Here is a 113,452-nt window from a genome sequence, read left to right on the forward strand (position 1 = left end):
TGTGCGATCAAGATGGTCTGCGGCTTCGTCCAAGATAGAACCTTCCCGCAAGCCGCTCCCCCCTCACCCCCGCTCCACCTTCCACCCCATCTCCGCCGAAATCCCCGCCGCCGCGCCCTGCACTACCGGCACCATTTCGCGCATGCGCTCCAGCGACATATAAGGCACGGTGCTCGACACGCTGATCGCGGCCACGATGCCGCTGGACGCATCGCGCACCGGCGCCGCCACGCAGCGGATCGAGGGCTCGTTGTCTTCCAGGTCGAACGCATAACCCTGCGACGCGTAGTCGCGCATGCGGTCGCGGAACGCCTCCCATCCCTGCTGCCCGCCCGGCGCGCGGGATGAAACGGGCGCGCCCACGCGATGCAGCGATTTCCATTGCGATTCGTCGGCGTCCAGCAACAGCGCCTTGCCGACGCCGGTTGCGGCAAGCGGCATGCGGTGGCCCACCCGCGAACGCATTTCCAATCCCTTCTTGCCCGGGATTTTTTCCAGATACAGCACGTCGTTGTTGTCGCGCACCGCCAGGTGGATCGTGTCGCCGGTCAGTTCGGCCAGGCTGTCCAGATAAGGGCGTGCCAGCGTCGCCAGCGGAAAAGCCTCGCGCGCCTGGAATCCCAGCTCGATCAGCTTTGGGCCCAGCACGTAGCCCACGCCCGGCAACGCGCGCAGGTAGCGCTCTTGCACCAGACAACTTGCCAGCCGGTGCGTGGTGCTGCGCGCCACGCCGATGCGCGCGCAGATCTCCTTCAGGTCGCGTGCGCCATCGGCCACGGCCTGCACCACGGCAAGGCCGCGCATCAGCGTCTGCGTGCCGGCGGGCGCGGCGGCATCGGGGTCCAGCGGGGCGGATGGCTCGGGGGGCAGTGTGGTGGCGGTCATGTTGCGAAGAAGGCGTTGCGGCGCGGCGGGACAGATCGGCAAGCATACCCGGCGCCGCGGCACGGATACGTGAGCAAAGCGGGAATCCAGGGTGCTTCGCCGGGCGAACAAGGCATGTCGCCTGTCCATACAAAGGCCACGTCAAAAGCACTTCAAATTCCCTGTATGTGGGATTTAATTCTATATTTTGAGATTTTTCAAGCGCTGGACTAGAATTTTTGCCATTCGTGCGCTGCGCGTCTCCCGCGCGCGCACGGCAGATTTCAGACAACAAGGTCCGCGCCCCCTCGCCCGGTCCCGCGCCCCCCGACGGCGCTGCGACGGCGCCCGATGCGCGGCCAGAGACGAGACAGACTCTGATGAATACCGGATCGCCCGCCCGTGCGGCTCTTATCGCGCTGGATTGGGGCACCTCTTCGCTGCGCGCCTACCGCCTGGATGCCACGGGCCGCACGCTCGATACGCGCCATCTGCCCTGGGGCATCATGCGCCTGCCGCAACCGCTGCAGGACGGCGCCGCCACCACCACGCTGTCCGGCTTCGAGCTGGCGTTTGAACAGGCCTGCGGCGACTGGCTGCGCGCCGAGCCCGCCCTGCCCGTCATCGCGTGCGGCATGGTCGGCAGCGCGCAGGGCTGGAAGGAAGCCGCTTACCTGGACGTGCCCGTCGACCTGGAACGCATCGGCACACTGTTGACGGTGGTGGAGCGCGCGGGCAGCACGCCCGTCCACATCGTTCCCGGGCTCATCCAGCGCCACGGCCTGCCCAACGTGATGCGCGGGGAAGAAACCCAGGTGTTCGGCGTGATGGCGGAAGAAGCCAACGTCAACGCCGACAGCGTGCTCATCGGGCTGCCCGGCACGCACTCCAAATGGGTCAACGCGCGCCGCGGCCGCGTCACCCACTTCGACACATTCATGACCGGCGAGGTCTACGCGGCGCTGCGCGGCCACACCATTCTGGGCCGCACGATGGCTGACGCCGCCACCCCTGACCTGGCTGCCTTCGAGCGCGCTGTCAAGATCGCCGGTGCGCCAGCGGGCCGCGCGGGCGTCATGTCCACCATCTTCAGCACGCGCGCGCTGGGCCTGACCGGCGAACTGGCGCCCGAATCGCAGGCGGACTATCTGTCGGGCCTCCTGATCGGCCATGAAGTCGCCGCGCTGGCCGAGATGTTGCGCCAGCAGGGCGAATTGCCCCGCATCGTGCTGTGCGGCGACCCCGCGCTGTGCAAGCGCTACACCCTGGCCATGCAGCACTACGGCCTGGGCGTGCCCGAACAGGCGCAGAACGCGACCGAACGCGGCCTGTGGCACCTGGCCATCTGCGCCGGCCTCGTCATCCCCTCTACTCCGATCCCCGCCTAGGAACCTTAGATGAACCATCCCGGTCTCCAAACCGCCATGGCCCACTGCGGCCTGATCGCCATCCTGCGCGGCATCACGCCCGCCGAAGCCGAGCCCGTCGGGCAGGCGCTGTACGACGCAGGTTTCCGCCTGATCGAAGTGCCGCTCAATTCGCCGGATCCGCTGGACAGCATCCGCGCCATGCGCGCCGCGCTGCCCACCGACTGCCTCATCGGCGCCGGCACCGTTCTCAATCCCGACGACTGCGCGCGCATCCAGCAAGCGGGCGGCGAACTCATCGTCATGCCCCACAGCGACCCGGCGGTGATCCGTCAGGCCAAGAAACTGGGCATGGCGTCCTGCCCCGGCGTCGCCACGCCCACCGAAGCCTTCGCGGCGCTGGCCGCCGGCGCCGACGTGCTGAAGATGTTCCCGGCCGAGCAGCTGGGCCCCGCCGTGCTCAAGGCCTGGCGCGCCGTCATGCGCCCGCCGATCGCCCTGGTTCCCGTGGGCGGCATCACGCCCGACAACCTTTCCAGTTACGCCCAGGCGGGCGCCAGCGGCTTCGGCCTGGGCTCCGCCTTGTACAAACCCGGCCTGTCGGCCGAAGCAACCGGCCAGAACGCGCGCGCTTTCGTCGCGGCCTGGCAACGCGCCTATCCTGCCCAGGAGACACAAGCATGAAGATCACCAAGCTCACCACCTACATCGTGCCGCCCCGGTGGTGCTTCCTGAAGATCGAGACGGACGAAGGCATCGTCGGCTGGGGTGAACCCGTCGTCGAAGGCCGCGCGCATTCGGTTGCGGCCGCCGTCGAGGAACTGTCGGACTACCTGATCGGCAAGGATCCCCGCAACATCGAAGACCACTGGACGGTCCTGTACCGCGGCGGCTTCTACCGCGGCGGCGCCATTCACATGAGCGCGCTGGCCGGCATCGACCAGGCGCTGTGGGACATCAAGGGCAAGCACCTTGGCGTACCCGTCTCGCAGCTTCTGGGCGGCAACGTGCGCGACCGCATCCGCGTGTACTCGTGGATCGGCGGCGACCGTCCCGCCGATACCGCGGCGGCCGCCAAGAGCGCCGTCGAACGCGGCTTCACCGCCGTCAAGATGAACGGAACCGAAGAACTGCAGTACATCGACTCGTTCGACAAGGTTGAGAAGTGCCTGGAGAACGTTGCCGCCGTGCGCGACGCCGTCGGCCCGAACGTGGGCATCGGCGTGGACTTCCACGGCCGCGTCCACAAGCCCATGGCCAAGGTGCTGATGAAGGAACTTGATCCGTTCAAGCTCATGTTCATCGAAGAGCCCGTGCTGAGCGAACACTACGAAGCGCTGAAGGAACTGGCGCCGCTGACGTCCACGCCCATCGCGCTGGGCGAGCGCCTGTTCTCGCGCTGGGACTTCAAGCGCGTGCTATCTGAAGGCTACGTCGACATCATCCAGCCCGACCCGTCGCACGCTGGCGGCATCACCGAGACCCGCAAGATCGCGGCAATGGCCGAAGCCTACGACGTCGCGCTGGCGCTGCATTGCCCGCTTGGTCCCATCGCGCTGGCCACGTGCCTGCAGATCGACGCCGGCTGCTACAACGCGTTCATCCAGGAACAGAGCCTGGGCATTCACTACAACGCCGCCAACGACCTGCTCGACTACGTCAGCAACCGCGAGGTCTTTGCCTACGAGGACGGCATGGTCGCGATCCCGCAAGGTCCCGGCCTGGGCATCGACGTGAACGAGGAATACGTCAAGGAACGCGCCGCAGTGGGTCACCGCTGGCGCAACCCCATCTGGCGTCACGCCGACGGCAGCTTCGCCGAATGGTAAGCCGATAAAAGAGAGAGGAGACACCATTGTCCACCGCCGCCCACACCGGCCTGCAGAGCGCCCAGCGCCCGACCCGCAGCCGCTACATCATCATGGTGATGCTGTTCATCACCGTCGTCATCAACTACCTGGACCGCAGCAACCTGTCCATCGCCGCACCCGCCCTCAAGGACGAGTTCGGCCTGGACACCTGGCATGAAGGCCTGATCCTGTCGGCCTTCGGCTGGACCTACGCCGCCATGCAGATCCCCGGCGGCTGGCTGGTGGACCGCGTGTCCCCACGCGTGCTGTACGCCGCCGCGCTGATCCTGTGGTCCGCGGCCACGTTCTTCATGGGCTTTGCCGGCAGCTTCGTCATCCTGTTCGTCCTGCGCCTGGCCGTGGGCGCGCTGGAGGCCCCGGCCTACCCCATCAACAACCGCGTCGTCACCACCTGGTTCCCGGAACGTGAACGCGCCACCGCCATCGGCTTCTACACGTCCGGCCAGTTCGTCGGCCTGGCGTTCCTGACGCCGGTGCTGGCCTGGCTGCAGCACCACTATGGCTGGCATATGGTCTTCGTCAGCACGGGCCTGCTGGGCATCATCTGGGGCGTGCTGTGGTTCATGATCTACCGCGAACCGCGCCAGTTCAAAGGCGCCAACGCGGCCGAGATCGAACTGATCCAGCAAGGCGGCGGCGTCGTCGACCTGGACACGCGCGTGCGCGAAAAGAAGGCCCCGTTCAACTGGAACGACCTGGGGTTGGTCATGAGCAAGCGCAAGCTGTGGGGCGTGTACCTCGGCCAGTTCTGCCTGACTTCCACGCTGTGGTTCTTCCTGACGTGGTTCCCCACGTACCTGGTCAAGTACCGCGGCATGGACTTCATCAAGTCCGGCTTCCTGGCGTCGGTGCCCTTTCTGGCCGCCTTCATCGGCGTGCTGTGCTCGGGCGTCCTGTCCGACTTCCTGATCCGCCGCGGCGCAACGGTCGGCATGGCGCGCAAGCTGCCCATCATCCTGGGCCTGTTGATCTCCACGTCCATGATCGGCGCGAACTTCACGGATTCCACGCCGTGGGTCATCTTCTTCCTGGCCGTCGCTTTCTTTGGCAACGGCCTGGCGTCGATCACGTGGTCGCTGGTATCGACGCTGGCCCCGGTGCGCCTCTTGGGGCTGACCGGCGGCGTGTTCAACTTCGTCGGCAACCTGTCGTCGATCTGCACGCCCATCGTGATTGGCTTGCTGGTGTCCAAGGACAGCTTTGCGCCGGCGATCGTGTATGTGTCGTCGCTGGCATTGCTGGGTGCGCTGTCGTATATCTTGCTGGTCGGTAAGGTGGAGCGGATCGAGGCTTGAGGACTTGGCCTGGGTTTGAATGCTGGCTTTGAATGAAGGGGCGTCCTGCGGGACGCCCTTTTTTCTTGTCGATCCCAATACGTCCTGTTTGGTCCTTCACCCAGACACAGACGACATCGACCCCTTCCGCGTGCTCGGCCGCCGGCGTGATGAATCCATCACGCACCTCCATTGCGCCGCTCCTTTCGTTCGCCGGATCATCCGTTAGCTCGCAGCCCCTTTGCGAGGAGATGAAGAGACACGGAGTCAGCGCCCCATACGGCTTGACTTTAATTCGTCAATAAACGAATATCCGCATGGTTGAAATCGAACATTACCTGGCGCCTGATGGGCATACGAATCCTTATCTCGATTGGCTGAACGGTCTGCGAGATAACCGCATCAAGGTCGCCGTCATACGGCGAGTTGCACGAATTGAACTCGGCAATTTCGGTGACCACCGCTTTTGCCGCGATGGCATCTGGGAGCTGCGCATCGACATGGGGCCCGGCTACCGCCTTTACCACACACTGGTGAGGCGCCGGGTCGTACTGCTTCTATGTGGCGGCGACAAAAGCACCCAATCGGCGGATCTTGCGTGCGCCGTCCGCTATCGCACAGACTGGGAACAAAGACCATGAAAAGCAGATCACACGACGAGGCGATGGCCGAGCTGTACCGCAATGATCCCGGACTGGCCGCGGACCTGATCAACAGCGTTCTGGAAGATGGGGATCAGGCAGAGCTGCTCATCGCGCTGCGTCAACTTACCCAGGCCTTCGGCGGCGTTCAAACCGTGGCATCCACGGCGCGATTGAACCCCACTCAGCTATATCGCACACTCTCCCCAAGTGGAAATCCCGGTCTTAGTAGCCTCACAGCCATCCTGAAGGCAATGGGATTGCGATTGGCCGTACAACCGTTGGAGCGGCGGCAACTCAACTAGCAGTGTCCGGCCATGGATAACCTCAGCAGCCCTGCATCGCCACCTTACGCCGGCGCACATTACCCGCGCGCTGCACCAGCACCAGCGCCAGGCCAGCCGTTGCAATCAGCGCACCGGCAATTGGCACCGCCGCGTAGCCCATGCCCGCCGAGATCACCGCGCCCCCGGCCGCCGCGCCCACCGCGTTGCCCAGGTTGAACGCGCCCACGTTCATTGACGAGGCCAGCCCCGGCGCATCCGTCGCGGCGCGCATCACGCCCATTTGCAGCGGCGGCACCACCGCGAACGTCGCGATGCCGAAGATCAAGAGCGAGATCGCCGCGCCGACCGGCGTCGAGGCCAACCACGGGAACGCCAGCAGGTCCGCAATCACCAGCACCAGGAAGAAAATCAACGTGCCATCGAGCGAGCGGTCGGCCATGCGCCCCCCCACGCCGTTGCCCAGCGTGAAGCCCAGACCGATCAGCACCAGCATGCCCGTCACGAAAGCCGGCGACGCGCCCGTGATCTCGGCCAGCGTCGGCGCGATGTATGTGTACAGCGTGAACATCGCCCCCGCGCCCAGCACCGTCGTCAGCAGGGCCAGCAACACGGCGGGGCTGCGCAGCACCGCCAGTTCATGACGCACGTTGGGACGACGCCCGGCCTCACCCGCAGGCAGCGCCAGCCACAGCGACAGCATTGCGATCAGGCCCAGCACCGCCGTCGCAAAGAACGACATCCGCCAACCGATCGTCTGCCCCAGCCACGTCGCGGCCGGCACCCCGCCCACGTTGGCGATGGTCAGCCCCATGAACATCGTCGCGACCGCGCTGGCCTGCTTGTGGCGCGGCACCACACTGGCGGCCACCAGCGAACCCAGGCCAAAGAACGCACCGTGGTTCAGGCTGGTCACCAGGCGGGCCAGCAACAGCGTCGTGTAGTTGGGCGACAGCGCCGACAGGATGTTGCCGATGGTGAAGATCGCCATCAGCAGGATCAGCGCCTTGCGCCGCGACCAGCGCGAGAACGCCAGCGTCATCAGCGGCGCGCCGATCATGACGCCGATGGCGTAGGCGCTGACCAGCATGCCCGCGCTGGGGATGGACACGTTCACCCCCTCGGCGATGACGGGCAACAGGCCCATGGGAGAAAACTCGGTCACGCCGATGCCAAACGCACCGACGGCAAGCGCCAACAACGGCGGGCCGGCCTTAACCGGCTGGGTTTCTTGGGGATTCATGCAAGTTCCTTGGGTTCGACGGCGCCGGCAGGACGTTCCTGGGGCGCGCCCGGCCTGAAATGGCCGGCGCATCGGATAGACAGGCGTGCAGTATGACCGCCGGATCCTTGCAGAAAAAGGCGTCTGGCGGGCAAACACTTTTGACTTCAGGTCATTAATCAGCGGATGTCGAACCCGGCACCTGGGCGCGCCGTCAGGGATGCAGTCCCCAGCGCTTTGCGTGCTTGCGCGTGTTGGTCGTGATCCATCGCGTCAGCCGCTCCAGAAGCGTCCGTTCTGTTCCCAACCGTGCTTCGTCCCACAAACGAGCCTTGACCTGGGCCAGCGCGTCCGGCAATGCTCCGAGAAGCGATTCCGCCACGGCGGCAACATAGCGCGGGTTAAATCCCAGATCGCTCGCCATGGCATCGAGTTGATCCTTGCCAACGGCGCCCGGTTTGTCCTTCCCGCCAATGGAAAACGCGAACCGCGCGCTCAACCCAGGGTAAATCGCCGTGCACATCAGGTCGTAGAACGGCGCAAGGACGTATTTCCCGTCGCCATCCAGAAGCACGGAGAGATTCTTTGCGTGGCTGTCGTTGTTGCCCACCATCAGGTTGAACAGAATCCACTGCAAAAATCGCTTTACGTCCGGACCACCGACACCCGTCGCCGCCAGCAACTTGCGGCAATCCAACAGCGTCGGACCGCCATCCGATTCGTACTTCACGTTCGAAGGCCTGCCCGCCAACTGGCACAGGTCCAGCTGATGCAGTCGCCGTAAACCGCCCAGTCCGTCCGGCATGCGGTCGTAACGCTGAATCAGACACGCGCGCGTTTCCGGTTGGTAAACTGCTCGCGCAACGCCCAACCCAAGTGCTGCCGCCAGTTGCATGACCAGCGCCTCGTTCAGGGCCGATGCCCACACCCCATCCAGTCCGCGGATATCCGGCTTGAGGATGTGAGTGGAGGGGGCCGCACCCTGCGGCAGTGCGGGCGAACCGTCAGGCATGACCGTCAGCAGAAGCTTGTCCTGCGCCCCCGCGAGCGAGATCCGCGTGCCTTCAACGTTCTCGGCCACCAGCGCCGGCACGCCCGTTTGCTGCAGACGCGCAGCGATTTCCGGCCAAGTCACGGGTCGATACTTGGCGGGCTGAGGAACTTCCCCCTGCGGCAAAATCGTCAAACCGCTCGCGGTGTCGCCGCCGACGCTGCGCAGCAATCCGAACACCGTCGTCGCATGCCGGCTGGCTTGCAGAAACTTGCGCACGTGGCCTTCGGGCAGCAGGTTCTCGAAGAAGGCGTGGACGGCTTCAGTGGATTGATCACCTTGCACAAGCGGTATCGACGGCGAGATTGGACGGGCGTCCGGGTGCGCGATCCACGCGTCGTCATACGCGAAGCGCAGGGGCTGCTCGTCGAACAGGCGCCCGACCTTCTGGCCATCCCGGTAGAGATCGAGCGCGTCTACGTTGCTCATGGCAGCCTCGCGCGCTTGGGTGCGATCTGCACCTCCAGCCCGAGCAGATCCAGCGCATCCAACACCTTCTGCAACTGCAGCGTCGGCTTGCCTCGCTCCAGGTCCACCACGAAGCGATTGCCGGTCCCGGACAGGCCAGCCAGATCCGCTTGCAGCAACCCCTGGGACCGCCGGACGGCTCTTACCAGTTCGCCCACTTCGGCCGAGGTTTGCACCGTCACGGGAAACGCGTCGACGTTCGAAGCCATCGCCACCTCCATTTTTACCGTTCGGGAATTTTAGCTAGGTTTGAGCGCATTTGGGTCTTGTTTTTCCCGATCGGGAAGTTTTTGCAAAATATTCAAAGAAAAACGCATTGATATTACCGATCGGGAATTTTTCAGCCTGTTTTGCACGCCTCGGCCACAAAAATTACCGATCGGGAAGCAAAGCCCCCTACAAACAAAAAGGGCGTCCTCCCGGACGCCCTACATTCACCCCAACGCGCTTACTTCAACAGCAACGCGTTCAAGCGCTTCACGAACGCCGCCGGGTCCGCAATCTGCGCGCCCTCGGCCAGCAGCGCCTGATCCAGCAGCAGACGCGCCCACTGATCGAACTCGCTGTCGTCAGCCGAACGGATACGCGCCAGCAGCGGGTGCTCGGGGTTGATCTCCAGCACCGGCTTCACGTTCGGCGCTTCCTGGCCCGCGGCCTTCAGCATGCGCAGCAGGTGCGGGCTGAGCTCGTTCTGGCCCACCACCACGCACGCCGGCGAATCCACCAGGCGCAGCGTCACGCGCACTTCCTTGACCTGGTCTTCCAGCGTCTTTTGCAGGCGCTCGACCAGCGGCTTGAAGTCCTCGGCCACTTCGGCCTGGTGCTTCTTTTCTTCCTCGTCGGCCAGTTCTGCCAGATCGAGGCCGCCCTTGGCCACCGACACCAACGACTTGCCGTCGAATTCACGCAGGTACGACAGCATCCATTCGTCAACGCGATCCGACAGCAGCAGGACCTCGATGCCCTTCTTGCGGAAGATTTCCAGATGCGGGCTGTTGCTGGCCGCGGCGAACGTGTCGGCCGTAACGTAGTAGATCTTGTCCTGGCCTTCCTTCATGCGCGACACGTAGTCGGCAAACGACACCGTCTGCGCCTGATCGCCCGAGTTCGTCGACGCAAAACGCATCAGCTTGGCAATGCGCTCCAGGTTGGCCGCGTCTTCGCCCGCGCCTTCCTTCAGCACCTGGCCGAACTCCGACCAGAACGTTGCGTAGTCTTCCGGCTTGTTCTCGGCCAGGTCTTCCAGCAGCGACAGGATGCGCTTGGCCGAGCCCTCGCGGATGGCGCGCACGTCGCGGCTTTCCTGCAGGATTTCGCGCGACACGTTCAGCGGCAGGTCCGCCGAATCGATCACGCCGCGCACAAAGCGCAGGTACGACGGCAGCAGTTGATCGGCATCGTCCATGATGAAGACGCGCTTGACGTACAGCTTCACGCCGTGGCGGCCGTCGCGGTCCCACATGTCCATGGGCGCGTGCTTGGGCACGTACAGCAACTGCGTGTACTCGCTGCGGCCTTCGACGCGATTGTGCGTCCAGGCCAGCGGGTCGTCGTAGTCGTGCGAAACGGTCTTGTAGAACTCGCGGTACTGCTCTTCCGTCACGTCGGACTTGTTGCGGGCCCACAGCGCATTCGCCTGGTTCACCGTCTCCAGTTCGTCGGTCTTGACCTGCTCGCCCTTCTCTTGATCCCACTCTTCCTTGGCCATGCGGATCGGCAGCGAGATGTGGTCGGAGTAGCGGCGCAGGATCTCGCGCAGCTTCCAGCCGTTCAGCAGCTCGTCCTCGTCGGCGCGCAGGTGCAGCGTCACGTCCGTGCCGCGGCCGGCCTTTTCAGCGGCGGCAATCGTGAACTCGCCTTGGCCGTCCGATTCCCACTGGATCGCTTCCGTCGAACCGGCGCGGCGGCTCACCACCGTGACCTTGTCCGCCACGATGAACGACGAATAAAAGCCCACGCCGAACTGGCCGATGAGCTGCGCATCCTTCTGCTTGTCGCCGGTCAGCTGCGAGAAGAACTCGCGCGTGCCCGAGCGGGCGATCGTGCCCAGGTTGGCCACCGCCTCGTCGCGCGACAGGCCGATGCCATTGTCAGAAATCGTGATCGTGCGGGCGGCCTTGTCGTAGCTGACCGTGATGGCCAGTTCGCCGTTGCCTTCCAGCAATTCCGGCTGGTCGATGGCCTCGAAGCGCAGCTTGTCGCAGGCGTCCGACGCGTTCGACACCAGCTCGCGCAGGAAGATCTCCTTGTTGCTGTACAGCGAATGGATCATCAGATGAAGCAGCTGCTTCACCTCGGCCTGGAACCCCAGGGTTTCGGACGCGGAATTCGTGGCGGTTTGGCTCATAGTTCTACGTGGCTCGGAAAATAAATTAGGGACAAATATCCGGCGGCTAGGGCGATGCGCCTGCGCAGGCGCCGGGAAACCCTACTGATGTGGGGGCCAATGGGAACTTTTCAAGGCCGGGGTGGCGGCCCTGCAACCTGACAACCGGCTGGCCCCGGTAAAATCCCGCACTTTTCTTACCTCCCCCTCCCCGGCCGGCCCTCCCGCCATGCAACCCGCCTCCCTCTCCCAACCCGCCCCCCACGGTGTGCTCGACGACGCCGACGCCCCCCACGACCTGGTCTACGGCCCCGACGACCGCCCCGCGCCGCCCGTCGCCTTCGTCGCCGCCCTGCAGCACCTGTTGGCGATCCTAGTCCCCATCGTCACCCCCGGCCTGCTCATCTGCCAGGCGCTGGGCGTCAGCAGCCGCGACACCACCCTGATCGTTTCCATGTCGCTGGTCATCTCCGGCATCGCAACGTACGTCCAGTGCAAGCGCTTCGGGCCCCTGGGCGCCGGCCTGCTCATCGTGCAGGGCACCAGCTTCAACTTCGTGGGCCCGCTGATCGCCGGCGGCTCGGTCATGGTCAAGCAAGGCACGCCCATCGAAGCCGTCATGGCGGCCATCTTCGGCGTCGTCATCGCAGGCTCCTTCGTCGAAATGGGCATCAGCCGCATCCTGCCCTTCGTCAAACGCCTCATCACCCCGCTCGTCACCGGCATCGTCGTGCTGCTGATCGGCCTGACCCTCATCAAGGTCGGCCTCATCAGCATGGGCGGCGGCTTCGGCGCCATGGCCAACGGCACCTTCGCCAGCGCCGAGAACCTGACCCTGTCCGGCCTCGTCCTGGGCACCATCATCCTGCTCAACCGCGTCCCGGTCGTCTGGATCCGCAGCACCGCGCTGGTGCTGGCACTGGCCGTCGGCTACATCGCCGCCGCCTACATGGGCCGCCTGGACTTCACCGGCGCCCGCGAAGCCGCCCTCTTCCAGGTGCCGGTCCCCCTGCACTTCGGCCTGGGCTTCTCGTGGGCCTTGTTCGTGCCGATGCTGATCATCTACCTGGTCACGTCCCTGGAAGCCATCGGCGACGTCACCGCCACCAGCAAGGTATCGAAGCAGCCGGTTGAAGGCCCCCTGTGGATGCAACGCATCAAAGGCGGCGTCCTGGTCAACGGCGCGAATTCGCTACTGGCCGGCGTGTTCAACACGTTCCCCAGCTCGGTATTCGCGCAGAACAACGGCGTCATCCAGCTGACCGGCATCGCCAGCCGCCACGTCGGCGTGTGGATTGCCGGCATGCTGATCCTGCTGGGTCTGTTCCCGGTCGTGGCCGGCGTGCTGCAAGCCGTGCCCGAACCCGTCCTTGGCGGCGCTGCGATGGTGATGTTCGGCGCGGTGGCCGCGTCCGGGATCAATATCCTGGCGGGAATCCAGCTGGATCGCCGCGCGCTGCTCATCATCGCCGTGTCTTTGGCTCTGGGATTGGGGGTGTCGCAAGTGCCGGAAATCCTGTCGCACCTGCCGCACTCGGTGAAGAGCGTGCTGGAATCGGGCGTCGCCACCGGCGGGATCTGCGCGCTGGTGATGAACTGGTTCCTGCCTGAGAAGAAGTAAGGATCGATGGGTTGCGTGTCGGGGGTATGCTGCCCCCGGCCAGCCCCTGAACGGCAGGGCCGCCCGGCCCTCGCCTGACAAGATGCCAAAGACCGCATATAATCGCGGTCTTCGCATCTCCCGCAGCCGTCACCTGGACGCGCTCGCGACCCCCTAGCCCGGGTGGTGAAATTGGTAGACGCAGGGGACTCAAAATCCCCCGCCGCAAGGCGTGCCGGTTCGATTCCGGCCCCGGGCACCATCCCCAAATCTTCTGATGATTCAAGCCATTAGAAGATTTCGCAGTACAAGCCCCGCACCGGGGGATTTTCCTAAAATTGTGGTCAGGTACAGTTTCGGTACAGTGATGCGGCGCTAGCCTCATACGGAGTACTCATGGCTACGATCGTTAAGACTTCCTCGGGCACTTGGAAAGCCCTCATTCGCAAGACAGGCTGGCCGACCACGGCCAAGACGTTCCGCACCAAGCGGGACGCCGAAGACTGGGCGCGCCGTACCGAAGACGAAATGGTACGCGGCGTATACATCCAGCGAGCGCCGGCTGAGCGCATGACCGTCGAAGCGGCACTGACCCGCTACCTCAAGGAAGTCACTCCCACCAAGCGGGCCTCCACCCAAGCCGGCGAACACAAGAAGGCACAGGTCATCATCCGGCATCTTGGCAAATATTCGCTGGCCGCCCTGAACGCCGAGATCGTGGCGCAGTTCCGTGACATGCGACTGGCCGGCGACCCGGACAAGAATGGCAAGCTACGGCCTCGCAGTAACAACACGGTACGCTTGGAACTGGCACTGCTGGGCCACCTGTTCACCGTCGCGATCAAAGAATGGGGCATCGGCCTGCCCTTCAATCCCGTGTCCAACATTCGCCGCCCGGCCCCCGGCTCGGGCCGCAACCGGCGATTGACTCCCGAAGAACAGACCCGCCTGCTGCAAGCCGTCGATAAGCACTCGAACCCGATGTTCGGATGGATCGTCCGCATTGCCGTCCAGACCGGCATGCGGCTGTCTGAAATTGCGACGCTGCGTATTCGGCAAGTGGACATCGAGCGGCGCGTCGTGCGGCTGGAGCACACCAAGAACTCTTCGCCTCGTACCGTCCCGCTGACTGCCGAGGCAACGCGCGTGTTCACCGAGGCGCTTGCCAACCCAGTGCGTCCTGCTGAAACGGAATTGGTATTCTTCGGCGAACCCGGCCGGGATGGCATACGCCGCCCCTACCTCTTCGACAAAGCGTGGACCGATGCCAAGCGAGCAGCGGGCCTTGAAGACTTTCGCTTTCACGACCTGCGGCACGAGGCTGTCAGCCGGTTCGTGGAAGCCGGCTTGAGCGATCAGGAGGTATCGGCCATCAGCGGCCACAAGTCGATGCAGATGCTCAAGCGCTATACGCACCTGCGGGCCGAAGACCTGGTGCAGAAGCTGGACCGCCTCGCGGGTCGCGCGCCGTCCACTTCTAAACAACGGAGTGAGGCCGACTCCCAGACAGAGAACAACGCATAATCGCTCCATCGCGTTGCCATAATGAATAACCGATTGTCTTAACCTACGGAGGAAGCTAGTTTTGCATACCGCTATCAAGATCGTCGCTATCAGCAGCCTTGCCCTTACCCTTGCCGCGTGCGGCAGCGCCAAAGACGCCAACAAGAGCAACTTCAGCAAGGCCATACAGGCATACCTGGACACTCAAAAGGGTCTATGCGCTGCGATTCCTGCTAAGGGCTTGCCGTTCACCCTGGCGAATCAAGACATGCTGGGCGGTCAGAACAAGAAGCGCGCCGACGCGCTGGTCGATGCCGGGCTGCTGACGAAGCGAGACACCGAAGTCAAAGCCATGTTTGGCAACAAGATGGAGCCGGCCACCGAGTACCAAATCACTGACACCGGCAAGAAATTCCTCGTCGCCAATGGTGCCAATACGATGGCTGGACAAGATGCCTTCTGCACCGGCAAGTACACCGTTGTGGAAGTGAGCAACTTCACTGAACCCAGCGACATGATGGGCGTAAAGCTGTCGCAGGTGAACTACCGCTACAAGGTAGAAGGTGCAGATGACTGGGCCAAATCGGAAGGCATGCGTGCCAATTACAAGAACTTTGCGGAACAGACGCAGGGAGATATCCCGGGTAAGGCGGCTGTCATCCTGACCAACGATGGATGGATGCACGAGCGCCTGTTCAAGCGCGGATAACAACCCTGAACCACTCCAAAACGAAAGGGCCTTTCGCCTAAGCGTGAAGGGCCTTTTCTTTGGTTCTACGCCGGTCTGCGGGGTGGCTGGGGTTCACAGAACGACCCGAAGGAGTCTAATCGATGCAAATACGCAAAAGAGTTCTAAAAATCCTTGCGCTTTCTTATGGTCTCAGTGGAAAAGCAGCCCTAGCCCCGCCGAACTAGTTTGATCCGAGCATCATCATTTCATAGTGTGCCAACTGGCCGCTTTTCTCAAAAATCTGCTTGAAAATTTCCATATAGGTTTCAATGGAGGCTTGGTCGAAAGTGTAAAAAGCATCGTCGTGCGAGAAGTGCGAGCCGTCGTTGACCCAGGCGAATAGGGACCGGCACTTGGCTTTTTGCAGCCCATCGAACTGGTCGCAAATCTTGTCGAAGTCCATTCTTCCAAGAATCTTGAAGTAGTTCTCCAAGATGCGCCGCATGGTGTTCTGCACGGTCAACGGTGACTTCTGCGGACGGCGCAACTCCTCCCAAAGCAAATCGTATGAGGTCTTTATTGGATTTGATGCATGGCGCTCGACTGTGGTGCCGCTAGGTTCCTTCCGCACCGCCCAGTAGCTGCGCTCTCCGACCTTGGTGTCATCGCTTCTGTCAGAGGTATAGGTCACCTCCTTGTGGAAGTAGACATTATGGGTTAGCACGAAAATCTGCTTGATCCCGCCCACATTCTTTCGCACTGGCTCGAAGAGCGACTTAATTAGGCTACTGACGATGAACAAGACGTCGCTGTCCATACTCGATACTGGATCGTCGAATACCACCACGCGGTCGGCGGTCATGCCGCTCTCGCTCTCGCTGCCTTTGAGTAGATGGAAGAAGTAGAGGAAGGTGACGAACGAGCGCTCCCCCTCGCTCAGCGAGTCTTTGGCGTCGCTCCCATCGGCCCTCACCAGCTTGTAGAACGGGCCGTCGTCGGCCTTAGCGATGGTGAAGTTCCGAAACCCGAAGGAATTCAGCAAGCCGTTGATGCCCTCGATGGTCGGCTCGATGCTCGTCGCCGCCCTTTCCAACTCCTTGATCTCCTTCGCCTTAGCCGCCCTCAAAGCGACAGCCTCTTGAATTTGGCTCTCCAGCTTGACTATGGCCGCGTTGAGGCCGTTGCGCTTGCCCGTGTAAGCAGCCAACTCGGTTCTGAGCTCGACCTCCAAAATGTACTTCCAGACCTGCTTGGTCAAGTCCGCTCGCTCTTTGCTTATGTTCTTTGTGATCTCGTTGTGAGCTCTCACGGCCGCGTTGGCGTTCGCGATTAGCTTGGAGGCGGTGGCCAGCAGCTCGGACATTGGCTCGATGTGGACGGGCAGGCTCGGCTCCTTGGCCTTATTCACCAGCAACAGCGCGTTGGTTGCTAGGCGCGCCTCGATTGCGGAGCGCTCGGCCTCGAACGCCTCCATATCCATGAACCGAGAGCCGCCGTCCACAACCGCTTTCAACTTGACACGCAGGGCGTCAGCGTCCCGGGCGTATGCGCTTTGCAGATCGGCGATGGCCTTGGTGTGTTTCGCGAAAGACTCGTCAAAGTAGCTCGACAGGCTGGCCTCGAAACTCTCCTGCACTTTTTGTTGGCAGAACGGGCAAGTAGGCCTGCTCCGCTCGTAGAACCGCTGCCCCTGTTTGACCCAGTCGCTGTTGCCCAGCCGCTGGATCAACTCGGCGATGTCCACATCCTCCTTGCCAATCACCTTCTTTGCGAGTATCGGATTCGACTCATGGCTGACGATATCGGCAGAGCCTAGCTCTGGAATGGCCGTCTCAATGACGGGCGTTGCCCCAAACACCGTCTTCGCCTTGTCCCTGAGGTAGTCCAACGATTTCAACTCGGCGCTATTCGATACCAACTCTGTCAGAACGCGCTCCTTGAACCGCTCCGAGCTATTGCGTGCGCCGGTAAATGCGTCCCTGAAAGCTTCGTCATGCCTCTGTTTTTGCTCCCAGCACTTGTCCTTGATATGGCTCTCCAACTCGGCGAGCTCGCCTTTCTTTCCCGACTTCTGATCTTGTCCTTGCAGCGTGTTGGTCAATTGCTCAATGTTTCGGACAAAGCCATCGAGCTCAGTCTTCTTCGCCGCAATTGCATCGAGGTTGGCGATATCCTGCTCGCCTAAAGTAAAGATTCCCTTGAGTCGGGGGGCTGCATTGAAGTTGCGATCGACGAAGTCGCGGTTGTAGACCATCGGCTCTAAGCGAGTCCCTTTCTTCCACGCAATAGCGCAACTCGGATGATCCTCCGGACTGGCGATCACTCTTGTGATAGTGGTTTTGCCAGCACCATTAGTGCCGAAAATGAAATTGAATCGAGCGAGACGGTCGAGAACCTGTGGTGCGATGCCGTAGGTAGCAGTTTTCGAAATGCTCAATGATTCGATCATGGAACGCTAATTCCTTATTTCAAAAATAGTGCTGAACTATCTTAGCTGGCTTCTGTAATGAAATGTTATCTCGAGATGCCAATCGGAGAAATATAGGGAGTTCAAAAACCCAAATACCCGGCCCTATGACAAATGCGAAGGAGCGCTCTTGGCCGAACTCGGCCGTATGTCTTCCGGAACGAATCACCCTCGCCTACGCGCGACAGAGTGGCGCGCAAGGGCATCAGGTCCTCGGGCTGGCGGCTACGGTGCAGTCTCGAAAACGTCAGGCGAGAAGCCTTTTCCGGAAATCGGTGATGAACCTATTTTTTTCTATATCAGACACTGCTCTGAACTGCCCGTTTGCTGGGCCTTTAAAGGCTACGCGATGTATTCCAGAGGTGGCAGAATGAAATTAGCGCGGCCAGGACTTAAGCGTATGCAAGTCCAGCAACGTAAACCTCCCCCCATCCTGCCATCCACCTGTATCGATGTAGTAAACATTCCCAAGCTGCGCAGGCTTGCGTAGCGTCATATGCCCATGGACCACCGCACGGACATTGCGGACAGGCTGGGAATACTGCATTCGATAGCGGTCTACGGACCATAGGCAGGCATCCACATCCTCCGGACTGAAACTAGCGCCATGAATGGCCTGCCAATCGTCATAGGGAAAGTCGGCGTGAACCATACCGACCACGCCACTTGGCGTTTCCACCTCGATAGCCAGCGGCAAAGCGCTCAAGCAGGCCGCAATGCGTTCACGAACACCAGCAACGCAAGCATCCAACCATCCACCGCCGTGGACGCGATGATCAACGGCCGGAATCGGATTGCCCATCGCCCGTCGCCACGTCATCAGGTCGTGATTCCCACAGACTGCGTGAAACCACGGGCGCTCCAACCATTTCAGAACATCGGCCGATTCAGGGCCTCGGTCTACAAGGTCCCCTACGGAAAACAATCGGTCCTTTTCTGGCGAGAACCTTACGGCAGCCAGCGCGACCTCAAGCCGACCAAAATGACCGTGGATGTCACCCACCGCAAAATCACGGCCGCGGGCATTCAATTGAAAGCGCCGGACCCGGACATTACCGGACGTCATTCCAAGGTTCCATATAGCTCCCTAACGACTTGTCATGCATGCCCCATGATACTTGGCTCTTCACGACAGCGTGACACGTAATCCGCTGACCCTAGTGCCATCACTTCGAATGCGAAGCCAACAGCGTGAGCATGCTCACATCGTTGGTAATTTTCCACAAAATTTCTCCCTGTCCACCGACGCTTCAGACGCCGAAATCAGAGCACATCTCTGACCACGCCTAAGCCCATGATTTCTAGGTTTATTTTTCTTGATCGCTTCATCGCAAGAAAACCAATGTGCCATATCTTGGCATTTGGCGATGCCTAATCTTGGTTTTCATAGACACCGTATTTTGGTCTTTAAAATCAACGACTTAAGTTTGACAACCATGCCTTCACGGTAAAGACTGGCATTACCTACGGTGAACTTGTGAGGCATATGAATGACTACTGGAGAATATTTGTTGGGACGGTTTGGACCGTTGATGAGCATCGTTGACGTCGCCACCTTGCTAGGTCGATCTCCCGATGGCGTCCGCGTGGCGCTTTATACCGATACAGAATTTTCACGCAAGCTGAAACCAGCCATGCTGCGGGTCGGCCGCCGCGTTTATTTTCGGACGTTGCAGGTCACGGAAGCCCTGAATCTGGAACAGCCGGCAGACGATGAAATCACGCCCGCAGAGGCCGCTACGCGAGGGCCTCGCGCATGAGTCGACAAAGAACCATCAACGACCAGATATGGCGCTCAAATCGCCTGTCAGGCTGCACGGTCGAAGACCGCTATGCGCTGTTCTACTTCCTGACCTCGCCATTCAGCAATGTCATCGGCGCCTATGAAATCGTCATTCGCGTTGCAGCCTCAGAAATGGGCTGGGACCCTGATTCACAACTAATGCCAGTGATGCGTCGTCTCATCGATGCTGGCATCTTGGATTTTGACCCGCAGGCGAATTACATCTGGATCAAAGATTGGTGGGACCACAACTCCGCCAAGATGGCAGTGGCAACGACCCTTAGGAAAAAGACACTCGAGCAAATAGCGGCACTGCCCCAAGGCTGGCGTGACGCTTACGTGAATGACTTTATCGATCGACTGCCTACTGAGGATCCGCTGCGCAATACGGTAGCCAAAGCCCTTGGATACGGTCCATATAGGCTATCGACACCCTATGCGGGACCCGACGACGGCCGGACGTCCATTCCGGCCGAACCAAAAGACATCCATAGAAATCAATCAATTAGCAACGGGCATACCCCAGCGACAGCCTATCTGGAGGGTATGGGCAGGGGGCCGGGTAACACTACTACTAACACTAACCCTATCTATAACCCTACTACTACAACGAGAACCGACGACGGTCTTCAGTACCCTACCGCGCTGGTCCCCGCTGAGAAACTGTCGATCCAAAACTTGCTTACCGACGTCCAATCAGTTGATGCGCAAGCATTGCTTGACGAGCTGGACGGAGCCATCAAGACACCCGGAACCATCAGAAAGACAAAGGTCGCCTATTTCAAAGGAATCCTTGAACGCCACCGCACAGGGGGATTCGTGCCGTCTGCTGGCATCCCGATAGCAACCAGAAGGGAACGCCTGGCAGCGACCCAAGATATGTCGCGTGCTTCGGAATCAGCACCACTCAGCAAAGCTGAATCTCAAGCCCGGCTTCAAGAAATCAAAGCCCAACTGGAGCTGCACACGAGGATGCCGAAATGACGCGCAAGACCACACTCAGCATCCGCCTGGATGGTGATCTGAAGCAGCGTTGGCAGGCACTTTGTCTTCGACAAGGCAGCACGCCCAGCGACGGCCTGCGGCAGATCATTGTCCGCCTTCTCAACGGTTCGGCAACGGACACTTCGCCCACTCCATCAACACATGAGCAGCCCGACACTTCGCGTCGCCGCTTGGAACTCCGCCTGACTGAGACGGAATATGCCCGTATCGAAGCACTAGCCTTGCAGCAGGGCATGTCAGCCAATCGCTGGGTCATCCACTTGATACGGGCCAATCTCAGTGGCGAACCGCAGTTCGGCATGACAGAGCTACGGACGCTCGGCGAATCGAATTCGAGGTTGCTCGCCATCGGCCGCAACCTGAACCAGATCGCCCGACATATGAACGCGGGACGCGCACTGGAGACGGTGGTGACCGCTGAGCGTATCGACACACTGACCCGTCATATCAAAACCCACACCGCGCGGGTGGCAGACATCATGCGCGCCAACATTGACCGCTGGAGGCTGGAATGAGTCTGGTCATTGACGGAATTTTGAAGGACTGGGGCGAACGCATCTATACCAAGCCCGTCACCAGCCAAGGCGTAAAGCGCACGGTGACGCGATCACGCACTTCGCCACCCTCTAAGCCTCTGCTGCTGACCGGCAGCGCTCGAGTCCGTGACAAGTTGATGCTGACCACTGGCAAAGCGCCCGAAGTCATGGTGAAGATCTCCGGCGGCGGCAAAGGCATCGCGCAGGTGAAAGCGCACCTCGACTACATATCGCGCAACGGCCTGGTAGCGTTGGAGAACGAAGACGGTGAAATCATCCTTGGCCGTGAGGCAGTGCAGGACGTGCGCGACGAATGGAAAAGCGGCCAGTACGGGTTGCCTGATAACGGCTCGCGCCGCGAAACGTTCAATATCGTGCTGTCCATGCCACCCGGCACCGACCGCCGCGGAGTCAATGACGCTATCCGTGCATTCGCAAAAACGGAGTTCGGCGCCAACCACGCGTATGTCTTCGCCATCCATGACGATGAAGCCCATCCCCACGGCCACCTTTGCGTTAAGGCGCTGGGTCTCGACGGCAGCCGGCTCAACCCACGAAAAGCGGACCTGCAACGCTGGCGGGAGCGCTTCGCCGAGGCGCTGCGCGAACAAGGCATCGAAGCCAACGCGACGCCGCGTAGGGCACGGTCTAACACGCACACTACGGTCAAGCAGGCGACGCGACATGCCGCCAAGCGTGACAAGAGCACCAAAGCGGCCGAGCGGGAACAACGCGGACTTTCTGGCGTTTCACGTGCCATCAGGAATGGCTACGGGCACATTGCGAAAGCCTTGGCTGCTGGTGACATAGAGGACAAATCGCTTGCCCTGGAAATTGTCCGGTTCCTTGATCCCTCGAAGGACAAGGCGCTACAGGTCCCACAGCGTAGCCAGAGCAGCACAGAAGTGGCCAAGGACGCCCATCGACTGGATGGGACCAACCATCCAGACACTGGCGACCTGAGCCGTTGATTGATTGCGCAAGAAGGACCATAAGATGGCTTTACGCTACGACGCCCTGCAAGACTACTGCGATGATCCAGCGCGCACTGGTGACGTACAGGTCATTCTGTATGCGCACTACTGGAAGGGCTTTGCCTTGGCCGTGCAGGACGGCACTACAGAGCACCGCGTCATGGACGACAAGGGCCGACCGTACCGGTTCCGAACAGTAGAAATGGCCTTGGCGGAACTGGCGAACATCTCGTACCTGTCGGACCGCATCATCATTGACCGTCGCACGTGGTGGCCGTAATCGGGAAACTACTTTGCATTAACCGTAAGTACAATCAACTTCGGTTGTACCTTTAACCACAACGAACGTTGCACCGCCCCAAGGACGCCTAGCGTACCGGGCGCCGACCCGAAAAGAAGGGTTCCGACCGCCGAGAGTAGATCGGCCGCTTAGTCGCCCCAAGAACGCTTTGTCGTACTGGGCGCGGTCCCTGAACAGACCGACAGACCGGACAGCACGGTCCTACGTTCGCCCTCAACCTCTCAGGAGTGGCGAACATGAAGAAACTATCAGCCTCTTGCATTCTGGCCGTCGGCATTGCCGCGTCGTCGGCCGCCTTCGCACAAATCCCCGTGACAGATGGCGCCTCCATCGCCAAGAGCGTGGAAAACCAGATCGAAACGATGGCGAAGTGGAAGATGCAATACGACCAGATGGTCAGCCAGATTGATCAGATGAAGCAGCAATACGCTGCGGTCACTGGCGCGCGCGGCATGGGCGAACTGTTCAACAACGCGCAGCTGCGTGACTACCTGCCGCAAGACTGGCAAGGGGTCTATGACAGCGTGAAATCAGGCGGCTATGCCGGTCTGAGCGGGCGGGCTGAATCCATCTACAACGACAACAAGGCATATGACGCATGCGCCGGCTTTACCTCGAACGAGCAGCGCATGAACTGCGAAGCGCAGGCTGTCAAAGGCGCGCAAGACAAAGCGTTTGCGCTCGACGCCTACGATGCGGCGAAAAACCGCCTTAGCCAAATCGACCTGTTGATGCAGCAGATCAACCGGACACAGGACCCGAAAGCCATTGCCGAACTGCAGGGTCGAATCGCGGCCGAGCAGGCCATGATTCAGAACGAGCAGACCAAGCTACAGATGTACCAGATGGTCGCGGCAGCCGAAGATCGATTGCAGGAACAGCGGCAACGTGAAATCAACGCGAAAGTGCTGGCGAATCGTGAATACACGAAGCATCAGCCTTTCAAACTGTTGGATAAATAAGAGGAGACAAGCCCATGATTTCCTACATTCACGTCCCTGTTTTGGCAATTTGCTTTTTCACGCTCCTTTTCATGCGGCGGTGGTGGCAGTGCATTGACCGCCTTGGGTTCACGCGTGAAGTCGGCCGTCGCGCGCCTTCGCTTGTTCAAGGTGACATTCTGGCTGCAACGTTCGCCATCCTCCCCTTCCTGATCGCAGCGGTGGACTGGTCCGGGGTTGTCCTGCCCGGCCAATCAGTGCCGACGTCGTCATGGATGGCCGTCGTGCTCTCGCTGTCCTGCCTCGGTGGCTGCGTGTTCGTTCTGCGCGACTCGGGCGGGCGATTCGCAGGTAGCTGGGCGGGCACGCGTGAAAGCGCGCTGCGGACAGTTGCGGCGCTACGCATCATCGACGCGGCCGAGCTCGCCCATGCGCTAGGCGTATTGCAACAGCATGAGGGCCGAGACACCGGCGGCCGAACCATCGAAGTCAACGCACGGGAGATGCGGAAATGAAAAGGACCGTTCTCTCTCTATTTGTCGCGACAGCGCTCGCCGGCTGCGATCAGGCCACGACGGTCCAAACCGTGGATTGGTACAAAGCGCACGATGCCGAGCGCACTGCGATGGTTTCCAAGTGCCGGAATAACCCTGGCGAGTCGGACGCATCACCGAACTGCATAAATGCCATCACCGCCCAGAACCATCTAACGGTTGGGAAGCGCGGATACACAAAGCATGAGCCAATCAATGTGCTCGAAGGGGGCAAATAGTGGCTATTGAATCTAATATCTTTGAATGGATGGGCGAAAGCATCGACATGACGCTGAACGCGTTTGTTCAGGTGACGTCGGGCAATGTCATTTCCATGTTCACCGAAATCTTCATCTACGGTGGCATGCTGACGTTCGTGATGATGGGCTTCGCCATCATCTTCGGATACGTAGAAGCGCCGGCCTCAAACTTCATGAAGACTTGCGGGAAGTTCATTGTCATAGGCGGCTTGGCAATGAGCGCCCCGACATACCTATCGTGGGTTGTCGAGGCATTGCGCGGCCTGGAAACGGGCGTCGCTGACGCCTTCTCGGCATCCGGCAGCAGTACATCCGCAACCTCGGTTTATCAGGTGCTCGATAAGGCGGTGTCCGATGGTTTCCAGATCGGCGGCGATATGCTCGACAAGATGGGAAAACGGCGCTGGTATGAGATTGGCATGGTGTTTTGGGACCTGCTTAACGCCCTAATCATCTACGCCGCCACGCTCATCATTGCCATTCCGGCGGGGGCAATGGTGATCGTGGCCAAAATCATGCTCACTCTCATGCTTGGCATCGGTCCGTTCTTCATCGCCATGCTGATGTTCCCCGTCACCGCGAAATGGTTTGATAGCTGGTTTGGCCAAGTGATGACCTACATCATGCAAATCGCCTTGGTGACAACGGTTCTCGGCATGGGCATGAAGTTTTTCAGTGCACTTACGGCCAAAGTTTTGGCCGTCACCACTGACCATCCTATTGCCACAATGCTTGAAATCCTGATCGTCACGGGCGTCACCTTGTTCTTGCTGCAACGCGCATATGAGGCAGCATCGCACCTGGCCGGAGGCGTGTCCTCGGCGGGTATCACGCTTAGGCAAGTCAGCCAGGCCGCCGCATCCCCCGTTACTCAAGTTCTGAACCGTCAAACAACTCGCCGCGACATGCAAAGCGGCATGATGGTCACCGGGGGCCGGCTCAATCATCTCGCAGCAGGCAACACAATGTGGAACCCAGCGTACCGGCAACACGTCTTGCAGAACATGGGCAAAAACTGGGGGCCGGCTACAGGCGGCTCAGTCAAAGGCGAATAGCCTGCCATCTGTCCCTGCATTGGCCTCGCTTTCAGCGAGGCCCTTTCATTTCTAGCGGCGAAACTCCGCGCTTCGCTTGGGCAACCTCTTCGGTTGCATCCCGCGTCCGATCTTGCCGGACTGGCTGCCGGGGCAGGCCCGGCGGCTTCGCCTTGTCCCTACCCCTTGCCACAGGCTGCACGGCCTCCAGACGGGTCAAGGGTAAAGGCTGCGCCCGGTATCCTCACCCGTTCCCTACGCTCCGCTTCGGGCTGCGGCTTCCGGTCCCGCCCTTGACACCTCTTCCAGCCAAACGGCGTCAGTAGCGGTGCTATCAGGCGGATGACGGGTCAAGGGGTTGGTGCGGCCCGCAGCCCACAGGGCGAGGACACGGCCCCTTGACGCGGCAGGAGCGCCCCACGCTATGCCCGGGGGCAGGAGTTCCGGGCCAAGGGCCCGCAACCCCTGCTCCCGAGGCTCCCGCCGGCGAGGGTGGAGAGTCCAGAGAGGCAAAGCCTCTTTGGAAACTACGGCTAGTGCGCAGCCGATATTGGCGTCCATAGCAGGTAAAACAAGACAATTTCAGCGCACCACCTCTGTGGCTGCGCGTACTTAAACCAAATTACCCATACTTCTTGTAAGATCGAGTTACCTACGGCAAGGAGACACCATGGCTGGCAAGGGTAAATGCAGGCAACAGCCCCAAAAAACCATATCGGATATCGAACGCAGCCGCCGGCAATCGGCAGTTAACTATGCGCGGGCCTCCGTCGGTTTAGAAGGTTTCTCGCTCAGTGAAGCAGATGAGGCCCACGCTCAGCGTTTCGTTGATGGTCAGATAAGCCTGCAAGAGTTCGTGCAGCCGCGCGCTGACGCATTAGCACTCCCAAAGTCTTCGTCATGACGAAGAAATTTAGGATTTGGGGACTAGTGCAGGATAGGCTGTCGCCGGCTAACGTAGTACACACGCAACTGAAAACTAGGCTAAGGCTTGTTCTAGCTCCCTACTGTCTTTCAAAGCTACTCATTCAGCCCCCAGCCATTTCGAGAGTTTGTATTCATCAATTAAACGCCGCATCGAAATTTCTACCTAAAAAGGAGTAAACATGGCCACGCAAAGAAAAGCATGTGTTGTCTACACCGAGGGTTTGAAGGGAGCAGTTCCTACTGTTACCGAGGAACTTCAAAAAAAGGGATTTGATGTATGTGTGTCTGCTGCGGATCTAGAGATAGCAGAGGCAGCGCAAGCAGGAAATCTCGAAAACGTAAATGCCGAAGTAAAAGAATGCATTGCTAATGCAGAAATTTGCATCTTCTTGATTCCTCAAAAGACCCCAGAGAGCATAACTGGGGCGGCTGAGTGTGCAAGAGCATCAGGAGGAAAGATTATTGCTGTTGTGGAGGACGTCAAATCCATTCCTCAAATTTTTGACGAATTAGCCACAGCACTGGTGTGTGTTGGCAGCCCACAGCTACCTGAAGCGTTAGGCGGTGAAGAAATATGGGAAGCACCCAAGCAATCTCCCGAGGGACGCAAAATCGCCCGCGTCAAATGCCAATGAACGCCATGCCAAGAATTTATTCGTACAAACTGTCAAGGGACTTTGGGTTCGCGCCCAACCCGTTTCATGGCGTCTGCACACTTGCAACCTGCAAACCACAAATTAGGGAAGGAGCACAGGTCGGAGATTTAGTTTTTGGCTTTGGCAGTAAAGCGCTAAATCTCGAAGAAAGAATGATTTTCGCCATGCGAGTCACCGCGAAGCTAAGTTTTCAACAGTACTGGGATGATCCGCGCTTCTCAGTTAAAAAGGCAAGCTTTTCTTCAAGCAAAGCTGCTGCTTTTGGCGACAACATTTACCATCTTGATAGAGGCCAATGGATCCAAGAAGATTCGCATCACAGTCTTGAAGGCGGCGAATTAAATAAAGCCAACTTCGATAGAGATCTTGGCTCTGAAAATGTTCTTGTGAGTAATGACTTTGTGTACTGGGGAGCAGGGGCCCCCCCAATACCGGATCATCTCAGAGTCCTTGATGGGGACGACCTATATCCCAATGGAAGGTTTTTTCGTTCCAGATATTCAGAAGTATTTAGAAGTGAAGTAGCTCGTTGGTTTGCAAATCTTCCCGAAAGGGGAAACCTTGGCCGTCCAACCTGCTGGTAAATAGACCTCTACACAAATCTGCGTATTTTTGACAAGCCTACCCATCAGAACTTCCATTTCTAAAAATTTCTATCATCGTCAAGCCTAAAAAGAAAACCAATTTAAAGCCGAGCCATCTCTTAACCAGCCGGCACTGCTGATGCAAAACCTTTCTTATAAGAGAGATTTTTATGCCTAGGCTTTCTCCTCAGCCCGAACCACTGTCAATCACCGATTACGTGGCAAAGGCTTTTTCGACCAATCAATTCAAGCAAGACCAAGATGGTTTTCAAAAGATCATATTTGGCTATTTTGGTGAGATTGGTGGGCTTCTTTCTGCCATAAAAAAAACGGGGCGAGACAAACTTGCCTCCACCGAGGCGGAGCTAGCAGGTGAAGAACTAGGTGACGCACTTTGGTATTTAATAAACATCGCAAATTTTTTGAACATCGATGGAGATCAGGTAGGTGAACAATGCATCAAGATTCTGCGAGAAAGAGGCCAAGAGTCTTTGCAACAGGCAGTCAAGCCAGTAACTTTTCGGCATATAGATAGCCTACTTGAGATTCGTCGCACACCAGGATCGCTTGATAGGTCACTTCAGCTTGGTTGCCTTGCATACCAGGCAGGGTTGATGGCAAAAAATAAATTATCCGATTATCAAAAAATGCCTGATCCAACTCATATAGAACATGTGGGCATGCACCTCGCAGAACTTGCCATTGCATGCGCAAGTTTCAATTTGAGGCTAGAAGATGTTGCCAGGAATAATATAAAAAAAATAAAGAGCCGATGGCCGGGAGAAGAGAGAAGTTACCCAGCACCATTTGACGAAGGATTCGCGGAACACGAACGTTTCCCTCCAGAGATAAAAATAAGCTTCATCGAACGAGGCACCCGTGAAAGCGGCCATGTGGTTCAAAGTCTTAATGATGTTTTTATTGGTGATCGCCTAACCGATAACAGCAATGAACCTGATGACTACCGGTTTCACGACGTTTTTCATCTCGCTTATTTGGCGTTTTTGGGATGGTCTCCGGTCCTTCGTGGATTACTAAAAAGAAAGCGAAAATCCAATCCACGAGTTGATGAGAACGAGGATGGAGCCCGTGCAATGATTATTGAGGAAGGCATTGCTACGTGGATTTTCAATCACGCAAAAGAAAGGAGCTTTTATACTGGCGATAAAAGCCGAGGCTTGGATTATGCTCTGCTAAAGCAGATCAGCAGCATGGTACAAGGTTACGAAGTTGAAAAATGCCAGCTTTGGCAATGGGAACAGGCTATAATGGAGGGTTTCGACGTTTTTCGTCAGCTACAAGAGCATCGAGGGGGCGTCGTGACCGTGGATGTCCGCAACCATGTGATGACCTTCACCGCTCCTAACAAGGCTTGTTCTCCATGACTCCCACTGCCTTCGTGAATGCATTATCCGAACTTAAGCTGGATAACGTATTTAACCCCTATTCAGATGTTTGTGCTGTTCACGACCGAGCGGACGCTGCCTTCGCTCGCCGTCGCAACTTAAAGGGATATCTCAAAGCCGCAGTAAGTATGGGTGTAGACACCATATGGATGGGACGCGACCTCGGCTACCGTGGAGGCCGTCGTACTGGCTTGGCGCTTACGGACGAGTTCCATCTTCCTGAAATGACTCAGCGTTATCCAGGCACGAACTTCAAGCAGGCTACGCTCGGCCCTGCCGTGGCCGAGAGAACCGCCTCTGAAATTTGGTCGGTTCTTCGATCTCTAACTTTGCCACCACTCTTATGGAATGTTTTTCCCTTCCATCCACACGAACCAAATAATCCATTCTCCAATCGCAAGTTTACGGCCCGAGAGCTTTTGCTCGTTGATGACCTTAACGAAAAACTAATTAAGTGGCTCAATATCCGCAGGATAGTGGCTATCGGACAAGATGCATCGCAGTATTCAAGCCGCTTTGGGCTTGAAGTTATAACTATTCGTCACCCAAGCTATGGTGGCGTAACGGACTTTCGTAATGGAATGAGCGAGCTGTATGACATTCCTTGCCAATACTTCAAGTCTAAGAGGGATCAAGGCGTACTTTTCTAATTTTGTTAGGTCCTCCCCAAGACTAGTAGCCCCAACGAGTTCGCAATACGTGTATAGCCTCGCAGATGTACTGTGCCGAAATTTAGGTACAGTACAGGTACAGTGATCAGTTCTCACCAATTCAGCTAAAATACGCTAACCTACTGATTTGAAACTGGTTTTACCTATTTCAACCTACGCTAGAATTCGCCCCGTTTCCCTGTAGAAACACTGTAAATCACCGACTCAAAATCCCCCGCCGCAAGGCGTGCCGGTTCGATTCCGGCCCCGGGCACCACAGATTCCATGCGTGTGGCGCATTAAAGCGCTCATCGCTGCGCATTCTCCTTCGACACCTTGTTGTCCACGACGCTGGCCTGACCAAGCTGCTGGCCGAACTCCGCTTCCCGATCGTGTCAGCGTTCGAGAACCACGGCCGCATATCGCGTTCACCACCAAAACCCCATAAGACACACGTCGAACTCACACGCGTCCTTGCAGAGCGCGGCATGGACATTGGTGACGCAGGTCGTTCTTACCCGTCAAGAAAACGCCCCACAACATTCATCATTCCGTCACCCGCCCTCCCTAAGCTTCCCGCTTTTCCTCAAGGGCAGCAAAGATGGCGCACGACAAACAAGACGGCAAACCTCGGATTGCCAACAATCTTCCCGCACTACCCATTGCCGCGGACCCGCGCCGTCGCAGTCTGCTCAAGGCCGGGTTCGGCGCCACCCTCCTGCCCGTAGGGGGATCGCTGCTGCTGTCAGCCTGCTCCAGCGACGATGACGATGACCCCGCCGCGCCCGAGACCCCCGGCACGCAGCCGCAGCCCCAACCCGAACCGCAACCCCAACCCGTCAACATTTCCAGCTTCGCGGTCGCAGTACTGCCGGACACCCAGTTCTACTCCCGCTACGCCACCGATGCCGAAAACCAGCAGTTCATGCGCAAGTACGGCAGCGAGCCGTTCAAGGCGCAGACGCAGTGGGTGGCCGATCATTCCAAATCGCTGGGGATCCCCTTCCTGATCCATCTGGGCGACGTGGTCGATCAGCAAAGCAAGCCGGATCAGTGGAAGGTGGCCGGTGCGGCCATGAAGATTCTGGAAGACGCCAAGGTGCCGTACTCGATCCTGGCCGGCAATCACGACGTGATCCTGGATCGCGATTACGTCGACGCCAGCAGCCAGGCCAGCGCCACGGACGCGCAGCGCAATCTGGCCAATGAGCCCTATCTGCAGACCTTCAGCGCCGATCGCGCCTCGAAGCAGGCGACGTTTGGCGGGCGTGATCCGAGCGGGTTTCACGAGTACCACGTGTTCGAGGCCGAAGGCCAGAAGTTCATGGTGCTCTCGCTGTCGTGGCGCATTTCCGACGCGGCGCTGGCGTGGGCCAACCAGGTGATCCGCGCGAACCCGTCGTTGCCGGTGATCCTGGTGAACCACCAGTTGCTGAACATCGACAAGGATGGCGTCACGCCGCTGGAAGTGCCCTACGGGCTGATGCTGTGGGACAAGCTGATCCGCGACAACGATCAGATCTTCATGACGCTCAACGGCCATTATCACGGCGCGGCGCATCTGACCAAGACCAACGCGTTTGGCAATGCGGTTGAAGAAATGGTGGTGGACTACCAGATGGCCTATCAGGGCGGCAACGGCCTGATGCGCTTGTATGAATTCGACCTCAGCAACAACGAGATTCGGGTGCTGTCGTTCTCGCCGTGGGTGCCGCAAAAGCCCAAGGACACGCTCAATACGTTCGATCAGGCCATCCTGACCGGCGCGAACGAGCAGTTCACCATCAAGATGGACTTCGCCAAGCGGTTCGGCGGGTTCAACAAGGAATTCAAGGCCGCCACGCCCAGCCACACCGCGCTGATCGACCAGGCCCGCGCGTTGATCCTGGCCAACTACACGGACCCCGTCGCCGCAGAGCAAAAGCCTGCGGCCGATCCGGACGACTATCCGCAGGTGACGGGCACGCTGGCGCACTGGCGCTTCTTTGGCGGCGCCAATGGTCAGCCGGTGCCGGTGGGCGAGGTGATTGCGGACCGCACGGGGCTGAACCCGATGCGCCGCGCGCCGCTCAATATCGACGGCGTGGCCGGTGCGCAAGTGGGCGACGTGGTCTGGTCGGATGATCACCACTACCTGTCGGCGGCGCCGGGCTCGGTGCGGTTTCTGAACACCGACAAGAACACGGCCCGCATGAGCTACTTCACGACGGACGCCGCTGCCATCATCAACGGCCAAACCGCGCCCAATGGTTACACGGTGGAAGCCTTCATCAAGATCGACCGCGATTGGGTGGCGTCCAAGCATGCGTGGATGAACATCATGACGCGCGACGGCAAGCGCGGTGATCTGACAGGATTTACCGGGGGAGACCCGGAGTCGCCGCCGCTGCTGTTCGCAATTTCGAGCCTGCGCGAAATCCAATGGGAAGTCGTGCCCGATGTGTCGGGCACGCGCGGCGCCAAGGCCAACTGGTCTGGAGAGATCATTCCCGACAAGTGGATGCACGTGGCAGTGGTGAACGACGACACCACGCACGAAACCATTCTGTACGTGGAAGGCGCGCCGGTGCTGCGCAATACGTCGGACGCGCCGGGCCTGGCGACGCTGGCTGCCAATATGCCTTGGGTGATCGGCGCGGGTTCGTGGGATGGCGCGCGAGCCGATGGCTTCTTTGGCAGCGTGGGTGAAGTGCGTATTGTCGATCGGGCGCTCCAGCCGATCGACTGGCTGACCGCGCGTCGGCGTTGATCGGTGCACGCGCCGCGGTCGGCCCCTGCCGAGGCGCGTGAGTGCATGACTGCATGAGCGCGTTGGTTTTCAACGTCGGTTGCTCTCGGTTCCATTTGAGCACCGCGGAAAACGCCTACCCGTCTGGCTTGATATCAGGTGGTACTTAAACCCGCATCCGCTAACGCGCTGCGGGTTTTTCTTCGTCTGGGATAATCCACGAGCCCTCGACCGTCAGATCCGTCAGAAGCGCGAAACGACGCGACGGTAGACCGGTGTCGAAACCATGATCATGTCCGTCGAATCCCTACTCGTGACCATCGCGCATGGGATTCAGCAGCGTTTGAATACCTAAGCCCCTATGCCTCTGAAGACCTGGATTTCCCGCTTGCAGACCACGCCCTGCAGTTTGCTTGCCGCATTGGCCTTCTGCGTCTGCCTGCCCGCCAGTGCCACGCAGCCCCCGCCACCAGACGCCGTCCAGCCGCCAACCCTAGTATGGGGCGCCGTTCCCAGCGCGGATCTCTACCTGCTGGTGGCCAGCCCGCGTCTCAGCAAGCCCGAGCTGCAACAACTGGTGGCCGACAAGATCGGTCGTGGCATTGGCGATAACCAAACCATCAACCAGGTCTGGAGCAATGTGCCGGAACCCATCCAGCTGTGGCTTTCGATCGACCCCGCGCGGCTTCGGGAAGCCAAGCTGTCCACGGCTCAGGCATTGGAGGCGCTGGCTTCCAAACTGGGGATTTCCGCCCAGTCCGCCCAGGGCGTCCGCCCGCCCCACGCGTGGATCTATTCCGGCGCGACACGCGAGAAGTTCGAAGCCTGGAGCGATTCGCCCCCACGGCTCGCCGACGGCACCGTCGTCAACCCATCGGAATGGGCGACATTGGCATACCTGCAATCCCCGGAATCCTGGGAAGCCTGGAACAAGGTTGGGTTAAGCCTTACGGTGTCCGCAGAGGCACGCCGCGATTCGTTGGAGAACGTCGTCAGCGAACGGCTGAAAGCCCTAGCGTCCCATCTGCCCGATGACGTGTCGGTATTGATCCTGCCGGCGGGTCGCGGATTGAATGAAGCCGACGGGATATTCGTCACGGTCGAGCGCGACGAGTAGCCCCTCAACTGGTGCTCCTGCCTCCCCTGCGTGCGCGCAGACCAGGGGAGCAATCAAGCTGCCGCACCTTTACCGCTAGAATTCCGTCGCAGACAGGCTGGGCATCACGATCCGGCCAACCGACGGAAAGCTTTATTGGCGCAGGAGGTTCAATGGCAATCAAGGCCGTGGCATTCGACGTATTCGGAACCTTGGTCAACATCGATCGGCCAACCCGTCCGTTCCGCAAGCTGGTCCGCCTGCTGCACGAAGCGGGCCGCCCGCGCCAACGCGACGACGGCATTCGGGCGATGAGCAGTGCGATCGACCTGCGGCAGGCTGCCCGTTTGTTTGGCGGAATGATCAGCGAAGATGCGCTGAGCGCACTCGAAGCCGAGCTGCGAGCAGAGATTGAATCCATCACGTTGTTCCCGGACGCCGCGCCCACGTTGCTGGCACTGAAGGCGCGCGGCATCAAGGTGGCGCTGTGTTCCAACCTGGCGGCGCCGTACGGCCCGCCCGTCCTGGACTTGCTGCCGTTTCAGCCGGACTTTTGCGCTTGGTCGTACGAGGCCGGGGCAGTGAAGCCGCAGCCTGAGATCTATCAGTATCTGTGCGAGGGCATTGCTTGCCAGCCCGATGAAGTCCTGATGATCGGCGACACCATCGAGGCCGACATGATCGGGCCTCGGAAGTTCGGCATGCACGGGTATCACCTGGACCGGCACGCGGCAATATCGAATTCGGCAGAGTCCGTACGTTCGCTGAGCGATGTGCTTACGCTGATGGCCGCGCGCCATTGACGCCAGGCCGTCCGAATAAGAAGGCGGCCCTATCCGCCCCGGCGCCGCCAGGCCCACCAGACCGCCCCGATCGGCGCAAAGATCGCCAACCACGACACCCCGTCCCACACCCCATCGCCCAGCAGCGCCGACACCAGCCCCACCACCGAGGCCACGCCTAGCCAGATCGGCGCGCGGAACACCTCGCCCGCCGTTTGCAGGTTCTCGGTCCGCGCGCCGCGCGCATCAACGTTCTTGCTCATTGCGCTGCCCCTTGCCGATCACCCTGCCGCAGCGCGCCGGCGGTCTCAGCGGCATCGGGGGCCAACGGTTTCGAAGCCGTTGCCGCCTTGGGCTTGCGCAGCCATAGATACAGTCCGCTACCCAGCACCACGATTGCAAAGAGATCCAGCACCGCCCAAAGAATCTTGAGCGGCAGGCCGCCGTAATCCCCAAAGTGCAGCGGCTGCGAAAGGAACAGGGTCTTTACGTACCAGGGCATCTCTCGCGTGTCGGTCAGCTCGCCGTTAGTGGCGTCCACCAGCGCGGGCTTTAGCAGGCGCGAGGTCACGGGTGTGTTGCCCTTCATGAAGAACGTGTAGTGATGCGGGCTGGAAAACATCGTCCCCGGAAACGCGACGAGGCTCACCGCCATGTCCGGCACGGCGGCGCGTGCTGTGCGGATGGAAGCTTCCAGATGCGCGGGCTGCCTGACGGGCGGCAGGCCGCGGAACGGCGCGGTCATCTCCGCCATCTGGTCCATCTGCCAGAGGCTAAGCACGACTCGGTTCAGCGTATTGATGCTGCCCGTGATGCCAACAACCAGCAGCCACACCACGGTGACAATGCCCAGCAGGTTATGCCAGTCCAGCCATTTGACGCGGGTGCTGCGCTGGGTGCGCAGCGCGCCGAATTTCAGGCGGCGCATGAAGGGGTAATACAGCACCACACCGGACACGATCGCGACCACCATCAAGAGGCCCATCGCACCCAGGAACAGCATCCCTGGCAAGCCGGCGAACATGTCGGTATGCAGCTTGAGCATGACGTACATGAAGCCTTCGTCGGTGGCCGGTTCGTCCAGGACCTTGGCCGTGCGCGAGTCGATGACGACGGCATTGTTTTCCTCAGGCGGCGCGTCGACGGCGCTGGCCATGGAAACATACGTGATGTTGGGGTGCTCGTCCTGATCCCAGAACATATAGCGGATGACTTCGCCCGGGCGGCGCTCCAGCGCGGTCTGGGCGATCTGGTCCATGCTGGCGTTGGGCGTGCCGGCGGGCATGGGCGGCGCTTCGACGACGCCCGACAGGTGCTCGATCTCTTCGTGGAAGATCAGGGGTAGTCCGGTCAGGCACAGCAGCAGCATGAAGACCGTGCAGACCAGACTGCTCCACTTGTGTATCCAGGACCAGGCTTGCGTGGACATCTCAGCTTCCTTAGAAGGCGATGCTGGTCGAGAACGTGTAGGTGCGCGGCGAGCCCACGAACAGGTAGCCTGCCGTGGCGGTGCCCCAGTAGTTCCGGTTGAACAGGTTCTCGACGTTGAAGCGGAAGGTGACGGGCGTGCCGCTGATCTTGGTCTCGTAGCGCGCGCCGGCGTCAACGCGGGTCCAGCTTGGTACCGACAAGGTGTTGTCCGCGTTGGCATACGTCCTGTCGGTGTAGATGACGCGGCCCAACACCGTCAGACCCGGGACGAACGGGGTGTCCCACTCGGCGCCCAAGTTGAATTGCCAGTCGGGCACGCCAACGGCCTTGTTGCCCTGCAGGCCGGGGGTGGTGGCCTTGTTGATGACGGCGTCGATGTAGCTGATGCCGCCCAACAGGCGCACGCCCTTCGCGACTTCGCCGGCAAAGCTGGCTTCGACGCCGCGGTTGCGCTGTTCGCCGAATTCGCCAAAGGTGTTGCCCGAGATGCCGGAGCTGGGGCGTGTCAGCTCAAAGAGCGCGACAGTGGCCAGCATGTCGTCGTTCAGGTTGTACTTGACGCCCAGTTCCTTTTGCTTGGACTTGAACGGCGACAGGGTTTCGCCTGGATTGGTGATAGCCGCGCTGGTGGGCGCGGTGTCGCCTTGCGATAGGCCTTCGACGTAGCTGGCGTAGACCGACAGATCCGGCCGCACCTTGAAGACGACGCCGGCCAGCGGCGTGGTGGCGCTCTTGTCATAGCGCGGACCGCTGGGCTCACCGTTGGCGAAGTTGTAGTTCTGGCCCTGCACGTTCTGGCGGCGCGCGCCCAGCGTCAGTTGCAGCCGGTCGTCCATGAAACCCAGGGTGTCTGCCAGCGCGTAGCTGGTCAGCTTGGTGCTCTGGTAGCGGTTAAGCGGATTGCTGATGCCGGAGATGGACGGCGTGTCGAAGATGTTGCCGGCGTAGATATTGGAATTGCCCGGCGGGAAACCGGTGTAGAAACCCAGATCGGACTTCTGGTCCAGCAACGTGTAGCTGAAGGCGACCTTGTGGCTCACGGGGCCGGTCTTGAAGTTACTGCGCAGGCCGGCTTCGGTGGACTTGCTGTCCACCGTCATCCGTTGCCAGCCGCCGAAGAAGGAGTAATCGCCCTGCGTGTTCTGCAGCACGGGGTTGGCGGCAAAGGCGTCCCAGTCCAGCTTGCGCTGGCCGTAGCCTGCGTAGGCAGTCAGGTAGTCGGTGATGTCGTATTCGATCTTGAACACGCCGGCGGTATTGCGCCCGTCGCTCCAGCCCAGGCCAGGATACGGATTCTTGTTGCTAGGCGCCTCGGGAATCGAGGTCAGGTCCGCGCCAAGCTGAAACTGGCGCACGACGTTGTCGATGCGTTCCTTCTGCCAGATCAGGTCCAGGGAGGACCGCAGCTTTTCACCGCGATAGTCGAGCGCGACCGACCCCAGCGCTTCGCGTGTCGACTGGTCCTTGATTGGCGTGTCGCCGTCGCGCAGCATCCCGTTCACGCGGATGCCAAACGCGTTGTCGGGACCGAAGCGGCGTCCCACGTCGGCATGCACGCCAAAGACGGAGTCCGACATGACCGAGCCCGTGACCCGGGTGATGGGCTCATCGGTGGCGCGTTTGGGCACCAGATTGACGACGCCCCCCACGCTGCCGCCCGGCGTCATGCCGAAGAGCGCCGCCGACGGTCCCTTGATGATCTCCACGCGTTCCAGGGTCTCGACCGGTGCGCGCCAATAGGGCGTCAGGCCGAACATGCCGTTGAACGCGAAGTCTGCGGTCGGCACATTGAAGCCGCGGATGGTGAGGTCTTCGTTGATGTTGGACCGGGCACTGCTCATGCGCACGGACGGATCCATGGTGGCCACGTCGGCGACCGACCGGGCCTGCTCGTTCTCGATCGTCTGGGCGGTATAGCTGGTGACGCTGAACGGGGTGTCCATGACGGACGTGTTGCCCAGAATGCCCATGCGGGCGCCGCCGCCGATCAGACCGCCGGCGATTGGCGCGGGCGCCTCGCCCAGGGCAACGGGCGCGCTGGTCACCGTAACGGTGGGCAGGACGGTGATCGCGGCCGGCGCCTGCGTCTGCGCCGATACCGAGGCGGCGTAGAGCGCGGCGCTGCCCGCCAACGCCTGTTTCACCGCCAGGGCGACGCCCTTCTGCCTGCCTTGACGGCCATTCGATGCTTTACCCACAGCCCCACCCCATGCGTTCTTTTATATAAAACGCGCATGATAAGCATTCTTATTACATATCGCCACGGGGGTTTGTCTGGATGTGGTGCGGACGCATCAATGTCGCGAAATCCGGATCTCATCCGCCACCGCCAATCGCTTGATGTCCATACCAAAAGTTGTCCATACCAAAGCGCGGGGCACCGTCAAATAATGGCCGCATGACCGCTCAAAAGGCCTAATCCGCCGCCAGATCCCGCGGCTTGAAGCGCCTGGCAGCCCGCGCATCGGGCGGACTGCCGCGCGTTTCCCCTTCCTGCGGAGCGCCGAGGCCGATAGCCGGCGGGCTACCGCAGCACACGCCGGTGGCGCGGCGTCCAGCCCTGCCGCCTTCTCCGAGCCCCTCCCCGACATTTCTCTCCAGCCCCGATCCGCCCGCCGCCAACTGCCAGGTGCGCTCGCCGCAAGGCGCGCCCGCGGGCTGGGGCTGCCTTTGTCCGGCCAGACCGGCCATCCATCACAAGGAGCCATCGACAAACCATTTAGTGGCAATCACACGGTTCTAGCTAACGCTTACCCAATCAGTTGGAGGACATTGTCATGTCAGGAAAGAACAACAACACCCCACGGGTGGACAACCCGGGCGAAGAAGACCAAGGCGGGCCGGCCAACGGCAAGTCCGCTTCCGGGGCGCCCGAGAACCCGGACTCTGACGCCGCCGGACTCGAAGCGCTGGGCCAAGAGGCGGAACAACAAGCCGTATTTGCCGAAGCGGGCGTATCCAATGATCTGCTGGCGCTGCGGGACGCGATCGAGGCGCAGTTGCTGACCGCGTCCGGCGAATTCCGGACGCTTTCGGATGCTGGCTCTTCCGAAGGCATCGTCGGGGTCGGCATAGGATTGCCGGACCCCACCAATGTCACATTCGGACCGGGCGGGCCCGGTGAGCCCGTGCTGACGATCTTCACCGAAAGCGCCATGCCGCAGGAGGCGGTGCTTGGCCAGGTGGCGCAGGCGGCAGGTACACGCGCCCTATCGAGTGTGCCGGTGCAGCAGGTGCCGGTGGGCGTGGTGGATGCGTATTCGCATCGCGCGCGGCATCGGCCCGCGCCTGCCGGCGTGTCGGTCGGTCACGTCAACGTCACAGCGGGTACGCTCGGAAGCCGGGCGATCGGGCTGACGGCGCCGTGGACCAATCGCCATCTGATCCTCAGCAACAACCACGTGCTGGCAAACTCCAACGTCGCCAGCGTGAACGACAGCATCATCCAGCCGGGGACGGCGGACGGTGGCCGGCATCCGGGCGATCAGATTGCCGTGCTGGCACGCTGGGTTCCCATTGCATTTGGCGGCGCGGCGAATTTTGTGGACGCCGCATTCGGCTGGGCGTGGCACGAGCGCATCCGCGGTGATCAATATTATTTATCGGGGGGCAGCGCCGCGTATTACAAAACCGGCACGGCGCCGCTTGCCGCGTCGCTGGGGCTGATCGTCGGCAAAAGCGGCCGTACCACGGGTCTGACTCAGGGCCGCGTGACACAGATTGGCGTGTCGGTTAACGTCAATTATGGCGGCGGCCGCGTCGCGCTGTTCCGTAATCAGATTGCCATTCAGTCCGTCAACGCCAACCCGTTCTCCGCGGGCGGCGATTCCGGTTCGCTGATCTGGCACTGGGCATCCGGGGTGCGACCCGTCGCTTTGCTGTTTGCGGGCGGCGGCGGCACGACGTTTGCCAATCCGATTGCGTCCGTGCTGTCCGCACTGAACATCAGGCTATTGCCCTGATTGACGTTCCGGCCGCCCTGCCCAACCAGGGCGGCCGCTTATCAAGCCATATCCGAAGCACGAGGAGTTGGAGCCATGAGCGACACACGAAAACCCGGACCCGACTTCTCCGGCTCAGGCGCCGTCGAATACAACCCGGATCAAACGCAGCCGGCCGGCGCCGCTGGTCAGATACTTGCCAGCGAGGAAGCAAGGCTGCTTGCCACGCCGGGCGTCGTCTCGGTGGGCGTCACCACGGGGCGCCCCGGCGAAGAAGCGCTTGCCGTGGGCGTGACGGACGCCAACGTCGCGGCGCGCCTGCCCCGCGAAATCAATGGCGTCCCGTTGGTGATTACAGTGACAGGACCGGTGGACGCGCAAGGGCAGCGCTAACGCCCACCCGGTAAGCAGCGCCGGCGTTTCAGCCCCCCGGGGTGCGGTCCACGTACACCAGCCCCGCAGCCGCCAGCTTTTCGCGCATGTCGTAAATATCCAGCCCCAGTTCCCCGGCGGCCAGCCGCTTGCGCTTGTCTGCCTCGTTGCGCAGTCGCGCGTCGCACGCATCGGCCACTTGCGCCGCCCGCGCACGCGGCACGATGCACACGCCGTCATCGTCGGCGATGACGACATCCCCGGGTTGCACCAGCGCCCCCGCGCACACGACCGGCACATTCACCGATCCCGGCGTTGCCTTGACCGTGCCCTTGGCCGATACGCACTTGGACCACACGGGAAATTGCATGTCCTTCAACGCGGCGACATCGCGGCAGCCCGCGTCGATCACCAGCCCTTGCACACCGCGAGCGCGCATGGAGGTGGCCAGCAGCTCTCCGAACATGCCGTCTTCATTGGACGACGCGCAGGCCACCACGACGATATCCCCGGGCCGGCAAAGTTCGATGGCGACGTGCAGCATCCAGTTGTCGCCCGGCTGCGCCAGCACCGTGATCGCACTGCCCGCGATGGATGCGCCAGCGTAGATGGGCCGCAGCGTGGGCTGCAACAGGCCCGTGCGTTGCTGCGCTTCATGCGCAGTGGCGACGCCTGCCGACGCCAGGCGTGCGATGACCGAGCTGTCCGCCCGCTCGATGTTCCTGACCGCGAGGCTCATGCCAACTCTCCGGTGACCTGCGGGAACACGCGCTGGTAGCCCTCGGCGTATTTAATCTTCAGGTTCGAGTTGCGCGACGCCTGCACGCCGCGTTGCAGGGCGACACGGGTGTAGTACTCCCACAGGTGTTCCTGCGCGGCCATGGTCTCGAAGGCCCGGCGCTTCTGGTCCCAGACTTCGGAGATATCGAGCAGCACTTCGGGCTTCCACTCGCACTGTTCGGGCTGATGCGGCTCAAAGAGGAATACGGGCGGTGCGCCCAGCACCGCTTGCTTCGGATGATGCCCATGCGCCTGCGCGATCACGCGCGCTTCCTGCGCCACGTGCGTCGCCAGCGGGTGGTCGAAGTTGTACGGGTCCTTCTGCGAATGCGTCAGCACGAACTCCGGCTGCAATTCGCGGTAGACGTCCACCAGCTCGAACAGCGCTTCGTCCGACACGCGCAAAGGATAGTCGCCGCAGTCCATGAAGCGGATGTCGGCGCCCAGGATGCCGGCGGCCAGACGCGCCTCGTCACGGCGGTCGGCCTTGACCCGCTCCAGCGTCATGCCAGGCTGCTTCCACAGCTTGGCCGATTCGCCGCGTTCGCCAAACGACAGGCACACCACGGTGATTTTCCAGCCGCGCTTGGCGTACAGCGCGATGGCGCCACCCGCGCGCCAGACGAAGTCCGCGGAGTGCGCGCTGACAACCAGCGCGTTCTTTTGCCGTTCCATTTCAGTTCCTTTATGCAGTGTTTCGCCCGCGGACCGCGCCGCGGCCCCGGGCTGGCGCAAAGGCCATCAATCGGCCTTGATGCCCGCGTCCTTGATGACCTTGGTCCATTTGGTGGTTTCAGCCGCCACGAATTCGCCAAACTGCTTGTCCGTTCCGGGCGTGACCACCGCGCCCATCTCGGCAAAGCGCTTCTTCACGTCGGGGTCGTTCAGCGCGGATTGCAGCGCGGCGTTGAGCTTTGCGGTGACGTCGGGCGGAAGATCCTTGGGGCCGATGAGTCCCCACCACACGGTGGCCATCGCGCCCGGCAGGCCTTGCGACACCACGGTGGGCACATCGGGCAGCATGCTCGCCGGCTCGTCGTCCAGCACGGCCAGCGCGCGCAGCTTGCCCGCCTTGACGTGTGAGACGACTTCCAGCGGATTGATCGACATGAAGGAGATCCGCTGCCCCAACAGATCCGTCACAGCGGGCGATCCGCCCTTGTACGGCACGTGCAGCGCCTTCATGCCGCTCTCGCGCTTGAGCAGTTCGCTGGCCAGATGGCCCGAGCTGCCATTGCCGGCCGACGCGTAGGTCAGCTTGTCCGGGTGCGCGCGGCCGTAGTCGGTCAGATCCTTCAAGGTCTTGAACGACGATTCGACGGGCACCACCACCGCCAGCGGCGCGTAACCGATCGCGCCCACCGGCGTGAAGTCGCGCGCGGGGTCAAAGGTCAGCTTGGAGAACAGCGCGCCGTTGGCGGCCAGCGTGTTCGATGCGGTCAGCAGCGTGTAGCCGTCCGCCGGGGCGCGCGCCACCGCGTCCATGCCGATGTTCGTCGCCGCGCCGGGGCGGTTGTCGACGATGATCGTCTGCTTCAGCGCGTCGCCCATTTTCTGGCTGACCAGGCGGGTGACGATGTCGACCCCGCCACCCGCGGCGTAAGGCACCACGATGCGGATCGGCTTGTCGGGATAGGCGCCCTGGGCGGCTGCCGGCAGCGGCGCCAGCATCGCGGCCATCAGGGCGCTTACTGCTGCGGCGGCGGCAAAGGTGCGGCGGGACCGGGACGGCGCGTAAGCCTTCATGGTTGTCTCCTGTGTCGTTATGCGTGTTGGTATGGGCGCATGATGCGCGGAGTACACTCATACCGTCCAATACCGTTTTTCACGACGATCTATTTGTTTTCCAAATCGATATGGATTTTCGCCAACTGCGTTACTTCGTCGCCGTCGCCGAGGAACTGAGCTTCAGCCAGGCCGCGCGGCGGCTGCATGTCAGCCAGCCGCCGCTCAGCCTGCAGATCAAGGCGCTGGAAGAAGAGCTGGGGTCGCCGCTCTTGACGCGCACGAGCCGCAGCGTGGAACTGACGCAGGCGGGCGCGTTGTTCCTGGACCAGGCGCGCCGCGCGCTGGCGCACCTGGAACGCGCGGGCGAGGTCGTGCGGCAGTCCGCGTTGGGAGAAACCGGCGAGATCCGCGTGGCATTCACGGCGTCTGTGCCGATGTTCGACGCGTTTCCCCGCATCGTGCATGCCTTTCGCACGGATTTTCCGGGCGTGGGTGTGGACTTGAGCCACCAGTCGACCGGACAGCAACTGCGCGCACTGGCATCCAAGGACATCGACGTGGGCTTTCTGCGCCCGTCCATCCTGTTCGTGCCGCCGCCCAATATCGCGACGCTGCCGCTGTGGACCGACCGCCTCATGGCCGCCCTGCCCCAATCGCATCCGCTGGCGCGCCGCAACGCGCCGTTGTCGATGACCGACCTGGCGGACGAGTCCTTCATCCTGTTCCCGCGCGGGCTGGGCTGCGGCTTGTTCGACCACGTGGGCGTGCTGGCCAGCCGCGCGGGCTTTGCCCCGCAAGTGGGCCAGGAAGCGCGCGAAGGCGCGACCATCATCGGCCTGGTGGCGGCAGGAATGGGCATCTCGATCCTGCCCGACACCTACATGAAGACGGGCATTCCCGGCGTGGCCTATCGCGAGCTGGACACGCCGGATGCGCAAAGCCAGGTATTGCTGGCGTATCGTTCGGAGGATGGGTCCGCGCTGGTGCAGCGGTTCCGCGAAACCGCCCAGGCCGCGCAGTAAAGGAAGCGGCAGCCGCGTCCTTCGCCATGACCTTCCGCCTCTTCGCGCTCACGCTATTGGCTATGCTGGCCTTTGCCGGCAACTCGCTGCTTTGCCGGGTCGCGCTCAAGCAGACGGCCATTGATCCCACCACCTTCTTCGCCATCCGCATCGTGTCGGGCGCGCTGATGCTGTGCCTGGTGCTGGCGCTTCGCCGGCAGACCGGGCGTGTCGAAGGCACGTGGGCGGGCGCGCTGGCGCTGGTGGGTTATGCGCTCGCCTTCTCGTATGCCTATACGCATGTGCCTGCGGGCACGGGTGCGCTGCTGCTCTTCGGGGCCATTCAAATCAGCATGATTCTGTATGGCCTCGTGGCCGGGGAACGGTTGGCGGCGATGCAATGGGCCGGCACGGCGCTGGCGGTTGCCGGACTCGTCGCGTTGATGTGGCCCAGCGCCAATGCGCCCCCGGTGTTTTACGGATTGCTGATGATCCTGTCCGGGGTGGCATGGAGCATCTATTCGCTGTTGGGCCGAGGCGCGAAGAACCCGGCCGCCGCGACGGCCGGAAATTTCATCCGGGCAGCGCCCGTCGCGGTGGCGCTGCTGCTTGCGCAATTGGCCGCCTCCCACGTTCGATTCGATACCGCCGGCGCGGCCTACGCAGTCGCCTCTGGCGCGGTGACCTCGGGCCTGGGCTACATCCTTTGGTACGCCGCGCTCAAGCAGTTGACCGTGACGCGCGCCGCCACCGTACAGCTCAGCGTGCCTGTGCTGGCAGCGCTGGGCGGGACGGTGTTCCTGGACGAACCGATGACCGCGTTGCTGATCGCGGCATCGGCCTTGGTGTTGACCGGCGTGTCGCTGGTGATCTTCAACAAGCGCGCGGCGTGAACCGCCGGGGTGCCTGACGTGGGAGCGCAGACAGCCCCGGCTGGCAAAGGCCGCCCGCACGGCGCGGCCTGCGCGGTTTGTGGTTACCAGCGATACCCAACATTCAGCATGCCGCCGTAGCCCCGCTGACCGCTGTTTCCAGCCTGGCCAAACAACTCTCCGCTTACCTGCCACGACTCGCGGACATTGCCTGCCACGCCGATTCGCAGTTCAGCGGCGTCCCGCATCGGCGTTGCGTGGAACGTCGATGCGCCCACGTTGGCTTTCGCGCTGCCCGAGTTATGCAGCCAATTGGCTTCGACATAAGGCCGCACCGGGAACGTGGCGGCGTCGTTGCCAAGCGGGTATGCGCGGACACCCACGCGCGAAGTGACTGAACTGGCGGGCGAGTTTTTCAGCGTCATGCTGGGCAGCACAGCGTCCTGGGCGTCGTATCGCGTGTAGGCCAGTTGGGCTTGCGGCACGACGACCATCTCACCTAACGCGGAATCGGCGGCGAAGGGCTTGAGCGCGTATCCCGCTTCCACCGACGCGGTCCAGGTGTTGGAGCGATAGCGGGCCGAGCCCAGTTCGCTATTGATTTCGTTGGAATAGCGGCCGAACTGCAACCACGAATCGGCGTATGCGCCCAAGCGGGTGGCATCGTCGGCGTAAGCGGTGGCATAGATGCCCACCGAATACCCAGTGACCTTGCCTCGGGCATCGGCACGCATCGCCATGCCGGTTCCCGGGTGGATGAGTTGGGAAGTGGCGTGCGTGCGCGCATCGCCCGCCCCGGCCATGACCCCTGCCTTGAGGACGCCTTGCTGACCCAGTCGCGTGCTCACGAGGTCGGCGCCCATCTGCAGCATGGCGGTGTCGGTGTCGATGCTGACGTGACCTTCGTTAAGCTTCATGCCGGTGTGCCGCGCGCCCTCAGTACGTGCCCACACCTGCCGGGACGCGCTGCCGGGCGCAGATTGACCTGCCGACATTTGCGCCACGGTCCGATCCGCCAGGCGATGCACGAACATCCGGGTCGCCGCGACCTGATTGCCGATATGCGCGCCGTTTTCCGGTGAGACGTTCTGCAGATATCCCGGCGGGGTAGAACCGGTTGAGCCACCGCCACTGCCGGGAGGCGTAGTCACACCACTGCCCGGTGGCGTTTCGGTGCCACTACCCGGAGGCGTCTCAGTACCGCTGCCGGGAGGCGTCTCAGTACCACTGCCGGGAGGCGTTTCGGTTCCACTGCCCGGAGGTGTTTCAATGCCACTTCCCGGCTGCGTCGTTGACGTCAGGTACCAATCGGACGCCACGCCGCCCGTGCCGCCCTGAACCAGGAAATAGTCGTAGCCATTTAGAGCCAGGCTAGTGGTTGAGGGCCGGAAGCCAGTCGAGTCCGCGTCCAGATAAAACGCATTGCCCGCAATCGTGGCCCCGTTGGTGGCCTGCACAAGCCGGATGCCTTGCGTGGTCAATGCGCCTGCGCCGCCGGCGTTCAAGACACGCAGCCCGGTGGTGCCCGTGACCGCGCCGCCGTCCACGACGAGCCGGTCGGTCAAGGACGTATCGTCGCCCAGCTGGGTATTCATGACCAAGGTGCCGCCGCCGATGTAGTCGGAGACGGTCAGCGTCTTGAATCCAGATTGCGCATCGGGAGACACGAACCGGACGACGCCCGCGTTCGTCAGGGTCTTGACGGCCGAATCGCCGCGCATGTTCCAGACGCTGCTGCCGTCTAACTTGACGCTGTCCACCGAACCCTGCCCCGCGCGCACCGCGCCGGTCCACGCAGTGCCGCTGGCCAGGCCAATGTCGACGCGGCCGCTGTCGGAAGTCAGCACGTCGCCCGTCATGAGCGCGTCTGTGGCGTTCAGGGTGACGCGTTGCGTCTGGTACGGTTGCCCGGGGACGATTCCCGCGTTGGGAGTCGCCTGCGTTCTAAGTAGGATGCCGCTGGCTTCGTCGCCGCCGGATCGGGTCATCACCGTGGCGTTCTGGACGGAGATGTCGTGATCTCCACCCCTGACGAGAAACCCCACGCCATCGTGGGTCTGAAGGTCGCTGCCGTTCGACAGCACGAGCGAGTTGGCGCCCTGCGGTTCGTAGCGCACGCTCTGCACGCCGTTTGCGTTTTGACCCGTCATGATGACTTGCGTTTCGCTCAGCGAAACAGCCGTGTCGCCGGCGCCGATGTTTCCAAGCAAGTGCGCGCCGGTCGCGTTTGTGGACTGGCCATTCAATTGGGAATTGACGGCGTCGATGTGCGCCCCGTCGGTGGCCTGGAGCGCTCTTCCCCCTGTGCCGGACACGTCCACCGTGACGCCGTCCAGCGAAACGTGGGCGCCGCGTTGGGCGGCGCTCGCCCCTACCGCATTGGTGGCTTCGGCCAGCACATGCGTGCCGACGGCGGCAATCGTCGATGGCGCCGTGTCATCCTCCGAAAACGCATACAGGCCGGCTTGTCCTGCACGCAGCGTGCCTCCTTGAACCTGAGCCGACCCGTTGACAGTGCGAATCCCGTACCGGCTGGCGTGAATATCCACGTCCTTCGCGTTGATCACATGGTTGGCCCGCCCGACGACACCGTCAGTGACGGCGACGGCCTCGCTACCGATCGTCACGTTATCGAGTGACGCGGTAGCTGTCGAGTTGCCCAACAAGTACACCCCAATGAAGACGCCGTTGGGCCCACCCAAGACCGTGTCGACGACGTTCAGGGTTGCACCGTCAGAGCCGGTAATGGCGCCCTCAATGACGCTTCCCGTCACGGTCGCCACGGAGTTGCCTGACACATGCAGAGACGAGGCAGCGCTCTGTACGATTCCTGTCTTGGTGTGGCTGTTGGTCATCGTGAAGTCAGCATCCTGCACCGAGATGAGCGCGGTCCTTGCCGTGCCCGATTCGTCCACGCTGGACACAATGACATCCGTTAGCTCGACGTGCCCGCCCGATTGCGCGCGCACCGCATAGCTTTCGATCTCATTGCGAGCAACGCTGGTGATCTCAAGATTCTTTGCGGTGATGTGCCCTCCGCTCGCATGCATCGTCGCTCCGAACCCGCCTGCCCCGGACACATTTGTGCCGTTCAGCTCGATGCGGCCGCCATCCACCGCCCGCACGGTGGTTGCCATCGACGAGAGCTGGGAGTTGGTGGCGCTCACCAGACTATTGACCTCGGACGCGGACAAAGCGGTGCCGTCTTGCGTCTGGACGGTACTGTCCGTGAGCAGGATCGTCCCGCCGCCCTGGGCGTGCGCGCCCCGGCCGTCGGCTTCTCCGATCAGCGAGACGCCACTTGCCTCGACGCTATTGCCCGATCCGTCGACGCGGATTGCCTCTCCGGTACTGACCGTGACATTCCAACCAGGGAACAACAACAACGACGTATTGCCCAGCGGGTCGTCGACAACGATGGGCGCGGTCGGCGCCGCCGACACCATCAAGGGAAAGGCCGGAATCGTTGCGGCGAGAATCGCCGCGACAACCGGGGAAAGAGGGAAATGCATTGCAAGCTCCGTAACCCGTGCGCGGCCTCGGAGATGCCGAAAGCCAGATGCCAGCCAAGTGCAGCAACGCCGAACCGCCACGAAAAAAAGCGACCATTCTCTTGACGTCGCGCAAGCTCGCACATCGAAAGACTTCTAAAGCTCGCTCCCCCTCTTGCAAAAACGCGGTGACACGCAACAATTCAGACCAGTTCCCGCAACAATGTGCAAAACCGTCGCCGTCCCTGTTTCCGGACGAAAAAAGGGCCGCGTCGAAAGCGGCCCGCAAACATCGTCCCGCACCGGGACGGATACTCACATTACGCAACTCACACGCTGTCCAACGCGGAACGGTCCACGCTAGCTGCCGCGGACGCCGCGTCCTGCATCGCTTCGATGAACACGGGCGCGCACAACCCAGCCACGACCGCCGCCAGATCCGGATCGATATCGTCATAGGCATGCCGCGCGGCCAGCATGTTCAGCGAGCCGATCACCCGCGCCGCGTGCCGCACCGGGATATTGAACGCCGACTGCAGCCCGCGCTCGATCAGCATCGGCGCTTCGGAGAAAACGGTGCGCACGTCGTCTTCGTTGCTGGCGACATACAGGCGCCCTTCTTCCAGCACCAACCGTGACCACGGGCCGTTGCCGGTGGCCTTGAAGCCGCCGAGCGGACTGATGGTGTCGTCCGACGTGTGCAGACGCTTCATCAGCTTGTGGTCCTGCAAGTACAGCAGCGCCGTAAACAGCTTGTGGCCGAAGCAGTCTTGCAGCAGGTTGGAGATCACGCCCCACTGCGCCTGCCGGTCGCCGGCCAGCGCCAGATCCCGGGCGTGGCCACCCAACGCGTGGAATGCGGAAGCCTTGGTCATGCGTTGATTTCCTCGAGCACGACGCCACGCGTGTTCTTGCCGTAGAACAGGATGCCCAGGCCGCCGACCAGCAGGATCGCGGTCATCATGGCAAACACGCCGGCAAAGCCCAGGACCGGATACGCCACGCCAACGATGGTGGGCGACGCAATGGAGCCGATGCGGGCAAAGGCGGAGGCCGCGCCCATGCCGGTCGCGCGGATCGACGTGGGATAGATTTCGGCGGTGTAGGTGTATTGACCGGCGATCACACCGTTCATGCCGAAGGACAGCAGCATGCTCAGCATGATGATCTGATGCTCGCCGCTAGCCAGCGCCAGGCCCAGCGCCGACAGGCACGACAGCAGCATGTACGCCAGGATCGTGTACTTGCGGCCGATCTTGTCGTTGAAGTACGCGGCCGAGAAGTAGCCCGGGATCTGCGACAGGTAGATCAGGATCGTGTACGAGAAGCTTTTGGTGATGGTGAAGCCGCGCTCGACGAGCAGGCTGGGGATCCACACCAGGAAGGCGTAGTAGCAGAACAGCACGGTGATCCAGAACACCCACACCAGCGCGGTGGTGCCCAGGTATTGCTTGGAGAACAGCGACGCCAGCTTGGCCATGGCGGTCTGCTGGTCTGCGGGCGAGGACGCAGCCTTGCGCGTGGCGACAGGCGTGGGCAGCGGGCGGCCGGTGCTTTGCTGCACTTCGGCTTCGATGGCTTCGCAGATGCGGTTGGCCTCGGAAGTCTGGCCGGTGTGCTCAAGCCAGCGGGGCGACTCGAACAGCGACTTGCGCCACCACAGCAGGAACACGACCGGCACCGAAGCGATGATCATGATGTAGCGCCAGCCGTCGTCGCTCATCGGCACGATGAAGTAGCCCAGCAGCGCCGACATCACGAAGCCGAACGAGAAGAAGCCCGCCAGCGCGCCGGTGAACCGGCCTCGGTACTTGCTGCTGACGAACTCGGCCAGGTACGGCGCGATGATGGCGCCTTCCGCGCCCATGCCGATGCCGGCGATCATGCGCAGGATGTAGAACTCGTGATAGTTGCGCGCAAAGGCGTTCACGAACGTGGCGACGCAAAACAGCAGCAGCGCCCACATCATGATCTTCTTGCGGCCGTAGCGGTCGCCCAGGATGCCGGAGAACAGCGCGCCGACCAGGAAGCCGACGTACGTGCTGCTGGCGATCCAGCCGATCTGGCCGGTGGTCAGGCCCCACTGCGTGCGCAGCGAGGGAATGATGAAGGCGATGATGCCGGCGTCCAGTGCTTCGAAGGCGAGCCCGAGGCCGCCGATCATCAGCAGCCGGAAATGAAAGCTGCTGAAGGGCAACCGCTCCAGGCGGTCGGATACGGAAAACATGATGGGGAAGTTCCGGAGATAAAAGGAAGGGGACCGTCAGCAGGCGTTCTTGTGCAGCAGGCCGCGGTTCATGATGAGCTTGATCGAATCGGGCTTGGTCAGCAGTTCGATGTCGTCCAGCGGATTGCCATCGATCAGCAGCAGATCGGCGTAGGCGCCTTCGCACACTTCGCCCAGGAGGCCTTCCTGGTTCAGGATCTCGGCGCCGATCAGCGTCGCCTGCTGGATGACCTTGGCATTGCCCAGCACGCGGCTGCGCAGCACCAGTTCGTCGGACTGCATGTAATGGGTCTCGCCCAGCAGGTCGCTGCCGTAGCCCATCTTCACGCCGACTTCGTCCAGGATCACCAGCGCGGTCAGGCCTTGCGTGCGCACGGTGGCGATCTTCTTGACCGAGTCCAGCGGCAGGCCGTAGCGCTCGCCGTCGTTGGCCAGGCCTTCGTAGGTGATCAGCGTGGGCACCATGTAGGCGCCATGTTCCTTCATGACCTCGGCGGCCTCGCGGTCGACGAGGTTGCCGTGCTCGATGGTGCGCACGCCGCAACGCACGGCGCGCGTGATGGCGCGCGGGGTGTAGGCGTGGGCCATCACGTAGGTGTTGGCGTTATTGGCCTCTTCGACGATGGCGATGAGCTCGGCCTCGGAGAAGCCCAGGTTCTGGATGGGGTCGTTGGGGGAGGCCACGCCGCCAGACGCCATGACCTTGATCTGCGTGGCGCCCTTCAGGATTTCCTCGCGCACGGCCAAGCGGCAGTTGTCCACGCCGTCGACCACACGCCCGATGTTGCCGATCTTGACCGAGCACGGGCACGGATCGAGTTCGTCGTTGCGCTGGCGGAAGTCGCCGTGGCCGCCGGTCTGGGACAAGGCCTTGCCTGAGCAGAACAGACGAGGGCCGTCGATGGTGCCGTCCAGCACCGCCTGCGCCAGCGCCCAGTCCGCGCCGCCCGCGTCGCGCACGGACGTGAAGCCGCGGTCCAGCATGCCCTGCATGATGGGCAGCGCGCGCAGCAGCGCCAGCGCGTTGGGCAGGGACGCGACGCGGCCCAGGTTGAACGACGACGCCACAACGTGCACGTGGCAGTCGATCATGCCGGGCATCAGGGTCATGCCCTTGGCGTCCACCACCTGCGCATCCGCGGCAGCCGGTTCATCGGCGCCAATGCGGGTGATCACGCCATCCTCGACCAGCACGGTCGCGGCGGCTTCAAGGGCCAAGGTTCGGGTATTGAGGATCCTGCAATTCTTGATGACAACCGGCTTCATAAATCGACCACGTAAACAGTTCAAAACGCCGGGAAATCACGGCATGCCGAACTCTACCGGTACAATTCGGGGGTCCGATACCGGGTCTCCCCCTATGCGTTCGACACAAATTTGAACAGCCTTATGAGCATTACTCATACCCCCCTATGAGACGTCGCTGCCCCACCCTTTCCGAGTTGAACGCATTCTCCGCGGCGGCCCGGCACTTGTCGTTTTCCAAGGCGGGCAAGGAACTGTTCGTCACGCAAAGCGCCATCAGCCGGCATATCGCCACGCTGGAAAGCTACCTGGGGCATGCGCTGTTCATCCGGGGCACCAATGGGCTGCAACTCACCCGCATGGGCGCCACCTATCTCAGCCTGATCCGGCCGGCCCTGCATACCCTGGAAAGCGCCACGTCACAGGTCATGGCGACGCAGCAGTCGGCAAAATCCCTGAACGTATCGGCCGCGCCCACCTTTGCGGCGCAATGGCTGTTTCCGCGCTTAAAGACGTTCCGCGAGGTCAACCCGGACATTTCCATCAATTTCGTGCGCTACAGCGTGGCGGATTACAAAAGCACCGAGCTCGATTTCGATGCGTCGATCCAATATGGGTATGGCGATTGGCACGATGGCGACGCCAAATACCTGACGGGCCGTGAAACCCGTCTGGTGTGCTCGCGGGAATATCTGGATCAGCACCCCATCGGCAGCCTCGAAGACATCAAGCAATGCACGCTGCTGCAGCACATCGAGATTCCGCTGTCCTGGGAATATTGGTTCTCGACCTACCTGGGCGATTATGACCGCGCACGGTTCGGCCCGGGCTTCAATCTGTTTTCGATGATTATCCAGGCCGCGTCTTCCGGCTTTGGCGTGGCGCTGATGCCGCATTGCCTGATCGAAAAGGAACTGGCCACCGGGCAACTAGTGGACATTTTCGACCGGACGTTCGAAAGCCCGCTTGGCTATTATCTTTGCGCGCCGAACTGGCGCAGCAACATGGAAAGCTACGAACGGCTGAGCCAGTGGCTGGCGCACGAGTGTTTTCATGGCGGGCACGGCGGCGACGCCGCCCTGCCCACTGACGTGCGGCCCGCGCCCGGAAAGCCGGCTGCTGGACGGATGGCGCCCGCGCAGCCCGGTGAATCCGACTGCCCGTATTGCGGGGCGGCAGCCTAATCATCTGGCGCCAACGCCCGCCCCCGCGCCTTACCCCAGCTTCGCGCAAGCGCGCTTGATGCGCGCGCAGCCCTCTTCCAACTGTTCCATCGACGCCGCGTACGAGATCCGGAAGAACGGCGACACCCCGTACGCCGCGCCTTGCAGCACCGCCAGGTTCTCCTCGTCCAGCAGGTACATGATGAAGTCTTCGTCGGTCTTCAGTTGCTTGCCCGCGGGCGTCGTCCTGCCCAGCAGCCCTTCGCACGACGGAAACACGTAGAACGCGCCTTCCGGCATGTGGCAGTCGATGCCGTCGATGCGGTTCAGGCTGGCCACGATCATGTCGCGGCGCGTCTGGAAGATGCGGGTGCGTTCGGCCATGAAATCCTGCGGGCCGGACAGCGCTTCCTGCGCGGCCGCCTGACTGATCGAAGACGGGTTGGACGTGCTCTGCGACTGCAGCTTGGTCATCGCCTTGATCAGGCCGGCCGGCGCCGCCCCGTAACCGATACGCCAGCCGGTCATCGCATAGGCCTTGGACACGCCGTTGATGGTGAGCGTGCGCGCCTTCAGGTCCGGCGCCACCTGCGCCAAGGTGGCGAACTGCCGGCCGTCGTACAGGATGTGTTCGTAGATATCGTCAGACATCAACCAGACATGCGGATGGCGCCGCAGGACGTCAGCCAACGCCAGCAGCTCTTCGCGCGAATAGGCCGCGCCGCTGGGGTTGTTGGGCCCATTCAGGATTACCCAGCGCGTGCGGGGCGTGATCGCCTTGTCCAGGTCGGCGGGCTGCAGCTTGAATCCCTGCGCGGGCGGGCAGGCCACGAAGACCGGCGTGCCGCCCGCCAGCAGCACGATGTCGGGATACGACACCCAGTACGGCGTGGGCACAATCACCTCGTCGCCCTCTTCAACGGTGGCTAGCAGCGCGTTGAAGATGATCTGCTTGCCGCCGTTGCCGACGATGATTTCGCTGGCGGCGTAGTCCAGGCCGTTGTCGCGCCGGAATTTCTCGCGGATCGCGGCCTTGAGCTCCGGCGTGCCGCCCACGTCGGTGTACTTGGTGCGCGATTGCGCCATCGCGCGCACGACCGCCTGCGTGACGTTGTCGGGCGTATCGAAGTCGGGCTCGCCGGCCGTCAGCGCGACGATATCGCGGCCGGTGGCGCGCAGTTCACGGGCCCGCTGGCCCGCCATCGAGCTGGGCGAGGGTTTGATGCGCTGGATGCGCGCGGCGGTCTGGATCATGGAAGGTCCTGGAATTGACGGGTTGCAAGCAGGTGGGGTGCGGGTGCAATCAGGCTGGCGTTACTGCCGCCACTGCCGCAGGTAATCAAGAAAGATCCGGTCCACGCGCGCCTCGTTGCCATCCGAGTGGCCTGCCGAATGCGGCGTGACGAATGCGTTGGGCAGCGTCCATAGCGGCGATTCGGCATCCAGCGGTTCGTGTTCGAACACGTCCAGGTACGCGCCTGCCAGCGTCTTTGCGCGCAGGGCGTCGATCAGATCGGCTTCAGCGACGATCTCGCCACGCGCCACGTTGACGAGCCGGGCGTGCGGCGCCATGGCGGCGAGCACACGCGCATCTACAAGCCCGCGTGTGCGATCGCTTAAAGGACAGGCCAACACCAGCCAGTCGGCGCGTCCGGCAATGCGTGCCAGATCCTCGAACGCGTAGGTTTCAAAGCCTTCGGCGGGCGGCGTGGCCGCGCTGCGCACGGCGATGACGTTCAGGCCCAACACCCGCAGATACCTGGCTAGCGTCTGGCCGATCGGCCCCCACCCCACGATCACGGCGGTCTGCCCGGCCAGGTCGCGGGGCAGCAATCCCCCGATCAGTGGTGTCCACGTGCGCGCCCGCTGCGCGTCGAACAGGCGGGGAAACTCGCGGGCCAGCGACAGGATCGCGGCCAGCGCCGTCTGCGCCACCACCTGCGCATTGGCCCCGGACGACGTCGTGACGCGCACGCCGCGCGCCTTCAGTTCGCCGAAGATCGGCCGGTCGGCGCCCGCCGAATGCACGTGCACCCAGGCCAGCTTCGGCGACCGGCGCAGCGTGACGTAAAACGCCTCCAGCGGTTCGAGGACGCGATGTTTGGTCGACAGGCCCGTCACGTCGCGCGAGATGAAGGCAACATCCACATCCGCCGGCTCATTGCCGTGCGCCTGGGCCGCAATGACGGGTTCGAAGGGGCGCCCGTCCAGGGCCTGGCTGATAGCGTCGCCGATCCGCTCTCGCGTCGATGCGGACATGAGGATGCGCAAGGATTGTGGTGTGCTCATGTGGGCAATACGCCTGCGGCGCTCATTTCAGTTCGCTCCCTGCTGCGTGCGGTGGAGACGGCGCGATGCGCCAGATCGAAGGAAATTCTAGAGCGCGGTTTTCTTCACTACAAATTGTTGGTTTTTGCTTATTATTCGGTTTCACCAATATATAAAACGGTGGGGAGCATGACGGCAAAACGCAGCATCACCCTGCGGCACTTTCGCAGCTTCGTCGCCGTGGCCAACACGGGTTCGTTCACCGTTGCCGCGTCGCAATTGTTCCTTACCCAGTCTTCGCTGACGGCGACGATCCAGCAGTTCGAAGACGCGGTAGGCGTCAAGCTGTTTGACCGCAGCACACGGCGCGTGGCGATGACGCCGGAGGCCGCGCGCTTCAAGGCCGAAGCCGAGCGCATCCTCAGCCAGTTCGACGGCGCCTTGAGCGACCTGGAAGCGTTGTCGCAAGGGCGTCAGGGGCATGTGCGGATCGCGGTGGTGGCGTCGGTCACCAACTACTTCCTGGGCGACGCCATCGCGGCGTTCCGCCAGGCCTATCCCAAGATCACGTTCTCGTTGCACGACGCCGGCTCGGAACAGGTGGAAAAGATGATCGCCAATGGCGACATCGATTTTGCGATTTCGACGTCGCACCACGGCTTTGACGAGCTGGTCTACACGCCGCTGTTCGAGGACCGCTACGGCGTGATCTGCGCGGCGTCCTATCCGTACGCGCAAGGCGCCAAGCCCTTGAAGTGGGCTGACCTGGACCCGGCGGAATATGTGGGGTTTACCGAGGACACGGGCATCGGGGCGTTCCTGCGCGCGCATGCCGGCAAGCCGGGTTTCTTTGAGCAGCAGCACGATGAAGTGTCGCGGACGTCGTCGCTACACGCCGTGCTGCGTGGCGGCGCGCGCTACTCGATTCTGCCGGCGCTGGCGGCAAGTTCCATCGCGCCGCCGCAGACGCGGGGGGCCGAACCGGGCACGTTCGTGTTTCGGGAATTGAGTTCGCCCCGGCTGTCGCGCGAGGTCTGTTTGATTACGCGGCGGCTGCGGTCGCTGTCAGCGAGTTCGGAGCTCTTCCTGCAGTACATGCGGGACGTGATCAACGAAAAGCCAGTGCCGGCGGGGGTGAAGGTGACCACCGGTGTCTGACACCCATGGCAGTCGGTCTGCATCTTGAACCGCTGCGGCAAGGGTGTCAGACAACTTTTCTGCAAGGGCGCCGGACACCCACGCCGGTGGCTACTGCACCGCGATCTTCGCTTCCTTCACCAGCTTGCCCCATTTGGCGCGTTCGGCTTCGATGTGCGCGGTGAAGTCCTGGGGCGAGCCGCCCGTGGCCTGCGCGCCCAGATCGGTGAGCTTCTTGCGCACGGTCTCGTCGGCCAGGATCGCGTTGACCTCCTTGTTGAGCCGGTCCACCACGGCCTGCGGCGTGCCGGCGGGTGCGACCACGCCGGTCCAGGACAGGGACTCGTATCCCTTCAGGCCCGCCTCGGTCAACGGCGGGATCCCCGGCAGCACCGACAGCGGCGTGGTGCTGGTGACGGCCAGCGCCTTGACCTTGCCGGATTGCGCCAGCGGCACCGCCGACGGGGCATTGTCGAAGATCATGTTGATCTGGCCGCCGACCAGGTCCACCAGCGCCTGGCCGCTGCCCTTGTACGGCACGTGCATCAGGTCCACGCCCGCCATGTTCTTGAACAATTCGCCCGACAGGTGCGTGGAGCTGCCCGCGCCCGAGGACGCAAAGGAATACTTGCCGGGGTTGGCCTTGGCCAGCTTGATCAGGTCGTCCACACTGGACACCGGCATGTCGTTGTTCACGATCAGCACGTTGCTGATGGAGGCGGTGTACGCCACCGGCTTCAGGTCGCGGTCGGCCTTGTAGCCTGGGTTGTTGTACAGGAACTCGTTGATGGCCAGGATGCCTGTCGTGCCAAAGAGCAGCGTCTGGCCATCGGGCGCGGACTTGGCCACCATGGCCGCGCCGATGTTGCCGCCCGCGCCCGAGCGGTTTTCAACCACTACGGGCTGCTTGAGCGCCACCGCCAGCCGCTCGGCCAGGAGCCGTCCGATCACGTCCGTCGACCCGCCGGGCGCGAAAGGCACGACCAGCGTGACCGGGCCCTTCGGATAGGCGGTTTGCGCACCCGAGGCCGTGGCCACGCAGGACAGTACGGCCAGGGCCGCGCCAGCCAGTTTCCACTTCTTCATTTTTTTCCCCTTGATTTTTGGGTTGCTGGTGAAGCAACCCTGCCGATCATAGGGAGCGCAATCGTGCGCCACAAATGAGAAATTCCAGTGGATTAATCGGTGCAATCAATATATTCGGGAATGCCCGGATGCTTAGCCGCGTTGCGGTCCGGCGCCGCGCAGCAGCTTGCCTGGCAGCTCGCCCGTGGCCTGGCCGCGTTCGAAGATCGGCAGGCCGTTGACCAGCGTGGCCGCGTAACCATCGGCACGCTGCACCAGCCGGCGCCCGCCGCCCGGCAGGTCAAACACCATTTCCGGGCAGTGGACCTTCAGCGCATCGGGATCGATGACATTGATGTCGGCCTTGTAGCCGGGCTGCAGCAGCCCACGATCGTGCAAGCCATACACCAGCGCGGTATCGCGGGTTTGCCGGCGCACCACGTGTTCCAGCGGCAACAGCGGGCCGCGGCGGCGATCTCGCGTCCAATGGCTGAGCATGAAGGTCGGCATGCTGACATCGCAGATGTAGCCGCAATGCGCGCCGCCGTCGGACAGGCTGTTCACGGTATTGGCGTGCTGCATCAACTGGTGCAGGTGATCCAGGTTTTCATAGGCGTAGTTAAAGGACGGGTAATAAAGAATCGCCCGGCCGTCGTTCTCCAGCATCAGGTCGTACACCAGCTCCAGCGGCGGGCGCCCGGTGCGCGCCGCCATGGCAGCCACGCTGTCTTCGGGCAGCGGTTCGTAGTCGGGATCCTGGCCCAGCCGGTAGATCTTGTGAAAGCTGCTGAATAGCGTTTCGGCCCGGCGGTCCAGCAGGCCGCGCTGCTCGCTCATGATTTTCTGACGGACCTGCGGATCGCGCAGCTGCGCGAGCTTTTCCGGCAGGGGCAGCGCGTGCAGCGCCTGATAGGTCGGATGGGCAATGAAGGGGTGCAGCGAGCTCTGCCAGGAGAACAGGATGCCGAGCGGCCGGCCGCTGATGCCAGCCATGAGCGGCACGCCCTCGTCGCGCGCCTTGTCCAGCGTGCGCACGATCTGCTTCCAGACATCTGGCGCGCCATCGGTCTGCTGAAGGTTGAACAGCACGGGCAGTCGATTGTGGCGGGCGAGCTGCTCCAGCCAGGGGATCTCGCCTTCCATCGCGGGATGGTTGGCCGTCATCTGGAACACGCCGTGGCCGACTTCACCCATGACCGATCCCAGCGCGCTGATCTCTTCGCCGGTGGCGAACGTGCCTGGCGGATACTTGCGCTCGTCGTACTTGTGCAGGAAGGTCCGCGACGTTGAAAAGCCGACCGCGCCCGCCTGCAAGGCGGCGCGCACGACCTCGCGCATGGCCAGCAGGTCCGCGGGCGAGGCCTCGTCGTGATGAATGGCGCGATCGCCCATCACGTACGCGCGCACCGCGCTGTGCGGAATCTGCGCGCCGATGTCCAGCGCCTTGGGCCGCCGGTCCAGCGCGTCCAGGTACTCGGGGAACGTCTCCCAGTCCCATTCGATGCCTTCCGACAGTACCGAGCCCGGAATGTCCTCGACGCCTTCCATCACCTTGATCAGCCATTCGCGCCGGTCGGGCTTGACCGGCGCAAAGCCCACGCCGCAGTTGCCCATGATGGCGGTGGTGACGCCATGCCATGTCGAGGGACTGAGATACGGGTCCCATGTCGCCTGGCCGTCGTAATGGGTATGGATGTCGACCCACCCCGGCGTCACCAGCGCACCCGCCGCGTCGATTTCTCGCCGCGCCGCGCCCGCCTTGCCGCCGGCCTGGACGATCCTGCCGCCGTCGATGGCCAGATCACCCACCCGGGCGCTGGCGCCCGAACCGTCCACCAGCGTGCCGCCGCGTATCACTACATCGTGCATCGTTGTCTCCCGGGGCCCGCGGGCCCGTCAGCCTTATTCCAATACCAGCCCGATCCGGCGGATCACGTCGCCCCACCGCGCGCTGTCGCGCTGCACGATGGCCGAAAATTCCTTGGGACCCGCGCCGCTGACCTCGTTGCCCTGCGACAGGATGGTCTGGGTGATTTCGGGGGTCTCCAGCGCGGCGCGAAACACCTGGGCGACGCGCTCGGCCAGTGCGGGCGGCATGTCGCCCGGACCGAAGATGCCTTGCCAGCCCACGATGTTCAGTCCCTCGATCCCCTGCTCTTCCAACGTGGGCAGCTCGGGCAGCACGCTCAAGCGCCGGTCCGTGGCCGGGCCCAGCAGCTTGACCTTGCCGGCGCGGGCGTTCTCGACCGCCGTGGCGGTGCCGTCGAAGTAAACCTGTACGTCGCCCGCCAAGAGTGCGCGGCTGGCGTCGGCGGTGCCTTTGTACGGGACGTGGACGATGTCGGTACCCGTTTTCATCTTGAGGATCTCGCCATTCAGGTGCGAGGTCGATCCGGCGCTGTACGAGGCGTAGTTGAGTTTTCCGGGGTTTGCCTTGGCGTAGGCGATCAGCTCGGCCGTCGTGGAGAACGGCGCGTTGTTGTTGGCGACCAGCACGGTGGCCGATCTGACCGCCTGCAACACCGGCGTGAAGTCCTTGACCGGGTCGTACGGCAGCTTTTTGTAGAGGTGCGGATTCTGCGTATGCGTGACCACGATGGTGTACAGCAGCGTATAGCCGTCCGGCTTGGCGCGCGCGACGTCCTGCGCGCCGATCATCGTGCCCGCGCCCGGCTTGTTGTCGATGATGATGGAAGCGCCCGTCTGCTGCGATACCTTGGCCGCCAGCATGCGCGCCAGCGAATCCGACCCCGACCCTGCCGGGAATGGCACGACCATGCGTATCGGCTTGCCCGCGGCGGGCCAGGCGTCGGGTTGCGGGGACGGCGCCGCGACGGCGGCCGTACAGGCCAGCATGCTCAGCGCGGCGGCCCAGCCCGCCAGATGGAAGATCGGCTTGCGGTTCATGTTGTCTCCTCCTGCGAGGTTGGCGTGTCGCGGGGCCGCGCAGCGCTCTGTGTCGTGTTTTCCCGGGTTCTTGCAGCGTTTTCACCGACCCGTGGTCAAGCTGTTTTAGTCTTGCAATTGACTCGAATCAATTGCATATTTGGCGCAATTCCGATGAGAAAAATACATGGGCCTGACGATTCGTTCGCTCCAGCACTTTTCCGTCCTTGCCGAAGAGCGGCACTTCTCACGGGCGGCCCAGCGGCTGCATCTGACGCAGTCGGCGCTGACGCGCAGCATCCAGTCCCTTGAAGAGACGCTGGGCCTGGTGCTGGTGGATCGCGCGTCGATCGGCGTGACGCCGACGCAGGCGGGAAAAATGGTTCTCGATCGTTCGCGCCGCATCCTGGGCGATGTCCTCGCCCTTCGGCGCGAGGCCGAATTGATGAGGGGCCACGACACGGGACGCGTGAGCTTCGGCGTCGGGGCCTTTCCGGCGGCGGGGTTTCTGTCGCCGCTGCTGGTCCGCCTGGCGCACGATCATCCCGGCCTGAGCGTGCATGTCGAGATCGAAAGCTGGCAGCGCCTGCTCGACAAGCTGTTGCAGGACAAGCTGGACTTTGCCGTGGCGGTGACGCACAGCCTGCCGCCGCCGGCCGACTTCATCGTGCGTGCGCTGCCGCCGCAGCACGGCGGCCTTTTCGTGCGGGCCGGGCATCCGCTGCAATCGGTGCGAAAACCCAAGCTGCGCGCCGCCTTGGCGCAATATCGCCTGGCCGCCACCGACCTGCCGCAGCGCGCGCGGGAGTATCTGGCCAAGCTGTATCAGGTGGCGGGCGTGGATGAACTGCCGATTGCGTTTGAATGCGACAGCGTCAGCGCGCTGCGCGACGTAGCCGTGGGAAGCGACGTGGTGCTGTTCTGCACGCGCGAGGCCATCGTCGCCGAACTGGCACAAGGAACGCTTGTGCCGTTGCCGCTGCCCTACCCGGCGTCAGGTCCGCTGACCTACAGCGTCATCCATCGCGCCCGGCGCAGCTTGTCGCCTACGGCGGAACGGATCATCACGTTGGTGCAGGCGTATCTGGCCGGCGAAGGGGGGGATGATGCGGCGCCGCCGCGCGGGCGGCGGCGAAGTGCCGGCGCGAAATCCGCCGCGAAGGGCTGACACCCGCGCCGCATCAAGACATTCAAGTCCCCGCGCCGGGTTCCTGTTCACGCCGCTCCGCTGCTTCCTGCGCGGCGACGTCTTCCAGCTTGACCTGACTGGTGCTGCCATGCGTGGCGGCGCATTGGGCGGGATTCTGGGTGCTTTTGACACACTCCGCGAATGCCAGCGCCGCGTCGACGGTCGCGAAGTGATACGAATGACCGTCGGCGAACGCGACCTTTCCTTCAACAGAACAATCCATGAGTGCCTCCAGGTTGCGCAAACGCCCATCCTATCCGAGCCGGCAGGGAAAATCGACCTCCGCGGCGTCCAGCCGGGGCAGGACGACGGTCAATTCACCCGCTGGGGAAGCACCGCGCGCATCCAGCGCGACAGCGTCGGGCGGATGCGTTGGCTGTGCAGCAGCACGGCGCCAAGCACGCCGATGAATGCCCCGAGCGCCGTGTCCACGAAGCGCGCCTCGATCACATCGACGGGATAGCCTTGCCCCAGATGCGGCGCCTCGGCCAGAAAGATGGTCAAGGGCGTGATCAGCGCCACCGCGCTGGCGTAATGGCGCACCACCAGCGTTTCGATGCCGAACGACAGCGCCATCATCACCACGCTCAGCGTCCACACGTTGAGCGGCAGGCTGAGCAGCGCCCATGCCACGCACAGGCCCACGGCGGTGCCCAGGATGCGGTGCATCTGCCGGCTCCACGCCGCGCGCAGGCTGGCGCCCTGGATGATCGCCAGGCAACTGACAGGCACCCAGTACGGCCGCTGCAGTTGCAGCAGTTCGGCCACCAGCAATGAGATGCCGACGAACAGCCCGATGATGACGGAGTCGTACACAACGAAATCGAACGTGGGCTTGGGCAATTCGACATGCGGCGGCGGCGGGGCCACGCGCGTCATGTGCAGCGAATACGCAAAGGCCACCAGGCAGGCGACCAGACAACCCAACGCCACCATGCCCACGCGCAATGGCACGTCTTCGATGGTGCCCGGCGTGTAGGCGGCGATCGCCGTGGCCATGATGAAAAACAGGCTGCCCGGCGGGCCCAGGCGATAGCAGCGGCACACCATGTTCACCACCATTGCGATCAGCGTCAGCGCCGCGATCGTGGCGGTCGGCCAGAACTGCGTCAGCGCGCCCAGCGCATAGCAGGCGACCATGCCGAAGGATGCCGCCAGCAGCATCATCATGCGGATCTGCAACGAGGCGTTGGGCAGGCTCAGGAACACCATCCCGCCCAGGCTGGACATCAGTCCGTAATCCATGCGCCCGAAATACGCGCCCACCATCAGCGGCAGACCCGACGACAGCGCGGCGGCCAGCGGCATTTCCCAGCGGCGGTCGCTGGCGTTGACCCGGGTCAACTCAGTCCAGGTGCCGTGCAACTGCGCCTTGACGAAGGCGAACGGGCGCCTGGGGCGGTCGTCTGGACCTGCGGGGTCGTCATGTCGATTCATAGGCTGGCGTGTCGGTGGGGCATTTTCCGGCCGCTGGCGGCCTGGAAGCAGGCGGCAGGCCGGGCATGCCCGATTCTATCCCCATCAAATTCCGCCTCCCGGATTTAACGGGAATTCCCTGATTCTCCCTCCCGGACCCACTGGTACTATGCGCCGCACTTCAGCCTTCGGCTGAACGATAAATATGCGCCACGCGGCGCGGAGACACCATGAAAGCACTCAAACTGGCTGCGGCAGGAACCGCCTTGTTCATTTCGTCCTGGACCGCCCACGCCGGCGCGACCTTCGAGGCGGTCAAGAGCAAGGGCTTTGTCCATTGCGGCGTATCCACGGGCGTCGCGGGCTTTTCCGTGAACGACAGCAAGGGCGGCTGGATCGGCCTTGACGTCGACCTGTGCCGCGCGCTGGCCATCGCCCTGTTCGGCGACGCGTCCAAGGCCAAGATCCAGGCGATCAGCGCGGTCCAGCGCTTTACCGCCCTGCAATCCGGCGAAGTCGACGTCCTGACCCGCAACACCACGCTCACCCTGACCCGCGACACGACGCTGGGCCTGATTGGCGTGGGCGTGAACTACTACGACAGCCAGGGCATCATGGTGAACAAGTCCCTGGGCGTGAAGAGCGCCAAGGAACTGGAAGGCGCCACCGTCTGCGTGCAGCCCGGCACCACCACCGAACTGAACCTCGCGGACTGGTTCCGCTCGCAGAACGTCAACTTCAAGCCGGTCGTCGTGGAGCGCCTGGACGAGATCATCCGCGCCTTCGCCGTGGGCCGCTGCGACGCCTTCACGGGCGACAAGTCGCAATTGGCCGCCGCGCGCAGCAACCTGGAGAACCCGGAAAAGTACGACATCCTGCCGGAGAACTTCTCCAAGGAACCGCTGGGCCCGATGGTTCGCCAGGGCGACGAGCAATGGTTCAACCTGGTCCGCTGGACCATGAACGCCATGCTGGAAGCCGAGGAATACGGCGTCACGTCCAAGAACGTGGACGAGATGCTGAAAAGCACCAACCCGAACATCCAGCGACTCTTGGGCGTGACGCCGGGCATGGGCAAGAACCTGGGCGTCGATGACAAGTGGGCCTACAACATCATCAAGACCGTCGGCAATTATGGCGAGAGCTTCGAGAAGAACCTGGGCCCGAACAGCCCGCTGAAACTCGAGCGCGGGCTGAATGCGTCGTACCGCAACGGCGGGCTGATGTACGGCTGGCCGGTGCGCTGATAACCGGGCCGCAAGGCCCAAAACGACTCCCCTAGGGTAAGCCGCAATTTGCGTGCTCTCGCGTGGCCCGTACCGTACGAGAAATATGTTTATCGTACAAAGTCCGGATCACATTTTTTGGAGCAGCACGTGAAGCAGTAGGTCTATAACCCAAGGGGAAGTCGTCATGAAACGTCGTAGTGCGTTGAAGCTGATGGGGGCCGCAGCCGGCCTGCACCTTACCGGCGCAAGCTGGGCACAGAGCGGGCCGTATCCGTCCCGCGTCATCAAGATCATCGTCTCTTCCACACCAGGCAGCGCCACCGACCTTGCAGGACGGCTGGTGGGCGACCTGCTCTACGCCAAGTACGGCCAGAGCGTGGTGATCGAAAACCGCGCCGGCGCCGGCGGGGTCATCGGCACGCAGGCGGCCGCTGCCTCACGGCCTGACGGCTACACCCTCACCACGGGGGGCCTGGGCCACAACGTGCTGCCGCCCGCCACGCTGCGCGGCCTGCCGATCGACATCCCCACCGCGCTTCTTCCCATCGCCCAGGTGGCCGAGTTCGTCAACGCTCTGGTCGTGCGCGTGGACCACCCCGCCAACACGGTGCCCGAACTGATCGAATACCTGCGCGCCACCAAGCGCAAGCCGCTGTATGGCAGCAACGGGGTCGGCAGTTCGTCGCAGATGACGGCCGAGCTCTTTGCCATGCGCACCGGATTGAAGTTCGACCACGTGCCGTACAAGGGCGCCAGCGAGGCGCTGGTCGGGACGGCCAATGGCGACCTGGATCTCTGTTTCATGAACCTGCCGCCCACGCTGCCGATGGTGGATGGCAAGCGCCTGAAGGCATTGGCCGTGACCAGCGCCTACCGCGCGCGCCAGCTGCCCAACGTGCCGACCATGCAGGAACAGGGCATGAAGGACTTCGACGTGACGAGCTGGCTGGGCATGTATGCGCCCGCGCAGGTTGATCCGGCGATCATTGCGCAGCTGTCCAACACCATCGTCACGGGACTGGCCGCGCCGGAATACCAAACCCGCATCATCAACGCCGGCTTCGAACCCAAGCTGCGCGACGCGGCGCAGTTCCAGGCGTTTTCAAAGGCGGAACTCAAGCGCTGGACCGAGGTCGCGCAGCAGGCGGGGATCGTGGTGGATTACGGCGGGAAATAGGATAAGGGGCCGCGAAGGCGGGGCTGCCTCGGCGACCCCACCTCGGCGGCCCCACCTTCGCGGCCCCACCTTGCGGGCCTTCGTTCATCGGCCCGTGGCTTTGCCTGGCGGACGCGTCAGGCGCGCGCCTGCCAGACCTCGGGGTTGACCATCGCCTGCGGCGTCTTTCCGCTCAGTGCATCCATCAGGTTGGCCACCGCCAAGTCGATCATCGCGCGCCGCGTTTCGTGCGTGGCGCTGCCCACATGGGCCTGCAGCACCACATTCGGCAAGGCGCACAGCGGGCTGTCGGCCGGCAGCGGTTCCTGCTCCATCACATCCAGCCCCGCACCCGCGATGGTGCCGGCGCGCAACGCGTCGATCAGCGCCGCCTCGTCGATGACCGGGCCGCGCGCCGTGTTGATCAGGTAGGCCGTTGGCTTCATCAAGCTCAGCTCGCGCTTGCCGATGGAATGGCGCGTTTCCGCGGACAGGGGGATGTGCACGCTCAGCACGTCAGACGACTTGAAGAGTTCGTCGCGCTCGACATAGGTCGCCAGGCCTTCGGCCTGCGGATCTTCGCGGCGGTTGTGATAGATGACCTTCATGTCGAAGGCCTGCGCCGCGCGGGCCACGACACGGCCGATGCGTCCCATGCCCAGCAGTCCCAGCGTCTTGCCGCGGATGTCGCGCGTCAGCGGAAAGGCGCCCTTGGTCCAGGCGCCGCTGCGCACGAAGGCGTCGCCCGCCACCAGGTTGCGCGACAGGCACAGCATCAGGCCGATCGTCACGTCGGCCACCGCGCCATCCAGCACGCCGGGCGTGTTGCAGATCAGCACCTTGCGCTGTGTGGCGGCCGCCAGATCGACGTTATCGAATCCCACGGCGAAGTTCGAGCTGACCTTCAGCGCGGGCAAGGCGTCCAGCAAGGCTTGATCGACCTTGGTGCGCACCGTGCAGACCATGCCTTCGATATTCGCGCGCGCATCCGCGTCCAGCACCTCGCCCGGATTCTGTCCGGTGGGCACTTCGACGATTTCGCAACGCTCGGCCAGCTGCTCGCGCAGATCGGGCGGCACGGGCGCGGACACGATGACTTTGGGTTTTTGATTCATGGGGGCTCCAGAGGGTTCAGGGTTCGATTGCTTCGACGTCGGTGGCAAACACCTGCTGCTCACCAGCGTCGACCAGCGCGGGTTCGGCCGGATTGTCCAGGTACCGGACAATCAGCCAGAAGCCGTCCTGCGGGTTCTCGACGATCTCGGCCAACGCGCCGCCCGCCATGCGCACGCGCACGCCGGGTTGCAAATCGACGAGGTTGATGGATTTGTTGTCGGCCATGCGGTTGCTCCTTGGGGTTCGGACGCGCTGGCTACAGCTCGAGCTGCGATGACGGCACGCGCACGCGGATGCCGTCCAGTTCGGGCGTCATGATGACCTGACAGGACAGACGGCTGGTCGGGCAGCGCTCGGGCACCACTTCAAGCAACGCTTCCTCGGCCATGCCGGGTGGCTCCAGCCGCGCGTGCCAATCGGCATCCACCTGCACGTGGCACGTACCGCAGATGGCGCCGCCGCCGCATTCGGCGACGATGCCTTCCAGGCCATCGCGCCGCGCGGCTTCCATCAGCGACCAATCATCGGGCACATCCAGCACCTGTTCGGCGCCATCGGGCAATTCAAATATCGCAACGGGCATGTTGTCTCCAGAAGGTTTGATCACGCCGTGGCCGCAGCCACTTCGGGCGCGCCGATGCGCGGCACGCCCTTGATGAACTCCACCGGGCTATCGACCGCTTCGATCGCGGCCAGGCGGCCGTGCTGATAGCGCTCGACCAGCCATCCCTTGGCCGTGGGCAGCAATACATCGCGGCACGGCGCAGCCGGATCGACCAGTCCGGCCATCTGCAGACGGCGGCCCTGTTGTTCGGACCAGAACGTGGGCGGGCGCGACGCGGGCGGCGCCTTGCCCGCGATGGCGGCGGCTGCCGTGCGCGCCTGCGCCAGCGCGTTCTGCACGCTTTCAATCCGGGCATAGCGCTGCAGCTCGCCCCGAAAGGCGCTGGCGCAGTCCCCGATGGCGTAGACGTCGGGCGCCGACGTCCGGCAGCATTCGTCCACGACCACGCCGTCCAGACAGATGAGTCCCGCCGCCTCGGCCAGCGCCGTCTCGGCCACCGCGCCAATCGACACCAGCACCAGGTCGGCATCGATGGCCTCGCCCGTCGCCAGATGCGCGCGCCATCCGGATGCCGTGCGCTCCCAGCGCTGAATCGCAGCGCCGTGGCGGATCTCGATGCCGGCCTCGCGGTGCAGGTCGCCCAGCCGCGTGGCCGTGGGCTCGGACACCTTGCCCGCCATCACGTTGCCGCCCTGCTCCAGCACCAGCACTTGCGCGCCCAGCTTGCGCGCCGAGCAGGCCGCTTCCAGTCCCAGATATCCGGCGCCGACCACCAGCAGCCGGATGCCCGGCCGCAGCGCCTCGCGCAGCCGGTGCGCGTCGTCCAGGCCGCGCACCGAGAACACCTGTTCGCCTGCCACGTCGGCAATGCCGCGCGCGCTGGCGCCCGTGGCAAGCACGCAATGCTCATACGCCACGACGCGGCCCGACGCCGTGCGCAGCGTGTGCGCCGCAGTATCGATGGCGGCCACCGGGTCGCCCGCCACCACAATTACGCGCGACTTTTCGTAAGCGCTGCCCGCGCGCAACGCGATGCGCTCGGCGCTGGTCGAACCGGTCAGCAGGGCCTTGGACAGCGGCGGCCGTTCGTAGGGTGCATGCGTTTCGGCGCCAAAGAGCGCCACGTCGCCTTCCACCCCCGCCGCGCGAAGGGCCCACGCACACTCCACGCCCGCATGTCCCGCACCGATGATGGCGGTGTGAACCCGCTGCAGGGCCGATGTCGTTTCCATGATGTTCAGGCTCCGAATTTCAGGGAGATGCTGGCCTTGGTGGCGACCTGCTTCCAGCGCGCAAGTTCGGCGCGGTTCAGTTCCGCAAACGCATCCGCTCCCGTGGGCCTGGGCTCAAAACCCGCGGCGCTCAAGGTTTCCACCGACTGAGGCAGCGCCATGCCTTCCTGCAACGCCGCGCTCAGCTTCTGCACCACCTCGGGCGGCATGCCAGCCGGTCCATACAGTCCAAGCCAGCTCGTCACATCGAAATCCGCCACACCTTGCTCGGCCATCGTCGGCACTTCCGGCAGCTGCTTGCTGCGATAGCTGCTGGTGACGGCGATCGGGCGAATCGACCCTTTGCGGATCAATCCCATCACCGGCGGCAGATTGCTGAAACTGAAGTCCAGGTTGCCGTTGACCACGTCCACCAGCATCTCGCCGCTGCCCTTGTAGGGCACGTGCAGCAGATTGGTGCCAGTGTGCTGCGCGAAGAACGCGGTGGTCAGGTGCACCGACGAACCGATGCCGTTGGAGCCGTAGTTCAGGCCATCCTTGCTACGTTTGCGCGCCGTAGCGATCAGGTCGTCGACGCTGCGTATCGGCGAGTCGGCCCGCACGATCAGCACGTTGATGAATTCGGCCATCTGCGCGATCGGCGTGAAGGCACGCGACGTATCGAGCGGCAGACCGGTCACCGTGGCCATCGGCAGCACCATGCCGCCCAGCCCATTGAGCAGCAGCGTGTAGCCGTCCGCCGGCGCGGAAGCCACCTGCTGGCTGCCGATCATGCCGTTCGCACCCGGCCGATTCTCCACCACCACGGGCTGACCAAACTTGCGCGTGAGGATTTCGCCCGCCAAACGCCCCGCCACGTCCGTGACGCCGCCTGGCGGATACGGCACGATCAGGCGGATCGGCTTGCTCGGATAAGCCGCGTCGGCGCCCCACGACATTCCCGTTGCCGACATCGCGGCCGCGCCGGCAATGGCCTTCAGTACAGTACGTCTTTGCATGCTGCAACTCCAGGTATGGGCGAGCGCGTCCTGTCGGCGGTCAGGCCCCGAGTGGAAGGAAAACCATCGAATGCCGGCAGAAGGGCCGGCTACGGCAACGGCGCTAGAAGAAGATCGTCAGCGCCTTCGATAAGAGTACGTTCTGGTCGAGGTGGATTTCGCGCGACAGAATGGTGAAACGCCCGTCGCGCCTGCGCAGCACGTCCTCGCGCTTGCCCACGAACAGGTTCACTTCGGACTGCAGGCGGTTCTGGTAGATCAGAAAGCGCGAACGCACCCGCACCAGGTCGCCGCCGCCGTCGTCCGGCGTCACGTCCAGCACGCGGATGTTGGTCACCAGATGCGATACGCGCGAGGCCGGTTCCTCGGCCCAATGAATTCCCGTCTTGATCTGCGCCACGCGCTGGCGCAGCGTGTCGATGCCTTCGTCGAACCACGCCGCGTCCTGCTTGCCGGAGTATTCCTGCGCCATCGCGTCGCGGCGCACGTTGCGCGTGAGCGGCATGCGATACGTGATGTCCTCGTCCAGCAGGCCCAGCCACTTGTCGAATTCCCGGTGGTCCAGCAGGTCGGCCTCAAAGTGCAGGAAGCGATGCGCCTCCCACCAGAGCAGCATGTCGTCCACGCTGTCGTCCTGCGCCACCGGCGGCGCGTTTTCCACGGTTGCGTTCATGCCGCCTCCTCCAGGCGCACCGCGCCCGCCATCAGCTGGTCCCATGACAGGCCGTTCATGAACTGCGCCCAGCGCCGGTAGTAGATGCGGGCGTTTTCCTCGGTGTATTCACCGTTGACCGCACAGCCCGGAATCTCGGGCACGTCTTGCCGGTGGCCCACGCCCATCTGGTAATTGAAGTACAGCTCGCGCGACATCGCGCCCATGCTGGCCTCGGTGGCGCCCGTCCAGTTCTCCATGTCGTCCGATTCCGTCATGCCGCCCGGGCCGGAGTAGCGCAGGAAATAATGGCGCGCCGCTTCCTTGACCGCTTCGGGCGCGTCCTTGTCCACCAGGTACATGCGCCACATCTCCATCTCGGTCGAACTGATCGGATGAAACACTGCCAGCGTGCGCGGCTGACGGCCGTGGAACGACATATTCGGGAAGATCGTGCCCACGCTGGTCTGCACGCGCATCGCCGAGCCCAACGTGCGCTCGCGGTGTTCGTGGATCTCGCGGTAGTACGCCTCGACTTCCGGATAACGCGCGTATTGCGACGCGTACGGTCCTTCCTCGTAGAACGGCAGCCGGCCCAGCAGCCCGTGGCCCAGTTCAGGAAAGCAGATTGCCGAGCGCGTGGCGGATGCATCGCGCCGCCCCTTGCCGCCGCCTGGGCCGATGCCCACGATGTCCACGGATCGGTGGCTGATGTCGTGGTACAGGTCCCCAATGAAATTCTCAGGCGCGAATTTCCAGTTGCACTTCACGCGCCACTTCTGCACGCCGCCGATCACCTCGGAGCCGCCCGGACTGCCGTTTCGATGGTCCAGCGCCGCGTCCAAGTACAGCCGCATGTTGCCGATGTAGTCCAGGAACGGCGGCGCGTTGGGATCCCACGTTGCCCAGATGGCGCCCTTGTAGTTCACCACCTGCGCCACCGTCTTCAGGCCCCACTGCTTCTTGTCCAGCTCGCCCTTGTAGTGCGTGGCGTGGCCGGGCACGCCGACCAGCTCGCCGGGGCGCTCCACCAGCTTGCCGTCGGTGGAAAAGCTCCAGCCGTGGTACGGACAGGTAAACGTCCGGTTGTTGCCATGGTCGTAGCGGCACAGCTTCATGCCGCGATGCGCACAGCTGTTCAACATGACCTGAATCTGCCCCTGCCGGTCGCGCGTCAGGATCACGGATTCCGTGCCCATGCGCGAAACAAAGTAGTCGTCCGGTTTGGGCACCAGGCTTTCGTGCCCCACGAACAGCCACGCGCGCGAGAAGATCTGCTTCAATTCCTGCTGGAAGATCTCTTCGTCCACGAAGATGGACCGGCTGACCAGTCCCTCGTCGGCGCGCACCAACTCATCGATCGTCTTCTGACCCATCACCACTTCCCCTTGGAGGATGCCCTTAGTGGGCGCCTACGGCTTGTCGGCCGTGGCCGCCGCTGTACGCAGACGTGCTTCCGTGTTGTCGACGTGCGTGCGCGCATGCTGCCGCGCAAGTTCCACGTCGCCCTTCTCGATGGCGGCAAACAGCGCCTCGTGCTCCTTCTGCGCCTGCGCCCCGCGCCCCGCGATCTTGGCCGACCGCGAGCGCGACACGCGCAGGTTCTTCTTGAGCAACACCGCCAGGAAATCGAAGAAATTCAGATAGTGTTCGTTGCGCGTCGCACGCGCCACGCAGCGGTGGAACTCCATGTCGGCGTCGACACCGACTGCCACGTCGCCGGACGCAATCGCGTCGGCCATCTTGCGCAGGGCCAGCCGCATGGCGGCCAGATCGTCCTCGTCACGCCTAGCCGCCGCCAACGGCGCGGCCTCGATCTCGAAGCCCCGGCGCAATTCCACGATGCGCAGCACCTGGTCCGCATCGCCAATATCCGCGGCCTGCATGCGCAACACCGACGGCCGCGCCGTCTGCATGACGGTCAGCCCGCGGCCCTGCTTGCTCTGCACGATGCCATCGCCCTTCAGGCGGGAAACCGCTTCGCGCAGCACCGTGCGCGAAACGCCAAGCCGGGTGGCGATGGTCTGCTCTGGGGGCAGCACCTCACCGACCTGGTAATCGCCGCTGGTGATCTCGTCCAGCAGCATCTCGGTCACACGATCCGTCAGATTGGGCTCCGACGTAAACGGCACGACCGCGTCTTTTTTCAACAGTACTCGGGAAGCTGAATCAGGCATAGGAAGTCTCGTCCGAAAACGTGCATCTCATTGCCAGCCCGCGTTGCCTCGGCTGTGGACACGCCCGGGGAGGGGTGTGTTGAAAATACGATAATCGTATAAGGATATGAGGGGGTATTAGGGGAAGTGCGGGGGTGTGCCCCCCTCGCGCTTACCGTCTGTGACCCGGGGCCGGATCACTCCCCGTTTATGATGCCGGGGTAGCGAGTTCACGCGAATGCGTTACTCTCCCCTCCCCAAATCAGTCTGCAAGGAGTTCCCTCATGGCACAAGCCTCCGCCCGTCACATCCTCGTTTCCACCGAAGCGAAGGCCAACGAACTCAAGACCGCCATCGAGAATGGCGCTGACTTCGCCCAGCTCGCCAAGGAAAACTCGAGCTGCCCGTCGAGCCGCGACGGTGGCAATCTGGGTACCTTCGGCCCGGGTCAGATGGTCAAGGAATTCGACACCGTCGTGTTCAGCGCCCCGGTCGGCCAAGTGCAAGGTCCGGTCAAGACCCAGTTCGGCTACCACCTGGTTGAAGTGACCAGCCGCAAGGACTAAGTCCTCGAAGCCGTTCGGTAAAAGCCGCCGCCAGGAGCGATCCTGGCGGCGGCTTTTTTTCGTGCTCCGGCTGCGTGAATGGCACGCTGCAGCGCAGCACCGGATTCCCTATCAATTGATAATTTCTGTTCAGGTGACAGGACCCGAAGCCCTGCGACAGAATGGCCCACACCCGGAGGAGACAGCCGGGGCCATAAAGATCCGTAGCGACATATTCACAGCGGCAACCTGCCGCGCGCCAGAGGCCCATGAAACAGTCCAGAAAGGTCATCATCACCTGCGCCATCACCGGTTCGGTCCATACGCCGTCGATGTCGCCTTACCTGCCCGTCACGCCTGAAGAGATCGCCCGGTCGGCGCTTGATGCCGCTCAGGCGGGTGCGGCGATCGTGCACCTGCATGCGCGACAGCCGGACACGGGGCAACCCACGCAGGATCCGGCGTTGTACGCGCAATTCCTGCCGCGTATCAAGGAAGCTTCGGACGTGGTGGTCAACATCACGACGGGCGGATCGCCGGTGCTCCCGATTGCCGAGCGCATGGCGCCGGCGTTGCAGTTCAAGCCCGAAGTGGCGTCGCTGAACATGGGGTCGATGAACTTCGGGATGTACGAGCTGCTGGAGCGGTTCAAGACGTTCACGCAGGCTTGGGAGCGGCCGTATCTGGAGGGCAGCAACGACCTGATCTTTCGCAACACGTTCAAGGATATCGAGCACATCCTGTCGTCGTGCGGCGATAACGGCACGCGCTTTGAGATCGAGTGCTACGACATCGGCCATCTTTATACCGCCGCGCATTTCGTGGACCGCAAGCTGCTCAAGCCGCCGTTTCTGATCCAGTCGGTGTTCGGCATCCGCGGCGGCATCGGCACGCACCCCGAGGACGTGATGATGATGAAGCGCACGGCTGACCGGCTGTTCGGCGACGACTACATCTGGTCGGTGCTGGCCGCCGGCCGCAAGCAGACGCCGCTTGCGACGATGGCGGCGACGATGGGTGGGAACGTTCGCGTAGGCCTGGAGGATTCATTGTGGGACGGGCCCGGCGAGCTGGCAAAGTCCAACGCGGATCAGGTGCACCGCATCCGCCGCATCCTGGAAGACCTGTCCTTGCAGATCGCCACGCCGGACGACGCGCGAGCGACGCTGCAACTGAAGGGACGCGGCCACGTCGCGTTCTGAATACATACACATCCACCCAGTGGGGAGACGAGACATGAAAAAGACGTTGCGCGCGACGGCATTGGCCGCGCTGTTGGGAATGGCAGGTGCGGCACAGGCCGATGACGGCGTGATCCGAATCGGGTTCATCACGGATATGTCCGGACTGTCCGCGGACGCCGACGGACCTGGCGGCGTCGAGGCGATCAAGATGGCGATCGCGGACCTGGGCGGCACGGTGGCTGGAAAGAAGGTGGAGGTATTGGTTGCGGATCACCAGAACCGGGCCGATATCGCGTCGTCCCGCGCGCGGGAATGGCTGGACCAGCGCGGGGTGAACATGCTGATTGCGGGCGCGAATTCGGCGGCGGCGTTGGCAATGGCGAAGGTGGCCGAGGAAAAGAAGACGCCGTTCTTCGTGGTGAGCGCGGGTGCTTCCGAACTGACGAACGCGCAATGCACGCCCTATACGGTGCACTACGTGTACGACACGGTGTCGCTGGCGCGCGGCACGGCGCGCGCCATGATGAAGGAAGGCAACAAGGACTGGTATTTCCTGACGGTGGACCACGCGTTCGGCCATGCGCTGGAGCGCGACGCATCCAAGGTGGTGCAGGCCGACGGCGGCAACGTCAAGGGCCGGGTGCGGCATCCGCTCAACACAGCGGACTTCTCGTCGTTCATCCTGCAGGCGCAGGCCTCCGGCGCGCAGGTGCTGGGCCTGGCCAATTCCGCCAGCGACACCAGCAATGCGGTCAAGGCCGCCAACGAATTTGGCCTGACGCCCAAGATGAAGATCGCCGGCCTGCTGGTGCTGATCACCGACGTGCACGCGCTGGGCCTGCCGGCGGCGCAGAATATGTATTTGACGACGGCATGGTACTGGGACCAGGACGACCCGTCGCGCAAGTGGGCGTCGCGCTTTGAGGCCGTGATGAAGAAGAAGCCGTCCATGCTGCAAGCCGGCGACTATTCCGCCGCGACGACATACCTGAAGGCGGTGGAAGCCACCAAGAGCACCGATGGCGACACCATCATGAAGTGGCTGAAGGCCAATCCCGTGAACGACTTCTTCGTCAAAGACGGCAAGATCCGCGCGGACGGGCTGATGGTGCACGATATGTTCCTGATGCAGGTGAAGACGCCTGCGGAATCCAAGGCGCCGTGGGACTACTACAAGCTTGTGGCGCGTGTGCCAGGCACCCAGGTGTACACGTCGCCCGAGGAATCGACCTGCCGCCTGATGAAGCCCTGACGCCATGAATCAATCCGGAAATCCCATGACGACCCCCGAGGCGCTCGCCGCCCTTCCTGTTGACCTGTCTGGAAAGCGCGTCATCGTGACCGCGGGCGCGTCCGGCATCGGCGCCGCGCTGGTCGACGCCTTTGCAGAACGCGGCGCCCGCGTTCACTTGTGCGATGTCGATGAACAGGCGCTGGCCAGTTGCCGTCACCCGTGGGCGCGCGCGGACGTGGGCAGCCGCGACGAGATCGACCGCTACATGCAGACCGCGCTATCGCATCTGGGCGGGCTGGACGTGCTGGTGAACAACGCCGGCATTGCCGGGCCCACGGCAGGCATCGCCGACATCACCGCGCAAGAGCTGGACGCGACGCTTGACATCAATCTGGCCTCGCAGTTCCACACCGTGCGCCATGCGTTGCCCGCCCTGCGCGCGTCGGGCGGCGGCAGCATCATCAACATCAGTTCGGTGGCGGGACGGATGGGCTTACCCATGCGCACGCCATATGCGGCCACCAAATGGGGCGTGGTGGGCCTGACGCGTTCGCTCGCGATGGAACTTGGGCCGCTCAACATCCGCGTCAATGCGCTACTGCCGGGGCTGGTGGCCGGACCGCGCATCGATCGGGTGATCGCCGCCCGCGCCAAGAACATGGGATTGTCGGTCGAAGAGCAGACACGGCTGGAGTTGTCGGGCGTCAGCCTGCGGCAGTTCGTGCGCGCCGCTGACATCGCAAACATGGCGCTGTTTCTCGCAAGCCCTTACGGGGCCATGGTCAGCGGCCAGGCGATCAGCATCGACGGCGATCTGCAATCGCTGCCGTGGCAGCCCCCGGCGCAATAAGCCCGGCGCAATTACCGCTATTGCAGCAACGCGATTGTCTCTGCATACACGCCCTGCCGCCGCGCCTGCGCCGTGGATCGCAGGGCGTCCAGCAGGCGCGCGGTCAGCTCGTTGTTGCGGGACTCGGTGCGGGTGATCAGCAGGAAATCGAACCACTGCCGGGAGGCGAGCGGCACGGCCACCAGATCCGGAAACGACGTCACGATGTCGGACGCGGACAGCGCGTTGACCAGGCTGATGCCCTTGACGGCGCGCACCGTGCCCGGCAGCAGCGACATATGCGCCTGCATGCCGGAGCGCAACAGCAACGAATCGGCGATGTCGCCCTGCGCCACGACATAGTCGGACCACAGCGGCTTGACGTAGGTGTCGGGCGGAATATCTAGCACCGTAATGGCGTCGCGCCCAGCCAGCGGATGTTCGCGATGCGCGATCGCCATGACGTCCGCGCGCAGGAACGGGGTGAACGTCAGCCGCGTACTGTCCCGGCCGACAGCGCCCAGACCGAAGTCGGCGCGCATGGTTTCCACGGCGCTGATGACCTGCATGGACGACTCGACGTCGATGGAGAACGGCCGCGTGCCGTTGATGTCCAGATAACGGCGCACCGCGTCGGGCGCGTAGCCCAGCGCCAGCGCGGGTGACGAGGCGATGCGCAGCCCGCGGCCGCCGAATTGTTCGATGCTGTGCAGGGCTTCGTCGATGCGCACCAGTTCGTCCAGCACGAACTTGGCTTCGCTGTAGAGATATTGCCCCGCTTCCGTCGGACGCAGTGTTTTGTGCGACCGGTCGAACAGTTGAACGCCCGTGGCGCTTTCCAGACGCGATATTGCGTGGCTGATGGCGGGCTGCGTCAGGTGCATGGCCAGCGCGGCCTGACGCGTCGAGCCGGTCATGACGACGGCGTAGAAGATTCGCAGGTCGTGGATGTTGAAGTTGCGCTTCATGCGGCGCGCCTATTGTGGCGTGGGTGGCGATTTGAGTTGCGGCTTCGGTGGCAAGGTCGGTGGCAACTTCGGCGCCGCCTTGGGTGCGTTCATGCCGCCAAACACAAACAGCCCCATCTGCGCCCCGGTCGCGCGCGCCAGATAGTCGTTCTTCAGCTTGTCCCGGTCGCCGAACAGCGCCCCGGCATCGGCGACCTGCGCCGCGCGGTTCTTGTCGATGTCGTTCTGGCCATCGTGCATGCCCTCTTGCAGCGCGCGGCGCAACGCGGGGTTGAGCGTGGCGGTGTCGTAGTCCTCGCCGGGGCGCAGGCCCAGGGTGGCCATGCGTTCGCGCAGCGCGGTCTCGGATTTGTGTGCGGGTGCGAACCGCAGCAGGAAGGCCAGTTCGTCATAGAACTCGAGCGACGAATACATCTGCGCGCGCGGGACCGGCGCTTTCCATTCCACCTTGACAGGGGCCGCGGGCGCGGCCCGGTTGCGGAACGCAGATAGCGGCTGCACCTTGAAGCGCGCCTGGATGCGCTTGGCGTTTTCCTGGTCGGCGGGATTGAACCGCTGCGTGCGCGCCACCAGCGTGGCAAGCTGCGTCTCTGACCGAATCACCTTGGTGATGCCCGGGGGCACCTTGCCTTTCCAGGAGGGACCCGCCACGAGAAAGACGCCACCGCCCAGGCCGCGTGAGCCCAGGTCGCCGATGTGGTGCATGTACAGGTCCATGACCTGCAACGAGGCGTCGCGCCGCTTTTCGACGCGGGGCACGATGACGACGACGGGTTCGGCGCGCAGGTCCAGGGCGGCGTAGGAATACAGATAGGCCGGGTCCAGGCCGGCCGCGGCGGCGGACGCGGTGCCGACCGGATTGATGCTGTTCACCGGCCCCTTGTATTGCGCCCCCTGTTTGTCCAGGCTGTAGGCATACATGGCCTGGTAGCTGGCGACCATGGGCGCGCCGTAAAGGTAGGATTCGCGCGCGATGCCACGCGCCTGTTGCGCAGTGAGGCTCTCGATGCCGACGGACTGCCCGGCGGCGGCGTCGTGCGACGGGACCGCACAGCCGGACAAAACGCCCGCCACGACGATGGCGGCAACCAGCCCCATGAACGGACGGCAGGCGGCGCGGCAAAATCCGGTGCTAATCTGGCGGTGGCGCATTCAGGGCTCCGACATGACGGGATGGCGCAGTCGCCCGAGGGCGGCGGCGGATTGCGCCAGGGCTCGAATTCCGGGGGATTCTGTCATATTTCCCCGGCGTATAGAAGTAACAATGCACCGCAACGGTGCGACAGGAAAGACACAGCAGCATGTCAACGCAAGACCCCAGCATGACCGGTCCGGACGGAGAGGCGTTCAACATTCGCGCGTCGTCGTACTTCGTGTTGCGGGCCGTGCACCGCTGCGCCGCTTGCAACACGCTGTCGCGCGTGACGGGGCTGGCCGTGCCGCCCGGCCACGACAGCACCGAGGGCGACCTGGAACTGGATGAGGACGACGCGAATAGCACGGGACTGGATCCGCTGGCGTTTCAGGACTGGCTGTTCGGACCCGCGCAATGGCAGTCGATGCCGGGTCCGGCCATGATCTCGTCGACACGGGCTCTTGCGCCCGACGTGGCGCAGACGCTGCGCTCGCTTGCGCCGACCTACCGTCAGAACGCCGCCCGGTCAGGGGAATGGTGCAATTTCTGCGAGCATTGCGACCACCCCATCTGGGATGGCGCGTTGTACCCGACGCCGGGGCAGGCCTTCTGTCCGCCCGATGCCGATGCCGCCGCGCACATATCGGCGCAACGGGTCGACGCGCCGTTCGCGGCATTTTTCGGCATGTGCTGGACGGACAGCTACCGCAACAAGTGGCCCTTGTTCACGCGCCTGGGCTTCGCGTGCAGCGAGGGGGATTGATTCTCGCGCCCTCGTGGCGCAATGTCAGGCGCTTTGCAGCAGATCCTGAGGCACTTCCAGTTGCCGTGCGGGGATGGCCGCGAAGGCACTTTCGGTGGTGCTGGCGTCCGTGGTCAGGTGCTGGATCAGGTCGACCGTGGTGGAGCGGCGGGTCAGCATCAGGCACGTGACCTCGTCGCCCGCCACGCGGGTGGCATGCCAGCAGCCCGGCCGCATGCACACGCCCTGCCCCTGCGCCACATGAAAGGCCGCTAGCGTGGCCAGGTCGGGCGAGCCGTCCGCGGCGCTGCGCGCCACGATCTGGATGATGCTGCCCGTCAGCGGGACGATCGCCTGCTGCGTCAGCAGGTGCTTTTCCAGGCTGGCGACTTCGACGGACTGGCTTCGGTAATTGACCCAAAGCACCTCGGCGTCGCCGCCCGCGCCCGTGTTGAATAGGTGCTCGTGCCAGAAGTCGGTGGCCGGGTTCGTAAAGAGCGGAACGCCGTTGCCGTCCGGCATGGGCTTGCCCAGCATCCACCCGTAGGCATTGAAGGCATCAGGCGAAAGATCGTGAACTTCAAGCTGCGAATTGCTCGTCATGCGGGACCCTGTGATGGCTTAGCGCCGCGTTTGGGGAATTCGGCGTCGTAGTCGAAATCGCCCCGCGCGATGGCCTCCAGGATGGCAACGCGCCGGTCGGCGGCGCGCTTGAGGTTGGCGGCGGTGGGCTTGACCCGGATACGCTCGACACAATGCCGGCCGTCATAGAAGAAGCCGATCTCGATGGACGATTCGGATGCGGGGCGCACCCCTTCGAATCCCGTGCTCATCGCGTGCTCTCCAAGTTGCCGATGGCAGACATGATAAACGCAACGATGTGACAGCCGGCGCTGACATACACTGCCCTGATCCCCCCCACCCGAGGACGCGCAACATGGCCATCGACCTGACGTCGCACTATGTGTATCTGGACGCCGCCGGCGCCGCCGCCACCGTGACGGGCGGCGACGCATTCTGGTCCCAATCTCCGGAAGACCTTGAGCAATACGGGCGCGGCTGGCTTGTGTCCGAGTACGAATTCGCGGCCGACTGGCCGCAATGGGAGATGCACCCCGGCGCCGACGAGATCGTGCGGCTGATGTCTGGGGCGGCCGAACTGCACCTGGAATGGCCCACCGGGATCCAGATCGTGAAAATGCTGGCCGGCGATGCGTACGTGATTCCGAAGGGCGCGTGGCACACCGTCAAGGTCATTGAGCCCTGTCGCATGCTGCACATCACCATGGGCGCGGGCACGCAGCACCGGCTGGCGTAACGCCGCGTCCCGTCTGCGCCTTGCCGGCCGCACCTGGCCGGCCGCACCTAACCAGCCGCGCCCACCGGCCGCGCGCGCTGGATCTCCCGGTCGTCGATCGGCCAGTGCAAGGCGGCCGACAGCACGCCCAGCGCCATCGCCCCCAGCCAGATCAGGTCATAAGAGCGGGTGGCTTCGAACACGACCCCGCCCAGCCACACGCCCAGAAACGAACCGACCTGATGGCCAAAGAACACGAAGCCGAAGAGCGTGGTGATGTAGCGCACGCCAAACACCTGCGAGATCAGGCCGTTGGTGAGCGGCACCGTGCCCAGCCACACAAAGCCTATGACCGCCGCGAACGCGTAGACCGACCACGTGGATAGCGGCACCAGGATGAAAAGCGCAATGGCCGCGGTCCGGATCAGGTAGATGCCCGCCAGCAGGTACTTGCGCCGGTGATGCGCGCCCAGGATGCCGCAGACATAGGTGCCCATGACATTGGTGAGCGCAATGATGGCCAGCGCGGCGACCGCGTCCGACGCGCGCAGGCCCTTGTCCATCAGGTAGGCGGGCAGGTGCGTGCCGATGAACGCCAGCTGGAAACCGCAGGCCAGGAATCCCAGGTTCAGCAGCCAGAAGCCGGGGCGCGTGAAGGCCTCGCGAAGGGCCTCGCGCAGCGACAGGTTTGCGTCGGGCGCGCCGGCATCGCGCAGACGGTTCGCCGGCTCGCGTAGCGGAAACGCCAACGGCAACAGGATAGTCAGCGCCACGGCAAAGGCCAGCAAGGCCGCCACCCAGCCCCAGCCCCCGATCAGCCATTGCGCTGCAGGCACCATCGTGAACTGTCCAAGTCCGCCGACGGCTCCAGCCACGCCCAGCGCCCAGCTTCTGCGTTCGGGCGGCACCAGGCGGCTGAGCGCGCCATAAATGGCCGCGAACGCCGTGCCCGACAGCGCGATGCCGATGCACACCCCTGCCGTCCACATGAAGCCCGCAGGCGTCGTGGCGTGTGCCATGCCGGCCAGGCCCACCGCATAAAAAACCAACCCGCCAGCGATCACCTTGGCCGAACCATAGCGGTCGGCAATCATGCCGGTGAAGGGCTGCACGATGCCCCAGGTCAGGTTCTGCACGGCCAGCGCGATGGCGAAGGTTTCGCGGCTCCAGCCGCGGTCCATGGTGACGGGCAGAAGAAACAGGCCCTGCACATGGCGCACGCCCAGGGCAAGGCCCATGACGACGCCACCGGCCAGCACCAGCAGCCACAGCTGCGATGCATCCAGGGAAGATTTTTGGGGGGTGGACATGGCGAACCTCTTGCAAGGAAACGTCGCCCCCGTTCAGGCGGGCATTGGCGCTATTACAGGGTCGCCAGACGCGAGGCTCAACCGATTATTTTTTGCCCGCTGCATGCGTGGAGGGAATGTCACGGCAACGCGCCAGACCGCGCTGATGACCGGGACGGCCGCCTGAATCGAACGGCTCGGCCAACCTTCAACGCGCACACAAAAAAAAGAAATTGCGCGATTTTTTTGAAAAATGGCCGGAATTACCGCAAAAATCGGCCCGAGGCTGCGACATGTTAACGCTTCGTTTTTGATGGTTACATCTCCCGATCCGTCCCCGGGCACCGCTGAGTACAGTGGCTGCCTTTCCCATCCTTCGGCAGGCATCGACACATGTGGCACGCCCGGTCCGGCAAGTTCGTTTCCGCGGTGGTCAACCGCGCCCGCAACCCATGACGGCGGCGCCCATCTTCAAGCCGCTGGCGCTTGCAGCGGCGCTGGCGGGGATCGCGCTCCTGGCGCCGGTCACTTCGCATGCGCAAACCAATTGGGCGCAGCAGTGCGCGTACAACAATTTCGGCGAAGGCGCGGGCACATCGTGCCACCAGCCATTCCAGGAAGGCCTGGCGGCCGTGCTGGTGGGTACCGCCGACCGCGATTCCGCTGCCTGGGGCTTTATCGACAAGCAAGGCGTCATGGCCATCGCGCCGGCGTATTCGGAAGCCCGCTCCTTCCAGAACGGGTTGGCCGCCGTCAGCCAGCAGGATCTCTGGGGTTACATCGACACCCGGGGACGCTGGGTCATCCCGCCGCGCTTTAGCGACGCGACCGGATTCAACGCGCAAGGCACGGCGCTGGCCGAAGAGGATGGACGGGATGTGCTGATCGACCGTCAGGGCAAGGTCGTGAAGACCTTTCCGCTGGGCACGCGCACCTCGGGCTTTGAGCCCGGCCAGAAGCTGGCGGCGATGGAAATTCCGACGCCGCCGCGTCTGGTGAATACCGTGACCGGCAAACCTGCCGCGCTGCCCGAAGGGGTGATGGCGCTGGCCGCGCCGACCAGCGGCCAACTGCCCGCGCAGACGCGCGATTCGCGTTACGGCGGCTGGTGGGGTCTGCTGGATCAGAACGGCACCTGGGCAATCAGCCCGCAAGTGCTGCGCTCGCTCGCGCCGCCGTTGCGCGATGGCGATGTGGTGGCCGTGAACCGCGAACGGGCATGGGAATTCGTGGATGTGCGCGGCGAGGCGCTGTCGGCCGAGCGTTACGAACGCGTGGAGCGGGTGGCGCCGGGCATATGGCTGGTGCGGGTCGCGGATGGCGGCACGTTGCTGCTGGATGGCAAGCTCCAACCCATGCACACCTTCGAAAGCGACTATGTGGGTGTGCGGGAGCAAGACGGCTGGCGCTTTGCCGCCGAGCCCGGAATGACGCTGCTGATCGATCCCGAGGGCCGGCTGCAGCTGATCCCCTTGCGCAGCGGCGAGGTCAAGATTCATCACGGGCGCGCGTGGGTCTATGGCGCGGCGCGGCGCCCGGCCGGCGTTGCCGACGCGGCTGGCGACGCGATGAGCGCGGAAGATCAAGCCCATGCCGCCGACGCGGCGGCTGCCGTGCAGGCGGCGTCCGAAGCGGAGACTGCGGCGGCTTTCCAGGACCCGCCGGTTGCCGCCGATGCCGCAACCGATATTGCCCAAGCGGCAACGGTGGCAGACGCGACGCCTACCGAGGCGACTCAAGCTGAGGCGGCGGCAGCCGCAGACGACGCCATGGCGGCCGACGCAATGCAAGCCGATACCGCGGCAGATGCCGCCATGGATGCGGCCACCGCCGCGGCAGACGCCGCACAAACGACCGCCAGCGCCAACGCAGACGAATCGCTTTACCAGGTCTACGGCCGGGACGGCCTTGGCATCCTCGACGAGGCCACCCTCGCGCAGCTGCGCGCCTACGACGTCAGCGAGTTTCACTACGCGCGCACGACCGCCCGCGATGCCGATGCCCCGCTGGCGCTCCTGCGTCCGCACGACTATGGCCAGCCGACCGGCATCCTCACGGCGGCGGGCAAGATCGTCACGAATCCGGATTGGGCAAACATCGACACGTACGACGTCACGCTGCCCCTCGTGGCGCGCACCAGGAATTACCAAGCCGGTGCGATCGGCGCGGACGGCGCGTGGGCCATCGAACCGCGCTACACCGAGATCCGCCCCTTCAAGGGCCCCTACACCTGGGCCCGCACGAAGGACATGCTGCGCGGCGACGCGCTTCTGATCGATGCCCGCGGGCAGGAAGTGTCCGTTCCCGCACACGTGCTGGAAGAGGCCTCTCGCCTTGACGGTGAACTGCTGCCCTACTACGCACGCAACGAAAACCGCCAGCGCCGCTCGGGCCTGTGGAACGTGCGCAAGGGTGCGCCCGCGCTCAAGCCGGTCTATGAGCAGATACAGGAGTTCGAGGACGACTGGGCCAAGGTCCAGGACAAGAACCGCTGGGGCGTGGTCAACCGCGAGGGCCAGTGGGTAGTGCCCGCCCGCTACGACGGCGCCTACGATCTGGAATACCTGGGCAACGGCCTGATGCTGGTCGAAGCGCCGGAGGGCAAGCGCAATCGCGGCGGCTTCACCGAACGCGCCTACCGCGTCATCAACCTGCGCACCGGCAAAACGAGTGAACCCGTGGTCGGCAAGCCGCAGAAGCTTGCCGATGGGCGCTTTCTCGGCGAATTGGCCGACGCAAGCGCTGTCCTGATCGATGCAGAGGGCGCCTCCATCCGCTTGTCGGAGGGCCGGCCCAACAACAAGCAGCAATTCGGCGACTGGCTTTACATCGACTTTGACGAACGCGAAGGCGCCATCGATGCGCGCGGCAACATGAAAGTGCCCGCGCAATACGGCGAATTCAATCCGTTCTTCACGCAGCCCGAAGGCCTGGCGCGCGCCAACATCGGCGCGGGCTATCGCCTGATCGACCAGACCGGCAAGACCCTGCTCGAGAAGTGGGGCGACGCCACGCCGCTGGCATCGATGCAGCGCGTCGTCGTCAATGACGACGAGAGCGGATCGAGCATTCTGGTGGACCTGCAAGGCCGCGAGGTCACCCGCCTGCCCGGCCGCTACGCCATCGACAGCGACAAGGCCAGCGAGGGCGTGGCGCCGTACAGCGACGGCGACAACAAGTACGGCTTCATCGACGCGAACGGCAAGCGCGTCGTGGGCGCGCACTTCAACCAGCTTGGCCGCATGAAGGACGGACTGGCGCGGGCGCGCCGCCTGGAGCGCACGGGCAAGCTGTACGGCTACATCGATCTGACCGGACGCTATGCGATTGCGCCGGCGTTCACGTGGGCCGGCGACTTTTCGGAAGGCCGCGCGCTGGTGCGGCGCAATCGGCTCATCGAGTACATCGATACCCAGGGCAAGACCACCGCGCTGTTCGGCGTGCTGTGCGACACGGTGGTGATCGTGGATGCCGAGGACCGGCAAAGCTGGCCGCCCCGGAAACTCACCTGCCCCGAGGCCGCCGGCATCTCGCCGCCGGCAGTCGACAACGCCAACGCAGAATGATCATGACGTCACGCGTGCTACGAACCACCCGCCTCGCCTGCGCATTGGCCGCGCTGGGCGCATCCCTGTCCGTTCAGGCGCAGACTGGCTACGTGCAGCCGGGCCACATCTATTGCCTGGGCGAATCCGATTACCCGGTCTATCCGGCTGCCGACGACATCTCCGCGCGCAACCCCTTCAGCAACGGCTGCATCCGGGATCTGCAGGACGGCCGCGCCGCGGTGCTGCTGCCGTCAGCCATCGAGAACATCGACCGAGTGCCGCGCGACAACTCGCTGCGCCGCCACGCATGGGGCTTTCTGGACCAGAACGGCCGCGTCGCGATCGAGCCGATCTTTGAGGAAGTGGGCGATTTCCGCCACGGACTTGCCGCCGTGCGGTGGCAAGGCAAGTGGGGCTACATCGACCGCAATGGCCGCATGGCGGTGCGCCCGCAGTACGACGCGGCGCAGGACTTTGTCGAGGTCGGGCTGGCGGCGGTGACGCTGGACGGCAAGCCGATGCTGATCGACCGCCAGGGCAATCCGGCGGGCGAGCCGTTCGACGAGGTGGTGCGTGCCGTGCGCCTGTTCGATGGCGTGCCCGCGCGGGCCACGGTTCAGTACAAGGAGGAATACCGGTCAACCAGCGGCGAACGCCGCTTCGGCGGAAACGGTGTCGTCATCACGCGGCCGCTGGGCGACAAGGGCCTGTACATCGCCACCAACGGCCAGGCCAAGTACGGCGTGGTGGACAAGGACTGGAACTGGGTCGTGGACCCGGTGTTCGACGACATCTCCTTGCAGGACGACGGCAACCTGGCCTCGGGCTACGGTCCGGACGGCTCCGTGCTGGTGACGGCGGACGGCAAGCTGATCGGCGCGGACCAGCAGTACGAAAGCATCCTGCCCGTGGGCAAGGCTTTCTACAGCGCGCAGTTGCCGCAGCGGGGCGGCTTTGCGGTGATGGACCGCACCGGCACGATCGTGGCCACACTGACAACTGAAGAAGGCCAGACGTCGCAGCGCCACGCCGACACCATTCTGTATCGGTCGGGCGACAACCTGATGGCGCTGGTGCCCGGCCACGCCGCGCCGGTCACGTTGGGCGCGGGCCTGTCGGCTGGCGACGAACTTGAGGGCTATGTCCTTTTCGTGGACGAATCCCGCCGCGCCGCCGGTTTGCTGACGCCGACCGGCGCGTGGCTGCACGGCGCCACGGCGCCCGCATGGCTGGCGGACGCCCGCCGCCTGCAGACGCGCGAAGGCAATCTGTGGCTATCCGACGAGCAAGGCGCCCTGCTCAATGTGGTGGACAAGGACGGCAAGGCGCTGCTCAAGCCCGAGACGGTAGCGGCGCTTCAGAACCAGCAACTCCAGCCGCTGCCGGCCGGCGTCTCGGGCGGTCCGCTGGGCGTGCTGGGTCAAAGCCACTGCAATTGCGACGACACACAGGTGGGCTTGCTGCTTGCCGATGGCAGCATGGTCACCGATCCGTCGTGGTCTGCCGTGACGCCGCTGGACGACACCGACCATGAGAACGCCGCAGCCCTGACAGCGGACCAGTTGCGCTACGCAGCCGAAACCGACGATGGCATGGTGCTGCTGGACGCACGCGGCAAGCGCATCGACCTGCCCGCGCAGCAGCACATCGGCATGTTCCGTCATGGCTACGCGCAGGTGTATGGCGACGGCGTGGTGCGCATGATCGACCGCGCGGGCAAGACGTTCGAGCTCCCCGAGAACTTCGATACGCAGGTCGTGGCGCCCGGCGTCGCGCGCTTTGTGCAAACGGCGGCCGACGGCGCGCCGTGGGGTCTGTACGATTTTGCGGCCGGCAAGCTGCTGGCCGCCCCCACGTTCCGTAGCATCGGCGAATTCCAGAATGGCCAGGCGATCGCATCGCTGGGCGCGGGCCGGGTCGGCGTCATCGACCTGCAAGGCAAGTGGGTCGTGCCGGCCAGCCACCACGGCGTGGAGCGCGTGAACGACACGCTATGGCGGGTGACGCAGCCCGGCAAGCAAGAAGACGAGTACGACCGTCCCGCCGCAGTGTTCAATACGCGCGGCCAGGCGCTGACCGCCTTCATGCGCGGATTGCAGGTGGGCGATTTTGGGGATGGCTCTGTCAGCGCGGGCAACAGCGAGCGCCGCTGGATCATCTCGCCGGACGGCTCGGACGCACTGGACATGAAGGATGCCGACTACCTGCGGCTGGGCGACTGGATGGAGATCCGCCGCGCCGACCGCGAAGGCTACCTGAACGGCAAGGGCGCCTGGCAGATCGCGCCGGCAGCCCGCACCGGCACCCTCTTCCAAGGCACGCCGGCGCGCGCGCTGACGTCCAACGCCAAGGGCACGCAGGTCATGGACGCCAACGGCAAGATCCTGGCCACCCTGCCCCGCGGCGAATGGACGTGGCCGCCACGCTCCGACCTGCTGATCCGCTATTACTCGGCCGACCGGGGCACCATGACGGACTACACGGACTTGTCCGGCAAGACCCGGTTGACGGTCGAAGGGTTTGGATCGGGGTTCTCGGAAGGCCGCGCCGTCACGCATCTGTCTGGCGGCGGCATGCGCTGGGTGGATGCCAAGGGCGTGCTGACGGGGCCGGCGTTCGACGCGCTGGGCACGCTGCGCGAAGGCCTGGCGCCGGCCGCCAGCGACCGTCGCTACGGCTATGTCGATAGCACGGGCACGTTCGCCATTCCGGCAGAGTACCGGGCCTTGTCCGGATTTGAGAACCAGCGCGCGGTGGTGTCCACGGAAGACGACTCGCGGATCATCGACAACGCCGGCAGCCTGGTCGCACAGGTCAAGATGCAATGCGGCATCCGCACCCTGTACGGCGCGGCCGGCCAGCGGCTGTGGCCGCTGCGCATGCCGCACGGCTGCAAACGTACCGAGGCGTCGCGCGCCTACTGAGCATCCAGCGCCAGATAGCGGCCGGTCTGCACGATTGCTTCGCGTTCCTTGAAGCTGGTCAGCCGGTCCGCCATTGCGCTGCTGTCGCCCGTCAGCCGGATCGCGCGAAGCGTCTCCTGCATCGCGTGGATCGCAGCGCGCTGCAGGTCCGACGGAATGATCGCCAGGCGGTAGCCCATCGCCGTCAGTTCCGGCAGCGGCACCAGCGGCGTCTTGCCGCCGTAGAACATGTTGATGAGCTTCAAGCCCGGCAACCGCTCGGCAATGGCGCGGATCTGCGCCAGCGTCTCGGGCGCCTCGACAAAGATCATGTCGGCGCCGGCCTTCAGGTACAGCTCGGCGCGGGCGATGGCCGCGTCAAACCCTTCGACCGCGATGGCGTCGGTGCGCGCGATGACCAGCGTGTCGGCGTCGGCGAGCGTCTGGCGCGCAATGTAGACCTTGCGGGCCATCTCGCCGGCATCGACCAGGCTCTTGTCGTCCAGGTGGCCGCAGCGCTTGGGAAAGGTCTGGTCCTCGATATGAAACGCCGCCACACCCGCGCGCTCCATCAGGCGCACCGTGCGCTCCACGTTGGCTGATCCGCCAAATCCGGTGTCCGCGTCCGCCACGACGGGCAGGTCGCTGGCGTCGACGATCTTTTCCACGCGGTCCATCACTTCGGTGAAGCTGAGCAGACCGATGTCCGGATAGCCGGCGGCACGCGCGATGGCGCCGCCGCTGGCGTAGACCGCCGAGAATCCGGCCGCGGCAACCAGGCGGGCCGACAGGCCGTCATAGGCGCCGGGCGCCACGACGATGTTTTCAGAGAGCTGCTGGCGCAACCGCGCGCCCGGGGAAAAGTGGGCAGTCATGGAGGGTTCCTTCAAAGCAAAGCGTCATACCCGCATGATCTGCGTCGGCCATTAGAATGTCCAATATATGGAATATTTCTAATCAGTATTTTCTGAGTATCAATATGGAACTGCGCCATCTTCGCTATTTCGTCGTCACTGCCGAGGCCCAGCATTTCACGAGGGCAGCCGAGTTGCTGGGCATGGCGCAGCCGCCGCTCAGCCAGCAGATCCGCCAGCTTGAACAGGAAGTGGACACGCCCCTTTTTGACCGCACGGGCCGCGGGGTGACGCTGAACGACGCCGGACGCGCGTTCCTGGCGTGCGCGCAGGACATCCTGCAACGCGCCGATGCGGCGGTGCGCACGGCCCAGCGCGCCGCGCGCGGCGAAGTGGGCGAATTGACGTTGGGGTTCACCGAGTCGGCATCTTTCAACGGCGTGGTGACCGAGCTGATCCGCCAGTACCGCGAGCGCTACCCGGAAGTTGAAATGACGCTGTCGCAGGGCGACAGCGAAACGCTGGTGGCGCAACTGCGCGACGGCGCGATCGACGCCGCGTTCGTGCGCCCGCCCTTTGCGCTGGACGGCGGGCTGACGTTCACGCAACTGGTGGAGGAACCACTGGTGGTCGCGATGCCGCTGGGCCATACGCTGGCGCGCCGCAAGCGGCTCGCGCCCGCCGACCTGCAGCAGGAGACCTTCATCCTGTACTCGCGCAAATCGGGCTACGGCCTGAGCGCAGACATCATGGCGGCGTGCCGGCAGCACGGGCTGAGCCCGCGCATCGGGCAACAGGCGCCGCAGTTGTCATCGGCCGTGAACCTGGTGGCGGCGGGGATGGGCGTGGCGATCGTGCCGGCCTCACTGCGCCCCCTGCGCCCGGATGGCGTGCTCTACCGGCCGTTAACGCTGGATTGGCCGCGCGCGGTGCTGGGCCTGGCCGTGCGCGATGCAACTGGTGCACGGGCCGCCAATCTGCTTGCGCTGGCGCGGGCTTGCCGCAAGCCCTAGCGCGTTTTGCTGGCCCGCACGCTCAATCGTCGTGCGATTCGTGCACGGCAATTGCGCCGCGCTTCCAGTAGCTGGCGGCGCGGATGCGGCTCTTGTCGATGCCGTGCTGGGCCACCATGATCTCGCGCACCGCCTTCGCGGTGGCCGATTCCGCCGCCACCCACACATAGCCTTCGCCCTGCGGCAACGCCAATTCGCGCGCGGCTTGCAGCAAGAGTGTGCTGTAGCCCGGCGCGGTCCCGTTGCGATGCAGCCAGCGCACCGAGGCCTTCGCGGCCGTTTGCAGCGGGATTTCATTCTCGGCCGCCGGCACTTCGATCAGCACCAGCGCCTGCGCCGAGGCGGGCAGTTCTTCCAGCCGGCGCGCGATGGCGGGCAGCGCGGTCTCGTCGCCGATCAGCACATGCCAGTCGAACGCGGTGGGCACCACAAACGAACCGCGTGGTCCGCCGATGCCCAGTTGCTGGCCGGGCGCGGCCTGTTCGGCCCAGGTCGAGGCGGGGCCGTCGCCGTGCAGCACGAATTCGATCTCCAGTTCCTGGCGCGCCGTATCGAACCGGCGCGGGGTGTAGTCGCGCGCAGCGGGCCGGGGCACGCCGTCGGGGAACTTGATGCCGTCCGGCCCGGCGGTGGGCAGCACGGGCGGTTGCGAGGGATCGGCGGGGAAAAAGATCTTCACGTGATCGTCGAAGGACGCGGACACGAAGTCCTGCAAGTCTTCGCCGGTGAACGTGACACGGGCCAGCAGCCCGGCGATGCGCTCGACGCGCGCCACGGTCAGCGTGCGCATCTTTAGGGTGTGGCGCACGCGCGCCACGGTGAGGTCGCTTTGATTCATGGGTACTCCAGTCAGTTGGGACGGGATCAGGCGCCAGACTTGCCGTTGATCTCGTCGGTCGCACGCGCCAGGATGCCGGCGATGCGTCGTTGTTCGGCGGGCGAGGCGTCGGTGCGATCCAGCAGCGCACGCTTGAGCGCCTGGCGCGCCTCAACGAATTCGGGCAGCCAGCCGGTGCGGGTGTCCTCGCCTTCGGGGCCGGTCTCGCGCGGCTGGCCGCTCCAGGCCTGGCGCATGTAGTCCATCTTGCGCGCCACGTGCTTGAGCTTGTTGAACATCAGCATCAGGCGCTCGCGGTTGGCGTCCAGGTGCGCCTTGCCGGGTTCCGCGAGGTGATAGCGCTTCTTGGCGCCTTCCTGTTCGACGGTGGCGTAGCCCAGTTCTTCCAGATAGGTGAGCGCGGGATACACCATGCCGGGGCTGGGGGTGTAGAAGCCGTTGCTGAGCGCGCCCAGCGCCTTGATGAGTTCGTAGCCGTGGCTGGGATTCTGCTCCAGCAGCCCGAGCAGCATCAGTTGCAAGTCGTCGCTGGACACCTTGCGGCTGCGGGTGAAGCCCCGGCCGTCGCCGCCGAAGCCGTCTGCGTCGCCGCGGCCGTGGGCGCCACCCGAGAACCAGTCGCCGCCCGCGCTGGCGTGACGCGGATGGTGATCATGATGACGGCCGCCGTGATGGTCGGGATGCGGGGCGTGGGGATGGGCGTTGCCGTGGCGGCCATGATGCTGACAATGGCCGCGATGGCCATGGGCGCGGCGTCCGCCGGCAGCGCGTTGGACGGCGGCGATGAACGAAAACGGGGACATGAATGCCTCTTACGATATGTCTTACGATAGCTCGTACGATATACCTGCCGCCGTGGAGGCGTCAATTCCGCCCTTCTTTTTTTCCGCCGCCGGCGGGCCGTCAGCGCGTCTTATCGCAGAGGCTCGCTGGGCGCGGTGGCATCCACCTGCACCCATCGGGCGAAGTCCGCCGCCTTGGGCTCGTGCGGCGCGGGCGCATAGACCACGAGCCGCAGGTGACGGATTTCGTCGACGCTCAAGGTGGCGTGCTCGAATGCGATGTCACCCAGTGATTCCACATGCAGCGTACGTAGGCCCATGCACGAACCATGCACGTCGTGTTCGCGCCACCAGGTCCGGAAATCGGGCGACACCCGTTCCAACTCATCGACCAGTTCCGCGATGTCGGGCACCCCGGCGGCGCTGGCGAAATCGCGCCGGAACGAGGACAGCATGCGCGGCGCCTGCGCCGTCCAGTCCACGAAGCGCTCGCGCATGGCGGGGTCCACGAACAGCATCCAGAGCAGATTGCGGCGGCCCGGCGCCTGCCCGGAAAAATTGAACACCTTGTCCGCGGCGGCGTTCCACACCACGACGTCCCAGCGCAGATTCAGGATGTACGCGGGGCGCGCGGGCAGGTCGTCCATCAGGCGGCGGACCTGCGCGGGCACCGTGCACCACGTGCGGCCCGTCTCGGCCGGCGGGCGCTGATGCGCCAGCAGGTAAAGGTGGCGGCGCTCGGCATCGTCCAGCCGCAACACGCGCGCCAGGTTTTCCAGAAACGCCGACGACACGCTGATGTTGCGGCCCTGTTCAAACCACGTGTACCAGGCCAGCCCGACGCCCGCGAGCGCCGCGACCTCCTCGCGCCGCAGCCCCGGCGTGCGGCGACGGCGGCCGGGCGGCAGCCCAAGGTCGGCGGGGGTCAGCCGCTCGCGGCGCAGCCGCAGGAATTCGGAAAGATCGGCGCGGGTGCGGTCCAGACGGTGCGCCGTAGCCGGTGCGGACGGGGTTGAAGGCAGGGATGCGGTCATGACGCTGTTGCAGGCAGTAATAGCATAAACAGCTAAATTGTATAAGGCTGAAGGTCCGACCAGAATAGCGCCGATCCTGACTTTCTGGCCTTTTCCATGTCGACCTCCTGCCTTCCCGCCACGCCCTCGCCCGCCCTCCCCCACACCGATTCCCCGCGCCTGGGCAATCTCGGCCTGGCCGTGCTGCTCTCCGGCGGATTCATCACGATCTTCGACCTCTTCGTCGTGAACGTGGCCATTCCCAGCATGCAAGCGACACTGTCGGCCAGCTTCGCGCAGATCAACTTCATCATCGCCGCCTACGAACTGGCGTACGGGGTGCTGCTGATCGCGGGCAGCCGGCTGGGCGACCGGCACGGCAGGCGGCGGCTGTTCATGCTGGGCATGGCGGGTTTCGCGTTGGCCTCCGCGTTGTGCGGCCTGGCGCCCACGCCGGACACGCTGATCGCCGCGCGCATTGTGCAAGGCGCCGCGGCGGCCCTGCTGTTTCCGCAGGCGTATGCGCTGATTCGCGTCAGCTTCGAGGGCCACGCGCGGCGGCGGGCGTTTGCGTGGCTGGGCATGACGCTGGGCCTTGCGGCCATCGCCGGGCAGGTGCTGGGCGGATGGATCGTCCATGCGGATCTGTTCGGCCTGGCCTGGCGCACCATCTTCCTCGTCAACCTGCCGCTGGGCCTCTTGGCTTGCTGGCTGGCGCGTCACATCCCTGAATCCGCCGAACCTTCCGGCGCGGCGATGGATTGGGCTGGGGCCGCCCTCGTGGGACTGGGATTGGCGTTGCTGCTGCTGGCGCTGATCGAGGGTCCGGCACGTCAATGGCCGGCCTGGACGCTCGCCTGCGGCGCGGCATCGGTGGCCGCGTTGACGGCATTCGTGCGGTTGCAACGCAGGATCGCCGCGCTTGGCGGCGCGCCGCTGGTGGACATGGCCTTGCTGACGCAGCCTCGCTTTGCGGCCGGGTGCCTTGTCGTGATGCTGGTGTTCTCCACCGCCAGCGCCATGTTTCTTTGCTATGCGCTGCTGGTGCAGACCGGTTTCGGCCGCGATGCGCTGACGGCCGGCCTGATCTTCGCGCCGGCCAGCGTCGGGTTCGTCGCCGGATCGATGGCCGCGCCACGGCTGGTTGCCCGGTATGGGACGCGGGCGATCGCGCTGGCCGCGCTGCTGTACGGCGGCGCGACGGCCGCCCTGATGCTGCACACGGAATTTGCGGGCGCCGATCTGAACCCTTGGACGCTCTTGCCCGCGCTGGTGTGGCTGGGCGCGGCCCAAGGCGCGGTCAACACGCCGCTAGTGAACCTGGCAATGGGACTGGTCCAGGACCGCCAGGCCGGCATGGCCGCCGGCGTGGTGTCGACCCTGCAGCAGGTGGGCGCGGCGCTTGGCGTATCGGCCGCGGGCATGCTGTATGGCGGTGCGCTGCAAGCCCATGCGGATGCGGGCGAGGCCGAACGCCATGCGCAGGCATTCGCGTCAGCCATGCAGTTCAACGTCGCGGCCATTCTTCTGGCGGCCGCGCTGTTGTGGCGGCTGGGCCGCCAGCGCTGACCGCGTTCGGACTTGCGGCGCGGCCGTGCCGGCGCGCTTACCCCGCGGACAATTCGCGGGCGCGCTGCTGCGCCTTGTGCACCGCCTGCGTGATGGCCTCGGCCACGCCGGCTTGCTGCATGTGCGACAGCGCGGCGTAGGTGGTGCCGCCCTTGGAAGTGACGCGCTCCCGCAATTCGGTGAGCGGCACGTCTTCGCTGGCGGCCAGCTCTGCCGCGCCGCGGAAGGCGGCGACCGCCAGCCGGCGGGCGTCGGCAGGCGTGAAGCCCAGCTCGACAGCGCCCTTCTCCAGCGCCGCCATGAAGTGAAACACGTAGCCGGGACCGCTGCCGGTCACCGCGGTGACGGCGTCGATCATGGCTTCGCTGTCGGTCCAGATGCGCTCACCCACGGCGGCGAAAAGCGCGTCGACCTGATCGCGCTCGGCCTGCCCGCAGGCCGGGGTGGCGTACAGGCCGGTCATGCCCAGCCCCACCTTCGCGGGCGTATTGGGCATCGCGCGCACGATGCGCGCGTGGCCGCCCAGCCAGTCCGACAGCGCGGCCAGTTCCACGCCCGCCGCGATGCTGACCACCGTGGCGTCGGCCGGCAGATGCTGACGGACCTGGCCACACGCCTCGCGCAGCACCTGCGGCTTGGTGGCCAGCACGCACAGGCCCGCGTCGCCGATGTCGCTGCTGACCTGCTCCAGGCACGGCAAGCCGCGCGCGACCAGCGCCTCGCGCGTGGGCGCGTAGGGCTCGATCACCAGAAAATCGGTCAGCGCCCGGCCCTGGCCGAGCAGCCCGTCGATGATGGCGGAGGCCATATTGCCGCCGCCGATGAAGACGATCTTTTCACGCATGTTGCTTCAGTTCCAAAGAGGGATTGCGGACCGGGCCGGCGTGGCTGCAATGCCGGCGCGCGGGATGGGGATTCGACAGTCTACGGGCATCGCGAGGCATCACGCCTTCGTCAGCGCCACGCCTGCCTGCGACGACGAACGCGTGCCCGGCAGCGGATGGCAGGACTCGGGGTGATAGGTGTGGACCACCGACAACTTCACGCGGTCGCTGCGGTTGCCCTGCGCGGCGTGCAAGGTGCGGCAGTGAAAGAACACGACGTCGCCCGCCTGCAGTTCCGGGCAGACGGCGCAAGCGATCCAATCGGCGTTCTGCGGCACGTCCTCGCGGAAGAACTTCTTGTCGTCGAATTGTTCCGGCGTATAAGCCGCCGTGTGCGAACCGGGAATGAACGACAGGCCGCCATTGGCGCGCGTCTCTGGCCCCAGGGCCAGCCAGCAGGACACCAGATCCGTGTCCGAGAACGACCAATATCGGATGTCCTGGTGCCAGCCGGTCAGGCTGCCATACGCGGGGTGCTTGGTCATCACGCAGTTGTGGTGCACCGTGGACAGCACGGGCGTCTCGTTGAAGTAGCGCTGCAGCCACTGCCCGATGCGCGGATTGGTCGCCCATTGCGCGAACAACGGGTCGCGCGCGTAGGCGTTGAGCAACCGGCGCACCGTCAAGCCGCCTTCGGCGGCGCGGGATGCCGGCGCGCCGGGGTAGCGCAGGTCGGCTTCGTATTCGATGGGTGCGACGTGATCGCGCAAATGGCGTTCGGCCAGCGCGCGCAGCGCGGCGACCGCTTCCGGGCTGGCGAACTGTCGCGCCACCACGAAGCCCTGCTCACGCAGCACGGCAATCTGATCATCAGGCAATAACCCGGACATCTCGATCCTCACAGCCCGCGTCGGAAAGCGGCGCGTCTGCGGGCGGGCAGGCGCGCACCGGCAAGGCGCCGGTCACGCGGGATGGCTAGATTACCAAAACGGCCTCAGCCCGCGGGGGTCTTCTCGGGATGGACGGCAGGCGCGCGGAGCCGGGCGGCGTCGCGCTCCTGGACTTCGTGGTGGACCCATTCGCGCCAGACGGCCACCAGCAGCGCCATCAGCACCGGGCCCACGAACAATCCCACGATGCCCATGGTCTTCACGCCGCCCACCAGGCCGAAGAAGGTCGGCAGGAACGGCAGCTTGACCGGGCCGCCCACCAGGCGCGGGCGCAGCGTCTTGTCGACGATGAACAATTCCACACTGCCCCAGACCATCAGCGCGATGCCCGCGACCACATGGCCCGAGCCCACGAGATACAGGGACACCAGCGTGAATGACAGCGGCGCGCCCCCGGGGATCAGGGCCATGAACCCGGTGACCACGCCCAGCAATACGGGCGACGGCACGCCCGCGACCCAATAGGCGATGCCCAGCACGACGCCTTCGCCCAGCGCGATCAGGCCCATGCCGGTGACGGTGGAATTGATGGTGGCCGGCACCACGCGCGAAAAGCGCTGCCAGCGCGCCGGCAGGATGCGTTCGCCCAGCACATCCAGCTGCGCGACCATGCGGATGCCGTCCTTGTAGACGAAGAACAGCGTGATCAGCATGAATAGGACCGTCAGCAGCAACTGGAAGACGTTGCCCGTGGCGGCCAGCGCCATGCGGTAGATATTGCCCAGGTGCTCGCCGCTGACCGCTTCGACCAGCGCGCCCAGCGCGTGGGGCTGGCCAATATAGGATTCCCAGTATTGCGCCAGGCGGTCGCCCACGACCGGCATCGAGGAAATCCACGCGGGCACGTCCACGCCATGCCGGTTGGCGGCGATGGCCCAGGCGACGAACGCGCTGGCTTCCTTGATGGCATAGGACAAGGCCAGCGACAACGGAACGATCAACACCACGACGACGACCAGCAGCGCCAGCGACGCGGCCACTGTTGTACGGCCGCCGCACCGGACGACGAGGCGTTGATACAAGGGCCAGCTGGCCAGGCCGATGATCAGCGCCGCCAGGGCCGGGACCAGGAATCCGCTAAGAAAGTAAACCCCCGCCAACAGCACAAGCAGCAACAGCCATCGGGCAATGAGGTAAGCGGGTAGAACAGGCTGCATAGCGCGAATCGACTGTAAGGGCGTTGTAGGCTTTGACTGTCGGACTATACAGACGTTTCATGCGATTCGAGGGACGTAAGGGCTGTATTTACTACGGGGTTTCCCGCGCTTAACGCACATGGCGGACCCGAGGGTCCGCCATGTCGTTGCGCCGGATGCGATGGCTTACAGCAGGTATTCGGCGGCTTCTTCGCGCGCGGTGCGGCGGCGCGGGGCCATGTCGGCCAGCGCCGGGATGGCCGGCACAGGCGGTTGCGCCGGCGCGGTCTGGCCCTGGTTGCGCTGGTACACGGCGCAGGAGGCGGCGGCCGGATCGGTCTCGTCGCGGCCGCTGAGCAGCGGGCATCCGGCAAACAGGTCGGCGACCCAATCGGTGAAGGCCCGCACCTTGGGCGACAACTGCCGGCTCTGCGGATACAGCACCGAAATGGCCGTGGAGCTGGGTTTCCACTGCGGCAGGATCTCGATCAGCTCGCCCGATTGCAGGTACGGCAGCGCCATGTATCGCGCGGTCTGGATCAGGCCGAAGCCTTTCAGGCCGCAATCCAGGTAGGCGCCCGCTTCGTTCACGGCCACCGTGCCCTTCATGTCCACTTCCTGGTGCTTGCCGTCCACCTTGAAGTCCCAGGCGCAATTGCGGCCGGTGCGGCTGGAAAAATAATGCACCGCGTGGTGATCGCGCAGTGATTCGATGGTTTGCGGCATGCCGTGGCGCGCCACATACGTGGGGGACGCGCAAGTCACGGTCTGCAGGGTGCCGATGCGGCGGGCGACCAGGCTGGAGTCTTCGAGGTCGCCGGCGCGGATCACGCAGTCCACGGCTTCCTGGACCATGTCGACCGGACGGTCGCCCAGGCCCAGCACCAGCTCGACGTCGGGGTATTTGTCGTGGAAATCACACAATGAGGGGATCAGGATCAGCCGGCCGATGCAGGTGGGCACGTCGATGCGCAGGCGGCCCTTCAGACGCAGGGCGGCTTCCTGGAAGCACGCCTCGGTTTCTTCGACGTCGGCCAGGATGCGCACGCAATGCTGGTAATAGCCCGCGCCGTCGGGCGTCAGGCCAATGCGGCGGGTGGTGCGGTTCAGCAGGCGCACGCCCAGGAGGCGTTCCAGATTCTGAATGATGGTGGTGACGGTGGTGCGCGGAAGCGATAGGCTGTCGGCCGCCCGGGTGAAGCTATTGGCGTCCACGACGCGCACAAACACCTGCATCGCCTGAAAGCGGTCCATGGCAAGGGTGTCCTTAGGCAAATAAGTCGGGGTGAACGGAGCATAACCCGATTTCGCGGCTGATTAGTCATTCTCCACGAACAGTGTTGCCGGGAAAGACAGGTTTATCCGCCCGGACAAAACACTCAGAATGCAAACCATCTTGAAGTGCCCTTGCCGCCCGGCGCAACAAAAGGGCATGTCAATCCTCAGATTCCGCACCGCAGCGGCCCGCCCTTACCCGGCGGCCACCGCCTCCAGATCAGCGACCCCGGTCGATGCTGCATTGCAGCATATCCATATGACCCTGGATTCTTAGGACTGGCATCCCCGCACCGCCGCCTTCTGTTTTCCCGCATTCCGGGCAAGCGCGCTTCCGCCTCTAAAGAACCACTCAAGGAAACACCATGGTTTCGCGTAAACGTATTGCTGTGCTCGTCGTATTTGCAGCCGTGCTGGCGGCCGGTGGCGGCTACGCCCTCACCCGCGGTCCCGCGGGCGGCAATGTCGCCATGGCGCAGGGCGCCCCGGCCGCGCCCCCGGTCGAGGTGGCCGAGGTGGTCAACAAGACCATCGTCGACTGGCAGCGCTATTCCGGCCGCCTGGAGGCCATCGACCGCGTGGATATCCGGCCGCTGGTGTCCGGCACGCTGACCGCCGTCCACTTCAAGGACGGCAGCATCGTCAAGAAGGGCGACGTGCTCTTCACCATCGACCCGCGCCCTTACGCGGCCGAGGTGGACCGCGCCGCCGCCGCGCTGACGGCCGCCAAGGCCCGGGCCGCCTACACGGCGTCCGAACTGGCCCGCGGCCAGCGCCTCTTGGCCGACAACGCCATCGCCCGCCGCGACTTCGAGGAAAAGCAGAACGCCGCCCGCGAAGCCGCCGCCAACCTGCAAGGCGCGCAGGCCGCGCTGGACTACGCCAAGCTGAACCTGGGCTACACCCGCATCGAGGCGCCCGTGGACGGCCGCGTGTCGCGCGCCGAGGTCACGGTAGGCAACGTAGTGGCCGCCGGCGCCGCGTCGGTGCCGCTGACCACGCTGGTGTCGGTGTCCAAGATGTACGCATCGTTCGACGTGGACGAACAAACGTTCCTGCGTTACGTGAACCCGGTGCGCAACGGCCGCGCCGGCGCGGTGCCGGTCGAACTGGGTCTGGCCAACGAAGACGGCTACTCGCGCACGGGCGCTGTGCAATCGGTGGACAACCGCCTGGATGCCACCTCCGGCACCATCCGCGTGCGCGCCGAGTTCGACAACGCCGACGGCACGCTGCTGCCCGGTCTGTACGCCCGCATCCGCCTGGGCGGCAGCGAGCCGCGCGCGGCCGTGCTGATCGACGAACGCGCCATCGGCACCGACCAAGACAAGCGCTTTGTGCTCGTGCTGGACGACAAGAACCACGCCGTCTACCGCCAAGTGAAGCTGGGCGCCAACCAGGAAGGCCTGCGCGTGGTGGATTCGGGCCTGGCCGCCGGCGAGCGCATCGTCGTCAACGGCCTGCAGCGCATCCGCCCCGGCGATGCCGTGACCCCGACCGTCGTCCCCATGGTTGCGGCCAAGCGTACCCCCGGCAACCCGGTCAAGACCGCCTCGGCACAGAACTGAGCCGACGCGTCGAACGAGAACGTTTATGAATATCTCGAAATTCTTCATCGACCGGCCGATCTTCGCCGGCGTCCTATCGATCCTGGTGCTGCTGGCGGGCCTGTTGGCCATGTTCCAGCTGCCCATCTCCGAATACCCGGAAGTCGTGCCGCCATCGGTGGTGGTGCGCGCGCAGTACCCGGGCGCCAACCCCAAGGTCATCGCCGAAACCGTCGCCTCGCCGCTGGAAGAATCCATCAACGGCGTGGAGAACATGCTGTACATGCAGTCGCAGGCCAACAGCGACGGCAACCTGACGCTGACGGTCAACTTCAAGCTGGGCGTGGACCCGGACAAGGCGCAGCAGCTGGTGCAGAACCGCGTGTCGCAGGCGCTGCCGCGCCTGCCGCCGGACGTGCAGCGCCTGGGCGTGACCACGGCCAAGAGCTCGCCCACGCTGACGCTGGTGGTCCACCTGATCTCGCCCAACGACCGCTACGACATCACGTACCTGCGCAACTACGCGATCCTGAACGTGAAGGACCGCCTGTCGCGCATCACGGGCGTGGGTGAAGTCACGGTGTGGGGCTCGGGCAACTACTCCATGCGCGTGTGGCTCGATCCGCAGAAGGTCGCCCAGCGCGGCATGACCGCGTCCGAAGTCGTCAACGCGATCCGCGAGCAGAACGTGCAGGTCGCGGCCGGCGTGATCGGCGCCTCGCCCACGCAGGGCGACGTGCCGCTGCAACTGAACGTGAACGCACGCGGCCGCCTGCAGACCGAAGACGAATTCCGCGACATCATCCTGAAGACCTCGCCGGACGGCGCGGTCACGCACCTGTCCGACGTGGCGCGGGTTGAACTGGACGCGCAGGAATACGGCCTGCGCTCGCTCTTGAACAACAAGCAGGCGGTGGGCATGGGCATCATGCAATCGCCGGGCGCCAACGCGCTGGACGTGTCCAGCCAGGTGCGCGCCGCCATGGCCGAACTGGCCCAGGATTTCCCGCCGGGCGTGGAATACCGCATCGAATACGACCCCACGCAGTTCGTGCGCTCCAGTATCGAGGCCGTCGTGCACACGCTGCTCGAAGCCATCGCGCTGGTCGTGCTGGTCGTGATCCTGTTCCTGCAGACCTGGCGCGCGTCCATCATTCCGCTGCTCGCGGTGCCCGTGTCCATCGTGGGGACGTTCGCGCTCTTGCTGATGTTCGGCTACTCCATCAACGCGCTGTCGCTGTTCGGCATGGTGCTGGCCATCGGGATCGTGGTGGACGACGCCATCGTGGTGGTCGAAAACGTCGAGCGCAACATCGCGGCGGGCTTGAGTCCGCGCGATGCGACCTATCGCGCCATGCGCGAGGTCAGCGGTCCCATCATCGCCATCGCGCTGACGCTGTGCGCCGTGTTCGTGCCCCTGGCCTTCATGACGGGCCTGACCGGCCAGTTCTACAAGCAGTTCGCCATGACCATCGCCATCTCGACGGTGATCTCGGCCTTCAACTCGCTGACCCTGTCGCCCGCCCTGTCGGCCCTGCTGCTCAAGAGCCACCACGACAAGCCCGACTGGCTGACCCGCGGCATGAATCGCGTCTTCGGCCGCTTCTTCAACTGGTTCAACAACATGTTCGGCCGCGCGTCCGAGTCCTACGGCACGGGCGTGGCCAGCGTCATCCGCCGCAAGGCCGGCGCAATGGGCGTCTATGCCGTGCTGGTCGCCGCGACCCTCGGCGTGTCGTACCTGGTGCCCGGCGGCTTCGTGCCCGCGCAGGACAAGCAGTACCTGATCGGCTTCACGCAGCTGCCCAACGGCGCCTCGCTGGATCGCACCGAAGACGTGATCCGCCGCATGAGCGACATCGCCCTGAAGGAACCCGGCGTGCAGTCGGCCATTGCCTTCCCGGGCCTGTCGATCAACGGCTTCACCAACAGCTCCAGCGCGGGCATCGTGTTCGTCACGCTCAAGCCGTTCGACGAACGCCGGGGCGCCGAACTGTCCGGCAACGCCATCGCGGCCTCGCTGAACCAGAAGTTCGCAGCCATCCAGGATTCGTTCATCGCCGTGTTCCCGCCGCCGCCCGTCATGGGCTTGGGCACGCTGGGTGGCTTCAAGCTCCAGCTGGAAGACCGCGCGGCGCTGGGCTACGCCGAACTGGACAAGGCCAAGCAGGCCTTCCTGGAAAAGGCGCGTCAGACGCCCGAACTGGGCCCCACGTTCTCCAGCTACGAGATCAACGTCCCGCAGCTTGACGTGGACCTGGACCGCGTCAAGGCCAAGCAGCTGGGCGTGCCGGTGACCGAAGTCTTCGACACCATGCAGATCTACCTGGGCTCCATGTATGTCAACGACTTCAACCGCTTTGGCCGCGTGTTCCAGGTGCGAGCGCAGGCAGACGCGCCGTTCCGCGCGCACGCCGACGACATCCTGCAACTGAAGACCCGCAATGCCGCCGGCGACATGGTGCCGCTGTCCTCGCTGGTCACGGTCAAGCAGACCTTCGGCCCGGAAATGGTCGTGCGCTACAACGGCTACACCGCCGCCGACATCAACGGCGGACCGGCCCCCGGCTTCTCGTCCGACCAGGCGCAGGCCGCGGCCGAACGCGTCGCCGCCGAAACCCTGCCGCGTGGCGTCAAGTTCGAATGGACCGACCTCACGTACCAGCAGATCCTGGCGGGCAACGCCGGCCTCTGGGTGTTCCCGATCAGCGTGCTGCTCGTGTTCCTGGTGCTGGCCGCGCTGTATGAAAGCCTGACTTTGCCGCTGGCCGTGATCCTGATCGTGCCGATGAGCATCCTGGCGGCGCTGACCGGCGTCTACCTGACCGGCAACGACAACAACATCTTCACGCAGATCGGCCTGATGGTGCTGGTGGGGCTGTCGGCAAAGAACGCGATTCTGATCGTGGAGTTCGCCCGAGAACTCGAGATGAACGGCCGCACGCCGCTCGAAGCCGCCATCGAGGCCAGCCGCCTGCGTCTGCGTCCCATCCTGATGACGTCCATCGCATTCATCATGGGCGTGGTGCCGCTGGTGCTGTCGTCGGGCGCCGGCTCCGAAATGCGCCACGCCATGGGTGTCGCCGTGTTCTTCGGCATGCTGGGCGTGACCCTGTTCGGCCTGTTCCTCACGCCGGTGTTCTATGTCCTGCTGCGTTCGCTGGGCGGCAAGAAGCTGCACTCGGCCGCGCCGCATGAAGCGCCGGTCTGCGTGCCGCACATCGACCCGAACGCGCCGCCCGCCCCGCAACACCACGCGTAGGCCGGCAAACCAGAGTAGCCAGCGCGTCCTGTCCAGTGGGATGGGACGCGCGCCAAAGAGAAACGTCATGATGATGAAAAGACTGACCCGAGGATCCGCCCTGCTCGCCCTGCTGCTGGTGCTGGCCGGCTGCGCGGTGGGTCCCACCTACGAGCGGCCCTCGGCCGACACGCCGGCGGCCTTCAAGGAAGCCGCCCTGCCCGCGTCCGAAGCCGGCACGTGGAAGCCCGCCGAGCCGTCCGAAGACGCGCTGCGCGGCGCCTGGTGGAAAGTGTTCGGCGACGAAGGCCTGAACCAGCTCGAAGAGGAAGCTCAGCGCGCCAACCAGGACCTGCAGGCCGCCGCGGCCCGGCTGACGCAAGCGCGCGCCCTGCAGCGTGAAGCGCGTTCCGGCTTCTTCCCCAGCCTGGACGCCGGCTTCGGCCCCAACCGCCAACGCCCGTCGGCCGTGTCTCAAGGCCTGCCCGACGGCACGTCCACATCGCCCGTCACCACGTGGCGCGCCCAAGGCACCGTATCCTACGAGGCCGACCTCTTCGGCCGCGTCGCATCGACCGTGGACGCCGCCACCGCCGACGCGCAGCAAAGCGAAGCGCTGTACCGCTCGGTGCTGCTGGCCCTGCAGGCCGACGTCGCCACCACCTACTTCCTGGTGCGCGAACAGGACGCCGAATCGCGTCTTTACCACCAGACCGTCAAGCTGCGCACGGATACGCTGCAACTCATCCAGCGCCGGTATGACGCCGGCGACATCAGTGAACTGGACCTCGCGCGCGCCAAGGCTGAACTCGCGTCGGCGCAATCCGAGGCCCTGGGCATCGACCGCCGCCGCGCCACCGCCGAACACGCGCTGGCCGTCCTGCTGGGCCGCGCCCCGTCGGAATTCACGATGCCGCCGCAGCCCATCGAACAGATCGCGCTGACCATCCCCGCCGGCCTGCCGTCCACGCTGCTCGAACGCCGCCCCGACATCGCCGCCGCCGAACGCGCCATGGCCGCCGCCAACGCCCGCGTCGGCGCCGCCAAGTCCGCGTTCTTCCCGCGCCTGGACATCACCGGCGCCTTCGGCTACGAGTCCTCGGAACTGGGCAACCTCTTCCAATGGTCCAGCCGCACGTTCCTGCTGGGCCCCCTGGTCGGCGCCGCCCTGTCCATGCCCATCTTCGACGGCGGCCGCCGCCAGGCCGGCCTGGACCGCGCCCGCGCCGTCTACGAGGAAGACGTCGCCGTCTACCGCCAGACCGTCCTGAACGCGTTCCGCGAGGTCGAAGACAACCTGGCCAACCTGCGCATTCTCGCTGACCAGACCAAGGCCCAGAACGCAGCCGTAGAAGCCGCCGCCCGCGCCGCAAAGCTCTCGCATACGCAGTACCGCGAAGGTTCCATCAGCTACCTCGACGTGATCGAAGCCGACCGCAGCGTCCTCCTGCAACAGCGCGTCGCGGTCCAATTGACCGGAGAACAGGCCCGCTCGACAGTGGGACTGATCCGCGCCATCGGCGGCGGCTGGGAGAATCCGGTGCCGCCGGAGAAGGTGGCTGCGAAGTAAAGACGGCGACAGGCTGATGTCTGGCACCCGCACATCAGCGCGCAGCGTCATAAACCCGACGCAAGACACCGCGTAAGGCCCACAAGGCCGCCCGCGCGGCCGCAGTGGGGCGGGCTCCGCAAGACGCTTCAAGCCCGACCCCGCGCTGGCAAGAACCCCAAGAACTCAACTCGCCCCAGCGCCCGTGAAGCCCAAACCATCGCAGCCCGGCGTGTCGGCGGCCTGGGCGCGCGGGGCGTGTAGATGCGCCCGAGGGAATCTGAAGGCAGTCGCCGAAGGCGACAACGAAGATGACGAAGGGGCAGTCCGGAGCGAAGGCTCCGGACCGCAATCGTGGCCCCGCGCGCCCAGGCCGCCGACGCGCCGGGCGTCAAAAGAAAAAGCCCCCCCGCAAACATCGCAGTCAACCCCACGCCCCATCACCCCCGGCGCGCCAAACACCGCAACGCCACCCGATACCCCACAAACACATAAAACCCGCCAGAATTCATCACCAGCCAAGCCCCCAACCCGCCAAGCACCGCCACCACCGGCCCCACCGCCCTGACGTCGCCCTGCGTCCAGGCGATGCCGCCAAGTGCCCCCACGACGATCAGACCTATCGACAGGCGCTTGAGCAGCACCACGCCCTGTACCCGCCCCGCCATCATCAGCACCATCCCGATCGACAGGCCCAGCGCAGTCCCCGCGCACACCGCGACCAGCGCGAACGCGGCCATCGCGGGGCCGACGAATCGCAGCAGCAGGCTTAGCAATTCAATGCCGACGCCCAGCCCGCCCGCCATCACCAGCACGGACAGCACCAGGGGCGACCACATGCCCGGTGGCGTGCGGCCCTCGTCCATGTGGGCCACGAAGCGGTGCATCGCCGCAGACGAGGAAGGGTCGTTGCCAGCCTCCAAAGCCGCTTCCAGCTTGCGGCACTGATCAATCAGGGCGTTCAGGCCGGAGGCGGGCTCGGGGGTCATAGCCGTGTCACGCCGGGTGCATGTTCGGCCACGGTGCTTCGCAGCGCGGCCATCGCCTCTTCCACGGCCACAGGCCGGAACGCATCCTCCCGCCAATACATCGCGACCGACCCGAACCCCGACAGCCGCACCGGAATGATGCGCATCGCCCGCATCTGCGAAAAGCGCAGCGCGGCGCGGTGCGACGCGACGCCGATCATGTCGCTGTTGTTGATGAGGGTCAGGTTGACGGTGACGGAATTGGATTCGATATGGTCGGGCGGCGGCGCCTGTCCGGCCGCGGCCAGCGCGGCGTCGACCGCGTTTCGGATGGGCGTGCCCTTGGGCCACAGGATCCAGCGGTAGGACAGCAGGTCCTGCCAGCTTGGCTGCTCCACTGCGAAGAGCGGATGGCGAGGCCGCGCCACCAGGTGGATGGGTTCCAGGTACAGCGCCTCGAAGCGGATCGCGGGATCATGGTGCTCCGGCGCCGACCGTCCCACGACGATATCCAGTTCCCCTTGCGCCAGTTGGGCCAGCAGACGATCGGTCGTTCCCTCGACCAGTTTCACGCGCGCCTGCGGCATGCGTTCCAGCAGCTTCATCACCGCCAGCGGCACGGTGTCGGACGCAGACGCGCCGGATGCGCCGATCACCACGCGCCCGCCGCCGCCCTCGCGCAGGGCCGCCATGTCCGCGCTGGCGCGATCCAGTTGCGACTCCACGCGCTGCGCGTGCGCGATCAGCACGTCGCCATGCGGCGTCGGGCGCAGGCCGCGCGCGTGACGCTCGAAGAGCGGCAAGCCAATATCGTCTTCCAGATCCTTCAGCCATTTCGACAGGCCCGGCTGCGTCGTATTGAGCATCGCGGCCGAGTGGCTGATGTTGCGGGTCTGGGCCAGGCTGAGCAGCATCTTCAGATTGCGCAGCCGCAAGCGATGGGTCCAGTCCATGCAGGCCCTTTTGATGGGAGGTTTGTCTCGTATGTATATGGTTATTGGTATGGATAATAAGATAATTTCATTTCAAACCACATAGCTCCTGCTCGCATAATCGTCTCCATATCAGGACCTGCCGCGAACTTACGCGGCGGCCGCCCGTAGAAGCCGGCACCAGCCGGACATACAGGAGACAACCATGCACGACGGTCATTGCGCCGGCGCGGACAGCGCCGCTTCGGACCGCGCCCGTTATTACGCGCGCATCGCCAAGAAACACATGGCCCCGCTGTGGGAATCGCTGCACAACCTGGTGCCGCGCCAACCCGCGCCGCGCTGCGTGCCCGCCCTCTGGAAGTACGACGACGTGCGCGACGACGTGATGGCGTCCGGATCGCTGATCACCGCGGAAGAAGCCGTGCGCCGCGTGCTGATCCTGGAAAACCCGGGCCTGCCCGGCCAGGCCAGCATCACGCAAAGCCTGTACGCGGGACTGCAGCTCATCCTGCCCGGCGAAATCGCGCCCAGCCACCGCCACACGCAATCGGCCCTGCGTTTCATCGTCGAGGGCCGCGGCGCGTACACCGCCGTCAACGGCGAGCGCACCACGATGCACCCCGGCGACTTCATCATTACGCCCTCGTGGACCTGGCACGACCACGGTAACGCCGAAACGGTGGAAGGCGGCGAGCCGGTGGTCTGGCTGGACGGCCTGGACATTCCGCTGCTGCGCTTCCTGGATGCCGGCTTTGCCGAGAACTATCCGTCCGCCACGCAGCCGGTCACGCGGCCCGAAGGCGACAGCATGGCGCGCTTTGGCCACAACATGGCGCCCGTGCGGCATCACGTTTCCAGCGGCACCTCGCCCATCTTCAACTACCCCTACGAACGCAGCCGCGAGGCGCTGGATGCGCTCTACCGGCACGGCGAGCTCGACCCGTGGGACGGCGTCAAGCTGCGCTACCTGAATCCGGCCACGGGCGGCTATCCCATGCCGACGATGGCCACCTTCATGCAGTTCCTGCCGGCAGGCTTTCAGGGCAAGACCACGCGCACGACCGACTCCACGGTGTACAGCGTGGTCGAGGGCCGAGGCACGGCGCGCATCGGCGACCAGGAGTTTCATTTTGGGCCGCGCGATGTGTTCGTCGCGCCCTCCTGGATGCCGGTGCAGCTTGCCGCGCTGGAAGACGCGACGCTCTTCAGCTATTCCGATCGGCCGGTGCAGGACGCGCTGGGCCTGTGGCGCGAAGAACGCGTCGACTGACGCCCGCGCACGGCCGCACGTGGCAGCACGTGGCAGAAGCTGGCCGCGAATACGGCCGAAATTCCAATTTCCCTCCGCCTTCAAAGGGTGACCCATGTCATTTGTGTTTGCTCCCGCCGCTCCCGTTGCCGTGCCCATTGCCGGCAGCCAGGACAGTTTTCCCGTGCGCCGCGTGTACTGCGTCGGCCGCAACTACGCCGCCCACGCGCGGGAAATGGGTTTTGACCCCGACCGCGAACCGCCGTTCTTCTTCTGCAAGCCGGCCGACGCCGTCGTGCCGGTCGCGCAAGGCAGCACCCTCTCTCTGCCCTATCCGCCCGAAACGTCCAACCTGCACTACGAGATCGAACTGGTCGCCGCCATCGGCAAGGGCGGCGCCAACATCAGTGTCGACGAGGCTCTGCAACATGTGTGGGGATACGCCGTCGGCCTGGACATGACGCGCCGCGATCTGCAGATGAAGATGCGCGAAGCCGGCCGCCCGTGGGAACTGGGCAAGGCGTTCGACCAGAGCGCGCCGATCGGCCCGTTGCATCCGGCCCAATCGGTCAGCGGCATCGAGCAGGCCGGCATCTGGCTGCAGGTCAACGGCGCAGACCGCCAGCGCAGCGACATCGGCAAGCTGATCTGGTCCATCGCGGAAACCATTGCGTATCTCTCGAAGTACTTCCGCCTGGAGGCCGGCGACCTGATCTACACCGGCACGCCCGAAGGCGTCGGCCCCGTGGTGCGCGGCGACAAAATGGTCGGCGGCGTGGACGGACTGGGCACGCTCAGCGTGCAGATGGCTTGAGGCCGGGAGACCCGCATGCAACTGCACAACTTCTTCAACAGCTCCACGTCCTACCGCGTGCGCATCGCGCTCGCGCTCAAGGGCCTGCCCTATGAATACCTGCCCGTGAACCTGCGCAAGCAGGAGCAGCGGGCGCCGGACTACGTGGCGCGCAACCCGTCGGCCGGCGTGCCGCTGCTGGTCGACGGCGACGTTGCGCTGTCGCAGTCGCTTGCCATCATCGACTACCTGGACGCCGCGCATCCCGAACCGCGCCTGATTCCCGCTGACCCGCTGGCGCGCGCCCGCGTGCTGGAGCTGTCGCACGCCATCTCGTGCGATATCCACCCGGTCAACAACATGCGCATCCTGCGCTACCTGCAGGAAGTGCTGGGCGCCAGCGAAGCGCAGAAGAACGCCTGGTACCACCACTGGATCCGCGAGGGTCTGACGGCGGTGGAAGCGCTGCTGGCGCGTCATGGACACGGCGCGTATTGCTTTGGCGACGCGCCCACGCTGGCGGACTGCTGCCTGGTGCCGCAGGTGGCCAACGCGCAGCGCATGGGCTGCGATCTGTCGCCCTACCCGCGCATTCTGCGCGTCGTCGAACACTGCAACGCGCAGCCGGCCTTCCAGCAGGCCGCGCCCGCGCAACAACCGGACTACACCAAGTGAGCATGCAAGAACCCGACACACAAGGCGCCCCTCTGCGCGAGTACACCGACCCGGCCTACCACCCGCTGTGCGCCACCCTGGCGGACGTGCGCGCCAATATCGACCGGCTGGACGATGAGATCGTGCGGCTGATCGCCGAGCGGGCGATGTACGTGAAGGATGCCGCGCGCTTCAAGCGCGACGCCTTTCAGGTGAGCGCGCCCGCGCGCCAGGCGCAGGTCTTCGAGAAGGCCCGGGCGCTGGCCCAGCGCCACAACCAGGGATTCACGAATCTGGAGCAGGTGGTGGACGCCACCTACCGCGCGATGGTGGCCGCCTTCATCGCCAATGAACAGACCTATTTCGACACCATGAAGAACGTGGGAGACACGCATGCTTGATTCTTCGACCTCGCAACCGGGCCGCTGCCTTGCACGCCGTTTTGCACGCCGTTTTACGACCCGTGCCGCGGCGTTTGGCCTGGCCTTGCTGGCGCCGTTGGCCGCCACCGCCGCCGACGCGTGGCCCACGCAGCCGCTCAAGGCCGTGGTGCCGTTCGGCCCGGGCTCCAGCCCCGACCAGGTCGCGCGCATCGTCAGCGAGAAGGCCAGCGCGATCCTGGGCCAGACCATCGTCGTCGAGAACAAGCCCGGCGCCAGCGGCAACATCGGCACGTTCGCCATCGCCAATGCCAAGCCAGACGGCTACACGTTCGGCGTGTCGATCACCGGTCCGCTGGTGAACAACACGCTGCTGTTCGACAAGCTGCCCTACGCGCCCGCCAAGGACCTGTCGCCGCTGACGTTGGCGGTGCACCAGCCCAATGTGCTGGTGGTGCCGTCCGCGGCCGGCATCGACAACATCGGCCAGCTGCTGGAGGCATTGAAGAAGAATCCGGACAAGTACAACTTCCCGTCGCCGGGCGCGGGCACGGTCTCGCATCTGGCTGTGGAGTTGCTGTTGCAGCAGATCGGTGCGCGCGCCACGCATGTGCCCTACCCGTCGTCGCCGGCGGCGCTGACCTCGCTGCTGTCGGGCGACACGCAGTTTGCCGCGCTGCCGCCCATAGCCGTGATGCCCATGGTCAAGGACGGCCGGCTCAAGGCACTGGCGGTGACCTCGTCCAAGCGCTCCGCCCTGCTGCCCGACATCCCGACGCTGGCCGAAGTCGGCGTGCAAGGGATCGAAGGCTCCGCGTGGATCGGCTTCGTGGTGTCGTCCAAGACGCCGGCGGACATGCAGAAGAAGCTGTCCGACGCGCTGATCCAGGCCATTCACGACCCGGAGGTCGCCAAGCGGCTGCAGGCGCAGTTCATGGACCCGGTCGGCGATACGCCCGCGCAGTTTCGCGGCTACATGGACGACGAGTTGAAGCGCTGGGAGCCGTTGATCAAGAAGCTGGGCATCAAGGGCCAGTAAGGACGTCGCGCGGCCCGGCCGCGCGCCGACAGCAACAAGCAAGGAGAGTCAGATGGTCATCACCGAACCCGCCCGCCAGGTGCCGCTTTATGGCGAGTACGAGGTCGTCGTCCTGGGCGGCGGCCCGGCCGGCGTGCTGGCGGCCGCCAGCGCCGCGCGCAATGGCGCCAGCGTGCTGCTGGTGGAGCGCTATGGATTCTTGGGCGGCATGGGCACCGCGGCCGGCGTGTCCAACTTCTGCGGCCTGCACGCCAACATCCATGGCGACATCCGGCAGGTGGTGCACGGCATGACCGACGACCTGCTCGACCGCATGCGCGCGATGGACGGGCTGAACGACCCGCATCTGATCCTGGGCAAGATCCACGCGCAGGCCTACGACATTTCGGCGTTCAAATGCGCTGCCGACGGCCTGGTGCAGGCCAGCGGTGCGCAGGTGTTGTTTCACGCGCTGGCCACCGGTGTCGCGCGTGACGACCAGGGCCGCGTGGACGCCCTGTTCCTGGAAACCAAGTCCGGCCGCTGCGCCGTGCGCGCAAAGATCTTCATCGACTGCTCGGGCGATGCCGATATCGCGCAATGGGGCGGCCTGCCGTTTGAAAAGGGCGATGCGCTCGGCCACATGCTGTATCCCACGCTGATGTTCAAGGTGGGCAATGTCGACGGCGCGCGGGCGCAGGAAGCCTGGAAGACCATTCCGGCGCTGATGGACGAGGCCACAGCCAGCGGCGAATTCACCTTTCCCCGCAAGGGCGCCATCGTGCGCCCGCAAAAGCACGATTACGAATGGCGCGTGAACGTCACGCAGCTGGCCAACGCCGACGGCAGCGCCGCGGACGGCACCAACGCGGATTCGCTGTCGGCAGGCGAACTGGAAGGCCGCCGGCAGATCATGAACTACCTGGCTTTCCTGCGCGCCAAGGTGCCAGGCTTCGAACAGGCCTATGTGCTGGACATCGCGCCGCAGCTTGGCATTCGCGAGACCCGCCGCATCGTCGGCGAGGCCGTGCTCAGCCAGGAAGACGTGCTGGGTTGCGCCGACTTTCCCGACAGCATCGGCGTCAATGGCTGGCCGCTGGAGATGCACACCGCCGGCGACGTCAAATGGGTCTGGCCGCCGATTCCGGAATCGCGCGGCTACAACCAGCTGCCCTTTCGCATGATGGTGCCCCGGCGCGGCCCGGGCGTGGCCGACAACGTGCTGGTGGCGGGCCGCTGCGCCTCCATGACGCACGAAGGCCAATCTGCCGCCCGCGTAAGCGGCAGCTGCTTTGTCATGGGCGAGGCGGCGGGCACGGCATCCGCGATGGCGTTGCGCGAGGGCATTGCGCCCGGCGACGTATCCATCCCCGCGCTGCAGGCGCAATTGAAAAAGCAGGGCGCCTTCCTGGGCGGCCAGGACTGATCCCGGGGGATTCCGACATGACGCAAAACCAGGCTGCAAAGGCCAAAACGCAAACCGTGATCGTCGTGGGCGGCGGCATCGGCGGCCTGGCCGCCGCGCTGGCGCTGACGCGGCAAGGCATCGCGGTTCAACTGCTGGAGCAGGCAGCGCATATCGGCGAGATCGGCGCCGGCATCCAGCTCGGGCCCAACGCGTTCGCGGCGCTCGACGCCCTGGGCGTGGGCCGCACGGCGCGCGAGCGAGCCGTCTTCACCGATCACATCATCATGATGGATGCCGTGGACGCCAAGGAGGTCGTGCGCATCGACACCGGCGAGGCGTTCCGCGCGCGGTTTGGCGGCCCTTACGCGGTCATCCATCGTGCCGACATTCATCTGTCGATCCTGGAGGCCGTGCAGCAGGACCCGCTGATCCAGTTCCGCACGTCCACGCAGATCGCCAGCATGTCGCAGGACGAACACGGCGTGGAGGTGGTGGACACGCAGGGCAACCGCTACCGCGCCGACGCCGTGGTGGGCGCGGATGGCGTGAAGTCCGTGATCCGCGAGCGCATGGTGGGTGACCCGGCGCGCGTAACGGGCCACGTCGTCTATCGCGCCGTGGTCGAACAGGACAACATGCCGCGAGAGCTGCGCATCAACGCGCCCGTGCTGTGGGCCGGTCCACACTGCCATCTGGTGCACTACCCCTTGCGCGGCGGCCAGCAATACAACCTGGTCGTCACCTTCCATAGCCGCGAGAAAGAGGAATGGGGCGTGCGCGAAGGCAGCAAGGACGAGGTGCTGTCCTACTTCCAGGGCATCCATCCGACACCGCACCAGATGCTGGACCGGCCGACCTCGTGGAAACGCTGGGCCACCGCCGATCGCGAACCCGTGGAGCAGTGGGGCCAGGGACGCGTCACGATCCTGGGCGACGCCGCCCACCCCATGACGCAATACATGGCCCAGGGCGCCTGCATGGCGCTGGAAGACGCCGTGACGCTGGGCGAGGCGATCCGGCACTGCGATCACGACCTGCCGGCCGCCTTCCGGCTGTACGAATCGGTGCGCATTCCGCGCAGCGCGCGCGTGGTGTGGTCCACGCGGGAGATGGGCAGGCTCTATCACGCGCGCGGCGTGGAGCGCACCGTGCGCAACATGCTGTGGACGGGCCGCAGCCAGTCCCAGTTCTACGACGCGTTGCAGTGGCTGTACGGGTGGAAAGTGGAGAACTGCCTGGCGGCCAAGCCGCCGCAATAACAACCGATAGCCAAACAGCAGGACAGGAAACAGCAGGGCAAGCGGTATCAACACAGCGCAGCACAACAAGCACGAGTGCAAGAAAAGCACCAGAGGAGACAACCATGCACAAAAGCACCATCCGCGGCGCCGCCGCCGTCATGCTGTCATTGGCCTCGTACGCGGCCAGCGCGCAGCCCAAACCGGTGGACATCGGTTTCATCGGCACCCTGTCCACGCCCGCCGGCTACATCGGCGAGGACGAGCGCGACGCCTTCATGCTGGCCGTCAAGGAAGGCGGCGGCAAGCTGGGCGGCGTGCCGGTCAACGTGCGCGTGGAAGATGACGCGCTCAAGCCCGCCAACGCCAAGCAGATCGCCGACAAGATGGTGCAGGGCGGCGTGCGCCTGTTCACCGGCATCAACTTCTCGAACGTGATGGCCGCCGTTGGCCCCACCGTGCTGAACGCGGGCGCCTTCTATGTCAGCCTGAACGCCGGCCCCTCCAACTACGCCGGCAAGGCCTGCAATCCCAACTACTTCGCCGTGGCGTTCCAGAACGACTCGTACGCCGACACCGCCGGCATGGCCGCCAACGAACTGGGCGCCAAGCGCGTCGTCATCATGGCCCCGAACTACCAGGCCGGGCGCGACGCCATTGCCGGATTCAAGCGCACCTACAAAGGCGAGATCGCCGACGAGATCTACACCAAGCTCGAACAGGCCGACTTCTCGGTGGAACTGGCGCGCATCCGCTCGCTCAACCCCGACGCCATCTTCCAGTTTCATCCGGGCGGCGCGGGCATCAACCTGACCAAGCAATTCGCCAATTCCGGGTTGGCCGACAAGATCAAGATGATCACGCCCATCTACTCTATGGATGACCGCATGCTGGCTGCCACCGGCACCGCCGGCAAGGGCTTTTACCTTAGCTCGCTGTGGAGCGCCGACCTGGACAACCCGCAAAGCAAGCACTTCGTCGACGCTTTCACCAAGGCCTACAACCGCCCGCCCACCGCGTACGCGGCCCAGGCCTACGACACCGCCAACCTGATCGGCTCCGCACTGAAAGCCGTGAATGGCGACATCAACGGCAAGCCCGACGACTTTCGCAACGCCCTGCGTCGCGCCGACTTTCCCAGCGTGCGGGGCAAGTTCAAGTTCGGCTCGAACCAGCACCCCATCCAGGACTGGTATCTGCTGCACATCGAAGCGGGTCCCGACGGCAAGCTCGTCTACAAGAATCTGAAGGTGCTGGCGCGCGACCACACCGACGTGCACGCGGCCGACTGCAAGATGCCATGACGCGGCACGGGCTGCGCGGCGCCGGGCTTGCCGGCGCCGCGCAGCCTCACTACACCGACGCTCCCAAGAAGGAGTCGCAATGCTGATGTTCCTGGAGCAGGTCCTGAACGGCCTGCAATA

Annotated in this window: 105 protein-coding genes and 1 tRNA gene (2 of these 106 cut by a window edge); 59 read left to right on the forward strand and 47 right to left on the reverse strand. The window is 64.2% G+C overall.

Features of this window, described 5'->3' with window-relative positions:
* Positions 1 to 38, forward strand: partial view of a hypothetical protein gene (locus H4P35_RS23985; protein ID WP_226847242.1) — the 3' end only. Its footprint begins 901 nt before the window's first position; 38 of the gene's 939 nt are visible here — the last part of the coding sequence; its start codon lies off the left edge, out of view; its stop codon occupies positions 36 to 38.
* A 25-nt stretch (positions 39 to 63) separates the two neighbouring features.
* Here the strand turns inward: H4P35_RS23985 and H4P35_RS23990 are convergent, their stop codons facing one another.
* Positions 64 to 885, reverse strand: coding sequence for an IclR family transcriptional regulator (locus tag H4P35_RS23990; RefSeq protein WP_128829335.1), 822 nt, complete (start codon positions 883 to 885; stop codon positions 64 to 66).
* Between the two features lie 359 nt (positions 886 to 1,244).
* On the opposite strand from H4P35_RS23990, the gene H4P35_RS23995 reads away from it, so the two are divergent.
* From H4P35_RS23995 to H4P35_RS24020, 6 genes are all read left to right on the forward strand, one after another.
* Positions 1,245 to 2,252 (forward strand): 2-dehydro-3-deoxygalactonokinase, encoded by a 1,008-nt coding sequence (locus tag H4P35_RS23995; RefSeq protein WP_226847243.1) that lies wholly within the window; start codon positions 1,245 to 1,247, stop codon positions 2,250 to 2,252.
* A 9-nt stretch (positions 2,253 to 2,261) separates the two neighbouring features.
* Positions 2,262 to 2,915 (forward strand): 2-dehydro-3-deoxy-6-phosphogalactonate aldolase, encoded by a 654-nt coding sequence (locus H4P35_RS24000; RefSeq protein ID WP_062839854.1) that lies wholly within the window; start codon positions 2,262 to 2,264, stop codon positions 2,913 to 2,915.
* Positions 2,912 to 4,060 carry a galactonate dehydratase gene (dgoD, locus tag H4P35_RS24005; RefSeq protein WP_056324857.1) on the forward strand — a complete coding sequence of 383 codons (1,149 nt, stop codon included), beginning with the start codon at positions 2,912 to 2,914 and terminating at the stop codon, positions 4,058 to 4,060. The genes H4P35_RS24000 and dgoD overlap by 4 nt, the downstream gene beginning before the upstream one ends.
* 26 nt (positions 4,061 to 4,086) lie before the next feature.
* Positions 4,087 to 5,397: an MFS transporter gene (locus H4P35_RS24010; RefSeq protein WP_056324855.1), complete on the forward strand. Its 1,311-nt coding sequence runs from the start codon at positions 4,087 to 4,089 to the stop codon at positions 5,395 to 5,397.
* Between the two features lie 296 nt (positions 5,398 to 5,693).
* Complete coding sequence (locus H4P35_RS24015; RefSeq protein WP_226847244.1) at positions 5,694 to 6,017, forward strand: type II toxin-antitoxin system RelE/ParE family toxin; 324 nt, start codon at positions 5,694 to 5,696, stop codon at positions 6,015 to 6,017.
* Positions 6,014 to 6,322 carry a DNA-binding protein gene (locus H4P35_RS24020; protein WP_082586349.1) on the forward strand — a complete coding sequence of 103 codons (309 nt, stop codon included), beginning with the start codon at positions 6,014 to 6,016 and terminating at the stop codon, positions 6,320 to 6,322. Before H4P35_RS24015 ends, H4P35_RS24020 begins: the two co-directional genes overlap by 4 nt.
* Positions 6,323 to 6,344: 22 nt before the next feature.
* Here the strand turns inward: H4P35_RS24020 and H4P35_RS24025 are convergent, their stop codons facing one another.
* The 4 genes from H4P35_RS24025 to htpG form a co-directional block, all read right to left on the reverse strand.
* Positions 6,345 to 7,544, reverse strand: a complete 1,200-nt coding sequence (locus tag H4P35_RS24025; protein ID WP_226847245.1) for an MFS transporter — start codon at positions 7,542 to 7,544, stop codon at positions 6,345 to 6,347.
* 193 nt (positions 7,545 to 7,737) lie between these two features.
* The gene (locus H4P35_RS24030; protein ID WP_226847246.1) at positions 7,738 to 9,003 is read right to left on the reverse strand and encodes a type II toxin-antitoxin system HipA family toxin; all 1,266 of its coding nucleotides are present in this window, start codon (positions 9,001 to 9,003) and stop codon (positions 7,738 to 7,740) included.
* A complete protein-coding gene (locus H4P35_RS24035) occupies positions 9,000 to 9,251 on the reverse strand; it encodes a helix-turn-helix domain-containing protein (RefSeq protein ID WP_056324848.1) in 252 nt (83 codons plus the stop codon). The genes H4P35_RS24030 and H4P35_RS24035 overlap by 4 nt, the downstream gene beginning before the upstream one ends.
* Before the next feature lie 239 nt (positions 9,252 to 9,490).
* A complete protein-coding gene (gene htpG / locus H4P35_RS24040) occupies positions 9,491 to 11,389 on the reverse strand; it encodes a molecular chaperone HtpG (protein WP_226847247.1) in 1,899 nt (632 codons plus the stop codon).
* Positions 11,390 to 11,597: 208 nt separating this feature from the next.
* On the opposite strand from htpG, the gene H4P35_RS24045 reads away from it, so the two are divergent.
* From H4P35_RS24045 to H4P35_RS24060, 4 genes are all read left to right on the forward strand, one after another.
* A complete protein-coding gene (locus H4P35_RS24045) occupies positions 11,598 to 12,989 on the forward strand; it encodes a uracil-xanthine permease family protein (protein WP_226847248.1) in 1,392 nt (463 codons plus the stop codon).
* A gap of 156 nt (positions 12,990 to 13,145) precedes the next feature.
* Positions 13,146 to 13,230, forward strand: a tRNA-Leu gene (locus tag H4P35_RS24050).
* Positions 13,231 to 13,364: 134 nt separating this feature from the next.
* Positions 13,365 to 14,492 carry a site-specific integrase gene (locus H4P35_RS24055; RefSeq protein WP_226847249.1) on the forward strand — a complete coding sequence of 376 codons (1,128 nt, stop codon included), beginning with the start codon at positions 13,365 to 13,367 and terminating at the stop codon, positions 14,490 to 14,492.
* Positions 14,493 to 14,553: 61 nt separating this feature from the next.
* Entirely contained in the window at positions 14,554 to 15,180 is a 627-nt protein-coding gene (locus tag H4P35_RS24060) for a hypothetical protein (RefSeq protein ID WP_226847250.1), read from the forward strand.
* 202 nt (positions 15,181 to 15,382) lie between these two features.
* Here H4P35_RS24060 and H4P35_RS24065 read toward each other — a convergent pair whose 3' ends face one another.
* Positions 15,383 to 17,590, reverse strand: a complete 2,208-nt coding sequence (locus H4P35_RS24065) for an AAA family ATPase (RefSeq protein ID WP_226847251.1) — start codon at positions 17,588 to 17,590, stop codon at positions 15,383 to 15,385.
* 394 nt (positions 17,591 to 17,984) lie between these two features.
* A complete protein-coding gene (locus H4P35_RS24070; protein WP_226847252.1) occupies positions 17,985 to 18,674 on the reverse strand; it encodes a metallophosphoesterase in 690 nt (229 codons plus the stop codon).
* A gap of 466 nt (positions 18,675 to 19,140) precedes the next feature.
* On the opposite strand from H4P35_RS24070, the gene H4P35_RS24075 reads away from it, so the two are divergent.
* From H4P35_RS24075 to H4P35_RS24155, 17 genes are all read left to right on the forward strand, one after another.
* The gene (locus H4P35_RS24075) at positions 19,141 to 19,368 is read left to right on the forward strand and encodes a hypothetical protein (RefSeq protein ID WP_226847253.1); all 228 of its coding nucleotides are present in this window, start codon (positions 19,141 to 19,143) and stop codon (positions 19,366 to 19,368) included.
* Complete coding sequence (locus tag H4P35_RS24080; protein WP_226847254.1) at positions 19,365 to 20,375, forward strand: hypothetical protein; 1,011 nt, start codon at positions 19,365 to 19,367, stop codon at positions 20,373 to 20,375. Before H4P35_RS24075 ends, H4P35_RS24080 begins: the two co-directional genes overlap by 4 nt.
* Positions 20,372 to 20,911 carry a plasmid mobilization relaxosome protein MobC gene (mobC, locus tag H4P35_RS24085; RefSeq protein WP_226847255.1) on the forward strand — a complete coding sequence of 180 codons (540 nt, stop codon included), beginning with the start codon at positions 20,372 to 20,374 and terminating at the stop codon, positions 20,909 to 20,911. The genes H4P35_RS24080 and mobC overlap by 4 nt, the downstream gene beginning before the upstream one ends.
* Positions 20,908 to 21,903, forward strand: coding sequence for a relaxase/mobilization nuclease domain-containing protein (locus H4P35_RS24090; RefSeq protein ID WP_226847256.1), 996 nt, complete (start codon positions 20,908 to 20,910; stop codon positions 21,901 to 21,903). Before mobC ends, H4P35_RS24090 begins: the two co-directional genes overlap by 4 nt.
* Positions 21,904 to 21,928: 25 nt before the next feature.
* Complete coding sequence (locus H4P35_RS24095; protein WP_226847257.1) at positions 21,929 to 22,186, forward strand: hypothetical protein; 258 nt, start codon at positions 21,929 to 21,931, stop codon at positions 22,184 to 22,186.
* Between the two features lie 257 nt (positions 22,187 to 22,443).
* The gene (virB5, locus tag H4P35_RS24100; RefSeq protein ID WP_226847258.1) at positions 22,444 to 23,169 is read left to right on the forward strand and encodes a P-type DNA transfer protein VirB5; all 726 of its coding nucleotides are present in this window, start codon (positions 22,444 to 22,446) and stop codon (positions 23,167 to 23,169) included.
* A gap of 14 nt (positions 23,170 to 23,183) precedes the next feature.
* A complete protein-coding gene (locus H4P35_RS24105; protein WP_226847259.1) occupies positions 23,184 to 23,663 on the forward strand; it encodes a hypothetical protein in 480 nt (159 codons plus the stop codon).
* The gene (locus H4P35_RS24110; protein ID WP_226847260.1) at positions 23,660 to 23,920 is read left to right on the forward strand and encodes an EexN family lipoprotein; all 261 of its coding nucleotides are present in this window, start codon (positions 23,660 to 23,662) and stop codon (positions 23,918 to 23,920) included. Before H4P35_RS24105 ends, H4P35_RS24110 begins: the two co-directional genes overlap by 4 nt.
* Entirely contained in the window at positions 23,920 to 24,996 is a 1,077-nt protein-coding gene (locus H4P35_RS24115) for a type IV secretion system protein (RefSeq protein ID WP_226847261.1), read from the forward strand. The genes H4P35_RS24110 and H4P35_RS24115 overlap by 1 nt, the downstream gene beginning before the upstream one ends.
* Positions 24,997 to 25,645: 649 nt before the next feature.
* On the forward strand, positions 25,646 to 25,879 hold the full coding sequence (locus H4P35_RS24120) for an antitoxin VbhA family protein (RefSeq protein ID WP_226847262.1): 234 nt from the start codon (positions 25,646 to 25,648) through the stop codon (positions 25,877 to 25,879).
* Between the two features lie 202 nt (positions 25,880 to 26,081).
* Complete coding sequence (locus H4P35_RS24125) at positions 26,082 to 26,537, forward strand: hypothetical protein (RefSeq protein ID WP_226847263.1); 456 nt, start codon at positions 26,082 to 26,084, stop codon at positions 26,535 to 26,537.
* A complete protein-coding gene (locus H4P35_RS24130; protein WP_226847265.1) occupies positions 26,534 to 27,142 on the forward strand; it encodes a hypothetical protein in 609 nt (202 codons plus the stop codon). The genes H4P35_RS24125 and H4P35_RS24130 overlap by 4 nt, the downstream gene beginning before the upstream one ends.
* Positions 27,143 to 27,312: 170 nt before the next feature.
* Complete coding sequence (locus tag H4P35_RS24135; RefSeq protein ID WP_226847267.1) at positions 27,313 to 28,527, forward strand: nucleoside triphosphate pyrophosphohydrolase family protein; 1,215 nt, start codon at positions 27,313 to 27,315, stop codon at positions 28,525 to 28,527.
* On the forward strand, positions 28,524 to 29,198 hold the full coding sequence (locus H4P35_RS24140) for a uracil-DNA glycosylase (protein WP_226847268.1): 675 nt from the start codon (positions 28,524 to 28,526) through the stop codon (positions 29,196 to 29,198). The genes H4P35_RS24135 and H4P35_RS24140 overlap by 4 nt, the downstream gene beginning before the upstream one ends.
* Positions 29,199 to 29,799: 601 nt before the next feature.
* Positions 29,800 to 31,947 carry a LamG-like jellyroll fold domain-containing protein gene (locus H4P35_RS24145; RefSeq protein ID WP_226847270.1) on the forward strand — a complete coding sequence of 716 codons (2,148 nt, stop codon included), beginning with the start codon at positions 29,800 to 29,802 and terminating at the stop codon, positions 31,945 to 31,947.
* A gap of 367 nt (positions 31,948 to 32,314) precedes the next feature.
* The gene (locus H4P35_RS24150) at positions 32,315 to 33,043 is read left to right on the forward strand and encodes a hypothetical protein (RefSeq protein ID WP_226847272.1); all 729 of its coding nucleotides are present in this window, start codon (positions 32,315 to 32,317) and stop codon (positions 33,041 to 33,043) included.
* 152 nt (positions 33,044 to 33,195) lie between these two features.
* On the forward strand, positions 33,196 to 33,825 hold the full coding sequence (locus tag H4P35_RS24155) for an HAD family hydrolase (protein WP_226847274.1): 630 nt from the start codon (positions 33,196 to 33,198) through the stop codon (positions 33,823 to 33,825).
* A gap of 29 nt (positions 33,826 to 33,854) precedes the next feature.
* Here the strand turns inward: H4P35_RS24155 and H4P35_RS24160 are convergent, their stop codons facing one another.
* From H4P35_RS24160 to H4P35_RS24170, 3 genes are read right to left on the reverse strand one after another with little or no spacing between them, the layout of a single operon-like run.
* Positions 33,855 to 34,067, reverse strand: a complete 213-nt coding sequence (locus H4P35_RS24160) for a hypothetical protein (protein ID WP_226847276.1) — start codon at positions 34,065 to 34,067, stop codon at positions 33,855 to 33,857.
* Positions 34,064 to 35,233, reverse strand: a complete 1,170-nt coding sequence (locus H4P35_RS24165; protein WP_226847278.1) for a PepSY domain-containing protein — start codon at positions 35,231 to 35,233, stop codon at positions 34,064 to 34,066. The genes H4P35_RS24160 and H4P35_RS24165 overlap by 4 nt, the downstream gene beginning before the upstream one ends.
* Before the next feature lie 10 nt (positions 35,234 to 35,243).
* Positions 35,244 to 37,433, reverse strand: coding sequence for a TonB-dependent siderophore receptor (locus H4P35_RS24170; RefSeq protein ID WP_226847279.1), 2,190 nt, complete (start codon positions 37,431 to 37,433; stop codon positions 35,244 to 35,246).
* Positions 37,434 to 38,012: 579 nt separating this feature from the next.
* Between H4P35_RS24170 and H4P35_RS24175 the strand changes: the two genes are divergently transcribed.
* Complete coding sequence (locus tag H4P35_RS24175) at positions 38,013 to 39,197, forward strand: S1 family peptidase (RefSeq protein ID WP_218895224.1); 1,185 nt, start codon at positions 38,013 to 38,015, stop codon at positions 39,195 to 39,197.
* 75 nt (positions 39,198 to 39,272) lie between these two features.
* Positions 39,273 to 39,569 carry a hypothetical protein gene (locus H4P35_RS24180; RefSeq protein WP_180097539.1) on the forward strand — a complete coding sequence of 99 codons (297 nt, stop codon included), beginning with the start codon at positions 39,273 to 39,275 and terminating at the stop codon, positions 39,567 to 39,569.
* A 28-nt stretch (positions 39,570 to 39,597) separates the two neighbouring features.
* Here H4P35_RS24180 and H4P35_RS24185 read toward each other — a convergent pair whose 3' ends face one another.
* The 3 genes from H4P35_RS24185 to H4P35_RS24195 all read right to left on the reverse strand — a co-directional run bounded on the left by H4P35_RS24185 (position 39,598) and on the right by H4P35_RS24195 (position 42,074).
* On the reverse strand, positions 39,598 to 40,287 hold the full coding sequence (locus H4P35_RS24185; RefSeq protein ID WP_226847281.1) for a 4-carboxy-4-hydroxy-2-oxoadipate aldolase/oxaloacetate decarboxylase: 690 nt from the start codon (positions 40,285 to 40,287) through the stop codon (positions 39,598 to 39,600).
* Positions 40,284 to 41,003: a PIG-L deacetylase family protein gene (locus H4P35_RS24190; protein WP_175156163.1), complete on the reverse strand. Its 720-nt coding sequence runs from the start codon at positions 41,001 to 41,003 to the stop codon at positions 40,284 to 40,286. Before H4P35_RS24190 ends, H4P35_RS24185 begins: the two co-directional genes overlap by 4 nt.
* A gap of 66 nt (positions 41,004 to 41,069) precedes the next feature.
* On the reverse strand, positions 41,070 to 42,074 hold the full coding sequence (locus H4P35_RS24195) for a tripartite tricarboxylate transporter substrate binding protein (protein ID WP_226847282.1): 1,005 nt from the start codon (positions 42,072 to 42,074) through the stop codon (positions 41,070 to 41,072).
* 110 nt (positions 42,075 to 42,184) lie between these two features.
* Here H4P35_RS24195 and H4P35_RS24200 point away from each other — a divergent pair, with 110 nt between their 5' ends.
* Both H4P35_RS24200 and H4P35_RS24205 read left to right on the forward strand, forming a co-directional pair.
* Complete coding sequence (locus H4P35_RS24200; RefSeq protein WP_128829353.1) at positions 42,185 to 43,078, forward strand: LysR family transcriptional regulator; 894 nt, start codon at positions 42,185 to 42,187, stop codon at positions 43,076 to 43,078.
* A 26-nt stretch (positions 43,079 to 43,104) separates the two neighbouring features.
* Positions 43,105 to 43,950, forward strand: coding sequence for a DMT family transporter (locus tag H4P35_RS24205; protein ID WP_226847283.1), 846 nt, complete (start codon positions 43,105 to 43,107; stop codon positions 43,948 to 43,950).
* A gap of 83 nt (positions 43,951 to 44,033) precedes the next feature.
* Here H4P35_RS24205 and H4P35_RS24210 read toward each other — a convergent pair whose 3' ends face one another.
* The 4 genes from H4P35_RS24210 to H4P35_RS24225 form a co-directional block, all read right to left on the reverse strand.
* Positions 44,034 to 47,441, reverse strand: a complete 3,408-nt coding sequence (locus tag H4P35_RS24210; RefSeq protein ID WP_226847285.1) for an autotransporter outer membrane beta-barrel domain-containing protein — start codon at positions 47,439 to 47,441, stop codon at positions 44,034 to 44,036.
* 308 nt (positions 47,442 to 47,749) lie between these two features.
* Positions 47,750 to 48,295: a GAF domain-containing protein gene (locus H4P35_RS24215; RefSeq protein WP_226847286.1), complete on the reverse strand. Its 546-nt coding sequence runs from the start codon at positions 48,293 to 48,295 to the stop codon at positions 47,750 to 47,752.
* Positions 48,292 to 49,647: an MFS transporter gene (locus H4P35_RS24220; RefSeq protein ID WP_056324799.1), complete on the reverse strand. Its 1,356-nt coding sequence runs from the start codon at positions 49,645 to 49,647 to the stop codon at positions 48,292 to 48,294. The genes H4P35_RS24215 and H4P35_RS24220 overlap by 4 nt, the downstream gene beginning before the upstream one ends.
* Before the next feature lie 36 nt (positions 49,648 to 49,683).
* Complete coding sequence (locus tag H4P35_RS24225) at positions 49,684 to 50,913, reverse strand: amidohydrolase family protein (protein ID WP_226847288.1); 1,230 nt, start codon at positions 50,911 to 50,913, stop codon at positions 49,684 to 49,686.
* 176 nt (positions 50,914 to 51,089) lie between these two features.
* Here H4P35_RS24225 and H4P35_RS24230 point away from each other — a divergent pair, with 176 nt between their 5' ends.
* A complete protein-coding gene (locus H4P35_RS24230; RefSeq protein WP_370638943.1) occupies positions 51,090 to 52,076 on the forward strand; it encodes a LysR substrate-binding domain-containing protein in 987 nt (328 codons plus the stop codon).
* Positions 52,077 to 52,106: 30 nt separating this feature from the next.
* Here the strand turns inward: H4P35_RS24230 and H4P35_RS24235 are convergent, their stop codons facing one another.
* Together H4P35_RS24235 and H4P35_RS24240 are read right to left on the reverse strand one after the other, a co-directional pair.
* Positions 52,107 to 53,309, reverse strand: coding sequence for a pyridoxal phosphate-dependent aminotransferase (locus H4P35_RS24235; protein WP_226847290.1), 1,203 nt, complete (start codon positions 53,307 to 53,309; stop codon positions 52,107 to 52,109).
* A gap of 60 nt (positions 53,310 to 53,369) precedes the next feature.
* Positions 53,370 to 54,344, reverse strand: coding sequence for a D-2-hydroxyacid dehydrogenase (locus tag H4P35_RS24240; RefSeq protein WP_226847292.1), 975 nt, complete (start codon positions 54,342 to 54,344; stop codon positions 53,370 to 53,372).
* A gap of 168 nt (positions 54,345 to 54,512) precedes the next feature.
* Here H4P35_RS24240 and H4P35_RS24245 point away from each other — a divergent pair, with 168 nt between their 5' ends.
* Complete coding sequence (locus H4P35_RS24245) at positions 54,513 to 55,481, forward strand: LysR family transcriptional regulator (protein WP_226847294.1); 969 nt, start codon at positions 54,513 to 54,515, stop codon at positions 55,479 to 55,481.
* Between the two features lie 90 nt (positions 55,482 to 55,571).
* On the opposite strand, the gene H4P35_RS24250 is transcribed toward H4P35_RS24245, so the two are convergent.
* The 3 genes from H4P35_RS24250 to H4P35_RS24260 all read right to left on the reverse strand — a co-directional run bounded on the left by H4P35_RS24250 (position 55,572) and on the right by H4P35_RS24260 (position 59,432).
* Positions 55,572 to 56,546 (reverse strand): tripartite tricarboxylate transporter substrate binding protein, encoded by a 975-nt coding sequence (locus H4P35_RS24250; protein ID WP_226847295.1) that lies wholly within the window; start codon positions 56,544 to 56,546, stop codon positions 55,572 to 55,574.
* Between the two features lie 132 nt (positions 56,547 to 56,678).
* Positions 56,679 to 58,394 carry an amidohydrolase family protein gene (locus H4P35_RS24255; RefSeq protein WP_226847297.1) on the reverse strand — a complete coding sequence of 572 codons (1,716 nt, stop codon included), beginning with the start codon at positions 58,392 to 58,394 and terminating at the stop codon, positions 56,679 to 56,681.
* 33 nt (positions 58,395 to 58,427) lie between these two features.
* Complete coding sequence (locus tag H4P35_RS24260) at positions 58,428 to 59,432, reverse strand: tripartite tricarboxylate transporter substrate binding protein (RefSeq protein WP_226847299.1); 1,005 nt, start codon at positions 59,430 to 59,432, stop codon at positions 58,428 to 58,430.
* Positions 59,433 to 59,598: 166 nt separating this feature from the next.
* Between H4P35_RS24260 and H4P35_RS24265 the strand changes: the two genes are divergently transcribed.
* Positions 59,599 to 60,579 (forward strand): LysR family transcriptional regulator, encoded by a 981-nt coding sequence (locus H4P35_RS24265; protein ID WP_226847301.1) that lies wholly within the window; start codon positions 59,599 to 59,601, stop codon positions 60,577 to 60,579.
* A 22-nt stretch (positions 60,580 to 60,601) separates the two neighbouring features.
* Here the strand turns inward: H4P35_RS24265 and H4P35_RS24270 are convergent, their stop codons facing one another.
* The gene (locus tag H4P35_RS24270; protein WP_226847303.1) at positions 60,602 to 60,844 is read right to left on the reverse strand and encodes a hypothetical protein; all 243 of its coding nucleotides are present in this window, start codon (positions 60,842 to 60,844) and stop codon (positions 60,602 to 60,604) included.
* A gap of 68 nt (positions 60,845 to 60,912) precedes the next feature.
* Positions 60,913 to 62,037 (reverse strand): FUSC family protein, encoded by a 1,125-nt coding sequence (locus H4P35_RS24275; RefSeq protein WP_226847305.1) that lies wholly within the window; start codon positions 62,035 to 62,037, stop codon positions 60,913 to 60,915.
* A gap of 209 nt (positions 62,038 to 62,246) precedes the next feature.
* Here H4P35_RS24275 and H4P35_RS24280 point away from each other — a divergent pair, with 209 nt between their 5' ends.
* On the forward strand, positions 62,247 to 63,263 hold the full coding sequence (locus tag H4P35_RS24280) for an amino acid ABC transporter substrate-binding protein (RefSeq protein WP_056324770.1): 1,017 nt from the start codon (positions 62,247 to 62,249) through the stop codon (positions 63,261 to 63,263).
* A gap of 166 nt (positions 63,264 to 63,429) precedes the next feature.
* Complete coding sequence (locus H4P35_RS24285; protein ID WP_226847307.1) at positions 63,430 to 64,422, forward strand: tripartite tricarboxylate transporter substrate binding protein; 993 nt, start codon at positions 63,430 to 63,432, stop codon at positions 64,420 to 64,422.
* Positions 64,423 to 64,538: 116 nt separating this feature from the next.
* Here the strand turns inward: H4P35_RS24285 and H4P35_RS24290 are convergent, their stop codons facing one another.
* The 8 genes from H4P35_RS24290 to H4P35_RS24325 form a co-directional block, all read right to left on the reverse strand.
* Entirely contained in the window at positions 64,539 to 65,516 is a 978-nt protein-coding gene (locus tag H4P35_RS24290; RefSeq protein WP_226847309.1) for a 2-hydroxyacid dehydrogenase, read from the reverse strand.
* Positions 65,517 to 65,532: 16 nt separating this feature from the next.
* Positions 65,533 to 65,742 carry a hypothetical protein gene (locus H4P35_RS24295; protein WP_226847311.1) on the reverse strand — a complete coding sequence of 70 codons (210 nt, stop codon included), beginning with the start codon at positions 65,740 to 65,742 and terminating at the stop codon, positions 65,533 to 65,535.
* A gap of 31 nt (positions 65,743 to 65,773) precedes the next feature.
* Positions 65,774 to 66,100, reverse strand: a complete 327-nt coding sequence (locus tag H4P35_RS24300) for a 2Fe-2S iron-sulfur cluster-binding protein (RefSeq protein WP_056324760.1) — start codon at positions 66,098 to 66,100, stop codon at positions 65,774 to 65,776.
* A gap of 20 nt (positions 66,101 to 66,120) precedes the next feature.
* Positions 66,121 to 67,314, reverse strand: coding sequence for an FAD-dependent oxidoreductase (locus H4P35_RS24305; RefSeq protein ID WP_226847312.1), 1,194 nt, complete (start codon positions 67,312 to 67,314; stop codon positions 66,121 to 66,123).
* Between the two features lie 5 nt (positions 67,315 to 67,319).
* On the reverse strand, positions 67,320 to 68,312 hold the full coding sequence (locus H4P35_RS24310; protein WP_226847314.1) for a tripartite tricarboxylate transporter substrate binding protein: 993 nt from the start codon (positions 68,310 to 68,312) through the stop codon (positions 67,320 to 67,322).
* 103 nt (positions 68,313 to 68,415) lie between these two features.
* A complete protein-coding gene (locus H4P35_RS24315; protein ID WP_056324755.1) occupies positions 68,416 to 68,985 on the reverse strand; it encodes a 3-phenylpropionate/cinnamic acid dioxygenase subunit beta in 570 nt (189 codons plus the stop codon).
* On the reverse strand, positions 68,982 to 70,340 hold the full coding sequence (locus H4P35_RS24320) for an aromatic ring-hydroxylating dioxygenase subunit alpha (RefSeq protein WP_226847316.1): 1,359 nt from the start codon (positions 70,338 to 70,340) through the stop codon (positions 68,982 to 68,984). The genes H4P35_RS24315 and H4P35_RS24320 overlap by 4 nt, the downstream gene beginning before the upstream one ends.
* Before the next feature lie 36 nt (positions 70,341 to 70,376).
* Positions 70,377 to 71,141: a FadR/GntR family transcriptional regulator gene (locus H4P35_RS24325; RefSeq protein WP_082586342.1), complete on the reverse strand. Its 765-nt coding sequence runs from the start codon at positions 71,139 to 71,141 to the stop codon at positions 70,377 to 70,379.
* 263 nt (positions 71,142 to 71,404) lie between these two features.
* On the opposite strand from H4P35_RS24325, the gene H4P35_RS24330 reads away from it, so the two are divergent.
* From H4P35_RS24330 to H4P35_RS24345, 4 genes are all read left to right on the forward strand, one after another.
* A complete protein-coding gene (locus H4P35_RS24330; RefSeq protein ID WP_056324750.1) occupies positions 71,405 to 71,686 on the forward strand; it encodes a peptidylprolyl isomerase in 282 nt (93 codons plus the stop codon).
* A gap of 248 nt (positions 71,687 to 71,934) precedes the next feature.
* Positions 71,935 to 72,867 carry a 3-keto-5-aminohexanoate cleavage protein gene (locus tag H4P35_RS24335; RefSeq protein WP_152382744.1) on the forward strand — a complete coding sequence of 311 codons (933 nt, stop codon included), beginning with the start codon at positions 71,935 to 71,937 and terminating at the stop codon, positions 72,865 to 72,867.
* Positions 72,868 to 72,901: 34 nt separating this feature from the next.
* Positions 72,902 to 74,101 (forward strand): ABC transporter substrate-binding protein, encoded by a 1,200-nt coding sequence (locus H4P35_RS24340; protein WP_152382745.1) that lies wholly within the window; start codon positions 72,902 to 72,904, stop codon positions 74,099 to 74,101.
* A gap of 25 nt (positions 74,102 to 74,126) precedes the next feature.
* Positions 74,127 to 74,933 (forward strand): SDR family oxidoreductase, encoded by an 807-nt coding sequence (locus H4P35_RS24345; protein ID WP_152382746.1) that lies wholly within the window; start codon positions 74,127 to 74,129, stop codon positions 74,931 to 74,933.
* A gap of 17 nt (positions 74,934 to 74,950) precedes the next feature.
* On the opposite strand, the gene H4P35_RS24350 is transcribed toward H4P35_RS24345, so the two are convergent.
* On the reverse strand, positions 74,951 to 75,880 hold the full coding sequence (locus H4P35_RS24350; protein WP_056324740.1) for a LysR family transcriptional regulator: 930 nt from the start codon (positions 75,878 to 75,880) through the stop codon (positions 74,951 to 74,953).
* Positions 75,881 to 75,889: 9 nt separating this feature from the next.
* Entirely contained in the window at positions 75,890 to 77,032 is a 1,143-nt protein-coding gene (locus tag H4P35_RS24355) for a DUF1254 domain-containing protein (RefSeq protein ID WP_226847318.1), read from the reverse strand.
* A 149-nt stretch (positions 77,033 to 77,181) separates the two neighbouring features.
* On the opposite strand from H4P35_RS24355, the gene H4P35_RS24360 reads away from it, so the two are divergent.
* Positions 77,182 to 77,778 carry a hypothetical protein gene (locus tag H4P35_RS24360; RefSeq protein WP_226847320.1) on the forward strand — a complete coding sequence of 199 codons (597 nt, stop codon included), beginning with the start codon at positions 77,182 to 77,184 and terminating at the stop codon, positions 77,776 to 77,778.
* Positions 77,779 to 77,802: 24 nt separating this feature from the next.
* On the opposite strand, the gene H4P35_RS24365 is transcribed toward H4P35_RS24360, so the two are convergent.
* Both H4P35_RS24365 and H4P35_RS24370 read right to left on the reverse strand, forming a co-directional pair.
* Positions 77,803 to 78,360, reverse strand: a complete 558-nt coding sequence (locus H4P35_RS24365; RefSeq protein ID WP_152382749.1) for an ureidoglycolate lyase — start codon at positions 78,358 to 78,360, stop codon at positions 77,803 to 77,805.
* Positions 78,357 to 78,590, reverse strand: a complete 234-nt coding sequence (locus H4P35_RS24370; RefSeq protein ID WP_063956533.1) for an Arm DNA-binding domain-containing protein — start codon at positions 78,588 to 78,590, stop codon at positions 78,357 to 78,359. The genes H4P35_RS24365 and H4P35_RS24370 overlap by 4 nt, the downstream gene beginning before the upstream one ends.
* Positions 78,591 to 78,694: 104 nt before the next feature.
* On the opposite strand from H4P35_RS24370, the gene H4P35_RS24375 reads away from it, so the two are divergent.
* Positions 78,695 to 79,075, forward strand: a complete 381-nt coding sequence (locus H4P35_RS24375; RefSeq protein ID WP_056324729.1) for a cupin domain-containing protein — start codon at positions 78,695 to 78,697, stop codon at positions 79,073 to 79,075.
* 47 nt (positions 79,076 to 79,122) lie between these two features.
* On the opposite strand, the gene H4P35_RS24380 is transcribed toward H4P35_RS24375, so the two are convergent.
* A complete protein-coding gene (locus tag H4P35_RS24380; protein ID WP_226847322.1) occupies positions 79,123 to 80,364 on the reverse strand; it encodes an MFS transporter in 1,242 nt (413 codons plus the stop codon).
* Between the two features lie 431 nt (positions 80,365 to 80,795).
* Between H4P35_RS24380 and H4P35_RS24385 the strand changes: the two genes are divergently transcribed.
* Together H4P35_RS24385 and H4P35_RS24390 are read left to right on the forward strand one after the other, a co-directional pair.
* Positions 80,796 to 83,909, forward strand: coding sequence for a WG repeat-containing protein (locus H4P35_RS24385; RefSeq protein ID WP_226847324.1), 3,114 nt, complete (start codon positions 80,796 to 80,798; stop codon positions 83,907 to 83,909).
* A 2-nt stretch (positions 83,910 to 83,911) separates the two neighbouring features.
* Positions 83,912 to 86,815 (forward strand): WG repeat-containing protein, encoded by a 2,904-nt coding sequence (locus H4P35_RS24390; RefSeq protein ID WP_226847326.1) that lies wholly within the window; start codon positions 83,912 to 83,914, stop codon positions 86,813 to 86,815.
* Here the strand turns inward: H4P35_RS24390 and H4P35_RS24395 are convergent.
* Positions 86,809 to 87,669 carry an oxaloacetate decarboxylase gene (locus H4P35_RS24395; protein WP_226847328.1) on the reverse strand — a complete coding sequence of 287 codons (861 nt, stop codon included), beginning with the start codon at positions 87,667 to 87,669 and terminating at the stop codon, positions 86,809 to 86,811. The two genes, H4P35_RS24390 and H4P35_RS24395, sit on opposite strands and share 7 nt — an antisense overlap.
* 104 nt (positions 87,670 to 87,773) lie before the next feature.
* Between H4P35_RS24395 and H4P35_RS24400 the strand changes: the two genes are divergently transcribed.
* Positions 87,774 to 88,661, forward strand: coding sequence for a LysR family transcriptional regulator (locus H4P35_RS24400; RefSeq protein ID WP_226847330.1), 888 nt, complete (start codon positions 87,774 to 87,776; stop codon positions 88,659 to 88,661).
* Positions 88,662 to 88,683: 22 nt separating this feature from the next.
* On the opposite strand, the gene H4P35_RS24405 is transcribed toward H4P35_RS24400, so the two are convergent.
* The 3 genes from H4P35_RS24405 to H4P35_RS24415 all read right to left on the reverse strand — a co-directional run bounded on the left by H4P35_RS24405 (position 88,684) and on the right by H4P35_RS24415 (position 91,315).
* On the reverse strand, positions 88,684 to 89,499 hold the full coding sequence (locus tag H4P35_RS24405; RefSeq protein ID WP_152382756.1) for a siderophore-interacting protein: 816 nt from the start codon (positions 89,497 to 89,499) through the stop codon (positions 88,684 to 88,686).
* A 26-nt stretch (positions 89,500 to 89,525) separates the two neighbouring features.
* On the reverse strand, positions 89,526 to 90,302 hold the full coding sequence (locus H4P35_RS24410) for a PadR family transcriptional regulator (protein ID WP_226847332.1): 777 nt from the start codon (positions 90,300 to 90,302) through the stop codon (positions 89,526 to 89,528).
* Positions 90,303 to 90,412: 110 nt separating this feature from the next.
* Positions 90,413 to 91,315: a helix-turn-helix transcriptional regulator gene (locus H4P35_RS24415; protein ID WP_226847334.1), complete on the reverse strand. Its 903-nt coding sequence runs from the start codon at positions 91,313 to 91,315 to the stop codon at positions 90,413 to 90,415.
* 96 nt (positions 91,316 to 91,411) lie between these two features.
* Here H4P35_RS24415 and H4P35_RS24420 point away from each other — a divergent pair, with 96 nt between their 5' ends.
* On the forward strand, positions 91,412 to 92,863 hold the full coding sequence (locus H4P35_RS24420; RefSeq protein ID WP_226847336.1) for an MFS transporter: 1,452 nt from the start codon (positions 91,412 to 91,414) through the stop codon (positions 92,861 to 92,863).
* A gap of 37 nt (positions 92,864 to 92,900) precedes the next feature.
* Here H4P35_RS24420 and proC read toward each other — a convergent pair whose 3' ends face one another.
* The 4 genes from proC to H4P35_RS24440 all read right to left on the reverse strand — a co-directional run bounded on the left by proC (position 92,901) and on the right by H4P35_RS24440 (position 97,027).
* Positions 92,901 to 93,707, reverse strand: coding sequence for a pyrroline-5-carboxylate reductase (proC, locus tag H4P35_RS24425; RefSeq protein WP_226847338.1), 807 nt, complete (start codon positions 93,705 to 93,707; stop codon positions 92,901 to 92,903).
* Between the two features lie 99 nt (positions 93,708 to 93,806).
* Positions 93,807 to 94,577: a phytanoyl-CoA dioxygenase family protein gene (locus H4P35_RS24430; RefSeq protein WP_226847339.1), complete on the reverse strand. Its 771-nt coding sequence runs from the start codon at positions 94,575 to 94,577 to the stop codon at positions 93,807 to 93,809.
* A 104-nt stretch (positions 94,578 to 94,681) separates the two neighbouring features.
* Entirely contained in the window at positions 94,682 to 95,794 is a 1,113-nt protein-coding gene (locus H4P35_RS24435) for an AI-2E family transporter (protein WP_226847340.1), read from the reverse strand.
* Positions 95,795 to 95,959: 165 nt separating this feature from the next.
* Complete coding sequence (locus H4P35_RS24440) at positions 95,960 to 97,027, reverse strand: LysR family transcriptional regulator (RefSeq protein WP_056324699.1); 1,068 nt, start codon at positions 97,025 to 97,027, stop codon at positions 95,960 to 95,962.
* 386 nt (positions 97,028 to 97,413) lie between these two features.
* Between H4P35_RS24440 and H4P35_RS24445 the strand changes: the two genes are divergently transcribed.
* The 3 genes from H4P35_RS24445 (at position 97,414) to H4P35_RS24455 (ending at position 103,406) form a co-directional block, all read left to right on the forward strand.
* The gene (locus H4P35_RS24445) at positions 97,414 to 98,616 is read left to right on the forward strand and encodes an efflux RND transporter periplasmic adaptor subunit (RefSeq protein WP_056324696.1); all 1,203 of its coding nucleotides are present in this window, start codon (positions 97,414 to 97,416) and stop codon (positions 98,614 to 98,616) included.
* A 25-nt stretch (positions 98,617 to 98,641) separates the two neighbouring features.
* Positions 98,642 to 101,857, forward strand: coding sequence for an efflux RND transporter permease subunit (locus tag H4P35_RS24450; protein ID WP_062841259.1), 3,216 nt, complete (start codon positions 98,642 to 98,644; stop codon positions 101,855 to 101,857).
* Positions 101,858 to 101,924: 67 nt separating this feature from the next.
* The gene (locus H4P35_RS24455) at positions 101,925 to 103,406 is read left to right on the forward strand and encodes an efflux transporter outer membrane subunit (protein ID WP_081101061.1); all 1,482 of its coding nucleotides are present in this window, start codon (positions 101,925 to 101,927) and stop codon (positions 103,404 to 103,406) included.
* A 419-nt stretch (positions 103,407 to 103,825) separates the two neighbouring features.
* Here H4P35_RS24455 and H4P35_RS24460 read toward each other — a convergent pair whose 3' ends face one another.
* Positions 103,826 to 104,374 (reverse strand): hypothetical protein, encoded by a 549-nt coding sequence (locus tag H4P35_RS24460; protein WP_179690478.1) that lies wholly within the window; start codon positions 104,372 to 104,374, stop codon positions 103,826 to 103,828.
* A complete protein-coding gene (locus tag H4P35_RS24465) occupies positions 104,371 to 105,306 on the reverse strand; it encodes a LysR family transcriptional regulator (RefSeq protein ID WP_056320529.1) in 936 nt (311 codons plus the stop codon). Before H4P35_RS24465 ends, H4P35_RS24460 begins: the two co-directional genes overlap by 4 nt.
* Positions 105,307 to 105,490: 184 nt before the next feature.
* Between H4P35_RS24465 and gtdA the strand changes: the two genes are divergently transcribed.
* From gtdA to H4P35_RS24510, 9 genes are all read left to right on the forward strand, one after another.
* Positions 105,491 to 106,558 (forward strand): gentisate 1,2-dioxygenase, encoded by a 1,068-nt coding sequence (gene gtdA, locus H4P35_RS24470; RefSeq protein ID WP_180097463.1) that lies wholly within the window; start codon positions 105,491 to 105,493, stop codon positions 106,556 to 106,558.
* A 94-nt stretch (positions 106,559 to 106,652) separates the two neighbouring features.
* Positions 106,653 to 107,351 carry a fumarylacetoacetate hydrolase family protein gene (locus tag H4P35_RS24475; RefSeq protein ID WP_226847341.1) on the forward strand — a complete coding sequence of 233 codons (699 nt, stop codon included), beginning with the start codon at positions 106,653 to 106,655 and terminating at the stop codon, positions 107,349 to 107,351.
* A 15-nt stretch (positions 107,352 to 107,366) separates the two neighbouring features.
* Entirely contained in the window at positions 107,367 to 108,005 is a 639-nt protein-coding gene (gene maiA, locus H4P35_RS24480; RefSeq protein ID WP_226847342.1) for a maleylacetoacetate isomerase, read from the forward strand.
* 2 nt (positions 108,006 to 108,007) lie between these two features.
* Positions 108,008 to 108,385 (forward strand): chorismate mutase, encoded by a 378-nt coding sequence (locus H4P35_RS24485; RefSeq protein ID WP_056320518.1) that lies wholly within the window; start codon positions 108,008 to 108,010, stop codon positions 108,383 to 108,385.
* Positions 108,378 to 109,403, forward strand: a complete 1,026-nt coding sequence (locus H4P35_RS24490) for a tripartite tricarboxylate transporter substrate binding protein (protein WP_226847343.1) — start codon at positions 108,378 to 108,380, stop codon at positions 109,401 to 109,403. The genes H4P35_RS24485 and H4P35_RS24490 overlap by 8 nt, the downstream gene beginning before the upstream one ends.
* Before the next feature lie 52 nt (positions 109,404 to 109,455).
* On the forward strand, positions 109,456 to 110,808 hold the full coding sequence (locus tag H4P35_RS24495) for an FAD-dependent oxidoreductase (protein ID WP_180097458.1): 1,353 nt from the start codon (positions 109,456 to 109,458) through the stop codon (positions 110,806 to 110,808).
* A 17-nt stretch (positions 110,809 to 110,825) separates the two neighbouring features.
* Complete coding sequence (locus H4P35_RS24500; RefSeq protein WP_226847344.1) at positions 110,826 to 112,049, forward strand: 3-hydroxybenzoate 6-monooxygenase; 1,224 nt, start codon at positions 110,826 to 110,828, stop codon at positions 112,047 to 112,049.
* 104 nt (positions 112,050 to 112,153) lie between these two features.
* A complete protein-coding gene (locus H4P35_RS24505; RefSeq protein WP_180097452.1) occupies positions 112,154 to 113,332 on the forward strand; it encodes an ABC transporter substrate-binding protein in 1,179 nt (392 codons plus the stop codon).
* Positions 113,333 to 113,411: 79 nt separating this feature from the next.
* Positions 113,412 to 113,452: the beginning of a branched-chain amino acid ABC transporter permease gene (locus H4P35_RS24510; protein WP_082586249.1), read on the forward strand. The gene runs 874 nt beyond the window's last position; the window shows 41 of its 915 coding nt (coding positions 1-41); the start codon lies at positions 113,412 to 113,414; the stop codon falls past the right edge of the window.

The organism is Achromobacter sp. 77 (genome assembly GCF_020541125.1).
Lineage (GTDB): Bacteria > Pseudomonadota > Gammaproteobacteria > Burkholderiales > Burkholderiaceae_B > Achromobacter > Achromobacter mucicolens.

Coding starts and splice junctions, on each gene's coding strand:
- H4P35_RS23990 (WP_128829335.1), bottom strand. CDS start 885: ATGACCGCCACCACACTGCCCCCCGAGCCATCCGCCCCGCTGGACCCC.
- H4P35_RS23995 (WP_226847243.1), top strand. CDS start 1,245: ATGAATACCGGATCGCCCGCCCGTGCGGCTCTTATCGCGCTGGATTGG.
- H4P35_RS24000 (WP_062839854.1), top strand. CDS start 2,262: ATGAACCATCCCGGTCTCCAAACCGCCATGGCCCACTGCGGCCTGATC.
- dgoD (WP_056324857.1), top strand. CDS start 2,912: ATGAAGATCACCAAGCTCACCACCTACATCGTGCCGCCCCGGTGGTGC.
- H4P35_RS24015 (WP_226847244.1), top strand. CDS start 5,694: ATGGTTGAAATCGAACATTACCTGGCGCCTGATGGGCATACGAATCCT.
- H4P35_RS24020 (WP_082586349.1), top strand. CDS start 6,014: ATGAAAAGCAGATCACACGACGAGGCGATGGCCGAGCTGTACCGCAAT.
- H4P35_RS24025 (WP_226847245.1), bottom strand. CDS start 7,544: ATGAATCCCCAAGAAACCCAGCCGGTTAAGGCCGGCCCGCCGTTGTTG.
- H4P35_RS24030 (WP_226847246.1), bottom strand. CDS start 9,003: ATGAGCAACGTAGACGCGCTCGATCTCTACCGGGATGGCCAGAAGGTC.
- H4P35_RS24035 (WP_056324848.1), bottom strand. CDS start 9,251: ATGGCTTCGAACGTCGACGCGTTTCCCGTGACGGTGCAAACCTCGGCC.
- htpG (WP_226847247.1), bottom strand. CDS start 11,389: ATGAGCCAAACCGCCACGAATTCCGCGTCCGAAACCCTGGGGTTCCAG.
- H4P35_RS24045 (WP_226847248.1), top strand. CDS start 11,598: ATGCAACCCGCCTCCCTCTCCCAACCCGCCCCCCACGGTGTGCTCGAC.
- H4P35_RS24055 (WP_226847249.1), top strand. CDS start 13,365: ATGGCTACGATCGTTAAGACTTCCTCGGGCACTTGGAAAGCCCTCATT.
- H4P35_RS24065 (WP_226847251.1), bottom strand. CDS start 17,590: ATGATCGAATCATTGAGCATTTCGAAAACTGCTACCTACGGCATCGCA.
- H4P35_RS24070 (WP_226847252.1), bottom strand. CDS start 18,674: ATGACGTCCGGTAATGTCCGGGTCCGGCGCTTTCAATTGAATGCCCGC.
- H4P35_RS24075 (WP_226847253.1), top strand. CDS start 19,141: ATGAGCATCGTTGACGTCGCCACCTTGCTAGGTCGATCTCCCGATGGC.
- H4P35_RS24080 (WP_226847254.1), top strand. CDS start 19,365: ATGAGTCGACAAAGAACCATCAACGACCAGATATGGCGCTCAAATCGC.
- mobC (WP_226847255.1), top strand. CDS start 20,372: ATGACGCGCAAGACCACACTCAGCATCCGCCTGGATGGTGATCTGAAG.
- H4P35_RS24090 (WP_226847256.1), top strand. CDS start 20,908: ATGAGTCTGGTCATTGACGGAATTTTGAAGGACTGGGGCGAACGCATC.
- H4P35_RS24095 (WP_226847257.1), top strand. CDS start 21,929: ATGGCTTTACGCTACGACGCCCTGCAAGACTACTGCGATGATCCAGCG.
- virB5 (WP_226847258.1), top strand. CDS start 22,444: ATGAAGAAACTATCAGCCTCTTGCATTCTGGCCGTCGGCATTGCCGCG.
- H4P35_RS24105 (WP_226847259.1), top strand. CDS start 23,184: ATGATTTCCTACATTCACGTCCCTGTTTTGGCAATTTGCTTTTTCACG.
- H4P35_RS24110 (WP_226847260.1), top strand. CDS start 23,660: ATGAAAAGGACCGTTCTCTCTCTATTTGTCGCGACAGCGCTCGCCGGC.
- H4P35_RS24120 (WP_226847262.1), top strand. CDS start 25,646: ATGGCTGGCAAGGGTAAATGCAGGCAACAGCCCCAAAAAACCATATCG.
- H4P35_RS24125 (WP_226847263.1), top strand. CDS start 26,082: ATGGCCACGCAAAGAAAAGCATGTGTTGTCTACACCGAGGGTTTGAAG.
- H4P35_RS24130 (WP_226847265.1), top strand. CDS start 26,534: ATGAACGCCATGCCAAGAATTTATTCGTACAAACTGTCAAGGGACTTT.
- H4P35_RS24135 (WP_226847267.1), top strand. CDS start 27,313: ATGCCTAGGCTTTCTCCTCAGCCCGAACCACTGTCAATCACCGATTAC.
- H4P35_RS24140 (WP_226847268.1), top strand. CDS start 28,524: ATGACTCCCACTGCCTTCGTGAATGCATTATCCGAACTTAAGCTGGAT.
- H4P35_RS24145 (WP_226847270.1), top strand. CDS start 29,800: ATGGCGCACGACAAACAAGACGGCAAACCTCGGATTGCCAACAATCTT.
- H4P35_RS24155 (WP_226847274.1), top strand. CDS start 33,196: ATGGCAATCAAGGCCGTGGCATTCGACGTATTCGGAACCTTGGTCAAC.
- H4P35_RS24160 (WP_226847276.1), bottom strand. CDS start 34,067: ATGAGCAAGAACGTTGATGCGCGCGGCGCGCGGACCGAGAACCTGCAA.
- H4P35_RS24165 (WP_226847278.1), bottom strand. CDS start 35,233: ATGTCCACGCAAGCCTGGTCCTGGATACACAAGTGGAGCAGTCTGGTC.
- H4P35_RS24175 (WP_218895224.1), top strand. CDS start 38,013: ATGTCAGGAAAGAACAACAACACCCCACGGGTGGACAACCCGGGCGAA.
- H4P35_RS24180 (WP_180097539.1), top strand. CDS start 39,273: ATGAGCGACACACGAAAACCCGGACCCGACTTCTCCGGCTCAGGCGCC.
- H4P35_RS24185 (WP_226847281.1), bottom strand. CDS start 40,287: ATGAGCCTCGCGGTCAGGAACATCGAGCGGGCGGACAGCTCGGTCATC.
- H4P35_RS24190 (WP_175156163.1), bottom strand. CDS start 41,003: ATGGAACGGCAAAAGAACGCGCTGGTTGTCAGCGCGCACTCCGCGGAC.
- H4P35_RS24195 (WP_226847282.1), bottom strand. CDS start 42,074: ATGAAGGCTTACGCGCCGTCCCGGTCCCGCCGCACCTTTGCCGCCGCC.
- H4P35_RS24200 (WP_128829353.1), top strand. CDS start 42,185: ATGGATTTTCGCCAACTGCGTTACTTCGTCGCCGTCGCCGAGGAACTG.
- H4P35_RS24205 (WP_226847283.1), top strand. CDS start 43,105: ATGACCTTCCGCCTCTTCGCGCTCACGCTATTGGCTATGCTGGCCTTT.
- H4P35_RS24210 (WP_226847285.1), bottom strand. CDS start 47,441: ATGCATTTCCCTCTTTCCCCGGTTGTCGCGGCGATTCTCGCCGCAACG.
- H4P35_RS24215 (WP_226847286.1), bottom strand. CDS start 48,295: ATGACCAAGGCTTCCGCATTCCACGCGTTGGGTGGCCACGCCCGGGAT.
- H4P35_RS24220 (WP_056324799.1), bottom strand. CDS start 49,647: ATGTTTTCCGTATCCGACCGCCTGGAGCGGTTGCCCTTCAGCAGCTTT.
- H4P35_RS24225 (WP_226847288.1), bottom strand. CDS start 50,913: ATGAAGCCGGTTGTCATCAAGAATTGCAGGATCCTCAATACCCGAACC.
- H4P35_RS24235 (WP_226847290.1), bottom strand. CDS start 53,309: ATGATCCAGACCGCCGCGCGCATCCAGCGCATCAAACCCTCGCCCAGC.
- H4P35_RS24240 (WP_226847292.1), bottom strand. CDS start 54,344: ATGAGCACACCACAATCCTTGCGCATCCTCATGTCCGCATCGACGCGA.
- H4P35_RS24245 (WP_226847294.1), top strand. CDS start 54,513: ATGACGGCAAAACGCAGCATCACCCTGCGGCACTTTCGCAGCTTCGTC.
- H4P35_RS24250 (WP_226847295.1), bottom strand. CDS start 56,546: ATGAAGAAGTGGAAACTGGCTGGCGCGGCCCTGGCCGTACTGTCCTGC.
- H4P35_RS24255 (WP_226847297.1), bottom strand. CDS start 58,394: ATGCACGATGTAGTGATACGCGGCGGCACGCTGGTGGACGGTTCGGGC.
- H4P35_RS24260 (WP_226847299.1), bottom strand. CDS start 59,432: ATGAACCGCAAGCCGATCTTCCATCTGGCGGGCTGGGCCGCCGCGCTG.
- H4P35_RS24265 (WP_226847301.1), top strand. CDS start 59,599: ATGGGCCTGACGATTCGTTCGCTCCAGCACTTTTCCGTCCTTGCCGAA.
- H4P35_RS24275 (WP_226847305.1), bottom strand. CDS start 62,037: ATGAATCGACATGACGACCCCGCAGGTCCAGACGACCGCCCCAGGCGC.
- H4P35_RS24280 (WP_056324770.1), top strand. CDS start 62,247: ATGAAAGCACTCAAACTGGCTGCGGCAGGAACCGCCTTGTTCATTTCG.
- H4P35_RS24285 (WP_226847307.1), top strand. CDS start 63,430: ATGAAACGTCGTAGTGCGTTGAAGCTGATGGGGGCCGCAGCCGGCCTG.
- H4P35_RS24290 (WP_226847309.1), bottom strand. CDS start 65,516: ATGAATCAAAAACCCAAAGTCATCGTGTCCGCGCCCGTGCCGCCCGAT.
- H4P35_RS24295 (WP_226847311.1), bottom strand. CDS start 65,742: ATGGCCGACAACAAATCCATCAACCTCGTCGATTTGCAACCCGGCGTG.
- H4P35_RS24300 (WP_056324760.1), bottom strand. CDS start 66,100: ATGCCCGTTGCGATATTTGAATTGCCCGATGGCGCCGAACAGGTGCTG.
- H4P35_RS24305 (WP_226847312.1), bottom strand. CDS start 67,314: ATGGAAACGACATCGGCCCTGCAGCGGGTTCACACCGCCATCATCGGT.
- H4P35_RS24310 (WP_226847314.1), bottom strand. CDS start 68,312: ATGCAAAGACGTACTGTACTGAAGGCCATTGCCGGCGCGGCCGCGATG.
- H4P35_RS24315 (WP_056324755.1), bottom strand. CDS start 68,985: ATGAACGCAACCGTGGAAAACGCGCCGCCGGTGGCGCAGGACGACAGC.
- H4P35_RS24320 (WP_226847316.1), bottom strand. CDS start 70,340: ATGGGTCAGAAGACGATCGATGAGTTGGTGCGCGCCGACGAGGGACTG.
- H4P35_RS24325 (WP_082586342.1), bottom strand. CDS start 71,141: ATGCCTGATTCAGCTTCCCGAGTACTGTTGAAAAAAGACGCGGTCGTG.
- H4P35_RS24330 (WP_056324750.1), top strand. CDS start 71,405: ATGGCACAAGCCTCCGCCCGTCACATCCTCGTTTCCACCGAAGCGAAG.
- H4P35_RS24335 (WP_152382744.1), top strand. CDS start 71,935: ATGAAACAGTCCAGAAAGGTCATCATCACCTGCGCCATCACCGGTTCG.
- H4P35_RS24340 (WP_152382745.1), top strand. CDS start 72,902: ATGAAAAAGACGTTGCGCGCGACGGCATTGGCCGCGCTGTTGGGAATG.
- H4P35_RS24345 (WP_152382746.1), top strand. CDS start 74,127: ATGACGACCCCCGAGGCGCTCGCCGCCCTTCCTGTTGACCTGTCTGGA.
- H4P35_RS24350 (WP_056324740.1), bottom strand. CDS start 75,880: ATGAAGCGCAACTTCAACATCCACGACCTGCGAATCTTCTACGCCGTC.
- H4P35_RS24355 (WP_226847318.1), bottom strand. CDS start 77,032: ATGCGCCACCGCCAGATTAGCACCGGATTTTGCCGCGCCGCCTGCCGT.
- H4P35_RS24360 (WP_226847320.1), top strand. CDS start 77,182: ATGTCAACGCAAGACCCCAGCATGACCGGTCCGGACGGAGAGGCGTTC.
- H4P35_RS24365 (WP_152382749.1), bottom strand. CDS start 78,360: ATGACGAGCAATTCGCAGCTTGAAGTTCACGATCTTTCGCCTGATGCC.
- H4P35_RS24370 (WP_063956533.1), bottom strand. CDS start 78,590: ATGAGCACGGGATTCGAAGGGGTGCGCCCCGCATCCGAATCGTCCATC.
- H4P35_RS24375 (WP_056324729.1), top strand. CDS start 78,695: ATGGCCATCGACCTGACGTCGCACTATGTGTATCTGGACGCCGCCGGC.
- H4P35_RS24380 (WP_226847322.1), bottom strand. CDS start 80,364: ATGTCCACCCCCCAAAAATCTTCCCTGGATGCATCGCAGCTGTGGCTG.
- H4P35_RS24385 (WP_226847324.1), top strand. CDS start 80,796: ATGACGGCGGCGCCCATCTTCAAGCCGCTGGCGCTTGCAGCGGCGCTG.
- H4P35_RS24390 (WP_226847326.1), top strand. CDS start 83,912: ATGACGTCACGCGTGCTACGAACCACCCGCCTCGCCTGCGCATTGGCC.
- H4P35_RS24395 (WP_226847328.1), bottom strand. CDS start 87,669: ATGACTGCCCACTTTTCCCCGGGCGCGCGGTTGCGCCAGCAGCTCTCT.
- H4P35_RS24400 (WP_226847330.1), top strand. CDS start 87,774: ATGGAACTGCGCCATCTTCGCTATTTCGTCGTCACTGCCGAGGCCCAG.
- H4P35_RS24405 (WP_152382756.1), bottom strand. CDS start 89,499: ATGAATCAAAGCGACCTCACCGTGGCGCGCGTGCGCCACACCCTAAAG.
- H4P35_RS24410 (WP_226847332.1), bottom strand. CDS start 90,302: ATGTCCCCGTTTTCGTTCATCGCCGCCGTCCAACGCGCTGCCGGCGGA.
- H4P35_RS24415 (WP_226847334.1), bottom strand. CDS start 91,315: ATGACCGCATCCCTGCCTTCAACCCCGTCCGCACCGGCTACGGCGCAC.
- H4P35_RS24420 (WP_226847336.1), top strand. CDS start 91,412: ATGTCGACCTCCTGCCTTCCCGCCACGCCCTCGCCCGCCCTCCCCCAC.
- proC (WP_226847338.1), bottom strand. CDS start 93,707: ATGCGTGAAAAGATCGTCTTCATCGGCGGCGGCAATATGGCCTCCGCC.
- H4P35_RS24430 (WP_226847339.1), bottom strand. CDS start 94,577: ATGTCCGGGTTATTGCCTGATGATCAGATTGCCGTGCTGCGTGAGCAG.
- H4P35_RS24435 (WP_226847340.1), bottom strand. CDS start 95,794: ATGCAGCCTGTTCTACCCGCTTACCTCATTGCCCGATGGCTGTTGCTG.
- H4P35_RS24440 (WP_056324699.1), bottom strand. CDS start 97,027: ATGGACCGCTTTCAGGCGATGCAGGTGTTTGTGCGCGTCGTGGACGCC.
- H4P35_RS24445 (WP_056324696.1), top strand. CDS start 97,414: ATGGTTTCGCGTAAACGTATTGCTGTGCTCGTCGTATTTGCAGCCGTG.
- H4P35_RS24450 (WP_062841259.1), top strand. CDS start 98,642: ATGAATATCTCGAAATTCTTCATCGACCGGCCGATCTTCGCCGGCGTC.
- H4P35_RS24455 (WP_081101061.1), top strand. CDS start 101,925: ATGATGATGAAAAGACTGACCCGAGGATCCGCCCTGCTCGCCCTGCTG.
- H4P35_RS24460 (WP_179690478.1), bottom strand. CDS start 104,374: ATGACCCCCGAGCCCGCCTCCGGCCTGAACGCCCTGATTGATCAGTGC.
- H4P35_RS24465 (WP_056320529.1), bottom strand. CDS start 105,306: ATGGACTGGACCCATCGCTTGCGGCTGCGCAATCTGAAGATGCTGCTC.
- gtdA (WP_180097463.1), top strand. CDS start 105,491: ATGCACGACGGTCATTGCGCCGGCGCGGACAGCGCCGCTTCGGACCGC.
- H4P35_RS24475 (WP_226847341.1), top strand. CDS start 106,653: ATGTCATTTGTGTTTGCTCCCGCCGCTCCCGTTGCCGTGCCCATTGCC.
- maiA (WP_226847342.1), top strand. CDS start 107,367: ATGCAACTGCACAACTTCTTCAACAGCTCCACGTCCTACCGCGTGCGC.
- H4P35_RS24485 (WP_056320518.1), top strand. CDS start 108,008: ATGCAAGAACCCGACACACAAGGCGCCCCTCTGCGCGAGTACACCGAC.
- H4P35_RS24490 (WP_226847343.1), top strand. CDS start 108,378: ATGCTTGATTCTTCGACCTCGCAACCGGGCCGCTGCCTTGCACGCCGT.
- H4P35_RS24495 (WP_180097458.1), top strand. CDS start 109,456: ATGGTCATCACCGAACCCGCCCGCCAGGTGCCGCTTTATGGCGAGTAC.
- H4P35_RS24500 (WP_226847344.1), top strand. CDS start 110,826: ATGACGCAAAACCAGGCTGCAAAGGCCAAAACGCAAACCGTGATCGTC.
- H4P35_RS24505 (WP_180097452.1), top strand. CDS start 112,154: ATGCACAAAAGCACCATCCGCGGCGCCGCCGCCGTCATGCTGTCATTG.